Source organism: Mucilaginibacter sp. P1_A3, assembly GCF_056406855.1.
Genome location: NZ_JBFTZJ010000013.1, coordinates 115,344 through 230,686, shown reverse-complemented (window position 1 = coordinate 230,686; position 115,343 = coordinate 115,344). Strand labels below are relative to the sequence as shown.

102 protein-coding genes and 1 tRNA gene (2 of these 103 cut by a window edge) are annotated in these 115,343 nt (G+C 42.0%); 52 read left to right on the top strand and 51 right to left on the bottom strand.

Annotation, left to right across the window (positions count from 1 at the left end; genetic code table 11):
* The 6 genes from AC1D0K_RS25905 to AC1D0K_RS25880 all read left to right on the top strand — a co-directional run.
* A protein-coding gene (locus AC1D0K_RS25905) for a ligand-binding sensor domain-containing protein (RefSeq protein ID WP_477393578.1) crosses the window boundary here: on the top strand, positions 1-1,732 show its 3' portion. Its footprint begins 1,163 nt before the window's first position; 1,732 of the gene's 2,895 nt are visible here — the last part of the coding sequence; the start codon falls outside the window, past its left edge; the stop codon is at positions 1,730-1,732.
* A gap of 259 nt (positions 1,733-1,991) precedes the next feature.
* Positions 1,992-5,015: a SusC/RagA family TonB-linked outer membrane protein gene (locus AC1D0K_RS25900; protein WP_477393576.1), complete on the top strand. Its 3,024-nt coding sequence runs from the start codon at positions 1,992-1,994 to the stop codon at positions 5,013-5,015.
* Positions 5,016-5,035: 20 nt separating this feature from the next.
* Positions 5,036-6,517: a RagB/SusD family nutrient uptake outer membrane protein gene (locus AC1D0K_RS25895; protein ID WP_477393574.1), complete on the top strand. Its 1,482-nt coding sequence runs from the start codon at positions 5,036-5,038 to the stop codon at positions 6,515-6,517.
* Positions 6,518-6,533: 16 nt separating this feature from the next.
* Entirely contained in the window at positions 6,534-7,367 is an 834-nt protein-coding gene (locus tag AC1D0K_RS25890; RefSeq protein ID WP_477393572.1) for a LamG domain-containing protein, read from the top strand.
* A gap of 99 nt (positions 7,368-7,466) precedes the next feature.
* Positions 7,467-9,137, top strand: a complete 1,671-nt coding sequence (locus AC1D0K_RS25885) for a glucoamylase family protein (RefSeq protein WP_477393570.1) — start codon at positions 7,467-7,469, stop codon at positions 9,135-9,137.
* 22 nt (positions 9,138-9,159) lie between these two features.
* Positions 9,160-10,515, top strand: a complete 1,356-nt coding sequence (locus AC1D0K_RS25880) for a glucoamylase family protein (RefSeq protein WP_477393568.1) — start codon at positions 9,160-9,162, stop codon at positions 10,513-10,515.
* Between the two features lie 268 nt (positions 10,516-10,783).
* Here the strand turns inward: AC1D0K_RS25880 and AC1D0K_RS25875 are convergent, their stop codons facing one another.
* From AC1D0K_RS25875 to AC1D0K_RS25860, 4 genes are all read right to left on the bottom strand, one after another.
* A complete protein-coding gene (locus AC1D0K_RS25875) occupies positions 10,784-11,776 on the bottom strand; it encodes a hypothetical protein (protein WP_477393566.1) in 993 nt (330 codons plus the stop codon).
* Positions 11,777-11,859: 83 nt separating this feature from the next.
* Positions 11,860-12,078, bottom strand: a complete 219-nt coding sequence (locus tag AC1D0K_RS25870; protein ID WP_295718217.1) for a DUF2442 domain-containing protein — start codon at positions 12,076-12,078, stop codon at positions 11,860-11,862.
* A gap of 137 nt (positions 12,079-12,215) precedes the next feature.
* Positions 12,216-12,941, bottom strand: a complete 726-nt coding sequence (locus AC1D0K_RS25865) for a YebC/PmpR family DNA-binding transcriptional regulator (protein WP_295718220.1) — start codon at positions 12,939-12,941, stop codon at positions 12,216-12,218.
* A 137-nt stretch (positions 12,942-13,078) separates the two neighbouring features.
* Positions 13,079-14,029 (bottom strand): NAD-dependent epimerase/dehydratase family protein, encoded by a 951-nt coding sequence (locus AC1D0K_RS25860; protein ID WP_477393563.1) that lies wholly within the window; start codon positions 14,027-14,029, stop codon positions 13,079-13,081.
* Between the two features lie 260 nt (positions 14,030-14,289).
* On the opposite strand from AC1D0K_RS25860, the gene AC1D0K_RS25855 reads away from it, so the two are divergent.
* The 3 genes from AC1D0K_RS25855 to AC1D0K_RS25845 all read left to right on the top strand — a co-directional run bounded on the left by AC1D0K_RS25855 (position 14,290) and on the right by AC1D0K_RS25845 (position 17,239).
* Positions 14,290-15,297, top strand: coding sequence for an aspartate-semialdehyde dehydrogenase (locus tag AC1D0K_RS25855; protein ID WP_295718225.1), 1,008 nt, complete (start codon positions 14,290-14,292; stop codon positions 15,295-15,297).
* Between the two features lie 248 nt (positions 15,298-15,545).
* The gene (locus AC1D0K_RS25850) at positions 15,546-16,328 is read left to right on the top strand and encodes a hypothetical protein (protein ID WP_477393560.1); all 783 of its coding nucleotides are present in this window, start codon (positions 15,546-15,548) and stop codon (positions 16,326-16,328) included.
* Positions 16,329-16,336: 8 nt separating this feature from the next.
* Positions 16,337-17,239, top strand: coding sequence for a LysR substrate-binding domain-containing protein (locus AC1D0K_RS25845; protein ID WP_477393558.1), 903 nt, complete (start codon positions 16,337-16,339; stop codon positions 17,237-17,239).
* A gap of 210 nt (positions 17,240-17,449) precedes the next feature.
* On the opposite strand, the gene AC1D0K_RS25840 is transcribed toward AC1D0K_RS25845, so the two are convergent.
* Positions 17,450-19,714, bottom strand: coding sequence for a Tex family protein (locus AC1D0K_RS25840; RefSeq protein WP_477393556.1), 2,265 nt, complete (start codon positions 19,712-19,714; stop codon positions 17,450-17,452).
* Positions 19,715-20,087: 373 nt separating this feature from the next.
* A complete protein-coding gene (locus AC1D0K_RS25835) occupies positions 20,088-22,208 on the bottom strand; it encodes a prolyl oligopeptidase family serine peptidase (protein ID WP_477393554.1) in 2,121 nt (706 codons plus the stop codon).
* Between the two features lie 317 nt (positions 22,209-22,525).
* Between AC1D0K_RS25835 and AC1D0K_RS25830 the strand changes: the two genes are divergently transcribed.
* On the top strand, positions 22,526-23,281 hold the full coding sequence (locus tag AC1D0K_RS25830; protein WP_295718236.1) for a hypothetical protein: 756 nt from the start codon (positions 22,526-22,528) through the stop codon (positions 23,279-23,281).
* Positions 23,282-23,336: 55 nt separating this feature from the next.
* Here AC1D0K_RS25830 and AC1D0K_RS25825 read toward each other — a convergent pair whose 3' ends face one another.
* Complete coding sequence (locus AC1D0K_RS25825) at positions 23,337-23,681, bottom strand: hypothetical protein (RefSeq protein ID WP_477393551.1); 345 nt, start codon at positions 23,679-23,681, stop codon at positions 23,337-23,339.
* Between the two features lie 120 nt (positions 23,682-23,801).
* Complete coding sequence (locus tag AC1D0K_RS25820; RefSeq protein WP_295718241.1) at positions 23,802-24,032, bottom strand: hypothetical protein; 231 nt, start codon at positions 24,030-24,032, stop codon at positions 23,802-23,804.
* 147 nt (positions 24,033-24,179) lie between these two features.
* On the opposite strand from AC1D0K_RS25820, the gene AC1D0K_RS25815 reads away from it, so the two are divergent.
* The 3 genes from AC1D0K_RS25815 to AC1D0K_RS25805 all read left to right on the top strand — a co-directional run bounded on the left by AC1D0K_RS25815 (position 24,180) and on the right by AC1D0K_RS25805 (position 27,086).
* Complete coding sequence (locus AC1D0K_RS25815; protein WP_477393549.1) at positions 24,180-24,953, top strand: UDP-2,3-diacylglucosamine diphosphatase; 774 nt, start codon at positions 24,180-24,182, stop codon at positions 24,951-24,953.
* 211 nt (positions 24,954-25,164) lie between these two features.
* Complete coding sequence (gene prfA / locus AC1D0K_RS25810) at positions 25,165-26,238, top strand: peptide chain release factor 1 (RefSeq protein WP_295718247.1); 1,074 nt, start codon at positions 25,165-25,167, stop codon at positions 26,236-26,238.
* A 152-nt stretch (positions 26,239-26,390) separates the two neighbouring features.
* Positions 26,391-27,086: a molybdopterin-dependent oxidoreductase gene (locus AC1D0K_RS25805; RefSeq protein WP_477393546.1), complete on the top strand. Its 696-nt coding sequence runs from the start codon at positions 26,391-26,393 to the stop codon at positions 27,084-27,086.
* Between the two features lie 225 nt (positions 27,087-27,311).
* On the opposite strand, the gene AC1D0K_RS25800 is transcribed toward AC1D0K_RS25805, so the two are convergent.
* On the bottom strand, positions 27,312-27,815 hold the full coding sequence (locus AC1D0K_RS25800) for a hypothetical protein (protein WP_477393544.1): 504 nt from the start codon (positions 27,813-27,815) through the stop codon (positions 27,312-27,314).
* A 160-nt stretch (positions 27,816-27,975) separates the two neighbouring features.
* Between AC1D0K_RS25800 and AC1D0K_RS25795 the strand changes: the two genes are divergently transcribed.
* Positions 27,976-30,060: an IPT/TIG domain-containing protein gene (locus tag AC1D0K_RS25795; protein ID WP_477393542.1), complete on the top strand. Its 2,085-nt coding sequence runs from the start codon at positions 27,976-27,978 to the stop codon at positions 30,058-30,060.
* A 219-nt stretch (positions 30,061-30,279) separates the two neighbouring features.
* On the opposite strand, the gene AC1D0K_RS25790 is transcribed toward AC1D0K_RS25795, so the two are convergent.
* The 3 genes from AC1D0K_RS25790 to AC1D0K_RS25780 all read right to left on the bottom strand — a co-directional run bounded on the left by AC1D0K_RS25790 (position 30,280) and on the right by AC1D0K_RS25780 (position 32,449).
* On the bottom strand, positions 30,280-30,498 hold the full coding sequence (locus AC1D0K_RS25790; RefSeq protein WP_477393540.1) for a zinc ribbon domain-containing protein YjdM: 219 nt from the start codon (positions 30,496-30,498) through the stop codon (positions 30,280-30,282).
* A gap of 118 nt (positions 30,499-30,616) precedes the next feature.
* A complete protein-coding gene (locus AC1D0K_RS25785) occupies positions 30,617-31,600 on the bottom strand; it encodes a pyruvate dehydrogenase complex E1 component subunit beta (RefSeq protein ID WP_477393538.1) in 984 nt (327 codons plus the stop codon).
* Positions 31,601-31,894: 294 nt separating this feature from the next.
* Positions 31,895-32,449, bottom strand: coding sequence for a hypothetical protein (locus AC1D0K_RS25780; RefSeq protein WP_477393536.1), 555 nt, complete (start codon positions 32,447-32,449; stop codon positions 31,895-31,897).
* Between the two features lie 195 nt (positions 32,450-32,644).
* Between AC1D0K_RS25780 and AC1D0K_RS25775 the strand changes: the two genes are divergently transcribed.
* The 3 genes from AC1D0K_RS25775 to AC1D0K_RS25765 all read left to right on the top strand — a co-directional run bounded on the left by AC1D0K_RS25775 (position 32,645) and on the right by AC1D0K_RS25765 (position 34,831).
* Positions 32,645-33,574, top strand: coding sequence for an NAD(P)-dependent oxidoreductase (locus AC1D0K_RS25775; RefSeq protein ID WP_477393534.1), 930 nt, complete (start codon positions 32,645-32,647; stop codon positions 33,572-33,574).
* Positions 33,575-33,851: 277 nt separating this feature from the next.
* Complete coding sequence (gene greA, locus AC1D0K_RS25770; protein ID WP_295718269.1) at positions 33,852-34,325, top strand: transcription elongation factor GreA; 474 nt, start codon at positions 33,852-33,854, stop codon at positions 34,323-34,325.
* A gap of 113 nt (positions 34,326-34,438) precedes the next feature.
* Entirely contained in the window at positions 34,439-34,831 is a 393-nt protein-coding gene (locus tag AC1D0K_RS25765) for an HIT family protein (RefSeq protein ID WP_295718304.1), read from the top strand.
* A 221-nt stretch (positions 34,832-35,052) separates the two neighbouring features.
* On the opposite strand, the gene ruvC is transcribed toward AC1D0K_RS25765, so the two are convergent.
* From ruvC to AC1D0K_RS25740, 5 genes are read right to left on the bottom strand one after another with little or no spacing between them, the layout of a single operon-like run.
* Positions 35,053-35,634: a crossover junction endodeoxyribonuclease RuvC gene (gene ruvC / locus AC1D0K_RS25760; RefSeq protein WP_295718272.1), complete on the bottom strand. Its 582-nt coding sequence runs from the start codon at positions 35,632-35,634 to the stop codon at positions 35,053-35,055.
* A 19-nt stretch (positions 35,635-35,653) separates the two neighbouring features.
* On the bottom strand, positions 35,654-36,292 hold the full coding sequence (gene aat / locus AC1D0K_RS25755) for a leucyl/phenylalanyl-tRNA--protein transferase (protein ID WP_477393531.1): 639 nt from the start codon (positions 36,290-36,292) through the stop codon (positions 35,654-35,656).
* 10 nt (positions 36,293-36,302) lie between these two features.
* On the bottom strand, positions 36,303-38,243 hold the full coding sequence (locus AC1D0K_RS25750; protein ID WP_477393529.1) for a DUF3857 domain-containing protein: 1,941 nt from the start codon (positions 38,241-38,243) through the stop codon (positions 36,303-36,305).
* Positions 38,244-38,250: 7 nt separating this feature from the next.
* Positions 38,251-38,418: a hypothetical protein gene (locus AC1D0K_RS25745; RefSeq protein ID WP_477393527.1), complete on the bottom strand. Its 168-nt coding sequence runs from the start codon at positions 38,416-38,418 to the stop codon at positions 38,251-38,253.
* Positions 38,419-38,477: 59 nt separating this feature from the next.
* A complete protein-coding gene (locus AC1D0K_RS25740) occupies positions 38,478-40,448 on the bottom strand; it encodes a DUF3857 domain-containing protein (RefSeq protein WP_477393525.1) in 1,971 nt (656 codons plus the stop codon).
* Between the two features lie 192 nt (positions 40,449-40,640).
* On the opposite strand from AC1D0K_RS25740, the gene hflX reads away from it, so the two are divergent.
* On the top strand, positions 40,641-41,825 hold the full coding sequence (gene hflX / locus AC1D0K_RS25735) for a GTPase HflX (protein WP_477393523.1): 1,185 nt from the start codon (positions 40,641-40,643) through the stop codon (positions 41,823-41,825).
* On the opposite strand, the gene AC1D0K_RS25730 is transcribed toward hflX, so the two are convergent.
* Entirely contained in the window at positions 41,819-43,414 is a 1,596-nt protein-coding gene (locus tag AC1D0K_RS25730; RefSeq protein WP_295718291.1) for an FAD-dependent oxidoreductase, read from the bottom strand. The genes hflX and AC1D0K_RS25730 overlap by 7 nt on opposite strands.
* 3 nt (positions 43,415-43,417) lie before the next feature.
* Entirely contained in the window at positions 43,418-44,128 is a 711-nt protein-coding gene (locus AC1D0K_RS25725; RefSeq protein ID WP_477393521.1) for an SAM-dependent methyltransferase, read from the bottom strand.
* A 56-nt stretch (positions 44,129-44,184) separates the two neighbouring features.
* On the opposite strand from AC1D0K_RS25725, the gene AC1D0K_RS25720 reads away from it, so the two are divergent.
* A complete protein-coding gene (locus tag AC1D0K_RS25720; protein ID WP_295718298.1) occupies positions 44,185-44,901 on the top strand; it encodes a hypothetical protein in 717 nt (238 codons plus the stop codon).
* Positions 44,902-45,292: 391 nt separating this feature from the next.
* Here the strand turns inward: AC1D0K_RS25720 and AC1D0K_RS25715 are convergent, their stop codons facing one another.
* A complete protein-coding gene (locus AC1D0K_RS25715; RefSeq protein WP_076373882.1) occupies positions 45,293-45,769 on the bottom strand; it encodes an Lrp/AsnC ligand binding domain-containing protein in 477 nt (158 codons plus the stop codon).
* Positions 45,770-45,921: 152 nt separating this feature from the next.
* Between AC1D0K_RS25715 and AC1D0K_RS25710 the strand changes: the two genes are divergently transcribed.
* Both AC1D0K_RS25710 and AC1D0K_RS25705 read left to right on the top strand, forming a co-directional pair.
* Positions 45,922-46,033 (top strand) — tRNA-Asp (locus tag AC1D0K_RS25710).
* A gap of 292 nt (positions 46,034-46,325) precedes the next feature.
* Positions 46,326-46,826 carry a hypothetical protein gene (locus tag AC1D0K_RS25705; RefSeq protein ID WP_477441929.1) on the top strand — a complete coding sequence of 167 codons (501 nt, stop codon included), beginning with the start codon at positions 46,326-46,328 and terminating at the stop codon, positions 46,824-46,826.
* 11 nt (positions 46,827-46,837) lie between these two features.
* On the opposite strand, the gene AC1D0K_RS25700 is transcribed toward AC1D0K_RS25705, so the two are convergent.
* On the bottom strand, positions 46,838-47,449 hold the full coding sequence (locus AC1D0K_RS25700) for a hypothetical protein (protein ID WP_477399665.1): 612 nt from the start codon (positions 47,447-47,449) through the stop codon (positions 46,838-46,840).
* Positions 47,450-47,702: 253 nt separating this feature from the next.
* Between AC1D0K_RS25700 and AC1D0K_RS25695 the strand changes: the two genes are divergently transcribed.
* The gene (locus AC1D0K_RS25695; protein ID WP_477399667.1) at positions 47,703-51,128 is read left to right on the top strand and encodes a ThuA domain-containing protein; all 3,426 of its coding nucleotides are present in this window, start codon (positions 47,703-47,705) and stop codon (positions 51,126-51,128) included.
* A gap of 1,159 nt (positions 51,129-52,287) precedes the next feature.
* On the opposite strand, the gene AC1D0K_RS25690 is transcribed toward AC1D0K_RS25695, so the two are convergent.
* The gene (locus AC1D0K_RS25690) at positions 52,288-52,869 is read right to left on the bottom strand and encodes a porin family protein (protein WP_477391522.1); all 582 of its coding nucleotides are present in this window, start codon (positions 52,867-52,869) and stop codon (positions 52,288-52,290) included.
* 200 nt (positions 52,870-53,069) lie between these two features.
* Positions 53,070-54,521, bottom strand: a complete 1,452-nt coding sequence (locus tag AC1D0K_RS25685) for an aminotransferase-like domain-containing protein (RefSeq protein WP_477391521.1) — start codon at positions 54,519-54,521, stop codon at positions 53,070-53,072.
* A gap of 80 nt (positions 54,522-54,601) precedes the next feature.
* On the opposite strand from AC1D0K_RS25685, the gene AC1D0K_RS25680 reads away from it, so the two are divergent.
* The 6 genes from AC1D0K_RS25680 (at position 54,602) to AC1D0K_RS25655 (ending at position 59,627) form a co-directional block, all read left to right on the top strand.
* Positions 54,602-55,237 (top strand): pyridoxamine 5'-phosphate oxidase family protein, encoded by a 636-nt coding sequence (locus AC1D0K_RS25680; RefSeq protein WP_477391520.1) that lies wholly within the window; start codon positions 54,602-54,604, stop codon positions 55,235-55,237.
* Between the two features lie 79 nt (positions 55,238-55,316).
* Positions 55,317-55,532: a hypothetical protein gene (locus AC1D0K_RS25675; protein ID WP_295716888.1), complete on the top strand. Its 216-nt coding sequence runs from the start codon at positions 55,317-55,319 to the stop codon at positions 55,530-55,532.
* 67 nt (positions 55,533-55,599) lie between these two features.
* Positions 55,600-57,339, top strand: a complete 1,740-nt coding sequence (locus AC1D0K_RS25670; protein WP_477391519.1) for a S41 family peptidase — start codon at positions 55,600-55,602, stop codon at positions 57,337-57,339.
* 117 nt (positions 57,340-57,456) lie between these two features.
* Entirely contained in the window at positions 57,457-57,972 is a 516-nt protein-coding gene (locus AC1D0K_RS25665; protein ID WP_477391518.1) for a hypothetical protein, read from the top strand.
* Positions 57,973-58,166: 194 nt separating this feature from the next.
* Positions 58,167-58,832 (top strand): hypothetical protein, encoded by a 666-nt coding sequence (locus tag AC1D0K_RS25660; RefSeq protein WP_477391517.1) that lies wholly within the window; start codon positions 58,167-58,169, stop codon positions 58,830-58,832.
* A 141-nt stretch (positions 58,833-58,973) separates the two neighbouring features.
* Positions 58,974-59,627, top strand: a complete 654-nt coding sequence (locus tag AC1D0K_RS25655) for a metal-dependent transcriptional regulator (protein WP_295716883.1) — start codon at positions 58,974-58,976, stop codon at positions 59,625-59,627.
* Between the two features lie 89 nt (positions 59,628-59,716).
* Here the strand turns inward: AC1D0K_RS25655 and AC1D0K_RS25650 are convergent, their stop codons facing one another.
* The gene (locus tag AC1D0K_RS25650) at positions 59,717-59,860 is read right to left on the bottom strand and encodes a hypothetical protein (RefSeq protein WP_477391516.1); all 144 of its coding nucleotides are present in this window, start codon (positions 59,858-59,860) and stop codon (positions 59,717-59,719) included.
* A gap of 2 nt (positions 59,861-59,862) precedes the next feature.
* Between AC1D0K_RS25650 and AC1D0K_RS25645 the strand changes: the two genes are divergently transcribed.
* The 8 genes from AC1D0K_RS25645 (at position 59,863) to AC1D0K_RS25610 (ending at position 66,259) form a co-directional block, all read left to right on the top strand.
* Positions 59,863-60,810 (top strand): FAD:protein FMN transferase, encoded by a 948-nt coding sequence (locus AC1D0K_RS25645; RefSeq protein WP_477391515.1) that lies wholly within the window; start codon positions 59,863-59,865, stop codon positions 60,808-60,810.
* 182 nt (positions 60,811-60,992) lie between these two features.
* A complete protein-coding gene (locus AC1D0K_RS25640; RefSeq protein WP_295716879.1) occupies positions 60,993-61,337 on the top strand; it encodes a hypothetical protein in 345 nt (114 codons plus the stop codon).
* Positions 61,338-61,397: 60 nt separating this feature from the next.
* Positions 61,398-62,240: a hypothetical protein gene (locus tag AC1D0K_RS25635; RefSeq protein ID WP_477391514.1), complete on the top strand. Its 843-nt coding sequence runs from the start codon at positions 61,398-61,400 to the stop codon at positions 62,238-62,240.
* A gap of 9 nt (positions 62,241-62,249) precedes the next feature.
* A complete protein-coding gene (locus AC1D0K_RS25630; protein WP_295716875.1) occupies positions 62,250-62,933 on the top strand; it encodes a response regulator transcription factor in 684 nt (227 codons plus the stop codon).
* Between the two features lie 3 nt (positions 62,934-62,936).
* Positions 62,937-64,274, top strand: coding sequence for a sensor histidine kinase (locus AC1D0K_RS25625; protein ID WP_295716874.1), 1,338 nt, complete (start codon positions 62,937-62,939; stop codon positions 64,272-64,274).
* A gap of 215 nt (positions 64,275-64,489) precedes the next feature.
* A complete protein-coding gene (locus tag AC1D0K_RS25620; protein ID WP_477391513.1) occupies positions 64,490-65,170 on the top strand; it encodes a YiaD family glycine zipper/OmpA-like lipoprotein in 681 nt (226 codons plus the stop codon).
* Positions 65,171-65,318: 148 nt separating this feature from the next.
* Positions 65,319-65,699, top strand: coding sequence for an HYC_CC_PP family protein (locus AC1D0K_RS25615; RefSeq protein WP_477391512.1), 381 nt, complete (start codon positions 65,319-65,321; stop codon positions 65,697-65,699).
* Between the two features lie 59 nt (positions 65,700-65,758).
* The gene (locus tag AC1D0K_RS25610) at positions 65,759-66,259 is read left to right on the top strand and encodes a heavy-metal-associated domain-containing protein (protein ID WP_477391511.1); all 501 of its coding nucleotides are present in this window, start codon (positions 65,759-65,761) and stop codon (positions 66,257-66,259) included.
* 264 nt (positions 66,260-66,523) lie between these two features.
* Here the strand turns inward: AC1D0K_RS25610 and AC1D0K_RS25605 are convergent, their stop codons facing one another.
* From AC1D0K_RS25605 to AC1D0K_RS25590, 4 genes are all read right to left on the bottom strand, one after another.
* Positions 66,524-67,654 (bottom strand): acyltransferase family protein, encoded by a 1,131-nt coding sequence (locus AC1D0K_RS25605; protein WP_477391510.1) that lies wholly within the window; start codon positions 67,652-67,654, stop codon positions 66,524-66,526.
* Between the two features lie 96 nt (positions 67,655-67,750).
* Positions 67,751-69,532, bottom strand: coding sequence for a RagB/SusD family nutrient uptake outer membrane protein (locus AC1D0K_RS25600; protein WP_477391509.1), 1,782 nt, complete (start codon positions 69,530-69,532; stop codon positions 67,751-67,753).
* Positions 69,533-69,554: 22 nt separating this feature from the next.
* A complete protein-coding gene (locus tag AC1D0K_RS25595; RefSeq protein ID WP_477391508.1) occupies positions 69,555-73,115 on the bottom strand; it encodes a TonB-dependent receptor in 3,561 nt (1,186 codons plus the stop codon).
* Between the two features lie 160 nt (positions 73,116-73,275).
* Positions 73,276-74,337, bottom strand: coding sequence for a FecR family protein (locus AC1D0K_RS25590; RefSeq protein WP_477391507.1), 1,062 nt, complete (start codon positions 74,335-74,337; stop codon positions 73,276-73,278).
* A 243-nt stretch (positions 74,338-74,580) separates the two neighbouring features.
* On the opposite strand from AC1D0K_RS25590, the gene AC1D0K_RS25585 reads away from it, so the two are divergent.
* A complete protein-coding gene (locus tag AC1D0K_RS25585; RefSeq protein WP_477391506.1) occupies positions 74,581-75,147 on the top strand; it encodes an RNA polymerase sigma-70 factor in 567 nt (188 codons plus the stop codon).
* On the opposite strand, the gene AC1D0K_RS25580 is transcribed toward AC1D0K_RS25585, so the two are convergent.
* The 4 genes from AC1D0K_RS25580 to AC1D0K_RS25565 all read right to left on the bottom strand — a co-directional run bounded on the left by AC1D0K_RS25580 (position 75,144) and on the right by AC1D0K_RS25565 (position 79,589).
* Positions 75,144-75,398, bottom strand: a complete 255-nt coding sequence (locus AC1D0K_RS25580) for a Txe/YoeB family addiction module toxin (protein WP_477391505.1) — start codon at positions 75,396-75,398, stop codon at positions 75,144-75,146. The two genes, AC1D0K_RS25585 and AC1D0K_RS25580, sit on opposite strands and share 4 nt — an antisense overlap.
* Positions 75,395-75,649, bottom strand: coding sequence for a type II toxin-antitoxin system Phd/YefM family antitoxin (locus AC1D0K_RS25575; protein ID WP_477391504.1), 255 nt, complete (start codon positions 75,647-75,649; stop codon positions 75,395-75,397). The genes AC1D0K_RS25580 and AC1D0K_RS25575 overlap by 4 nt, the downstream gene beginning before the upstream one ends.
* 79 nt (positions 75,650-75,728) lie before the next feature.
* Complete coding sequence (gene uvrA, locus AC1D0K_RS25570) at positions 75,729-78,572, bottom strand: excinuclease ABC subunit UvrA (RefSeq protein WP_477391503.1); 2,844 nt, start codon at positions 78,570-78,572, stop codon at positions 75,729-75,731.
* Positions 78,573-78,806: 234 nt separating this feature from the next.
* The gene (locus tag AC1D0K_RS25565) at positions 78,807-79,589 is read right to left on the bottom strand and encodes a lytic transglycosylase domain-containing protein (protein WP_295716859.1); all 783 of its coding nucleotides are present in this window, start codon (positions 79,587-79,589) and stop codon (positions 78,807-78,809) included.
* 230 nt (positions 79,590-79,819) lie between these two features.
* On the opposite strand from AC1D0K_RS25565, the gene AC1D0K_RS25560 reads away from it, so the two are divergent.
* Positions 79,820-81,487 (top strand): pseudouridine synthase, encoded by a 1,668-nt coding sequence (locus AC1D0K_RS25560; protein ID WP_477391501.1) that lies wholly within the window; start codon positions 79,820-79,822, stop codon positions 81,485-81,487.
* 81 nt (positions 81,488-81,568) lie between these two features.
* A complete protein-coding gene (locus tag AC1D0K_RS25555) occupies positions 81,569-82,702 on the top strand; it encodes a lactonase family protein (protein WP_295716856.1) in 1,134 nt (377 codons plus the stop codon).
* A 236-nt stretch (positions 82,703-82,938) separates the two neighbouring features.
* Here AC1D0K_RS25555 and AC1D0K_RS25550 read toward each other — a convergent pair whose 3' ends face one another.
* The 5 genes from AC1D0K_RS25550 to AC1D0K_RS25530 all read right to left on the bottom strand — a co-directional run bounded on the left by AC1D0K_RS25550 (position 82,939) and on the right by AC1D0K_RS25530 (position 85,192).
* A complete protein-coding gene (locus tag AC1D0K_RS25550) occupies positions 82,939-83,421 on the bottom strand; it encodes a hypothetical protein (RefSeq protein WP_477391500.1) in 483 nt (160 codons plus the stop codon).
* A 48-nt stretch (positions 83,422-83,469) separates the two neighbouring features.
* Complete coding sequence (locus AC1D0K_RS25545) at positions 83,470-83,640, bottom strand: hypothetical protein (RefSeq protein ID WP_477391499.1); 171 nt, start codon at positions 83,638-83,640, stop codon at positions 83,470-83,472.
* Between the two features lie 75 nt (positions 83,641-83,715).
* Positions 83,716-84,291 (bottom strand): non-canonical purine NTP diphosphatase, encoded by a 576-nt coding sequence (locus AC1D0K_RS25540; protein WP_477391498.1) that lies wholly within the window; start codon positions 84,289-84,291, stop codon positions 83,716-83,718.
* Positions 84,292-84,355: 64 nt separating this feature from the next.
* Positions 84,356-84,598, bottom strand: coding sequence for a hypothetical protein (locus AC1D0K_RS25535; protein ID WP_477391497.1), 243 nt, complete (start codon positions 84,596-84,598; stop codon positions 84,356-84,358).
* A 6-nt stretch (positions 84,599-84,604) separates the two neighbouring features.
* Positions 84,605-85,192, bottom strand: a complete 588-nt coding sequence (locus AC1D0K_RS25530) for a hypothetical protein (protein WP_477391496.1) — start codon at positions 85,190-85,192, stop codon at positions 84,605-84,607.
* A 179-nt stretch (positions 85,193-85,371) separates the two neighbouring features.
* Here AC1D0K_RS25530 and AC1D0K_RS25525 point away from each other — a divergent pair, with 179 nt between their 5' ends.
* The 3 genes from AC1D0K_RS25525 to AC1D0K_RS25515 are packed head-to-tail and all read left to right on the top strand — an operon-like array spanning position 85,372 to position 89,105.
* A complete protein-coding gene (locus AC1D0K_RS25525; RefSeq protein ID WP_295716846.1) occupies positions 85,372-86,814 on the top strand; it encodes a peptidylprolyl isomerase in 1,443 nt (480 codons plus the stop codon).
* Positions 86,815-86,824: 10 nt separating this feature from the next.
* A complete protein-coding gene (locus tag AC1D0K_RS25520) occupies positions 86,825-87,787 on the top strand; it encodes an AAA family ATPase (protein WP_295716844.1) in 963 nt (320 codons plus the stop codon).
* Positions 87,788-87,800: 13 nt separating this feature from the next.
* Complete coding sequence (locus AC1D0K_RS25515; protein WP_477391495.1) at positions 87,801-89,105, top strand: leucine-rich repeat domain-containing protein; 1,305 nt, start codon at positions 87,801-87,803, stop codon at positions 89,103-89,105.
* Positions 89,106-89,179: 74 nt separating this feature from the next.
* Here AC1D0K_RS25515 and AC1D0K_RS25510 read toward each other — a convergent pair whose 3' ends face one another.
* Entirely contained in the window at positions 89,180-90,337 is a 1,158-nt protein-coding gene (locus AC1D0K_RS25510) for an FAD-dependent oxidoreductase (RefSeq protein ID WP_477391494.1), read from the bottom strand.
* 183 nt (positions 90,338-90,520) lie between these two features.
* Between AC1D0K_RS25510 and AC1D0K_RS25505 the strand changes: the two genes are divergently transcribed.
* The 5 genes from AC1D0K_RS25505 to AC1D0K_RS25485 all read left to right on the top strand — a co-directional run bounded on the left by AC1D0K_RS25505 (position 90,521) and on the right by AC1D0K_RS25485 (position 95,277).
* Entirely contained in the window at positions 90,521-91,093 is a 573-nt protein-coding gene (locus AC1D0K_RS25505; RefSeq protein ID WP_477391493.1) for a thiamine diphosphokinase, read from the top strand.
* A gap of 556 nt (positions 91,094-91,649) precedes the next feature.
* On the top strand, positions 91,650-92,369 hold the full coding sequence (locus AC1D0K_RS25500) for a DUF6515 family protein (RefSeq protein ID WP_477391523.1): 720 nt from the start codon (positions 91,650-91,652) through the stop codon (positions 92,367-92,369).
* A gap of 196 nt (positions 92,370-92,565) precedes the next feature.
* On the top strand, positions 92,566-93,633 hold the full coding sequence (locus AC1D0K_RS25495; protein ID WP_477391492.1) for an SGNH/GDSL hydrolase family protein: 1,068 nt from the start codon (positions 92,566-92,568) through the stop codon (positions 93,631-93,633).
* Between the two features lie 103 nt (positions 93,634-93,736).
* Complete coding sequence (locus AC1D0K_RS25490) at positions 93,737-94,525, top strand: DUF1835 domain-containing protein (protein WP_477391491.1); 789 nt, start codon at positions 93,737-93,739, stop codon at positions 94,523-94,525.
* 2 nt (positions 94,526-94,527) lie between these two features.
* The gene (locus AC1D0K_RS25485) at positions 94,528-95,277 is read left to right on the top strand and encodes an SDR family NAD(P)-dependent oxidoreductase (protein WP_477391490.1); all 750 of its coding nucleotides are present in this window, start codon (positions 94,528-94,530) and stop codon (positions 95,275-95,277) included.
* 3 nt (positions 95,278-95,280) lie between these two features.
* Here AC1D0K_RS25485 and AC1D0K_RS25480 read toward each other — a convergent pair whose 3' ends face one another.
* On the bottom strand, positions 95,281-96,852 hold the full coding sequence (locus tag AC1D0K_RS25480; RefSeq protein ID WP_295716831.1) for a glycoside hydrolase family 10-like protein: 1,572 nt from the start codon (positions 96,850-96,852) through the stop codon (positions 95,281-95,283).
* Between the two features lie 348 nt (positions 96,853-97,200).
* Here AC1D0K_RS25480 and AC1D0K_RS25475 point away from each other — a divergent pair, with 348 nt between their 5' ends.
* Together AC1D0K_RS25475 and AC1D0K_RS25470 are read left to right on the top strand one after the other, a co-directional pair.
* Positions 97,201-98,115 carry a hypothetical protein gene (locus tag AC1D0K_RS25475; RefSeq protein ID WP_295716830.1) on the top strand — a complete coding sequence of 305 codons (915 nt, stop codon included), beginning with the start codon at positions 97,201-97,203 and terminating at the stop codon, positions 98,113-98,115.
* 155 nt (positions 98,116-98,270) lie between these two features.
* Complete coding sequence (locus tag AC1D0K_RS25470; RefSeq protein WP_477442224.1) at positions 98,271-100,172, top strand: beta-N-acetylhexosaminidase; 1,902 nt, start codon at positions 98,271-98,273, stop codon at positions 100,170-100,172.
* A gap of 238 nt (positions 100,173-100,410) precedes the next feature.
* Here AC1D0K_RS25470 and AC1D0K_RS25465 read toward each other — a convergent pair whose 3' ends face one another.
* Positions 100,411-101,262, bottom strand: coding sequence for a DUF4198 domain-containing protein (locus AC1D0K_RS25465; protein ID WP_477391488.1), 852 nt, complete (start codon positions 101,260-101,262; stop codon positions 100,411-100,413).
* A gap of 105 nt (positions 101,263-101,367) precedes the next feature.
* Here AC1D0K_RS25465 and AC1D0K_RS25460 point away from each other — a divergent pair, with 105 nt between their 5' ends.
* Complete coding sequence (locus AC1D0K_RS25460) at positions 101,368-103,347, top strand: alpha-ketoacid dehydrogenase subunit alpha/beta (protein WP_477391487.1); 1,980 nt, start codon at positions 101,368-101,370, stop codon at positions 103,345-103,347.
* 245 nt (positions 103,348-103,592) lie between these two features.
* On the opposite strand, the gene gldD is transcribed toward AC1D0K_RS25460, so the two are convergent.
* The 3 genes from gldD to AC1D0K_RS25445 all read right to left on the bottom strand — a co-directional run bounded on the left by gldD (position 103,593) and on the right by AC1D0K_RS25445 (position 105,914).
* The gene (gene gldD, locus AC1D0K_RS25455; protein WP_477391486.1) at positions 103,593-104,171 is read right to left on the bottom strand and encodes a gliding motility lipoprotein GldD; all 579 of its coding nucleotides are present in this window, start codon (positions 104,169-104,171) and stop codon (positions 103,593-103,595) included.
* The gene (locus AC1D0K_RS25450) at positions 104,168-104,968 is read right to left on the bottom strand and encodes a shikimate dehydrogenase family protein (protein ID WP_477391485.1); all 801 of its coding nucleotides are present in this window, start codon (positions 104,966-104,968) and stop codon (positions 104,168-104,170) included. The genes gldD and AC1D0K_RS25450 overlap by 4 nt, the downstream gene beginning before the upstream one ends.
* 184 nt (positions 104,969-105,152) lie before the next feature.
* Positions 105,153-105,914, bottom strand: coding sequence for a phosphosulfolactate synthase (locus tag AC1D0K_RS25445; RefSeq protein WP_295716818.1), 762 nt, complete (start codon positions 105,912-105,914; stop codon positions 105,153-105,155).
* 542 nt (positions 105,915-106,456) lie between these two features.
* Between AC1D0K_RS25445 and AC1D0K_RS25440 the strand changes: the two genes are divergently transcribed.
* On the top strand, positions 106,457-106,951 hold the full coding sequence (locus tag AC1D0K_RS25440) for a thioredoxin family protein (protein ID WP_295716816.1): 495 nt from the start codon (positions 106,457-106,459) through the stop codon (positions 106,949-106,951).
* Between the two features lie 197 nt (positions 106,952-107,148).
* Complete coding sequence (locus AC1D0K_RS25435) at positions 107,149-107,346, top strand: hypothetical protein (RefSeq protein WP_295716814.1); 198 nt, start codon at positions 107,149-107,151, stop codon at positions 107,344-107,346.
* A gap of 48 nt (positions 107,347-107,394) precedes the next feature.
* Here AC1D0K_RS25435 and AC1D0K_RS25430 read toward each other — a convergent pair whose 3' ends face one another.
* The 8 genes from AC1D0K_RS25430 to feoB form a co-directional block, all read right to left on the bottom strand.
* Complete coding sequence (locus AC1D0K_RS25430) at positions 107,395-108,069, bottom strand: energy transducer TonB family protein (RefSeq protein WP_477391484.1); 675 nt, start codon at positions 108,067-108,069, stop codon at positions 107,395-107,397.
* 702 nt (positions 108,070-108,771) lie between these two features.
* A complete protein-coding gene (locus tag AC1D0K_RS25425; RefSeq protein ID WP_477391483.1) occupies positions 108,772-109,458 on the bottom strand; it encodes a peptidoglycan DD-metalloendopeptidase family protein in 687 nt (228 codons plus the stop codon).
* 12 nt (positions 109,459-109,470) lie between these two features.
* Positions 109,471-109,842, bottom strand: coding sequence for a 30S ribosome-binding factor RbfA (rbfA, locus tag AC1D0K_RS25420; RefSeq protein WP_477434372.1), 372 nt, complete (start codon positions 109,840-109,842; stop codon positions 109,471-109,473).
* Positions 109,843-109,911: 69 nt separating this feature from the next.
* Positions 109,912-110,238 (bottom strand): hypothetical protein, encoded by a 327-nt coding sequence (locus AC1D0K_RS25415; RefSeq protein ID WP_477391481.1) that lies wholly within the window; start codon positions 110,236-110,238, stop codon positions 109,912-109,914.
* Between the two features lie 57 nt (positions 110,239-110,295).
* Complete coding sequence (locus AC1D0K_RS25410) at positions 110,296-111,522, bottom strand: FtsX-like permease family protein (RefSeq protein WP_477391480.1); 1,227 nt, start codon at positions 111,520-111,522, stop codon at positions 110,296-110,298.
* A gap of 34 nt (positions 111,523-111,556) precedes the next feature.
* Positions 111,557-112,195 carry an MBL fold metallo-hydrolase gene (locus AC1D0K_RS25405; RefSeq protein ID WP_477391479.1) on the bottom strand — a complete coding sequence of 213 codons (639 nt, stop codon included), beginning with the start codon at positions 112,193-112,195 and terminating at the stop codon, positions 111,557-111,559.
* A gap of 269 nt (positions 112,196-112,464) precedes the next feature.
* On the bottom strand, positions 112,465-113,079 hold the full coding sequence (locus AC1D0K_RS25400; protein ID WP_295716802.1) for a SprT-like domain-containing protein: 615 nt from the start codon (positions 113,077-113,079) through the stop codon (positions 112,465-112,467).
* 173 nt (positions 113,080-113,252) lie between these two features.
* On the bottom strand, positions 113,253-115,343 hold the 3' portion of the coding sequence (feoB, locus tag AC1D0K_RS25395) for a ferrous iron transport protein B (protein ID WP_477442220.1). 24 nt of this gene lie beyond the right edge of the window; only the last 2,091 of its 2,115 coding nucleotides appear in the window; its start codon lies off the right edge, out of view — the gene reads right to left on this strand; it ends in the stop codon at positions 113,253-113,255.

Below are 115,343 nucleotides of genomic sequence, written 5' to 3'. Positions count from 1 at the left end.
GCTTTCTTTGCAAGATGGACGCCTACTTTGTGGCCACAATGACGGCACCTACCAGGTAAATGGCAATACCATCACCAAAATATCTACCATAACCGGTGGTTGGACCACGAAAAAATTAAGCGAAGATAAACTCATCCAGGGGACTTATACCGGCCTGGTTATTTTCAAAAAAGATGCCGCCGGCAACTGGGTCTTTGATCATAAAATTGAAGGCTTTGGCGAGCCGTCCCGGTATGTGGAGCAAGATAACAAAGGGCAAATATGGGTAAGCCATGCCTATAAAGGCATTTATAAAGTAACCCTGAGTGCCGATCTGAAAAAGGTAACCTCAAAAGTATATTATGACAGCAAATACGGTTTGCCGGGCAGCTTCAACGTAAACGTGTTTGACCTTGATAACCGCGTTGTGTTTTCATCAGATTCGGGCTTTTATATTTATGATGACATTACCGATCGCTTTTTTAAATACACCCAGCTCAACAAAAAACTGGGCACCTTTGCCACATCCAGTAAAATCATAAAAGCCATCGGCAAAAAATACTGGTTCATTAATCAGGGGCGGGTAGCCCTGGCCGATTTTTCTATGCCTGGCAGGTTAAGCATCGATACCAACCGTTTCAGCATACTTAACGGGCAAATGGTGCAACACTACGAAACTATAAATCGCATCAATAACGCTACCTACCTCATCAGTATTGATGACGGTTTTGTGATCCTGAATGATGAGGACGCGCTTTTACCCAATAAGATCGATATTCCCCGGGTTTTGATCCGTCAGCTGGAGAACATTACCGACAAAGTTTTTGCCATCAGCGAAAACAGCCACAACCTTAATGTCACCGAGATTCCTTATACACAAAACAATATCCGCATCTCCTATTCGCTGCCTTATTATAAACAGGCAAAAATAAAGTTCCAGTATTATTTAGAAGGTTACTCCCGCCAATGGAGCGATTGGACGCAACAAAGCCAGAAAGAATTTACCAATCTTGACCAGGGCACTTATCACTTTAAGGTCCGCGCCAAAATCAATGATCAAAACGTATCACAAATTACTACGTTAACCTTTGTTATTTTACCTCCATGGTATGCGGGCAACCTGGCTATGGCATTTTACGCATTGTTGCTGATACTCTCCTACTACGTGGTAAGGTATTATTATCGCCTTAAATTAAAGCGGCATCAGCACCGGATTCATGAAAAGCTACAGCACGAAAAGGAGGAGTTTTTAAAGCAGGAGGCTTTTGCCAATGAACAGCACATCATCAATATAAAAAACGAGCAGTTACAGGCCGATCTTGCAGGTAAAAGCCGCGAGCTGGCTAACTCGGCCATGAATTTGGTTTACAAGAACGAATTACTGCAAAAGATAAGTGAAGAAATAGCACATCTAAAAGATAGCACCGGCAAAAAATTAGCCGATGATCAGATGCGACGCATCCAGAAAGTTATAGACGAGGGTATGAATGATGAGCGCGACTGGAATATATTTGAAAAGAGCTTTAACGAGGCGCATGAAAACTTCTTCAAAAAACTAAAATCAGGCCACCCAGACCTGGTACCAAATGACCTTAAACTATGTGCCTACCTGCGCATGAACATGAGCAGTAAAGAGATGGCATCGCTTTTAAACATCTCCCTGCGCGGTGTTGAAATAAGGCGCTATCGCCTGCGTAAAAAGCTCAACCTCGACCACGATAAAAACCTTGTGGAGTTTCTCATCGAGTTATAATACTACATCATTACCTCTCATAACCATAAGTAAACATAGTATAGCGGCCCTTACTGTTGTAGTATGTAAGCCGTACACTATCACAATCTAAATTTCAGGTTATCAAATAGTTAAGAAAATAAAAAACACATCGTGAGAAAGCTTGTTATGGTTGATGTATTAATGTTGAGTTAATTTTTTTGATTTAACTGCATTATCTACACAGCTTTGTAGACTAATAAACCAATTATTTCTAACCCGTTTTTATTAATTAACCACTATGAAAAGAATTTTTACTATTTCAGGGGTGATGTTATTGTTCTTATTTTCCGTTACTGCTGCGTTTGCACAAAACATAACAGTGAAAGGTAAAGTAGCAGATGCTAGTACAGGTGAAGCCCTAATAGGCGTCTCTGTTTTAGTTAAAGGAACAACTACAGGCACCCAAACAGATGTTAATGGCGCGTTCACCATTAATGCTGCCGGTACAGCTACCTTAACATTCGCCTATATAGGGTACGCATCTAAAGAAGTGCCCGTAAACGGCCAAACCGCTATTGACGTTCGCCTGCAACCACAAACTAACGAGTTACAGCAGGTTGTTGTGGTTGGTTACGGTACGCAACGCAAACTTGATGTTACCGGTTCGGTGGCATCGGTTAAAGGCGAGGAAATATCCAAGCAAGCATCAACAAACGTTGTCAGCTCTTTACAAGGTAAAGTTGCGGGCGTTCAAATTACCAATGCGGGCGGTCCGGGCGCATCGCCGCAGATCCGTATCCGTGGTTTAGGTACCGTGTATGGAAACGCAAACCCGCTTTACGTAGTTGACGGTGTTTGGTTTGATGATATCAGCTTTTTAAACTCCAATGATATCGAGAACATGAGTATCCTTAAGGATGCATCAAGCGAATCAATATATGGTGTGCGCGCTGCCAATGGTGTAGTTTTAATCACCACAAAAAAGGGCAAAGGTGCTCCAAGCATCAACTATAGCGCTTACGCAGGCTGGCAAAGAGTTACTAATCAACCTAAACTGGCTACCGGGGCTGAATATGCTACGCTGATTAACGAGCTTAATACCATAAACCAGCCAACAGATCCTATTACATTTGCCGATCCATCCAAATTTGGCCAAGGCACCAACTGGCTTAATGATATTTTACGCAATGCTTTCACCATGAAGCATGACTTAACTGTTAGTGGCAGTACAGAAAAATCAACTTATACTTTTTCTGCCGGCTACTTAAAACAGCAAGGTGTTGTAAAGGGAAATGATTATGACAGGATAACCTTACACATGCAACAAGATGTGCAGGCAACAAATTTCCTTAAACTGGGCTACAATGCAGTTTTACAAGGTAACAATTCAAAAGATGCACCGGGTGCAGTTATCTATAAGGCCTTTACAGCGGCGCCTATTGTTCCGGTATTTTATAATGATGGAACGTATGGCGATCCGGGCGATTTCCCTATCGGTAACGCTACCAACAACCCGCAGGCACAAATCGATTTTTTCAACCAAAAATCAAAAGGTTACCGCGTAACTGGTAATATGTTTGCCGATGTTAAAATTCTTAAAGAATTAACATTCCACACCAGCTTTGGTGGCGAGTTTGGCCAGGCCGAAGTTTTAGGTTACAACCCGGTTTACAAAGCCAACTCCGTTCAGTTCAATGCCATCAGTGATCTTAATGTTTCAAGGGCCGAAGTGCGCAATTGGATCTGGGAAAACACATTGACTTATGACAAAACCATAGCTAAGGATCATCACCTAACCGTTTTGGTAGGTCAGTCTGCGCAGCGTTATAAATCATACAACATTAATGCAACTGCACAAAATGTACCGTATACAAGCTCTGGCGACCTTTACTTAAGTTTGGGGTCAAATGATACCAGAACAGTTAATGACAGTGGCGATTTGGCTACTTACCAGTCATATTTTGGTCGTGTTAACTATTCATTTAAAAACAGGTATTTACTAAATGCTTCCATACGTGGAGATGGATCTTCAAAATTCATTGGCAACCAACGCTGGGGTTATTTTCCTTCGGTAGGAGCCGGCTGGGTTATCAGCAATGAGGAATTTATGAAAAACCAGCAGATTTTTGATAACCTGAAATTGAGGGGCAGCTGGGGTAAAATTGGTAATGCATCCGTGCCAGCCAACTTATCAACCTTAACAGTAAATAACTCCGCAGCTTTCACAGCAATTTACAACGGCCAACCGGCTACAGGTGCAAACATTACAGCAATTGTACCTCCAACTACTTATTGGGAACGTGGTGTTGGTACTGACGTAGGTTTAGAAATGAGTTTCATGAAAAGCCGGTTAACATTTGAGGCTGATTTTTACAACAAGAAAACGGAGCAAGCCATATTTTCTATCCCGGTATTAGGTTCATTAGGCACTGATGGCGGAACCATCATTGGTAACCAGGCCAGCTTCCAAAACCGCGGTTTTGAGTTTACTTTAGGCTGGAGGGATAATATAAGCAAAGATTTCTCTTACAGTCTTAACGGCAACCTTAGTATCAACAACAACAAAGTATTATCTACCCAAACAGGTGCAAACCCGATTTATGCAGGCGGCGCGGCGGCTACAGGCGGGCAGTATAGTACCCGTACCATATTAGGCCAGCCAATTGGCGAATTTTATGGCTTAGTGGTTGATGGAGTTTTCCAAAACACTACAGAAATTGCCAATTCGCTTCAAAAGGATGCCAAACCAGGCGACTTTAGGTTTAAAGACCTGAACGGCGATAAAGTTATTGATGCTAAAGACCGTACAATTATAGGCAACCCAAATCCTAAATATTTATATGGTTTTAACACAACATTTAATTACAAAGCATTTGATCTAAGCCTTGATTTCCAGGGAGTAGCCGGTGTTTATGTTTATAACGCAAATAAAGGCCTGCGTTACGGTTCTGAAAACTTTACGCAAGATTTTTATGATCATCGCTGGCATGGCGATGGTACTTCAACTACCTACCCATCTGCAAACATAGGCGGTGGTAACAACTATAAACCAAATACATTTTTTGTTGAAAGCGGCAGCTATTTCAGGGTACGTAATATGCAGCTTGGATATACATTACCATCGGCCATTGCTTCAAAAATATTCCTGAAGAGGCTTAGGTTGTATGCCAATGCGCAAAACGCCTTAAACTTCTTTAAGTACAAAGGTTTCAACCCAGAAATAGGTGGACAGGGCGATCAGCCTGGTATTAATGCTGGTATCGATAACGGTGCCTACCCATTATATGCCACTTACAATTTTGGTATCAACGCTACATTTTAACAATTAAAATATTTTAAGATATGTTTCGCAATAAAAACAATTATGTAAATGCACTAAGTATTGGTGCACTTGCAATAATGATAATTATGCAGGGGTGCAAAAAAAGCTTTTTAGATGTGCCGCCGCAAGGTAAGCAAGCCAGTGCCGAATTTTTTAAGACACAAGATGACGCTACCAAAGCCGTAAACTCCATATACGCTAATTTAAGAGAGTGGAAAGAAACAGCTTTTGCACCAATGGCCGTTGAAAGCTTAGGTTCTGATGAAACAGAAAAAGGCAGCACACCAAGTGATGCCAGTTTCATGAATACCTATGATAATTTTACGGTTACTGCTACCGATGGCCAGCTTCAGGATTTTTGGAACGGGCAATATCAAAGCATTAATCTTTGTAACCAGGTGCTTGATAACTTACCAAAAATCAGCATGGATGACAACCTGAAGACCCGCTACCTTGCCGAAGCTAAATTCGTACGTGCTTACAACTACTTTAGGTTGGTACGTGCATTTGGCGACGTGGTTTTAAGGCAGCACATTGCAAAGGATGCCAGCGAGTATAACCTGCCACGCACCGCGAAAGCTACTGTTTATGCCGCTATTGAACAAGATTTAACCGATGCTGCTGCTGTATTGCCACAATCTTACGGCTCTGCAGATATTGGCCGTGCAACCAAAGGCGCTGCATTAGCTTTACATGCTAAAGTTGCCATGTACCAAAAGAAATGGGCAGATGTTTTAAACTACACTAACCAGGTTATGGGCTTGGGCTATTCATTATTCCCCAACTTCGAAAAACTGTTTAGAATAGCTAATGAAAATTCTTCTGAATCGGTTTTCGAAATACAATGTCAAAGCTTACCAAGCATTTCCGGTGCATCAACCAGCCAATACTCTCAAATACAGGGTGTAGCAGGCGAACCAAATGGTGGATGGGGCTTTAACGTGCCAACACAAGCGTTGGTTGATGCCTTTGAACCAGGCGATCCACGTATGGATGCAACTATCATTTTCAGGGGAGAAACTACACCAGAAGGTGATGCAATTTCATTGACAGGAGCAAATCCACGTTATAATCAAAAATCATACGTACCATTCAATGTGCCATGGGTATCAAACCAGGGCGAGGATCAGAACGTCCGTGTAATCCGTTATGCCGATGTGTTGTTAATGAATGCCGAAGCAGCCAACGAAACCGGCGATGCCGCAAAAGCATTAACAGATTTGGAAATGGTACGTGCAAGGGCGAGGGCCGGCAACAATGCAATTTTACCAAAAGTGACCACAACAGACCAAGCCGCGCTGCGCAATGCTATATGGCATGAACGCCAGGTTGAACTGGCCATGGAATTTGATCGCTATTTCGATGTAATCCGCCAGGGCCGTGCCGCAACAGTTTTTGGTCCTAAGGGCTTTAAGGCAGGCATCAATGAGGTTTGGCCAATCCCACAAAATGAGATCGATCTAAGTGCAGGTGTATTAACACAAAACAAAGGGTATAATTAATTAAACAATGATTCTCATGAAAAGAAAATATATAAGTATGGTAATTGCCGCTATTGCGGGCTTAGGATTATCATCATGTCAAAAAAGTTATGATCCTGCCAGCTATGCCCCTAAACTGGATATTGGAGGCTTTACCAGCTCAAATGATGTAGCTAAAGGAAGCTTAGTAGGCTATTGGGGCTTTAACGGAAATTTAAAGGATAGTATCTCTAATTCTGTAGGCGTTGCAACGGGTACCAAGTTTGGTAAAGGGGTAAAAGGCCAGGCCCTACAGGGTGCCTTAAACAGCTACGTTTTGACAACTCCCGGTCCGGGCGTTACAGCTATCCAAAGCTTTACCATTACTGAGTGGATAAACACACCTCCACCATCAACAGGGATAGTAGGTGTTTTCACATTAGCAAAAACAGATGGCTTCTGGGGCAATCTGGAAATCTTTTTTGAAAATGGAAGTACTGCCGATAATGGCAAAGTGAGAGTCCATATTGCCCAGGGTAATAACGACAGAACATATTCTGTAGATGGGGTAGCCAATTTGTTTAATAACTGGACAAATTTGGGTGTATCATATGATGCAACAACAAATACCTGCAAGCTATATGTAAATGGTTCAAAAGTTAATAGCGGCACAGTATCCGGGCTAACCGGTCCTGCAAATTTTACAAATGCGGGCAAAATGGTATTTGGCTGTGTGCAGTTCCAGACTACGCCAAGCCAAACATCATCCACCAGCAAACAAGATTGGGCCAGCTATTTAATCGGCCAGCTTGATGAAGTAAGAATATACAATAAAGCGCTTACAGATGCTGAAGTGAATGCTATAGTAAAACTTGAAGGAAGAGGAAAATAAAGGTTGATTGATTTGGGTTGCCCTGCGCAAGCTGGGTAACCCTTTTTTATTTGCTGAACATCGTGACTAACTTTTGCATAGGACAATTGCGTTAAAAACATGAAGAATTTAAAGTTTTTTGTTGGAATGGGCATGTTTTTAATACTTTTTGCCTGTGGCAAAGGGTCAAAACCTACCCCAACTCCTGTTATCCCGCCGGTTACCTCGTTCAGCTTTAATGCTTTAAAAGTGAACGGAAAAAACAACGGGTTTAAATATGTAAATGTTAATGCCAAACCGGCAATTGCCATTACATTTTCAACCCCGCTTAACCAGTCATCAGTAGCAGGCAGCATTAGTATAACCAGTAAAGCCGGTGCAACTGTTACCTTTAGCACTACTTACCAAAACAGCGATAGTACGGTTGTGATAATTCCCACGGGCTTATCGCCTATTACACAGTATACCCTAAATGTTACTACAGCGCTAAAATCTGCAAAGAATGGCAACCTGCAATCAGCATTAGCTGTGCAGCTTACTACAGCTATCGATAGTACAAAAAAATTCAGCACCATAACTGATGATCAGCTTTTGGACCTGGTGGAGAAACAAACCCTAAAATACTTTTATGAATTTGGTCATCCTGCCAGCGGCCTGGCACGCGAACGCAATTCATCGGGCGATGTAGTAACTACCGGCGGCTCGGGTTTTGGCATCATGGCTATTGTTGCAGGTATTAACCGTGGCTTTATCTCGCATGCCGATGGGTTAACCAGGATGCAAAAGATAGTTGGTTTTTTAAATACCAAAGCTCAAAAATTCCATGGCGCGTTTCCGCATTGGATGAATGGTAATACGGGGGCTGTTGTGCCTTTCAGCGCACAGGATAATGGTGCCGACCTGGTAGAGACCGCCTACCTGATGCAAGGCCTGATAACCGCGCGCCAGTATTTTAATGGCGCCGGCACAGGTGAAGCACAACTGCGTACCGATATTAACACTTTATGGAACGGTGTAGAATGGGACTGGTTTCGCCAAAACAGCCAAAATGTTTTATACTGGCACTGGAGCCCGGATCAGGGCTGGGCCATCAATATGAAAATTACCGGCTGGAACGAGGCTTTAATCGTTTATGTTTTAGGGGCATCATCAACAACCCATACTATCCCCAAAACTGTGTATGATCAGGGATGGGCCAATAATGGGGGCATTAAAAATGGCAATAACTATTACGGTGTTACCTTGCCACTCGGTCCCGCACAGGGTGGCCCAATGTTTTTTGCGCATTACTCGTTCTTAGGCATCAACCCAAAAGGCTTAAACGACGCCTATGCCAATTATGAAACACAGAACAAGGCGCATGCCACCATCAATTATAATTACTGCGTTGCCAACCCACAAGGCAACAGCGGCTACAGTGCCAACTGCTGGGGGCTTACCGCAAGTGATATTGAAGGAGGCTACACTGCAAGCTCACCAACCAATGATGTTGGAGTAATTGCGCCAACTGCGGCCATAGCATCTTTGCCTTATACGCCAACACAATCTATGGCGGCCTTAAGGTTCTTTTACTATACACTTGGCGATAAACTGTGGGGACAGTACGGCTTTTATGATGCCTTTAATTTAACCAACCCCTGGTTTGCAGATTCATACCTGGCTATTGATCAGGGACCTATTATTGTGATGATAGAGAACTACCGCAGTGGCCTACTCTGGAACTTATTTATGAGTGCTCCTGAAGTAAAAACAGGCATGAAAAACTTAGGATTCAGTAGTCCTAATCTATAAAATCTTAATAACGATATTTTACATGAAAAAAATTATAATTACCCCTTTTTTGCTGATGCTTGCCCTATGTTGCTTTGCACAAAAGCAGTCAAAAACCACAACAGCGGATGGCATTAAACCCGTAGGCATTATAAAAAACCTTACTGATAGCGCTTTGCTTGATGTGGTACAACGCCAAACGTTCCGTTATTTTTGGGATTTTGGGCACCCTGTAAGCGGTCTTGCCCGCGAGCGCAGCAATAAGTCGTTTGATTATGGCGATGAGGTAGTAACCACCGGAGGATCTGGCTTTGGCATTATGGCGCTTATTGTGGCTGATAGCCGCAAATGGGTAAGCCATGAACAGGCTGTTGACAGGATGGTAAAAATGGTTAACTTTTTATTTAAAGCCAACTCCTTCCACGGCGCTTTCCCGCACTGGATGAATGGCGAAACAGGTAAGATAATCCCATTTGGCCGTAAGGATGATGGTGGTGATATTGTGGAATCGGCCTATTTATTCCAGGGGCTTTTATGCGCCAAACAATATTTTACAGCCAATAACCCTAAAGAACAACGCATCCGCGATGTAATCAGCTGGATGTGGGGCGAAATGGAGTGGAGCTGGTACACCCGCGATGGCAGGGATGCCCTTTACTGGCACTGGAGCCCCAATAACGGCTGGGCTATGAATTTCCCTATCCACGGCTTTAATGAGTGCCTTATAACGTATGTACTGGCTGCATCCGCAGATAGATACCCTGTAAGTGCCGATGTTTACCACAGAGGCTGGGCGCAAAGCGATTTCTTTAAAAATGGCAAAACCTTTTATGGTTATAAACTACCCTTAGGCTTTGATTTTGGCGGCCCACTCTTCTTTTCGCAATACTCGTTCATGGGTCTAAACCCTACAGGGTTAAAAGATCAGTATGCCGATTATTGGGAACAGAATAAAAACCATAGCCTCATTAACTATGCTTACTGTGTAGATAATCCTAAAAAATTTAAAGGTTACGGGGAAAACTGCTGGGGGCTTACTGCAAGTGATAACTTTGAGGGCTACAATGCGCACTCTCCCACTAATGATCTGGGGGTAATAACACCAACAGCCGCGTTATCAGCATTTCCATACACACCGGAGCAATCCATGAAAGCGCTACGTCATTTTTATTATGACCTGGGAGATAAAATCTGGGGCGAATATGGCTTTACCGATGCCTTCAGCGAATCGCATAACTGGTATGCAAAATCATACCTGGCCATTGATCAGGGTCCAATTGTAGTGATGATAGAAAATTACCGCACCGGCCTGCTCTGGAAACTTTTCATGAGCAGCCCCGAAGTGCAGCACGGCTTGACTAAGCTCGGCTTTGAAAGCCCGGCAATTGCAAAAAAATAAAATGAGTCATGCTATCGCCGAGTGATAAAATTTTTCAAAACGCTGACGGTGAAAAATGATATTTTAAAAGGTTTGTCATCCTGAGGAACGAAGGATCTATTTGCAAACCTTACAGGGTGAAGAAGCATGGTGGAGAGTAGCTCCTTCACTGCGTTTAGGATGACAAAGTTTTTTTTTGCAAATACTTCATTTACAATCCCGAAGTGTGCAATGGCATAGATTTATGTAATCAAAAAGGCCACGAAATCGTGGCCTTTTTGATTACATACTATTCCTGCTCCGGTTTTTTAGGCAGGGTTTTCATATTAAACTTTGGCTTGTAAGCGGGTTTGGCGGCCGGAGTTTCCTCGATAGGCTTTGTTTCAGCCCCATCAACCGACGGTGAAGCTGTTTCTTCTTTTTCCGCTGGCTTTTCCTCTGCCTCAACAGTTTTGGGCTTCATCATCGCGGCATTAAAGCGCGGTTTAAAAGCAGGCTTTGGGGCTGGGTTCTCTTCTGTTTTATCGGTTGCCGGCTCAGGAGTCGAGTCCTGTTTCTCTTCTACAGCTGCGGCTTCCTCAACAACTGGCTTTGGTTTCATCATAGCCGCGTTAAAGCGTGGTTTAAAGCCTGGCTTGGCAGTGGGTGTTTCTGCTTGCGGGGCAACCGGCTCTTCTTTTACTTCCGGCTTTTCCTCGGTGACCTCCGTGCTTTCTACAGGCTTAGATTTAACCATACCTGCATTAAAGCGCGGTTTAAAGCCAGGTTTGGCTGTGGGTGCTTCTGCCTGTGGAGCAGCCAGCTCTTCCTTTACTTCCGGCTTTTCCTCATTAATATCCGTGCTTTCTATAGGTTTAGGCTTCACCATCCCCGGGTTAAAACGGGGTTTGAAGGCAGGTTTTGCGGCGCCGCTTTCAGCTGGTGTTGTTTCCTCTGCAGGCTTAACTTCCTCCTGCTTTTCTTCCACAGGTTTAGGTGCAACAGCCGCCCTGAATTTTGGCGTAAAACCAACTTTAGGCGAAGGCGTTACGGGTTCTGTCAAACTTTCGGTAATAGTTTGCTCGGCAATAGGATTTGGTGTGCTAAACTTCTCCGTTTTTATTTCCTGCGGAGCAGGAAACCTGCGCCTGAGCTTATTGAACCAATATTTTTTGGTATGATCGAAACTCTTTTCGCCCATTTGTTCAAAGTGCTCTTTAAATTCAGAAAATAGCGATCCCTCCGCGGCTTGCAAAGCTGCCAGGTCAATCTTTTTCTTTTTAAAAAACTCTTCGAAAACCATTTGATTAATTTGAAGATTTGGTAATTTGAAGATTTGAAAATACCTTTTTAATTTTCAAATTGGCACATATTCAAATTTTCAAATCAATTGAAATTCACGTCCACATCCAACTGATTAAAATGGATGCCCTTATCGGTTTGTTTCCAGTCGTTCCGTTCCTCGTCGGTAGCGTTCATCAGCTTGGGAAACCACTCCAGCGGGAAAGCCTGCTGCTTGCCATCAGCTTTTTCGACAAAAAGCAAGCCGTTAGCAAAGGTTACCTTAACTTTCTTTTCTTCCTTACGTGAGCTGAATAGTGGCATAGTATATATCTATAAAACCGTCATTGCGAGGCACGAAGCAATCCCTAATATACAGAGCGAACTTGAACAGCTGACCTGCCGACCGGGGATTGCTTCGTTCCTCGCAATGACGAGTGGTGAAGAAATCCGAAATCCGTTTACTCTGCCATATTATGGTATACCGCCTGCACGTCGTCGTCCTCCTCTAAGCGGTCAATCAATTTCATAATATCGGTAACTTGTTCTTCGGTTACTTCATGGAATGATTGCGGAACACGCTCCAGCTTGGCCGATTTTACTTCAACACCTAACTCTTCAAGCGCTTTTTGCATTTTTCCAAAATCTTCAAAGGCTGTATGTATAACGCCAATATCGTTACCCTCTTCATCTGCTTCCACAAACAAATCTTCCAGTCCGGCATCAATCAGTTCAAATTCCAGTTCTTCCAGATCGCGGTCGCCGGGTTCAAAAGTAAAAACAGATTTACGGGTGAAAATAAAATCAAGCGACCCTGTTTTACCCAACGAGCCTCCATATTTTGTAAAGTAACTCCGCACATTTGCAACGGTACGGTTGGTATTATCTGTAGCGGTTTCTACCAAAACGGCTACACCGTAGGGCGCATATCCCTCATAAACCAGTTCTTCGTAATCCTTTTCATCGCGGCTGGTTGCCCTTTTTATAGCGGCTTCCACCCTATCTTTGGGCATGTTAACAGCCTTGGAGTTTTGAACAGCAGTTCTTAAACGCGAGTTGGTATTAATATCACCACCACCGGCTTTCACAGCCATTACAATTTCTTTACCTAAACGGGTAAACTGCACTGCCATTTTAGCCCAGCGCTTAAACTTTCTCTCTTTGCGGAATTCAAATGCTCTTCCCATAACTTTTTATTTATCCATCATCTATGTTCTACAGACCATAAACTCAGCGAATATAATTTGTTTTTATATAAATTTTGTAAAACAACAAAGGTAAAACCTTTATCCTTTCGCCTTTATACTTTTGCCTCTATATATAACTATATAACCTTTTTTAAATTCTCCAGCATATCAGCCGTCATTTTTCCCAAATCGTATTCCAGTTTCCAGCCCCAGTCCTGCTCCGCGCTACTATCATCAATTGATTTTGGCCAGCTATCGGCAATGGCCTGGCGTGGATCACTTTCTACATAACCCATCTCAAAGGCCGGGATATGTTTTTTGATCTCTTCGGCCAGTTGCGCCGGGGTAAAGCTTATACCGGCCAGGTTGTATGATGACCTTATCTTAACGTCTTCTGCCGGTGCATCCATCAAACTGATGGTTGCCCGTATGGCATCTTCCATATACATCATTGGCAGTGCGGTATCTGAAGAAAGAAAACTTTCATACTTGCCTTTTTTTAATGCCTCATGAAATATATGTACGGCGTAATCGGTAGTACCACCACCTGGTGATGCTTTCCAGCCAATTAAGCCCGGGTAACGGATGCTACGCACGTCAACGCCATATTTGGTATAATAATATTCGCACCAGCGTTCGCCGGCCAGTTTGCTAAAACCATAAACGGTATTGGGGTCCATTACACAATACTGCGGCGTATTAAACTGCGGCGAATGCGGACCAAAAACAGCTATAGAACTTGGCCAGAAAACCTTGCCTGTTTTAAACTCAACAGCAAAATCAAGTACATGAAGCAGACCGGTCATATTCAGATCCCAGGCCATTTTAGGTTTCTGCTCGCCTACGGCAGATAGTATGGCTGCCAGCAGATAAACTTGGGTTGGCCGATGTTTATCAAAAATATGGTGCAGGTTATCTTTGTCCAGCACGTTTACAATTTCATAGGGTCCGCTGTTGCGTATAGCGTAGGTTGGATCATTAATATCAGATGCTATTACGTTTTCTGCTCCGTGAATACCTCGCAAAGCCATTACCAGTTCGGTTCCTATCTGGCCATTGGCCCCGATCACTAAAATCTTTTCGCTCATTCAGTTTTTGAGTTTAGGCAAAGGTAGGAATTTGGGTGAATTGTTGACGGTCTGGGAAACCCCATATTGTCAATCAAGTGTGCATATTATAACCAACCCGATCCAATATAAACCACTAACTATTCACTAATTAACTACCAACTAAGTAGATTATCCAAAAAATTATGCATCTTTGAAGTTTAATGTTTTATTATATAACAAATTAACAATCAATGAACCCCAGGAGGGAGCTTCATTACATTTAAAAACAAATTAACACAATGAAAGTCGCAGTAGTAGGTGCTACAGGATTAGTAGGCACCAAAATGTTGCAGGTTCTTGCAGAACGCAACTTCCCCGTTACAGAATTAATTCCCGTAGCTTCAGAGAAAAGTATTGGTAAAGAAATTACTTTTAAGGGTAAGCAGTTTAAGGTGGTTTCTGTTGAGGATGCGATTAAGATGAAGCCGGATGTAGCCATTTTCAGCGCCGGCGGAAGCACTTCATTACAGCAGGCCCCGTTATTTGCGGCGGCTGGTACAACCGTTATTGATAACTCATCGGCCTGGCGTATGGACCCAACCAAAAAACTGGTTGTGCCCGAAGTTAATGCTGATGTATTGACCGCTGACGATAAGATCATCGCCAACCCAAATTGCTCAACCATACAAATGGTAGTGACCTTAAAGCCACTGCACGATAAATATAAAATAAAAAGGGTTGTTGTTTCAACCTACCAATCGGTAACCGGTACCGGCGTAAAAGCTGTTGATCAGCTATTTAACGAACGTAATGGTGTTGATGGACCGAAGGTATATCCTTACACTATCGATCTGAACGTTATTCCGCAGATTGATGTTTTCACCGAAAATGGTTACACCAAAGAGGAAATGAAAATGATCCTGGAAACCAAAAAGATTATGGGCGATGACAGCATTAAAGTAACTGCTACTACCGTTCGTATCCCGGTTATGGGTGGCCACTCAGAGTCGGTGAATATCGAATTTGAAAATGATTTCGATTTGGGTGAAGTACGGGAATTACTGGCTAATTCGCCGGGCATCATCGTAGTTGATGACCCTGCAAACCTCAAATACCCAATGCCGCTTGACGCGCATGATAAAGATGAGGTTTTTGTCGGCCGTTTGCGTCGTGATGAAAGCCAGGACAATACTTTAAACTGCTGGATAGTATCTGATAACCTGCGTAAAGGCGCGGCTACCAATGCTGTACAAATTGCAGAATATTTGGCCGCCAAACATTTGATCGGCCAGCCGGTTGAAGCTTAAGCTATTTTCGTGAATGGTTGATTAGATTAACAGCTGTTAACTTAATCAACCTAAAGACAGAATAGGGATGATCAAACGATTATCCCTATTTTTATGCACAAATATTTACCATGAAAGCCTGCTGGCTCCTTTCCTTTTATTGCTGTTTTATTTCATTCCACTTATTAGCGCAATAAAAAAGCAAGTAATAGTTATTAATTATAACTATTGCTTATCAATATCGCCATTTTTTGCTAACTTGTTTCCCAATGAAAGCCTTTAAGCTATTTGTTGTTTTCTGTTGCTGCACCATCTCTGCAAATTCTTTTGCGCAAACAGGCAGTAACCCGCAGGATATTGAGAACGACCTGCTGCGCATTTTTCAAAGGATAAATTATTACGGGGCGCACAAAAAAGAGTGGAAAGCTATTGATTCGCTCAAAAAAATGAATAGTATTTTTGCATATAAACTTAAGTACTATACCTCCAAATATCCATTTACTATCGACTTTAAATTTACCTCGCTGGTAAAGGAACGCCTGGTTATCGCAACTTCTGCAGATGGCATGTTCCGCGCATATTCCTGGGATACCAAATTGGGCACTGTAGGATACGATTTTAACAATATACTGCAATACAGGGTTGACGGGCAAACGCTATCATTATTGAAAATGGACCAGCCCGGAAAAGAGGCCTATTGGTTCCCGAAGATTTACACCTTTGTGGCCAACAACAAAACGATTTATTTAGCAGTGTACAATTCAGTAATGTCGGCCAATAAAGCAGGGCAGGGCATCAGGGCCTATGCTATTGAAAAAGGCGTATTAAATGGCCGTGTGCCCATGGTGAAAACTCCCACCGCTGTGTTAAGCAGGCTATATTATGAATACAACCTGCTTTCGGTGGCCGACTGGAAAGCCTTCCCAAGTATCTATTTTGATAATGGCACCAAAACTATTCATACCCCATTAGTTGATTATAGTGGAAAAATGACCCATAAACTGATTACCTATAAATTTACGGGTAGGTTTTTTGAGAAAGTAAAAAGTTAACTTCGCCCATGATCTCTTTCGCTCACCGGGTTTTTATGGAAGTTGCCGCCAATTTGAGTTTCTCAAAAGCAGCACAAGTACTGTTTGTGACCCAGCCAGCCATCAGCAAGCACATTAAAGCGCTGGAAGATCAATATAAAGTACCCCTTTTCGAGCGCAAGGGCAATAGCATCCTGCTTACCGAAGCCGGTAACAAACTCAACGAATACCTGCAGCAAGCTACCGAGATTGAGCGTAAAATAGAATATGACCTATCTGTGTTGAGCAACCTGTCGCAAGCGGCCGGGCATTTGCGTTTAGGGGCCAGTACTACTATCGCGCTTTATATATTGCCATCGATATTATCCGGCTTTCAGCGGGAGTACGCCAATGTGGATGTGCAGCTGGTAAACCGAAACTCCGAATATATCCTGAATGCCCTGCTTAATCACGAGGTGGATATTGGCATCATCGAAGTTGACAATAAACTCACTACGGTATCCTACAAACCATTCATGAGTGATGAGGTGATCCCGGTATGTTCGGCTAAAAGTCCGCTGGCGGGTAAATCATTAACCTTAAAGCAGTTTGTGAAAACGCCGTTGGCCGTACGGGAACGCGGCTCGGGCACATTGAACGCAGTGTTAAAGTCGCTATCAGCATTACATATAAAACCGGCCGATCTATCGGTAAAGATCCGCCTTGGCGGCACCGAAGCACTGAAAAATTTCCTGCTGGCCGATCAGTGCCTGGGCTTTATGCCTCGCCCTTCTATTATACGCCAGCTTGCCGAAGGCGACCTGGTGGAAGTGCCCGTAGAGGGCCTCAAGATCACCCGCGATTTCTTCTTCATCCGCCGTAAGGGTACAGAAGATTATGGGTTAACAAGCAATTTTATCAATTTTGCATTGCAGCATATTAAGGGGAAGTGATCGATATAAAAAACGTAATTGTGCCTAATAAACTTTCGCCAATACTAAGGGGGAAAAACGATTTAAAAAATTTGTCATCCTGAACGCAGTGAAGGATCTATTATCCGCCATGCTTCTTCGCCCTGTAAAGTCTGCGAATAGATCCTTCACTGCGTTCAGGATGACAAAAAAGTTTTTTTTCAAAAAACATCATAGAGAGTAACCCTCCCCCTATTTAAATTTATTCTTCAAAGCGGCCAATTTTATGGCAATATCCGTTTCTGGTGCAGGCTCGGGTCTTTTATTAAATTGTGGTTTATTCCCTGCAGGTCTCCTATCTTCATTTCTTCTTTCGGATCGATTACTTTTATCGTTCTCTTTCATGGATAGCGCGATCCGCTTACGGTTTACGTCAACCTCGGTAACGGTCACCTCTACCTTTTGATGAACTTTAAGCACCTCGTTAGGATCTTTGATAAAACGGTTGGTGATCTGGCTTAAATGTACCAGCCCATCCTGGTGAACACCAATATCAACAAAAGCGCCAAAATTGGTGATGTTGGTTACTATGCCCGGCAGCTTCATGCCTACCTTTAGGTCGCCAATGGCATTTACGCCATCAGTAAAGCTGAAAGCCTCGAACTGCTCACGAGGGTCGCGGCCTGGTTTGGCGAGCTCGGCCATGATATCGTTCAGCGTAGGTAAACCCACCGTTTCGGAGGTGTATTTTTGCAAGGGAATACTTCTGCGTAAGGTTGCATCACCCATCAGGTCTTTCACCGTGCATTTCATGTCTTTCGCTATCTGCTCCAACAAACTATACCGCTCAGGGTGTACCGCACTGGAGTCAAGCGGATTTTCTGCATGATGAATACGCAGGAAACCTGCTGCCTGCTCAAAAGCTTTTTCGCCAAGGCGGGGAACTTTTTTAAGCTGAGATCTTTGTTTAAATGCCCCGTTCTGATCGCGGTACTCCACAATATTTTGTGCCAGTTGCGGACCAAGGCCAGATACATAGGCCAGGATTTGCTTAGATGCCGTATTCAGCTCAACACCAACAGCATTTACGCAGCTCATTACAGTATCATCCAGCGAAGTTTGCAATTTATTTTGATCCACATCGTGCTGGTACTGGCCCACGCCGATAGATTTTGGGTCGATCTTCACCAGTTCGGCCAATGGGTCCATCAGCCTTCTGCCAATAGAAACCGCGCCTCTCACCGTAATATCCTTGTCCGGAAACTCCTCCCTTGCCACATCAGATGCAGAATAGATAGATGCCCCGCTTTCGTTCACCATTACAATAGCTACACCCGGCAGGTTAAGGTTGCGCACAAACAATTCTGTTTCGCGACCGGCAGTACCATTACCTATAGCAATAGCTTCGATGTTATATTTTTCAAAAAGATGTTGTACTGTTTTTTCGGCTTCCCTTGCCTGTCCTGCGCCGGTATGCGGATAGATGGCCGTATTCTCCAACAACTTACCCTGTTCATCCAAACAAACCAGCTTACAGCCGGTACGGAAGCCGGGGTCAATAGCCATTACCCGTTTTTGACCAAGCGGCGCACCCAACAAAAGCTGGCGGGCGTTTTCGGCAAACACACGGATGGCTTCTTCATCTGCTTTCTTTTTGGTAAGCAGGCGCACCTCTGTCTCCATAGATGGCTTCAACAGGCGTTTATAACCATCGGCAATGGCCTGTTTTACCTGGTCGGCCGATGGATTGGTAGCTTTAACAAAGCTGTCCTCCAATGCTGCAATGGCCTCTTCTTCGGCAGGTTTTATATCCAGCCAAAGAATTTCCTCCTTTTCACCGCGGCGCATAGCCAGGATGCGGTGCGATGGGGCCGATTTTACAGGCTCGGTCCAATCAAAATAGTCTTTATATTTAATGCCCTCCTGCTCCTTACCGTCAATAACTTTTGACTGAAAAGTTCCCTTCTCAACAAACAGTTCACGGATGCGGGTACGCACTTCGGCATTTTCACTTACGGTTTCGGCAATAATATCCCTTGCCCCTGCCAATGCTTCTTCAATACTATTAACCCCTTTTTCGGCATCAATAAAAGTTGCGGCTTCGGTTTGCAGGTCGGCTTTCCGTTGCTCCAGCAGCAGGTCGGCCAGTGGTTGCAGGCCTTTCTCGCGGGCGGCAGTAGCACGGGTTTTTCGCTTAGGCCGATAAGGCAGGTAAATATCCTCCAGCGTAACCATAGTTTCGGCTTCGTTGATCTGTTTTTCCAGCTCGGGCGTTAGTTTGCCCATATCGGTAAGCGATTTCAGGATGGCCTCGCGGCGTTTATCCAGATCGCGCAGTTGCTGTGCACGATCGCGGATCTCCGCAACCTGTACTTCATCAAGCGTACCGGTAACCTCTTTACGGTACCGGGAAATAAACGGAACGGTTGCGCCTTCATCAAGCAATGCTAATGTTGCGCTTACTTGTTTTTCTGAAATAGAAAGCTCTGCAGCTATTTTTTTAGAATGAGATATCATACATCAAATTTCGGACTGCGAAGTTGAGAAGAATACCTTTACAATTCAAAAAAAGATTGTTAACAATTGAGGAAGGGGGATAGGAGGTGAAAGGATAAAGGCGAAAGGTAGAGACGCGATCAGCTTAGGCAGATTGGTAGCCCATAATAACATAAATCGCGTTGGATAGTGTGACAGCAGGGGTATGTTCTTCGCTATCACAACCTCCATCCGTTCTATATATTTAGGCTAAAGCCATCCTTGTATATACTTTCATTGCCGTCCCATTTATGGGACGGATAAACAAAGAACCAAAGGGCTTTAGCCAAATCAAAGTCATGCTAACCAACTTGCGGACATACAGAATCGCAATTCTATCACCTTTTTAACCCTACTACCACTTCATGCCCATATTCCAAAACATAAAGGCCCATTTATCAACCTGGCCGCTTATTACCTGCGCAGTTGACTGGCCTGCACCGTGCCCGGCATTTGTTTCAATACGGATTAATACCGGCTCTGTACCTTTTTGATATTCCTGCAGGCGTGAGCCAAATTTAAAGGAATGTGCAGGTACCACACGGTCGTCATGATCGGCAGTGGTAACCATTGTTGCAGGATATTCCAGTGGTTTTAGTGCATGGTATGGCGAATATTTATAGAGGTATTCAAACATTTCTTTTGAATCCTCGGCTGTGCCATAATCATAGCTCCATCCTGCACCCGCGGTAAACTTGTTATAGCGCAGCATATCCATAACACCTACTGCCGGGAAGGCTACCTTAAAAAGATCGGGCCGCTGGGTAAGCATAGCGCCAATCAATAAGCCACCGTTTGATCCTCCCGAAACTGCCAGGTGCTCTTTTGAGGTGTATTTGTTTTTGATAAGATATTCGGCAGCGGCAATAAAATCATCAAACACGTTTTGTTTCTTCATTTTAATACCCTTGCGGTGCCAGGTTTCGCCATACTCGCCACCGCCGCGTAAGTTGGGCACGGCATAAATACCGCCATGCTCCAGCAGGATAATGTTTGATGTGCTGAATGCCGGGGTTAAACTAACCCCAAAGCCACCATAAGCATAAAGCATCAATGGATTTTCGCCGTTAAGTACAGTGCCCTTTTTATAGGTGATGATCATCGGGATCTTTGTTTTATCCTTCGATGTATAAAACACCTGTTTGGATTCATACAGTTCGGGATCAAACTTAACCCCCGATTTTTTATATACCGTTGATTGTCCGCTCGCAATATCCAGCTTAAAAATAGTTGATGGGTACACGTAGCTTGTAAAAGTATAATAGGTTTCCTTCTCTTCTTTTTTAGCGCCAAAACCGGTGGCAGTACCTACCGATGGCAATGTTATGGTACGCTCCAGCTTTCCGCTCATATCATATTGCTGTACAAACGAAGTGGCATCTTTTAAGTATTCTGCAAAAATTTTCCCGCCGGCTGTGCTGGCGCTCAGTACATTTTTAGTCTCGGGGATCAGGTTTTTCCAATGGGTAATGCTTGGGTTTTCAGCATCAACCGTTACAATTTTAAAGTTTGGCGAATATATATTGGTGATAATGTAAAGCTTGCTGCCCACATTATCCAATACAGAATGCTGGTTATCAAAATTATCAACCACATTCACAATCTGGCTGCCGGGTTTACTTAAATCCTGGATATAGAGTTCGTTCCCCGTGGTTGATGTGGCCGCGGTGATCACCAAGAAGCGTTCATCCTCGGTAAGGTAAGCTCCTATATAACGTCGCGGGGTTTTATCGCCACCAAAAATGAGTTTATCGGTACTTTGCGGGGTGCCCAGTTTATGGTAAAATAGTTTATGATACTGCGTTAATCCCGAAAGCTGGCTGCCAGCCTTTGGCTTATCATAACTGCTGTAGTAAAATCCGTAGGTACCCTTCCAGGCCAGTCCGCTAAATTTTACATCAATAAGCGTATCGCCTACAACACTTTTATCACTTGTTTTTATGACGATCACCTTGCGCCAATCTGATCCACCCTCCGAGATCTGGTATGCCGCCAGATCTCCATTTTTTGTAAAATCAATTCCCTGTAGTGAAGTAGTACCCTCGGCAGAGAAGTGGTTAGGATCCAAAAACATTTCGGGTGTTCCATTATCACCTACCTGCCGGTACAATACCGCCTGGCTTTGCAAACCATCGTTTTTATAAAAATAGGTATATTTGCCCTCTTTAAACGGGGCGCTGTACTTTTCATAATTCCATAAAAGTTCCAACCGCTTGCGCATCTCTTCACGATAAGGGATCTGTTTCAAGTAGCTTTGGGTTACTTTGTTTTCTTCCTTAACCCATGCCTTGGTATCAGTGGCCTGGTCGTTCTCCAGCCAGCGGTAAGGATCGGGCACCTGGGTGCCAAAATAAGTATCAATGGTATCAACCTTTTTTGTTTGGGGGTATTGGAGTGCTTTATTATTCATTTTTTGCGCGTAGGTATAGCTGCAAAATAAAACAGCTAATGCAAATAAACAGGTTGTTTTTTTCATCTCAAATTAAATTACAGGGAACTAAAGATAGGGATTTGAGCCAGATGCCCGCAAATGAGTGGGCTAATAAAGGTTAAAAGTTGTTAATTTTGGCCTTTGCTGCCATTTAATTGAGCAGGGGAAGCTATATTAGCAGCCGTAATTAAAATGAGGCATCTGCTGATGCTTTTGCCGTTTGGGCATACATTATTATTTACCGGCAACTGATTTTTTGATGATCAGTATGGTTAATGATAATAATGCATTTTTTTACACGTTTGCTAAACCAAATAAGAATGGTAAAAGCAAGCCTTATTTATTATTAGGACTATTACAACATGAAACAAACTTTTACACTTTTTGCTGCAGCTTTTTGTATGCTGATTGCGCTTAACTCAAAAGCTCAGGATGTTAAAGAGGATGATGACGCGGCCCCCGAAAAATCAAAAAGCTACATAAGTTTAGGTGCAGGTATATCAAAACCATTTGGCGCATTTAAAGTAGCTGATTACAGCAACCCTAAAGCTGGTTTTGCAAAAAAGGGCATCGTTTATTCTATTGATGGTGCACATTATTTTTTCAAACGTGCCGCTTTAGGTTACACCGTAAGCTACCAGGATCAAGGTAACTTAACCTATGATGATGACCTGAAACTTTCACAGGGTTATACTGATGACTACAAAGCCGATGGATCAGTAGTTACAGCCAACAAACGCTACAAAAGCCTTAACATTTTATTAGGGCCACAGTACACTTTGGTATGGCATTCATTCGCTTTTGATTTCAGGGCATCAGCCGGAGCGATAAAAAGCTTTGCAACACCACAGGTTGCCGTGCAGATACAAGGCGTAGATGCGCAAACAGGGGAGTTTATTCAGCAAAGCTCCAATAAATTTGCCTTTGCGTATGGCGGCAGCGCTGCTATCCGTTTAAATACAGGTGCAGGTTGGGGTTTATTTCTTAAAGGCAATTATGTTAACTCAACAGGGCCAAAAATTACTTATACCGCTCGTACGCTTGTGGTTGGGCGTACTGTTGCTAACCAGGCAATTACAGAAGGTCAATTATTATTTGGCTTGTACAAAGAATTTTAATCTACCTATATAAACATGGAAAAGGCAACCTGCTAACGGGTTGCCTTTTTTTGTTTTAATGCATTTCAAATTGATTTGGCCGACTGACCACTACCTCGGGTTGATCTTTAAAAAGCTCAAAAACGCCGGTAACGCACATGGCTTTACCTTTAATATTTGCCAAATCGAGCGTTACTTTATTGCCTTTTACTGCAACAGTATATTTTTGCCGGGGATAAGCGGCACCCATATTAAGCAGGGTAAGTGTATCGCTTACTATTTTTAAGGAGTAAACAGTATCGCACAAGGTACCGGTTTTACCCAGGTTGGCTTTAAAATCAGCCGCGTTAAACTTATTTTGAGCACGGGCCGTGCCTGCAACAGCAACTACCAAAAAAGAAAGCAGTATGAGTTTTTTCATAAGGAGTATTAATTACACGAAAACTGCGAATAACACTAATTTTTAATGGACAAGTTTAATTTATCCATTAAAAATTAGTGTTACTAAATTCAATTGCGGCAAACCCGCAAATATTCATGTTTACTTTTTTTTCTCGTTTTTATCGTCCTGAACCGGGGGGATGTCATCATCGAGGTTTAATGTAAAGGCAGCCTCCGAGGCGCGGGTAGCGGCTTCAATGCCGGCAGTATCGGCTACATCATTATCCAGGCGTTGGTTACCGGTGTCCTGGCCTTCATTCTGTTCATAATCATTACCGGTATCTTTTTCATCCTGGTTATCGTCAAGATTTGGATTTTCTGGAAGTGGCATAATTTCTATTGTTTTAATATATCTTTTATAACCCTAAAGATAACCTGTTGTTTGCATATATACATCTATATTCTTCACAAAAGCAGCGCGTTTCCAGGGGAAATACTCATTTTTTCCTTTCAGCCTTTAAATGTATTTTTGCCAGGTATGCCAACCCGTAACAAACTTTATTTTGCTTCTGATTTTCATTTAGGCACCGGTGGATACGCTGCCAGCCGCGAACGCGAAGACAGGATAGTACGCTGGCTTGACAGCATAAAAGCCGATGCCGCCGAACTTTTTTTGATGGGCGATGTTTTTGATTTCTGGTATGAATACAAAGCGGTAGTACCCAAAGGATACATTCGCTTTTTGGGCAAGCTGGCCGAGCTTACCGATGCCGGTGTAAAGCTTTATTTATTTAAGGGCAACCACGATATGTGGATGTTTGATTATTTTAAAAATGAACTTGGCGCAACTATCATTAGCGATGAATTAACGATTGAGCGGCATGGAAAAAAACTTTTCCTTCATCATGGCGATGGCCTTGGACCGGGCGACAATTTTTATAAACTATTAAAAAACTTTTTCCGAAGCGGGTTTTGCCAATGGCTATTTGCCAGGGTGCACCCTAATTTAGGCGTGGGCATTGCCAATTACTGGTCAACCAATAGCCGCTTAAGTAATCAGAAAAAAGAAATACCCAAACCTGGTGAACAGGAATGGCTGGTTAGCTTTTGCCGGGAAGAACTAAAAACCAACTATTACGATTTTCTCATTTTCGGTCACCGCCATTTACCCCTGGATATACCGCTTAACGCCGATAGCCGCTACATTAACCTGGGCGAATGGGTAAATTACTACACCTATGCCGTATTTGACGGGCATGAGTTAAAGCTGGAATATTTTGAAAAACCTGTGTCTGAGGGCCAAAATCAATAGTTTTTTGGAACAATTGACCATATACAAAAGGTCATTTGCTAAGGACCTACTATTTCGGCAGAACTTACAATCGCCTGAAAAAATATATGCACTAAAATGCGTATTTTTGTGCGTTTTTTGAAGCAAGCCTGTAAACCGACCGAAACGTAACGCATTTCTTAGCCGGACCATCATCCATATAGCTGCTTCAATTAGCTATTGAAAACAGATTATGTTAGAGAAATTAGAACTGATATATCAACGCTGGAAAAACGTTGAAGGCGAATTGAGCAATCCTGAAGTAATGCAGGACATGAAACGCTATGCCCAGCTGAATAAAGAATATAAAGACCTGGCCAAGATTGTTGACGAGTATAATATTTACCGCAACATCATGAGCAATATTGACAGCAATAAGGAAATTCTGGCTACTGAAAAGGACGAAGAGTTTCGCGATATGGCCAAATCCGAATTGGACGAGCTGTTAACTCAACAGGAAGAAAAAGAAGAGCAAATCCGTTTGATGCTGATCCCTAAAGATCCCGAGGATTCTAAAAATGCGCTTGTGGAGATCCGTGGCGGAACTGGTGGCGACGAAGCTGCTTTGTTTGCCGGCGATCTTTACCGCATGTATATGCGCTATTGCGAGAAACGCGGCTGGAAAACAGAATTGGTTGATTATACCGAAGGTACCAGTGGTGGCTACAAAGAAATTGTATTCAACGTTAATGCCGAGGATGCTTACGGTACATTAAAATATGAATCGGGCGTGCACCGCGTGCAACGGGTACCGGATACTGAAACACAGGGCCGCGTGCATACATCGGCTGCATCGGTTGTGGTATTGCCAGAGGTTGATGAATTTGATATTGATTTGCAGGTGAGCGATATCCGTAAGGACCTTTTCTGCGCATCGGGCCCGGGCGGCCAGTCGGTGAATACCACTTATTCGGCCGTAAGGTTAACCCACATCCCCACGGGTATTGTGGCACAATGCCAGGATCAAAAATCGCAGTTGAAAAATTACGATAAAGCATTACAGGTACTTCGCTCAAGGGTTTATGAAATGGAGCTTCAAAAGCACCTGGAAATAACCTCTAAAAAGCGTAAAACCATGGTTTCAACAGGTGACAGATCGGCCAAGGTGCGTACCTATAACTACCCACAAGGCCGCTTAACAGAGCACCGTATTGGCCTTACCATATACAACCTGCCCGGTGTACTAAACGGCGACTTACAGGAGATAATGGAAGCCTTACAGTTTGCAGAAAATGCCGAAAAACTTAAAGAAGGAACTGTAGCTTAAGAGAGCAAAAAGCTTAAAGCTAAAGACCGAAAGCTTTTCATTGAAAATTTATATTAAAGGCTTTTAGCATAATGCTCGAAGCCTTTTCCTTTTCCAAAAAAAGCTTTCGGCCTTCCGCTTTGTGCTTTAAGCTTTTTCGTAACTTTAATATTATGGAAGAGCCAGAAAAACTGAATCGTATTATTGAGGCCCGTATGAAGTTGAAGGCCCGGTTTGAGGAAAAGATGAAGCTTACGCCTTCTGTTGCGGATGATGCGCCACGCGGATCGGGCGGGATAAACCGGCATGGTATGCCGGCTGTACCAATAGGGCAAACTATAACTGTAAAATGGCCGGTGCTTGATCTCGGTTATCAGCCCAATATACCTATTGATCGCTGGCGACTAACTATTGATGGCGCTGTTGAAAACCCGGTAAAACTCTCCTGGAAACAGTTTATGGATCTGCCACAAACAAAAGACACCTCCGATTTTCATTGTGTTACCACATGGTCAAAACTAAATATGCCATGGAAAGGTGTAAGCCTCCTCGATCTTGCCGCCCTGGTACATCCTCATGAAAATGCTACCCACGTGATGTGTTATGGATATGATACTTACACCACCAATATATCGCTGGAAGAAGCTTTAAAGCCTGACGTATTATTGGTACATACTTTTGAAGGGCAACCGCTACCAATAGAGCACGGCGGCCCGGTACGCATGATCACCCCACAGCTTTATGCCTGGAAAGGCTCCAAATGGATAAAGCGTATTGAGTTTTTAACGGAAAATAAATTAGGCTTTTGGGAAGATCGCGGCTATTCAAACACCGCCTACCCCTGGCGTAATGACCGTTACAGCGACTAAGCTGAAAGCTTAAGGCAGAAAGCCTTGGGATTTTTTTTTTACATCTAATGAAATACGTATCCGCGTCGTCATTGCGAGGCACGAAGCAATCTCTATGCAGTACAGAGGAGACTATGCTAGTTCGATCTGCCTATGTAGAGATTGCTTCGTACCTCGCAATGACGACCTGTTTTTGTTTAGACAGCATCTGATATAAAAACTTTCTGCTTTAAGCCTTTAGCTCCTTTACGGTTTTGCTGATATTTTAGCAGATTGCTCCAGTTCACTGCTAACCGAATCGTCAAAATAAAGGCGGTAAATAACCCATTCGTTTTTAGGTTTATAAAACATAAAAGTAAACCTCAGCGGTTGTGTTTGGTGCTTTACAAGGTAGCTGTAAAGTATTAAGCTATTGGATGCCTTACGCTGCACAATTAAATCCTTACCCATATATGGGCCTATTATACTGCGGGTGGTGTCTATTTTAGTAATTAGCCGTACCAGGCTGTTTGTATCAATAAGCGGATTGGTTTTAAAAATATCAATCATCGCTTTTGTGGTACTCTCTTTATCGTAACTTTTAAAAAACTTTTCAATCAGGATAGTTGGGGTAATTAACCCCGCGGGAGCTTTAGCTACAGTTTCGGTTTTTACCGCAGGTGTAGTTTGGGCTGATGCAGTGCCGCAAATGGCCGATACTAACAAGATCAAAGAAAAGGACTTTATGCCTTTTGAAAAGAGATTTCGCATGCTCATGGTGTTTGTGTGCCTAAAATAGGCAATTTATGCATAAAGGTGCTAAAGAGTAGGTTTCAATCGCATATTTTGTGAATAATAAATCACGAGATGTTTTTTGGTCAAAATAAGATGGGTTATATTACCTTTGCCCAAACGAACCCCTTATCAAAATATGAAACGCTGTACAATCTGCCTTTTTACAATATTCTATTTTTTATTTCTGACATTTATAGGCTGTAAAAAGGATAAACCGGAGGTAATACAACCAGTAAACGGGCCTGCAATTGAAGCTAAATCTACAACTACCTATCCGGATGGAGGCGTAACTATCCGGGGCGAAATACATCAATTGCCATCCGATGTAAAAGAGGTTGGTTTTGTAATTTCAACTGACAGTACTTTAGCTACTTACAGGCAAATGTACAAGCAAACATCGCCTATCGCTATTGGCTCTTTTAAAGTTGATATCAATACAGGGTTAGAGAAGGGAAAAACTTATTTTTATGCCCCCTACAGCTTAACAAACACCAATCTGTATACTGTTTATAACCATAAGTCTTTTATTTCGGTGGGTGGAAAGCACGTAAAAATCGGTTCCATTTCTCCGCTAAATGCCGATATTGGCGATACCATCACTGTTAAAGGTAAGTACCTTAATCAAAGCCTGCTTTTAGTTAGGTTCGGGATTCAATACGCCAGTGTTTATTTACATAATGACAGCACTTTAAAATTTACCATACCTTCAAGTATTGATCAGATTACTCCGCTAATCACGTTTAATTACAGCAGTATAATAGATACGGTAACAAATAAATTTGTTTTAAATAAGCCTGTTATAACCGGTTTTACACCCGTTGCCACTTTCAGGGACACCGTTATTATCAATGGCGATCATTTTAACCGGATACCTGAGCTAAATGAAGTGCATATTGGGAATATCAAAATACCGGTAGTAAAGGCCAATAGCAAACAATTAAAAATAGTTGTTCCTGATGATATGGAAACTGTTGTTAATTCGCTAACAGTTAAGGCACAGCTTCAAACGATTATTGCAAACAATAAATTTAGCGTAAAGACTCCTGAAATTACATCCATAACCCCATCCGGTTATGCTAATGCAGTTAATGGCAACGGGGTATTGCGGGATATCATTACTATTAAAGGAAAATACTTTAATCCACTTGCTTATAAAAACCGCGTTTTTTTTGAAGGCAATGAAAACCAAATACTTAGCGGTTCAACCACAGAACTCACCACAAATTTACCCCAGGGCCCTTACCCCCGCAAAAAGGCGACCGTGAAAGTTAAATTTCTTGATCAGGAAGTTACTTATCAATATGATGTAACCCTTAAGGATACATGGGTGATGGTTGCCGGTGCGTTCCCTTTTGCAATATCCTCCACAGCCGGGGCTTTTACAATAAACAACAACTCATACGTGTTGGCCCCGCCAACAGAATCTGACTACCTGCATAAATCATTGTGGAAATTTAATGCTGCAACTTATACATGGCAGGAAATTAAAATACCATTTACTATTGATCACTGCGAAATAACCTCAACAGCCAATAAAGCCTATTTATATACATCTGACAAAACCAATAATTTTTGGGAATATGACCCCGCCTTGAATAAATGGACGCACAAAGCTGATTACCCGGACAAGGTGCGTTATTCGTCAACAATGTTTTCTATAGGCAGCAATGTGTTTATTGGATTAGGTAACTATGCCGGGAATATGTACGATAATAATCTTATCGCAAACAACACATTTTATAATTACGACACTATTACGGATACCTGGAAACAGGTAGCTGACTATCCGGGCAACGATCCGGGTGCACGAGTACGCTCAACTTCCCTGGTTTTAAATGGTTTGGCTTTTGTTGGTGGAGGGGCAATATACACACCCGATTACAAATTGTACAGCTACAACCCTGTTAACAATACCTGGAAAAAGGCTAATGATTTCAATATGCCAAAATTTGGCTGCTTCGCCTTTACTTATAAAAATACAGGCTATGTTTCCAGCGATCTTTCAGGCAATTTTCCTAATTCAACCTATCGTAGCATATACAAATACAATACAACAGGCGATAGCTGGACAATGCTTTCCGAAACCATTGGAGCTGCCTTTTTAGGTCCATCCGGATTTGACAACGGCTTTGCAATAGTGAATAACGGCTATGTATTTATAGCAGGGTCATCAGGCTCGTTAAATCCTCAGTTATTTATCGCCAAGGCAAGCGATCTTTAGTAAAGAGCCCCCAAATGTAGGTTATATCACTTTGTTACCCGTGCTGTTGGGGAGCTTAAACAGGCAATCAGTATGACTTCGTTTTTTATAGTATGCTATGGAATACGTACAAAGTAATCGCATACCGTACAGCGCGGACTTGCAGCGTTTGCGAATGCTTTGTACCTTACAATGCCATGGTTATATAGCTATTTCTCTTTTGGGATTAGATTACACTAATTACCTCTTTTTCAAAAATTCTGTCCTGAGCACAATGCTCATTCCATCTATTTTACAATCCACTTCCTGGTCATCATCGGTAAGACGGATCTTTTTTACCAATGTACCTTGTTTAAGGGTGGTACCGCCACCTTTAACTTTTAAGGTTTTAATCAGTGTTACCGAATCGCCATCTTTAAGAATGTTGCCGTTGCTGTCTTTTACGTTTGATGTTTCCATTGTTAACTGTATAAAAATAAAGAGCCCGGTAGTTGAATACGGGGCTCTTTGTATATTTAAAATCTAAAGGCGACAGGAAATGAAATCCTGTCCATCCTAAAAATCATGTAATCGTGTATTATTTGGTAACGTACATTACCTCTTTAACCGCTTTAATAACCCTTTCTGGGTTTGGCAGGTATTCCTGTATTAAAGTTGGTGCATAAGGCAAAGGCACATCGCCACCCATAATACGCAGAATAGGCGCATCAAGGTAATCAAATGCATCTTTTTGTACTTTAAAAGCAACCTCGGTAGCAATTGAACCTAAAGGCCAGCTTTCTTCAACTATAACCAAACGGTTTGTTTTTTTAACCGAATTGATAACCGTAGCGTAATCAATAGGGCGTACTGTACGCAGGTCAATCACTTCGGCGCTGATACCTTCTTTAGCAAGTTCGGCCGCTGCTGCAATAACCACTTTCATGATTTTACCAAAACCTACCAAAGTTACATCACTACCTTCAGATACTACCTTAGCTTTACCAATCTCGATATAGTAAGTTTCTTCGGGCACTAAGCCTTTATCGCCATACATTAATTCAGATTCCATGAAAATAACCGGATCCGGATCAAGTATTGCTGATTTTAGTAATCCTTTTGCATCATATGGGTTTGATGGTACTACCACTTTTAAACCCGGGCAGTTGGCATACCAGTTCTCAAAGCACTGGCTGTGCTGTGAGCTAAGCATACCCGCGTTACCGGTTGGACCGCGAAAAACGATAGGCACCGAAAACTGGCCACCACTCATTGACATGATCTTGGCTGCACCGTTGATGATCTGATCAATAGCCACTAACGAAAAGTTAAAGGTCATGAACTCGATGATGGGGCGTAAACCATTCATGGCCGAGCCAATGCCTATACCGGCAAAGCCTAATTCAGAGATGGGCGTATCAATAACGCGTTTAGCACCAAATTCATCCAGCATACCCTGGCTTACTTTATAGGCTCCGTTGTATTCAGCAACCTCTTCACCCATCAGGTATATCTTATCGTCGTTGCGCATTTCTTCGACCATGGCCTCACGTAGCGCTTCTCTGAATTGTATTTCTCTCATTATATTATATAAAATGATGTTTTTTGCGACCGCAAATATAATCACTAATGTGTGAAATGCAATTGCAGGTCATGTACTTTGCATTTTTAACACATATATTTTACAAAATATGCTACATTGGTAGCATAAACCCTATCCACAATGAAATTCCCGTCGCTAAAAACGCTTGCCGAAAGCCGATAAGCAGTTAAGTTGATAAAAATATTTGCTTTATAAAACTGGCAAATACAAAAACAGCGATAAAATGTAGACTTATCGCTGTTTTTATATAGCTAAATGGCGGGGTAATTGTTATTAACCCACCTGTATCACTACAGGCTGGGCCTGCAACTCTTTAACTGATTTCGCCATCCGTTTAATGAACAGGTAATTGGTTGTGCCGCCAATTACAGCACCTACAACGGGTATTAATCTTTCGGCTGTGCGTACTCCCAGGTTAAGGATTATCTTTTCGGCTATACCCTCCATCATTGTTTTGGTGAGGGCTACGCCGGTTTCTACCTTAAAAGAAATAGCCACCAGCTTCATAAATTCTTCAAAGCCCATTTGATAGCCGCCCCGGTTGTAGTACATTATAGCCATAGTTACCCTAAATTGTTGTGTAATCAGGTTCACTACATCAACAGGCATCCCCACTATCATGGTTAAAACGCCGCCGCTGCCTGATAAGGCTCCGGTGCCGGCAGCCATTATAGCGCATTGATTTATAAATTTATCAAGCCCCATTTTATCAACTCCTTTTTTAATCTTGAATTGATCTATATGGTCAAATACCTGTTTAAACCCATCGTGCGAGAGCTTTTCAGAATAGAGCTTTATATCGGTGCCTATTTTTTTTATTGTCATCATGGTATTTAGATTTTAATTTTAGCGGGACCAGGTCTCCTGCTTTATCCTTGCTATTCCCGTGCCAGTTTATTTTGTTGGCAAATGTGGCAGGCTATTAGTCGGTATTTTGTAATAAGTAAAGGTATTAATGGGTAACTATGTAACTATCATGGTTGTTTAGTAAATTCGCGGTTCATAAAAAATTATATAGTTCAGTTGAAAAATAACATTCTTATTGTTGATGATGTACACCCCATTTTTATGGAGCAGGCCGAAGCCAGGGGATACCAATGCGATTACAGGCCCACAATAAAAGCCGAAGAAGCGCTTCAGATCATCGGCGACTACGCAGGGCTGGTTATCCGTTCTAAATTCTTGGTAACCAAACAGGTATTTGACATAGCTACCAGTTTGCGTTTTGTTTGTCGCGCAGGCGCCGGTATGGATAATATTGACGAGGCCTACGCCATACAAAAAGGTGTAACCCTTATAAACGCTCCCGAAGGCAATTCTGATGCCGTAGGCGAGCACGCCATAGGCTTGCTGCTGTCCCTTATGAATAACCTTAACCGGGGCGATGCCGAGATCAGGGCAGGTAAATGGGATCGTGAAGGCAACCGCGGGCACGAGCTGAAAGGCAAAACAGTAGGCATCATCGGCTACGGCCATATGGGGCACAGCTTTGCCCGCAAGCTATCTGGTTTCCAGGTTGATGTAATTGCTTATGATAAATACAAAACAGGCTTTAGCGACAGATATGCCCGCGAGGTAAGCATGGAGCAAATAATTAAACATAGCGACGTATTGAGCGTACACGTACCCCTCACTGCCGAAACCAACGGCCTGGTGGATGACGAGTATTTGTTCCATTTTAAAAAGCCCATATTTTTCATCAATACATCGCGTGGTAAAACCGCCAAAGTAAGCGCGGTATTAAATGCCATTAAACAGGGCAAAATCATAGGCGCAGGACTTGATGTGCTGGAAGTAGAAAAATTCCCTGCCCTTACAGAACAAGCCTGGTTTGATGAGCTGCGCCAAAGTGGTAAAGTAATATTAAGTCCGCATGTTGCCGGCTGGACATTCGACTCGTACCGTAAAATAAGTGAAGTAATGGCCGAGAAACTGATTAATTTGATTAATTAGGTTGATTAGGTTGATTAGGTGAGTAGTTAATTAGGTTTGATGTTTAATACCATTTAGCAAACCATTCACCTAATCAACTTAATCAACCACTCACCTTTCCAAAAAAATTTGGTAATTAAAATTTAAATCACTTATCTTCGTTAAATACAGAAACAAGACTATGTAGGCATGGCCCATATAGTCTTGTTTGTTTTTATAGTCATTGCGTCCTTCTTATAAAGGGAGGGCGGTTTTTTTTGGATAACCAATAGAATAAACAATAATTAATTTAGGTGTTATGGCAGAGGTATCATACTTTACCAAAGAGGGTTTAGAGAAATTAAAAGAAGAATTACAGAGGTTAAAAACAACCGGACGTTCGGATATATCAAAAGCTATTGCCGAAGCCCGCGATAAAGGCGATTTATCAGAAAACGCGGAATATGATGCCGCAAAAGAAGCCCAGGGGCTTCATGAGGCTAAAATATCCCAAATGCAGGAAACTTTGGCAAACGCACGCTTGCTGGATGAATCTAAACTGGATTTATCAAAGGTGCTTGCCTTATCCATAGTAAAAATAAAAAACCTTAAAAACGGCGCTACCATGAGCTACCAGCTGGTGGCAGAAAGCGAAGCCGATATGAAAACCGGTAAAATATCTGTGGCATCACCTATTGCAAAGGGCTTGTTGGGTAAAAGAGTAGGCGAAAAAATTGAGATCACTGTACCGGCAGGAAAAATTGAATTTGAAATACTGGAAGTGAGTAGGTAGTTATTGGCGAATGGTTGATTAAGTGAGTGGTTTTATAACAATTCATTTAATCAACCAATAAACCATCTGTAAATGCGACAACTCACCCTATCAACTTAATCAACCACTCACCAATCATGACCATCTTTTCAAAAATTATAGCAGGCGAGATCCCGGCACATGTTGTGGCCGAGAGTAACGAGTTTTTGGCTTTTTTAGATATTAGTCCGCTGGCAGAAGGCCATGTGCTGGTGATCCCTAAAAAGGAGGTTGATTATATTTTCGATCTTGATGATGAAACCTATACGGGCCTGCAGATCTTCGCTAAAATAGTGGCAACTGCCATTAAAAAAGCCATTCCCTGCAAAAAGGTTGGTGTAGCGGTGATTGGCCTTGAAGTTCCACATGCACATATCCACCTCATCCCCATGAACCAGGTGAATGACCTTAACTTCTCCCGCCCCAAATTGAGCTTTACCAACGAGGAGCTAAGCGCTACCAAGGATAAGATCAAAGCGGCGTTTTAAAGGATGAGCTAAACTTGCAAATATTGTTTTTAACATAAGTAAGACTTATAACCGTCGTCATTGCAGGTACGAAGCAATCTCTACACAGGCAGGTCCGCTGTAAAAGTTTAACACCTATTTGTTCGCTCTGTATAGTATGGAGATTGCTTCGTACCTCGCAATGACGCGTTTTTTTTGCTTTATTCCACATCTGCACACTCGCACATCTGAAATCTGCACATCTATACCACCCTTTTCGCGTTATCCTTCACAAAGGTATCCCAGCCCGAATAAGATTTTTTACTGCCCGAGCTGGATTTGCTACCGGTGCTCATTCTTTGGAAGGAGTGACAAACAGCTACGGCCAGTCCATCCGTAGCATCTAAAAAGTCGGGAGTTTCTTTAAAACTGAGGAGGTTTTGCAGCATGGCTGCTACCTGCTCTTTGGTTGCATTACCATTACCGGTTATAGATTGTTTTATTTTACGGGGAGCATATTCTGTAATATCCAAATTGCGCGAAAGTGCGGCGGCTATTGCCACCCCTTGCGCCCTGCCCAGTTTAAGCATTACCTGTATGTTTTTGCCGTAAAAGGGCGCTTCAATGGCCAGGCAATCCGGGTGGTAGTTGTCAATAAGGGCAACCGTTTTTTCAAAGATGCGCTGCAGCTTCAGCATATGATCATCCAGCTTTTCCATTTTTACAACACCAAGGGCGATAAGCTCAATTTTGGGACCTGTTTCCTTAACCAATCCGTAGCCCATAACTGCTGTACCGGGGTCGATGCCTAATATTATTCTCTCTTTTGTGTTGGCCTGCTGCATACCCTTCAAAGTTAACCAATCAAAGCAAACTATTGTGCAAAACGGCTATATATTGCTCGCGGCTTATCATCCTTGCCCCCATTGATTCCAGGTGACTGGTGTGTACCTGGCAGTCTATTAATTTAAACCTGTTGGTTTGGCACAGGTAGATCAACGCTGCTTTTGAAGCATTACTGACGCGACTAAACATACTTTCACCACAAAAAACCTCACCAACCCACATACCATATAAGCCACCAACCAATTCGTTTTGCTCCCATACTTCAACAGAATGGGCGTAACCGTCTTGATGGAGTTTAATATAAGCTGCCTGCATATCATCCGTTATCCAGGTACCGTCCTGCCCCTCACGCGGGGCAACCGAGCAAGCTTTTATCACTTCGGCGAAGCAGGTATTGGTGGTAACCCTGAATTTGCCTGATCGCAGAACCTGCCGCATTGATTTAGAGACTTTTAGTTCCTGCGGATAAAGCACAAAACGTTCATGAGGCGAATACCAAAGAATGGGCGTATCATCACTATACCAGGGGAAGATGCCGTTTTGATAAGCGAGTAGCAACCTTGGTGTTGAAAGGTCGCCGCCTACAGCCAAAAGCCCGTCTGGTTCGGCCAGATCGGGCTCAGGAAATAATAACTGTTCATCAAGCCTGAATATCATCAGGGCAAATTTACGCTTTGCGGTGTATCACCAGTTTTTTATTTTGCGCTTTAACCACAGCATCAAGGTATACCTGTAATTCGGTGTATTTTGCTGCAGGCATGATGTAATCTGTAAGGTTAAATTTAGCCGTACTTGTTACCTGATTTTTGGCCGCATCGTAAACATATTTTACATCATAGGTGCCATAGCTAAATTTCAAAGTTTGGTTAGTTGGCAGCGTTTCTACTTCAAATCCGGCCGGAAGATCAATTGTGGTTACGCATGATTTTTGCAAGGGAGCGGTAAAGTAAAAATCATTTTTCCGCTTTTCCTGAATAGGCACTGTTTTTTGCCATAGGGAAAATACACATGGCCTATAAAACTGCTTATCGCCCGTTGCTATGTCACAAAATTTATCATATTCCAGGTTAATCTCCACTTCTTTTATGCCGTCTTTATCTGTTGATGGCTTAAAATCAAATACCGAGGGCTGTTTCATTTTAAGGTCCCGAATGATATACTCTTTTTGCTCATCGGTTTTTAGGGCCTCAACACCGATATAATCAGACCGGTAGATCCCGGTACTAAATATCTTTAACTGCGCTTTAGCTCCCCCATCGGCATCCAATACAATATGAACTTCGCTGTTAAACTGATTATCGGCAGCTACACCTTTGGGGGTATTTATCAGTCTGCCGCCATTTTCTGTTACTATTAAAGCTTTTGTGTTTTGTGTGGATGGGTCTAGCTTTCCAAAAGCCCTTGTATTACTTGTACATTCCAACCATGTAGTATCATTTTTAAAAGGAATGCATAAAACAGCATGGTTAAACGTATTAGCCGGAAAAGAGACATCAATAGGCTCGCTATTAGTGGCAGATCTTATTACAGTATAATAAGAATCAATATTAACGGCTTTAAGCAAGGCCCGCATGTAATTAGATAAAGCCTTACAATCACCATATTTTTTTTGATCTACAAAGCTTGCAGGAAAAGGTTTATATCCGCCTATTCCTAATTGAATGCCTACATAGCGCATGCTCTTTTGCATGTAATTGTATAAAAAACGGGCTTTATCTTTATCCGTCTTTATCGTATCGGTCATTTTTTTTATCTCTGCAGTACGCTCAGGGCTTAATACACAGGCATCACTATATAATGATTTAATCCAGTTACCAAAAGACTGCCAGCTACTAAAATCGCCGGGGTAGCCATAGCAATCAAATGAACTTGCAGCGAACGAAATTTTTGGCAAAATGGTCCAAGATAAAACATTCTCTTCCTTTTTAATGGCCTTTAAATTTTTAACGCTCCACGAATAAGTCTCTAAACCATCAGCATTCCCTTTTTCGGGTTTGATCTTTGTGTTGGTATTTTTAAACCGGAGCCCAACAGAGGGGTTAACTGAAATTTTATAAGACGAAACCTGAACAGACTGCTCAACCTGATCCTGGATATACCAGGTATCTAAACCGATAAAGCTGCTCTCGTCCTCTTCGTAAATTTTCTCAATTGTTATTGGATAGGCAGCAATAGCGTGCCTGACAGCTAAAAACCTTTCGTTTGTAACCATGGTTTCATCATTAGCTGCAGAACCATCGTACATATCACTTTTGCGGTATTTTTTTATCTGCTTACCTGTTGCATCAAAAATATTCATCTCAATATCGCTATAAGAATCATACTTTTTATTGTAACCCATCTCCATTATAGCTTCACTATCATCCTTTTCATTTAAGATGGTTACTATACTGTGATGCTTAATCAGCATTTTTCCGGGTCCTTTTACAACGGCCTCTTCACTGGAGTACCTAACAACAGAATTTGCATCCTCCTTTAACGAGTCAGGAATACTTGCAGCCACATACAACTCTTTAGGGATGTTTTTATCCTGGCTATAGCTTTGGTTGTATAATGCGCATAAGGCTGCTGTGGTTAACAGCAGCCGGGTATAATATTTAGTAAACATAATTTTATCAGCCCTTTTTAAGTACTATTTGCTCGTTAAGCATATCATACATCTTTTTACAAAACTCACGGAACTCCGGGTAATTCTCCTTGAAATACAATGATTTTTTATGACCGATGGTAAAGCGCACCATGATTGAGCCATCCTGTTCGGCAACAAAACGTTTAAAAACCATAGTTCCATCAGGTATTGACAGTATCTCTTTTATTAAAAAACCACTTCAACTTTAGTACCTTATATCTTTTTTAATACAATTTGCTCGTTAAGCATCTCGTGCATTTGCTTATAAAACTGCCTTACGTCGGCATAATCATCTTTTGCATAATGCGCTTTATTATGATCAATAACATACCTCACGGATATATAACCATCCTGCTCGGCAACAAAACGCTTAAAGCTGATACTTTGATCTGGCATAATGATGCGCACGTTTTTGGGAAGGGCCTCGGCTTTATAACCGGCCGGCATTTTATAATTGCCCATTAGCTCATACCGGTTCAGATATCCAAAATCAATATCGGTAGCCCGGTTTTCGCTCAAAAACGGGTTGGTGCGCATGGTAGTAAATAAATTGGGGTTAAAGTAAATATAGGTCCCGTCTGATCCGGTTAGCTCCAGGTTGAAGGTTATATTTTGCGTCAATGGCAACGTATCAATCTCCAAATTATTCATTTTTATGGATGATATTTTAAGGTTGTTGTCATTATCGCGTATAAAATCGGTGTATTTTTTTTCACCGTCCGTTTTATAGCGCTGGGTGCTGTTTATTTTATTGTAGCTAAAGCTGCTGATATCCGCGGTACCTGTTATTTTGCTTTCGGGCAAAATATCGGCGGTTACAATAACTACCTGCCTTACCGGCGCTTCCTTAGTTATAAAAACGATATCATATTGATCTGTAGCCTTATCAATATATAAACCCGATGAGTTAAGCAAAACATCAGGCGTTTCGTTATACAAATTATATTTGCCGGTAGCATCCAGAATATATTCTTTAACGGTATCAACAGGCACATAAACAACAGCCCGGTTAAACTGCGATAATGAAGTATTGTATCCATCAACCCTTCCATGCTCGCGCGTACTCACTATCATCGGGTATGCTTTTACTCCCGATTGCTTCAGCAGGTGGTATAAAATCAGGTTAACTTCGGCCGAGTTGCCGGTTTTCTTTTCCCAGGCACGGTATGTACCGTCGGTAGTATACCATCTGTCTATACCATCCCATTTCATCGCGTTTTTAACCTGGTTAAATACAAAGGCTATCTTTTCATCATCGGTTTTTAAGGCTTTGGCTTTATTAATAATCAGCTCCTCGCCTGTTAGTTTTCTTTTAAGCTGGCCGCCAAAATCTTCATCATCGGCAATTATGCCACCAACCTTTGCCCATGTATCTGAATAGGATTTCATGAAGCCATAGCTTGATTTTATTGAGGTAAGATTAAAATGCAATGACATCAAATTATCGGCGTATGAACTCATATAAGGCTCATCATGCAGCGATGGAATATTTACCAATATCCTTTTTCGCTTTTCTTCATTATATGTCAACGCATTGCCGCCGCCGCCAGTACTTCGGGGTTCGCTGGAGTGCTCAGATTTAAAATAGGATTGCCAAATGTGGCTTATTTCCCTAAAATATAACAGATCAGGAATAGCTGTATCCAACTCACTGTATCGTACAGGTATTTTTTGCTGAAAATCCCAGGACGGAAAATTGCTGATGGATTCTGTATGATACTTATATTTATATTCAATAACAGAGCCGGCTTTTACATTTGGCATCGAGAAAACTATGGCACTGCGTACCTTATCAATGTTTTGCGTGTAAATGAGCTTTTTATCAAGCTTTGTAATTTCGGGTTTGCCATTAACTATATTAATGGTCTCGGCTTGTATATCATTAACATACTCCAACCGGTTGCCCCCATAATACTCAATACGGATGTTGGCTTCATCCTTACCATTATCGTTAAATATTTTGATCCGTTTATGATACTCGCCCTGGATGGTAAATACGCCGTCGTAATAAACGTCGCCTTTATTAAAAAGTACTTCTGCATTGGCATCGGGCTCAAAATCGCATTTGGTCATTTCAAGATCGGCGTTATCAATTTTGCCAAAGGGCATAATGGTAGGCGTAGTTTGCGCATGTGCAGTAAACGCAAATAATACAGGCGCCAGGAGAGTAAAAAATTTGTTCATATTAATGTGATAAGGGAAGTAACGGTGGTCTAATATAACAATAAGTATAAACATTTTATAAAAAGGGCATTGTTAACCAATTTTATATAGCTGCCTGTTCCCAGATTATATTATACATGCTATTTTGGCACAAAGTATACCGGTTTGTGTATATATTAGTAAACTGGCACTTTGATTGATAAACCATAGTTAATGAAGCAAAAATTTTATGATACTGCTGTGAAGCAGGAAAAAGCTGTTTTGGTTGGCGTGATGACACCTCATGTAACTAATGAGCAGAATAAGGAATATTTAGAGGAACTGGAGTTTTTAGTGATGACTGCCGGGGGCGAAACCGTGAAAACCTTTACCCAGAAACTGCAACGACCGGATAGGTCAACTTTTGTAGGCTCTGGCAGGCTGGAGGATATCAAAGCTTTTGTAATAGAGGAAGAAATTGATATGGTTGTTTTTGATGATGAGCTTACCCCATCGCAATTACGCAATATTGAGCGGGAATTGCAGGTTAAGATCCTTGATCGTAATAACCTGATCCTGGATATTTTTGCAAACCGCGCGCAAACCGCGCAAGCCAAAAGCCAGGTTGAACTTGCACAGCTACAATATTTATTACCCCGCCTTACCCGTTTATGGACTCACCTTGAGCGCCAAAAGGGTGGTATTGGTATGCGCGGACCAGGTGAATCGCAAATTGAAACCGACAGGCGTTTGATCCTGGATAAAATATCGCTGTTAAAAGATAAGTTAAAGCTGATTGATAAACAGAACGAAACACAACGCAAAAACAGAACCCAGATGGTGCGTGCTGCTTTGGTAGGTTATACCAACGTGGGCAAATCAACCATCATGAATATGATATCCAAATCAGATGTTTTTGCCGAAAATAAGCTATTTGCAACACTTGATACCACGGTACGTAAAGTAGTAATTGAAAATGTGCCTTTCCTGCTATCTGATACAGTAGGGTTCATTCGCAAGTTGCCTCACCATTTGGTGGAGTGTTTTAAATCGACCCTGGATGAAGTGCGCGAGGCTGATATTTTAGTACATGTTGTTGATGTTTCGCACCCCAACTTTGAAGATCAGATTCGCACGGTTAATGAAACCCTGAAAGATATTGGTGCTATTGATAAAAAAATGATCACGGTATTTAACAAAATAGATGCCTTTAAACCCGAGCAGCATCAGTTAGACCAGCAGGCAGAACCGCTTACCCTTGATGATTTTAAACATAGCTGGATGGCCAAAAACAACAGCCCAGCCATATTTATATCAGCCACAAAAAAAGAAAACGTGGAAGAATTCAGGAGCTTGCTTTATGAAGAAGTAAAAGTTATACATACCAGTAGATTTCCGTATGATCAGCTGCTTTATTGATTAAAGCCAACTATATTACGCAGGTAATTATCCATCATTTCAATATCAATTACATCATTGATAAAACCGATATGCATATCGGGCCGAATGATAAGTGCTTTTTTCTGGTTTTCCCTGATCTCAAAAACATCAAATACCTGCTGGTTTCTGGCTGAAGGCGGCAGGTAAAAAAAATTAAGATTGGAAGGATATTTCTGCGTGATCCATTTGGCGAGGGTAAACAGGTCAATCTCCTGCAATTTACCAATGGCAATCATGGTAAAGCCGGGTTTTGCGCACCATTCATGCAAATCGGTTTCCAGTTGTTTTTTTTCGTCGAATACTTTGAGGTAAGGCAACCTGTCGCCAGCTTTTATTTTGGTGGCATGGCTCAGGTTAAGATTGATCTTGCTATCGCGATAACTAATACCCGTTTGCGATATCCGCTTAAAAAATGTTTGTCTTGATCCGGGCTTGCTCCAGGCATTTTTTAGCACTACCGGCAACAGCCATTTCTTAAATAAGTTTACAAACCAGTTACGGGAGAGGATCATTTTAAAAATCCGGTCGGTAGTATTCAATAATTCCCGGGCCACCGGCATCCGTTCGGTGGCATAGCTTTCCAAAATTGATTCTTTAAGCTGATTATTAACAACACCGGCCAATTTCCAGGCCAGGTTATAAGCATCCTGCAAACCTGTATTCATTCCCTGCCCACCAACCGGCGAATGAATATGCGCTGCATCGCCTATTAAAAAGCACCGATGATCTCTAAATTTACCCGCCATGCGGTGATGCAGTTTATAAGTAGCAAACCAGTTGGTGTGCTCTATTTTTACGCCCGCCCCTGTTATACCATCCAGGTAAGGCAATACATCTTCCATTTGTATGTCCTCGCGGTTATCAAACGCATCGGGCAGGTTGCCAACAATGCGGCAATAGTGCTCTTCGGGCATCAGGAAAAAAGCGGCGAATCCCTTTTTTGATAAATAAAGATTCACTTTATCACCCAAAACATTTTCTATTTTAACATCGGCTACATAAAACTGATGTTGGTAGGTATCGCCGTTGAAGGGCAATTGTAATTGTTTGCGGATTGGGCTGCGAGCGCCATCGGCAGCTATCAGCCAGTCGCATGTTAATGTTTGCGTTTCATCACCGGTTTGCAGCTGCAGGGTTACTTTTGACTTATCCTGGTCAACACTTATAAAGGTAGTATCCCAATAAACGGGACAGCAGTTCAGCGTTAAATAATCAAGCAGGAGGCGCTCCGTTTTACTTTGCTGATACATATAAATGTATGGAAAGGCAGTTACTCCTTCGCCGATGCCATCAAGGGCTAATGATGCCATTTCAAGCCCCTCCTGGTTAATAACTGCTCCCGCAACGGCCTTGCTGTCAGCAATGACCCTATCGATAAGCCCCATCTGCCTGAAAATTTCCATCGAACGGGCTTGAACCGCCAACGCTTTGGACTTATCAGTTGGGCCTTGCTTACTATCAATAATTACGGGCTGCACACCATAACGCAATAGCTGGGCTGCCATCATTAATCCCGATGGCCCCGCACCTACTATCACCACGCTGGTATGTTGCTGCGTAATGGTCATTAACTATCCATGAAAAAGTAAAAAAATAGTTGGGCGCTTATGCAGCTCGGGCACCTTTTTTTGCCATTCCATAATGGTTTTTGTTTGCACAAACTCGGTAGCGGCGGTAAGGTCAGTAGCTATACACAGTTTTGTTTTAGGCGATGCCGTTTTCAATATTTCTTCCAGTAATGAATTATTACGGAAAGGCGTTTCAATAAATATCTGTGTTTGATCAAGCCTGGTGGCCAGGCCTTCCAGCTCTTTGATCTTTTTGCTGCGAAGCACTTTGTCAATTGGCAGGTAACCGTTAAAGGTAAAGCTTTGCCCGTTAAATCCCGAAGCCATCAGCGCCAGCAAAATAGAGCTTGGGCCAACCAACGGCACAACTTTTATACCCATGCGGTGGGCTTTATCAACAATTTCGGCGCCGGGATCAGCAATACCTGGGCAACCGGCTTCGCTCATGAGGCCTACATCGTTACCGGCCTGTAAACCTTTAAAAAAATCGGCTGTGCCAGTATCACGACTATACTTACTATAATCATGAATTACGAGTTCGCTTTGCGGGGTTTTTAATCCGGCCTCTTTTAAAAACTTGCGGGCGGTTTTCTCATTCTCCACAATATATTCTTTGATACTATTAATGGTATCAACCAAATAAGGTGTAAATGATTTAGCTGCCGCTTCTTCGGCAAGCGGTACGGGTATTAAATAAAGGGTTCCATAGGGCATATTGCAAAGTTGGTGTTTTTTGTTTAATTTAAGCTATTGAAAGGAGCTTGAAAAATATGAAACCATTAGGTGTTAACTGGTTTATTGAGGGATACATTGATTTTGAGCATAAAAAGTATCTCCTGCTTAATTATTTACAGGAAATTAATCGTCATTTTGATAAAAGCAAGTTATACCCCAACCTTGCCGACCTGATATTTCATTACAATAACCTGGTAGATTTTAAAAAGAACAAATCCCTGATGCAGCAGGCTTTTCCGCAGCGATTAACCCAGGCAGATATTGATGCCGTAAAGCTTACGTACCAAAAAATAATTCAGGACGATCAAAGCATGCAGGAGATAGAAATGATCATCTCCTATGCTATGTCAAAAATGAACCCGGCAATACAAACAGGCAAAGAAATTTATGATTTTGTAGAAAGTCACCTTAATATCAATCCGGTAGGTATCATGCCACTGATGCCCTTTCATGGCTATTTCTCTTTACGTAACGGCAAGGAACGTACCGGCTGGATCTATGAATACCAGATCACTATTTTTGAGGGTAAGGACGATAAATACCGGGGCATCAACGTAACTTTCATTGATACCTATGAGCATAGCATTGTTAATACGCCCGAAGCTATTAAGCTGAATTTACTAAAGCGCGATAAGTTTATGCCCAACCCGGCAGTATATTATGTACACAGCGATATCACTTTCCCTCTGGAGCAAACATTATTGCCGGTGGCCAAAAGGAGCCTGGTGAAATATATATCAAAGGCAGCGTAGCAGTCTGAACCGGAATTAAACGATTTTTTTTAATTAACAGAATTTCCTAAGAGGCTCTTTAAATAAATAGATCGTCATTGCCCTTTGGTCTAACAAAAGAAACAATCTCTACACAGGTAGATCGACCTTGTAAATCCCCTCTGTGCAGCTTGGAGATTGCTTCGTACCTCGCAATCACACGCGGATATATACTTCATTAGAAGTATAAAAAAAATTAATGTATCAAACTCAAACAGCCTCTAAAAACAGCTTAAAATTAAATTCCGTTATTCCTCAATTCAAAAAATTTCGGTTCAGACAATTCACTCCGCACAAAAAAAGACCATTACGCTAAGCTCAAACTCAACATAACAGCCTTTCTTAAAAAATCATTAAAATCTTTAAGTAAAGTTTATTCCAAAGTGATCTGCCTCCTTATACTTTCTTCTAATGAAATAAAGGTTTCCGTACGTTGAATGCCTTTAACACCCTGAATCTGCTCGTTTAAAACTTCGCGCAGGTGCGTGGTATCATGACATACAATTTTGGCAAAAATACTCCACTCGCCGGTGGTATAATGCAACTCAACTATCTCTTTTATAGTTTTTAACTGTTTTACAGCCTCGTTATATTGCGAGCCTTTTTCCAGATAAATGCCCAAAAAAGCAGTGATATCGTACCCTAATTTTTGCGGATCTACCTCCAAACTGGCTCCCTTAATTACACCCATCTCCTCCAACTTTTTCATCCGCACGTGTATGGTTCCGCCAGAAACTATCAACTCTTTAGCTATCTCAGTGTATGGAGTGGTAGCATTTTTCATCAATATTGATAAAATCTGTATATCGAGATTATCAATTTCTAAATTTTGAGCTTTTCTGTGGGACATAAATTTGAATATCTATATTGAAATACAAGTTTAATTAAAATTTGAATAAAAATAAAATATTTTTGTTGAAATATTTGCAAGGAATTGATAGGTCTATTAGATTTGTATCAAGCAAATGACAAAATGCTAATCGTTCTTTAAAACAAAAACAATGTTGGGTGGTGAAATTTTTGGCAGACACACCTCCTTGTCCCGGTGGCGGAGATCATAGAAAACCCGAAGCGGGCTAACTACTCTGTGGAGGTTCGAATCCTTCCCCAACAGCAAATCCATGAAAGACGGGATTTATATACTGTAGGATGGTGAAATTTTTGGCAGACACACCTCCTTGTCGCGGTGGCGGAGAATTTGGGAAACTTTTAGCAATAAAAATAACCACTCCGTGGAGGTTCGACTCCTTCTCCTACAGCTCTTCTCATAATTTAGGTTTATAATTGGTTAGTAAAGGCCCCTGCCCATCAGGGGCTTTGCTGTTTTAAAGGCTTTTTGTTCCAAACTAATCATTCCTGTTAATTATAATTTTTATTTTCGGCACAAGCTTTTGGAAGCCCATTACATGAAATACGATAAAAATCCCCCCATTTTTTGGATTGCAGAGATCATCATGCTTGGGATAGTGACTTTCGCGCTGCTACTTTATTTAAATGCAGCTAAGCCAAAAACGCAGCTACTTAAACTAAAGGGCGTTTTAACTTTGTTCTCTAAACAATACCAAAATGCCGACTTCAAAGATGAGGGAAATAGGCGCTATCTGCAAATAAACGGCAACAAGCAGATTTTTGAAGTTTTTGTGGGACATGAAAGCGGCGACTTTTCACCAAAATTTGAAGTTATTGATAGGTTACACCCCGGGCAGCTTGTTACAATATATTACACGGAACCCATTATAACTTCAAACAATAATATAAACAGGTTTATTCAGTTTATTGATCAAAATGACAAACCCATTTATATAAAAGGAGATATCGATAAACTATTCGGAGCCGGCATTATGGAATTTGGTCTTGTTTTTATGGGCGTTCTGTTCTTTTTAAAAATGAAAAGAATTATTAATTAACCTCTTAATAATTAATTGTTATTCCATTTAAAGCCGATAATATTCTCTGCTTTGTAGCTGGCAATTAATACATCAAATTCATTTTCTGTTATAACTTCAATTTCTTTTAGCCATTTCAATGTTGCATTTTTTGTTTCAAAAGGTGTGTCAAAATCAAAATTGAGGTGCTTTTTTTTATAATAAGTACGCACAGCCTCATGCACCTCATCAATAAAATCCAAAACAGTTTGCTTATCGGGCTTTGTACTAAATAACTCTAAAACCTTTTTACCTCCACTAAGGTAAATTACCTGCTTATTACGCTGGGTTAAAGAGTATATCATAAATGACGCAAAAAATACAAAGCCCATAATCCATATCATTTGCTCGGCCAGGGTACCATTGTTAATATAGGTGGCTACCATCAAATAAATATTCAAAGCGGTAAAACCCAGGAAAAAATAAAATGGAATATTGGCCGTTTTTACTTTTCTTTTAACAGTATCAAAACCAAGCTCTTCAAATTTTATAATGTATTCTATATCCTCCTGCAGGTTTTTGTTATGCACGGCCAAATGATCTTCCCTGATATTCACTTCCTTTTTTGAAGACAAGGTTTTTTGGATAAGCTGTTTATTGGCCATAGGTATTATATTCTTTAGTAAAAGTAGTAAGAAAACCCATGATTGATTAAACAAGCAATCTACTTTTATTAATATGTCATAGTTGTGTAACAGTTTGTATTACAAATATTACTGTGTCATTTTAACACATTGGTATTGACACTTCAATATTTTATTATAAATTTGGAAACTGCCAATCGATTGTATCAATTGCAGAAATAGCTCCGGAATACCAATATCTAAATCCAATTAACCAAACCCATATTTAATCAATATGAAGAAAATCGCCCTATTGGTCCTTGTAGCACTCAGCTGCACTTACTTTTCATGTAACAAAGCCCGACCAGGCAAACCCCGCGTGCTTGTATTTTCAAAAACCATGGGCTACCACCATACATCAATAGATGCCGGTATTGCAGCCATCCAAAAAATGGGCAAAGAAAATGGCATTGAGGTAGACACCACCAAAAACCCAGCAATGTTTAATGAGGACACCCTTAAAAAATATTCGACTGTTATTTTTTTAAGCACTACCGGAGATGTGCTGGATTACCGCCAGGAAGCCGCGTTTGAACGCTATATACAAGCTGGCGGTGGTTATGTAGGCGTACATGCCGCAGCGGATACCGAATATGACTGGGGATGGTACGGCCGCCTCATGGGCGATTGGTTTTATGACCACCCGGGCATTCACGATAAAAATCCTAATGTGCAGCCAGGCACCTATAACGTAGTGGATGCTACTAATGATGCTACCAAACACCTGCCCAAAGTATGGAAACGTACAGATGAGTTTTATAGCTTTAAAAAGGCCCTTGCCCCCGATGTTCACGTGTTGATCACGCTTGATGAAAGTACCTATAAGGGAGGTAAGAGAATGGGCTTACACCCTGCAACCTGGTACCATGATTTTGATGGCGGTCGTGCGTTTTACACCGCTATGGGGCATACCGAAGAAAGCTATAAAGATGATAACTACCTAAAAATGCTGCTTGCCGGTATCAAATATACCATTGGCGAAAATAAAGAACTCGATTACTCCAAAGCAAAATCACAATTGCCGCCAGATGAAGACCGTTTTTCTAAAACTCAGCTTTCAACCGGTCAGTTTTTTGAGCCTACGGAAATGACCGTTTTGCCCAACCTCGATATTTTAGTGGTACAGCGCCGCGGCGAAATCATGCGGTACAATCACGAAACTCAAAAAGTTAAACAGGTGGGTTTTTTTGATGTGTACTACAAAACACTGCACACACCAGGCGTAAACGCCGAAGAAGGTATGCTTGGGCTGGCTAAAGATCCCGACTTTGCCAATAACAACTGGGTTTATATTTACTATAGCCCGGCCGATAGCTCAGTGAACCGCCTATCGAGGTTTACATTTAAGAACGATACACTTGATAAAAAAACCGAGAAGGTAATACTGGAAGTAAAAGCCCAGCGCGAAATTTGCTGCCATACCGGTGGTTCCATCGCTTTTGGACCGGGTCCTGATAAGATCCTGTTTTTCTCAGCCGGTGATAACTCTACTCCTTTTGATGAAAAAGGACAAAAATACGTAACCAGCGGCTATGCTCCTTTGGATGACAGACCGGGTCACCTGCAGTTTGATGCCCGCCGCTCGGCTGGTAACACAAACGATCTGCGTGGTAAAATCATGCGTATAAAATTAAAGGACGATGGCACTTATGATATCCCCGAAGGAAACCTGTTCCCTAAAGGCACGCCAAAAACACGCCCCGAAATTTATGTTATGGGCGATAGAAACCCTTACCGCATCTCTGTAGATCAGAAAAATGGAAACTTATACTGGGGAGAAGTTGGCCCGGATGCGCATAATGATAGCCTTGACAACCGTGGCCCAATGGGTTATGATGAGATAAACCAAGCCCGCAAAGCCGGTAATTTTGGCTGGCCATATTTTGTTGGCAACAACAAGCCTTACCATGTTTATGATTACGCTACCGGCAAATCCGGACCAGCATTTGATCCTAAACACCCGGTAAATAACTCACGTAACAATACCGGTTTAACTGATTTGCCACCTGCACAACCGGCATTTATATGGTACCCTTATGGGGCATCGGCCGATTTTCCGCAAGTAGGTTCAGGTGGCCGTAACGCCATGGCAGGCCCGGTTTATTATACCGATATGTTCCCTGCCGAAACCCGCTTGCCTGATTATTACAATGGCAAATTTTTAGCTTATGAGTGGATGCGCGGCTGGATAAAAGCTGTTAGCCTTACACCAGAAGGTGATTTTGATAAAATGGAGCCATTTTTCCCGGGTCTGAAAGCAAATTCTATGATTGATATGGAAGTTGGGCCGGATGGAAGACTGTATGGCTTAGAGTATGGAAGCGGCTGGTTTACCCATAACCCGGATGCCGGTTTAATACGGATTGACTACATCGCAGGCAACAGGCCGCCGTCTATATCCAATTTAAAAGTGGATAAAACATCTGGGCTTTTGCCGTTTGCTGTTAAACTTACTACACAGGCTAAAGATCCCGAAGGTGATAAAATTACCTATAAATGGACGTTAGGTGATGGAACTACCAAAGAAACTGATGCTCCGCAACTTGATTATACTTACACCAAACCAGGTGATTACAAAATTACTGTGGAAGCAAAAGACAGCCAGGGTGCTGTGAGCAAAAGTTCGCCGGTAAATATCTATGCCGGAAACGAGCAGCCACAGGTAACAGTAAAATTAGTTGGTGGTAATAAATCATTCTATCTTCCGGGCTCTCCGTTAAGTTACGCCGTAACTGTAACCGATGGCGCAGATACTAAAAAGATTGATCCTAAACGCATCATCGTTAATGTGGATTATATAGACGGATATAAGAAACCAATAGAAGCATCTAAACTGGAACAGACAGCGCCAGAAAACAGCGGCAAAACCCTGATGCTTACTATGGATTGCAAAAGCTGCCATAAGGAAGTGGGCAAATCAATTGGGCCTGCGTTTACTGATGTAAGCACCAAATACCAGAAAGATCCTGATGCCATGAACACGCTTAGCCAAAAAGTAATTAAAGGCGGCGCTGGTGTTTGGGGCGAAACGGCAATGTCTGCCCACCCGAACATTAAAAAAGGCGACCTGGAGCAGATCATCACCTGGGTAATGTCATTAAGCAATAAAAACAACCAGAAGAAATCCTTACCTCCGTCAGGCGTCATTATGCCAGATCCGGGTAAACAGCCTGCTGCTACCCTGGTATTATCGGCCAAATACACCGATGATGCAACCGGTGCCATCAAAGCATTAACCGGTGCAGGTGTAGCTACTTTAAACAGCAGCAACTATACATTTACCGGCGCAGAGAAGTTTAATGGCTTTACCGCGTTTAAATTCAATGGCATTAACCTGCTTATCCTCCCACAAAATGAGGGCTGGTTTGCGGTTGATAACATTGATCTTACTGGTGTTAAATCGGTAAATATGACTACTTTTTGGCAGATAGCGCCAACAATCGGCCTTAATTTTGAGTTGAGGATGGATGCACCAGATGGTAAGTTGATAGGTAAAGGCGGCTTACCAACACCAGCTAAAGATCAAAAAGCGGGCATTGCCCATATAACCGTTAGCCCGGTTACCGATGGCAAAATGCATCAGCTATATTTTATTTACAAACCAATAAAACCTGTTGCCATGCAGGCAGGTGTTACAGGTTTAATATTTAGCGCTAAATAAAACTTTAGCCCCGGACCCTCTGCTGAGGCAAAGAGGGTTTAAAAAGAAAAGTTTCAAATAAAAAAATCCCGACAGGTTAGCTTGTCGGGATTTTTTGTATTTAAAACTGTTGTTTGTGTTCTTGCTTAGGCTTTGGGAAGTGGTTTTTAATTCCCTCCCAATGGGAGGGGTGCGGCTGAAATGTGCGCAATGGCAGGGAGGGGTTTCGCCGACATGCCGTCTGCAACGGTACTTGAACGCCTGATTTAACCCCTACCTCCCCTTCCCCGAGGAAGGAATCGCACATTGCCCGGCCTTTTATCCTTCCGAACATCCAACTTACCAAACACAAAAAATCCCGACAGGTTAGCTTGTCGGTATTTTTTGTGTTTAAAACTGTTGTTTGTGTTCTTGCTTAGGCTTTGGGAAGTGCTTTTTAATTCACTCCCAACGGGAGGGGTGCGGCTGAAATGTGCGCAATGGCAGGGAGGGGTTTCGCCGACATGCCGTCTGCAACGGTACTTGAACGCCTGATTTAACCCCTACCTCCCCTTCCCCGAGGAAGGAATCGCACATTGCCCCTGCTTTTATTTCTTCCCGACATCCGACTTACCAAATACAAAAAATCCCGACAAGTTAGCTTGTCGGGATTTTTTGTATTATTCAACAGTTGGCTTTGTGTGTCTGCTATAGGTTTTGGGAAGACTTTTTTAATTCCCTCCCAACGGGAGGGGTGCGGCTGAAATGTGCGCAATGGCAGGGAGGGGTTTCGCCCACATGCCATCTGCAACGGTACTTGAACGCCTGATTTAACCCCTACCTCCCCTTCCCCGAGGAAGGAATCGCACATTGCCCGGCCTTTTATCCTTCCGGACATCCGACTTACCAAATACAAAAAAATCCCGACAAGCTAACCTGTCGGGATTTTTTTATTTAAAACTGTTGTTTGTGTTCTTGCTTAGGCTTTGGGAAGTGCTTTTTAATTCCCTCCCAACGGGAGGGGTGCGACTGAAATGTGCGCAATGGCAGGGAGGGGTCTCGCCGACATGCCGCCTGCAGCGGTACTTGAACGCCTGATTTAACCCCTACCTCCCCTTCCCCGAGGAAGGAATCGCACATTGCCCCTGCTTTTATTTCTTCCGGACATCTAACTGTCCTCACAAACAACCTTCAGCTCCTCTTAAAATATTTTAAAGCCCACACTTAAAGCCCAAAGGTTTTGGCGCTGACCGTAATTTGAATTTACTTTTGATAAACCACCTTCGTAACGCAGATCGGCAGTTATAGCACCGATATCAACACCTGCCCCGGCCTGGAAACCTAAAGTACTTTTGTTATAGTTACCAAAATCCTGGTAAGCATTGTTAAAATTATTTGAAAAACTTTCGCTCTTATTTAACTGGTACGTGTATATAGGACCGGCCATAACGCGAAAATTCAAATCCTTTGCACCAAAGGATTTACCAACCAAAAGTGGAACATTCAGGTTAGTGAATCTTACTTTTCCGCTGTAGTCGGTGCCATTATTATTAGCACTGAATTTACCGCCAGTTCCGCTTAAATAAAGCTCTGGCTGCAAATAAAGGCCATTGCCTATCCGGGCAAATAACCCAGCCTGGTAACCTGTGAGGGTTGATTCCCTTAAATTATCGGTATTGATTTTTGAAAAATTGACGCCACCTTTAACGCCTAAAGAAAACTGTGCTTTTGCACTGATGCTTACCGCTATCAGTAATGCTGCACTCAATAAATACTTTTTCATAATTTTTAATTTTAGTGGGGTATAGCTGTTTTTTATACATCAATAGCACAAACCCCATTATTAAACATAGATAGTTTATAAAATTGGCCCTATTGATAGCCTTATTATTGCCTATCAATTGACGCGCCAAGTTTATAAACGTTGCTTAAGCGTAATTTTTATAAGGAGATAAAAATAAATCAGCATGGCCTTGCCGCTTGTCATTTTGCAAGTAGTTTTGCCAGTATTTCTACACAACGCTCCAGTTCTGCAGGTGTTGAGGATGCAAAGCCCAACCGGGTAAAATTAGGGGCCGACAGATTATTTTCGCCCTGGAAGTAGAGTCCTTTTTTTAATGCACCCTGAGCCAGATCGGGCAGGTTAATGCTACGATCAAAATGTGTCCATACGGCCATGCCGCCATCAGGCACTTTAAAATCAACATAGTTTTTAAGGAAATCACCCATCAGTCCGCAAAAAATATCCCTCCGTTCCTGGTACATCCGCAATGATTTACGTAGGTGCCGTTGAATAATGCCATTTTGCAATAGCTCGGCCATGGCATTTTCAAGCATCGTATCGCCTTGCCGGTCAATGGTTCGGCGTAATTGTGAAAGGTGTTCAATAACATTTTCGGGGCCAACCAAATACCCAACCCTTATAGCCGGCGATATTGTTTTTGAAAAAGAACCGCAATACAACACCATACCCGCATCATCGCCGCTGGCCAGCGGCATCAGGGGTTTGTTTTGATAATGAAAATCATAATCGTAATCATCCTCAAAAATAATGAAGCCATGCTTTTGTGCCAGTAAAAGTAGACGGATCCGCCTATCTGCCCGCAACGCCACCGTAGTAGGGTAATGATGATGCGATGTTACATACACCATCCGCACGGGCTGCTTACGGCATAGCTCATCAAGCATATCGATATCTATGCCGTATTCATCAACAGGTATTTTTAAAAGGCTTGCCCCGGCCTGCAAAAAATTAGTTTCGGCCCCGGCCCAGCCCGGTTCGGCTGTTACAACGGTATCTCCGCGCTCCAGCAAACCAGCACAGGCCAGGTGCAAGCCCATTACTGTGCCGCGCACAATAAGGATATTGGCCGGTGTAACCCTTAGTCCCCGTGTAATATTTAAATACGCCGCCAGTTCCTCCCGCAACCATATCGAGCCCTTTGGGTCTGCATAGCCTAAGCGGGTATAGGGGTTTCCGGTTAAAAGTTGTGTACGATAAGCCCTTGAAATATCAAGCACTGGCGCGATACGCACATCCGGAAAACCATCATCAAGATGCAGTTCGATGTTCAGATCGGCTATTTTACGTTGAAGATGGGGCGCCATTTTAACGCTGAACCCGGCTACTTTAGCAACATCATGTGTATCACTTAACAACTTTTGAGGTTTAGATACCGGCAAATGCGCCGCTACGTATGTGCCGCTGCCCGTACGGCTTTCCAGCCATCCCTGTGCAAGCAACTCGTCATACGCCCTGATAACCGTTTTACGGTGAACGCTTAACTCTGCTGCCAGTTGCCGGGTGCCAGGCAGCCTATGACCCGCCTTTAAAGTGCCGGCCTTTACCAAAGCCATTAATTGGTTTGCCAGCTGAATATAAACCGGTAAAACCGCGTCTTTATCTACAATTAAGCTTGATGAAAATACCTGCATAAAACCGGACTACCACTTTTGTATAAATTGGGCGACAATGGTGATCCAATAAACGCATAATTTTATAAAAAAACAAAATTATGGCAACTCCAGCAGCACATCTTATTCCCAGCAGATCAGCTAAAAGGGCAAATTACGAGCCCGAAACCATTAACGGTATCCTTGATGAGGCGTTGTACTGTACCATCAGCTATTCATCAGAAAATAAACCTTATTCCATCCCCACTGCCTTTGTGAGGTATGAGGATCGTATTTATATACATGGTTCTGTAGGCAGCCACTTGATGCGCGAGCTTGAAAAAGGCATCCCGGTTTGTATCTCTGTAACACTGATGGATGCGCTCGTGATAGCTAAATCAGCGTTTCATCACTCAGTTAACTACCGGTCGGTAGTGATATTTGCACAGGCCGAAAAAGTGGAAGACATGGCAAGCAAAATAGAAGCATTTAAATGGCTCACCAATAAAATTGTACCCGGCAGCTGGGATTACCTGCGCCCGATACAAGAAAACGAGGTACGCAAAACAACTGCGCTTGCCTTTAAAATTGACGAAGCCTCGGCAAAGATCCGTACAGGAATGCCTGTTGACGATGATGAAGACCTAAACCTCCCGATATGGACGGGCCTTATCCCCTTGCAAACCAAACGGATGCCCCCTTTACCCGACAAATTGAGCGAAGGAATGCCATTACCATCTCATCTTGTGCATATTTAGTTTTAAAAATCAGGCTCGGCCTGATTTTTAAATTCTGCTGCCGTGTATTTTTTATATTTTTGCTTAAAATAATTTAACAATGGCCGAGATCAGTATCTCCAATAAAGATTGGGAACGTGTAAAAATTAAAGTTCAACGTAAGTATAACAACCTTAGCGATGAGCAACTAAGATATACCGAAGGACAGGAAGAAGCCCTGATAACCAAATTGATGGATTTGGTAAACCGTAACAGGGAATATGTTGTCTTTACCTTGAAAAAGGCATTGGTGAATATTGATAATAACAGGCTGTAAATTAGGTCGCATTTGTAAAAATCGATAAGCTTTTCGTATTTTTATATGCTTTAATGTTGTACAGGGTATGGTGATCTTCAGAAAATATAAAAAGATAGGCTTATTTGCCGGTGTTATAATGCTGGCGGCCGGTGTTGCGGCTTTTGATGACGACCTGTTCCAGATATCAAAAAACCTTGATGTTTTTGCATCGGTATATAAAGAGGTGAACATCAATTATGTTGATGATATCAACTCGGCCAAGCTGGTTAAAACAGGGGTTGATGCTATGCTGGAGGGACTTGACCCCTATACCGAGTTTGTGCCCGAATCTGAAATTGAGGATTATAAGCTGCATTATGTAAGCACCCAGTATGGCGGTATTGGCGCCAGCATATTTGCGCGCAATGGCAAAGTATACGTATCTGATGTATTTGAAGGCTTCCCGGCCCAAAAAGGAGACGTACGCCCTGGCGACCAGGTATTAAAAATAAACGACATCGACCTTAATGGTAAAAATAACGACCAGGTAAGCCTGCTGCTTAAAGGTTCAAAAGGCGCTGCCATAAGGCTCTTTATTAAACGCGATAATGTTGCCCAGCCATTTGAAAAGAGCCTGGTACGTGATGAGATAAAACAACCTAATGTTTCTTACTCTGGCATGGTTGCCGGCAACATGGGTTATATTAAACTCGATAAATTCCTGGAAAACTCTGCCAGCGAAGTGACCAATGCCCTGGTATCCCTAAAAAAGAACAATCCCAGTGGTATTATTTTAGATCTGCGCTCCAATGGTGGCGGCATATTACAGGAAGCAGTAAAAATAGTTAACCTGTTTGTGCAAAAAGATGTTGAAATAGTATCGCAAAAAGGAAAAATAAAAGATAAAAACTTTACCTACAGCACCGTTAGTGCTCCCCTTGAGCCTAATTTGCCCCTGGTAGTATTGGTAAACAGCCACTCGGCGTCGGCATCAGAAATTGTTGCAGGCTCATTGCAGGATCTTGACCGTGCCATTATCATAGGGCAGCGCAGCTATGGTAAAGGCCTGGTTCAGCAAACGTTTAACCTGCCTTATAATAGCCTGGTAAAAATCACCATCGCCAAATACTATGTACCATCGGGCCGTTGCATCCAGGAACTGGATTATACCCACCGCAAGGATGATGGCAGCGTTGTTAAAGTAGCCGATTCACTAATCCACGAGTTTAAAACCAAAAATGGCCGCTCGGTTTATGATGGCAGCGGCATTTACCCTGATATTTTTATTAAACAAGAGCGGTTTGCCAATGTAACCCAGGCTTTGGTGGGCAAGCTTTTAATATTTGATTACGCCACTTTATACCGTGACAAGCACGCTAAAATAGCCGATATCAAATCGTTCAACCTATCAGATAACGACTATAACGACTTTGTAAAATATCTTGCTGATAAAAATTATAACTACACCACATCATCAGAAAAACTGCTGAACAATCTTAAAACCGAGGCTACCAAAGAGAAGCAGTTTACTGAAATCCAGGGTGAATATGATGTTTTGAAGGCAAAACTCCTCACCAGCAAAAAGAACGATCTGCAACAGCATAAGGATGAGATAAAACAGGTGCTTGAAAACGAGATAGCATCACGGTATTACTTTGAAAAAGGCCGCTACGAAGCCAACTTTAAATACGATAAAGAACTGGCCCAGGCTGTAAAAACAATGCAGGATAAAGTCCAGCTGGCATCCATACTAAAAGGCGAAGGAAACTATAAAGTTATTGGTAAACCTATGCTGGCTATGGCCGGCAAAAAAGCGGCAGACAAGGATAGCGACGACGATCAATAAGCCGCTGTTATATTATCGCCCTTATAATTGTAACGGCTTAATTACACGTTGCACCGCATATTTAACTAAACTTTTTTCATCTGTTATTGTCATACCTCCAAACAAAACAATAACACTATGAAAAAGATCATTTTAACAGCCGCTATTTTTTTAGGTTGTTTATCAATAAAACCTGCCAGTGCACAAATAAGTTTAAGCATCAATATTGGCAGTCAACCAGACTGGGGCCCTACCGGCTACGATCATGCAGACTATTACTACATGCCCGATATTGACTCCTACTACGATGTAAATACACATCAATATGTATATTTCAATAATAACGCGTGGATACATTCAGCCGCATTACCTCCTCGTTACAGTAATTACGATGTTTACCATAGCTACAAGGTTGTAGTAAACGAACGTACACCATGGGTTCGTAACAATGTTTACCGCACCAAATATGCAAACTACAGGGGGCGTCATGATCAAAACATCATCCGCGACAGCCGCGATGTAAAATACACCAAGCATTGGAATGGCAATGGTAAAGGCAACAGAAAAGCTGTACGCAAAGAAGTACGTAACGACCGTAAAGACGACCGCAAAGATGACCGTAAAAATGATAAGGGTCATGGTCACAGAGATTAATTTTTGATTGTTTATTTTATATGAAACAGGCTTTCCATAACAGGAAGCCTGTTTTTTTATGCGCTGTTACAGGCAAGAGACCTATCTGCATTATGATTTTAAACTTTTTGGATTAAATATTGTCATACATCCAACAATGCGCAACTATAAATGAATTCATCCGTATTGGCGCAGTACTTTAACAAAATTATCAAATGAAAAAAATCATCCTGTCAGCAGCAATAATACTAAGCTGCTTCGCTATTAAAACAGCCAGCGCGCAAGTAAGCGTTAGCCTGGGTTTAAATATTGGCAGCCAGCCTGCCTGGGGCCCTGTAGGTTATGACCACGCAAGTTATTATTATATGCCCGATATAGATACTTATTATGATGTACCTACCCATGAGTATGTTTATTTTGATAACAATATATGGGTACATCATACCTACTTACCGGTGCGTTACCGCAACTATGACCTGTATCATGGCTATAAAGTTGTTATAAATGACAGGAACCCATGGTTAAGGCATGATGTTTACAGAACAGAATATGCCGGTTACAGGGGCCGTCATGACCAAGGTTTTATCCGTAACAGCCGCGATACAAGGTATGCCAACTATTGGAGAGGCAATCATGATCGCAGGGGATCTTATAACCGTCCTAATTATGGTAACAGAGGATACGGACGTCCTGAATTTCATGGCAACGGCGGCGGTCGTGATAACCACGGTGGTGGCGGACATGAGAACCACGGTGGTGGCGGACATGAGAATCACGGTGGCGGCGGACATGAAAACCACGGTGGTGGTGGACATGGCGGCGGCGGTGGCGGTGGCGGACATGGCGGTGGCGGACATGGCGGCGGACACGGCGGACATTAATCATTACAATTTAATACTTACAGGCTTCCCTAAAACGGAGGCCTGTTTTCGTTTAGGCGCTTATGACAACAATTAGTAACGCCTGATCATGACAAACCGGCTGGTTTTTATTTATGTTTGTGTGTTAGCCCGTCAACAGCAATGTATACACTATCAGAAGAAAATTATTTAAAAGCGATTTATCGCGTTGCGCAGCAAAAGGATGTAAAGATAACGCCTACTGCAATTGCCGAAACCCTGGGTAACAACCCGGCATCGGTAGTGGATATGATACGCAAGCTTACCGAAAAGCAATTAATAGCTTATGATAAAAAACAGGGCGTAAAACTTACCCAGCTTGGATTAAAAGATGCTACATTGATAGTACGCAGGCACCGTTTATGGGAAGTTTTTTTATTAGAGAAGCTGGGCTACCATTGGGACGAGATCCACGATATTGCAGAGGAGCTGGAGCACATCAGCGATATTACACTGGCCGACAGGCTTGATAAATTCCTGGGCTTCCCGGAATACGATCCGCATGGCGACCCGATACCCAAAGCCAATGGCAAGGTCCCCAAATCATTTTCAGTAACCCTAACCGATCTTAAAGCCGGCACCACCTGCCGTGTAGCGGCGGTTCGCGATACCAGCAATACCTTTTTACAATATCTTATTAAACTGGATATTGGCATAGGCACCCGCATTCAACTGATAGAAAAGATCCCCTTTGATAATTCCCTTGTGATTAGCATCAACGGTAAAGAAAACACCACCGTATCTCAAAAATTTGGCGAGAACATTTTAATAGATTAATTAAAAAAACGATCTGCAGATTGTCAACCTTTCGTCCTAATTTAAGAATATTTCAACTTTATTGGCCGTAAATTATCGATTTACGGTATTTACAAGCCCATTTTCATCTTATTTTCATACAAGCCATCTACTTTAGTATTTGTGGAGTAACGGTGTAGCTTTTTTACCAGGAAATTTACCGCTTCTGCAACTGGGTTAGAGTTGTTTGATTTTTTGACGATAAAGAATTTCATTTATGTTGGCAGTAAAAACTTTAAGTAACAATTTAGCCACCTACAGGCGTAACGTTTACGCAATGGGTGATAAGTTTGAGATAAGTGTTGTTGGGAACGATCACTTACTGGCCAATGAGCAAATAAACATTGCCATTTGTGAAATTAACCGGGTAGAAAAATTACTTTCGGCCTTTGGCGATGATAGTAACATTAAACAAATTAACCGTAACGCGGGCATTGAACCGGTAAAAGCCAATGGCGAAATATTCAGGTTGATTGACAGAGCTTTGCAAATATCTGAACTTACTCATGGTGCCTTTGATATTACCTATTTTACAGGCAATAATGTAACAGGTAATGATAATGCACTTGTTGAAAATTCTCCTGTTAAAACCGCTCCATATTCGGTAATGCAAACCAACTACCAGAGTGTTATACTTGACGCCGCTAAACAAACTATCTTTTTAAAAGAAAAAGGCATGCGCATTGGTTTTGGTGCCAATAGCAAAGGTTACGCCGCCGATAGGGCAAAATATGTTTTACAAATGAACGGCGTAAACAGTGGTGTAATTAATTCAGGTGGCGATTTGCTAACCTGGGGAACCCAGCCTAACCATAAACCATGGACAGTTGCAGCTGCCGATCCGGAGCAAAGAAAACAACCATTTGCCCATCTTAACATTAGCGACATGGCTTTTGCTACATCAGTAAATGCCGAGAAATATGCCAGTGTAAGCAAAAAGAAGTTCCAAAGCGTAACAAATGCCAACAAAGGATTCCCGGTAAGCGAAATTAAAAGCGTGAGCATCATTAGCCCAACAGCCGAACTTTCTGATGCAATGGCTTCGCCGGTAATTAATATTGGCGTTAACGCAGGTATGTATTTAATAAACCAGCTAAATCAAATAGCTTGTATCATTATTGACGATCAAAACAGGGTTTACACATCAAAAGATGTAAGCATCTGATATAAAATAAATTATAACCTATCAATTATTCAGGCAACGTGTTTATTTACAAATTATCCGGGCAATACCTGCCGGTTAAATAATTTAGTAACGTAATTGTTATCAACAGACCCCTCCCCCTTGGGTATTACTGTTTAAATTGACCGATATTTGAATACAATTTTAAGTTTTTCTTCCCCCCAATGATAAAGTGGTTTGCGTATATTGTCCTCGTATTGATATTTGCACCATATTTATCATCTGCCGTTATTAAAAACAGCCCGTTAAATTCTGTTTATAATTTCCGTATGATTACGGTATTGCATGATAATTTATCTGCGGATACTATATTGTCAAAAAGCAAAAAACAGCAGGAACTGGATGAAAAAAATAAAATTAAAGAGGTAGCTAAGGCAAGAAGACAGGCAAAGCCCGAAAAGGTTGACGAAAATGGCAATACTACACCAGCCAAACCAAAACCGAAAAGACAGCGCCGGCCCGAAGGATTGGAGCGTCCGCCAGAAATACCACGAAGAAATGGCAATTAAACAGGTTAACAAACAATTTACCGATTTTTGATGAAGTACCTTTGCTTACTTTTTTTTGTTATGGGTAGTAATACCTTATATGCTGCAGGTATTAACACAGACCTTTTTACGCACAACAACTTCCATGTTGTTGCCGATACAGATACCATTATCAGAAAGCAATCTGTTTCTGTAGGGATAAATTATGGCAGCGATGCGCTCTTTTTTGGTCGTACCGGGCCAGTTAAATACCCGTTTGTAACCGGCGATCTTATCTATAACACAAAACAAGGCTTTTTTGCCTACGGTTCGATACTCAAAGTTTTGGGATACACGCCGATTGATGAAGTAGATTTGGGCGGTGGATATTTTTACAAATTTTCTAAAGATTTTTCGGGAGCGGCAAGCTACACGCGCTTTATTTTTAATAAAGATGCCAATGTTATAAAATCAGCATCATCAAATGATGTAAACCTTAAAAACTCCTATGATTGGCACTTCGTAAAAACAAGTGTGATCATGGATTACCTTTTTGGCAAATCAAACGATTTTTTTGTAACCGTAACCAACTCCAAATACATTGAAACCAGCTGGAGTATTTTTGATGACAAGGATTACCTTTCATTTAATCCATCCTTTAATTTTATAACGGGCACCCAAAATTTTGTACAGCGCTATTCTCTTGACCATCGTTTTAAAGATGATATAGACAATATTTATGTACACAATGACCCTAATTCTGCACGTTATAACAGGAAGTTTAAGATGCTCAACTACAGTTTTAAATTGCCCATTGCCTATAACAGGCCGCATTATACATTGGAAGCATCGTGGCGATACTCTATCCCCGTTAACGTTGAGGGGGCGCTTGAAAACAGAAAAGAATCATTTTTTAACTTTACCTTTTACTACCTCTTTTATTAAACCGGGTATATGAATGTTTTAATAATTGAAGACGAAAAAGCACTTGCACAGGAACTTGAAATCTTCCTGACAAATTATAACTACATATGCGAGGTTTGTTACGATGGAACTTCGGCATCTGAAAAGATAGCTACCAATCTCTACGATTTTATTTTGATAGATCTAGGCCTGCCAGATTATGAGGGGCTTGATCTGCTGAAAGAAGCCAAAAAGCTCGATTCGGACGCGGCCTGCATCATACTTACAGCACGCGCCGAAATTACCGACCGAATTAAAGGTCTTGATCTTGGCGCCGATGATTACCTGCCCAAACCATTTTCGTTATTGGAACTTCAAAGCCGCATGCAGGCAATAATCCGCCGCAAATTTGGTGTCAAAAACAATATAATTGAACTCGACGGCTTCCTTATCGATCTTACAAACCGTACCATTACATACGGCAGCAGTACGGTAAATGCCATCACAAAAAAGGAGTTTGATCTTATCGCATATTTAATTTTACATAAAAACCGCACCCTTACCCGCATGCAGCTAAGTGAACACATTTGGGGAAGTGTGGTTAATAATGATTACGACTCCAACTATATAGATGCGCACATTAAAAATATCCGGAAAAAATTAAATGCCTTTGCATCGCCCGATTGGCTGGAAACCGTAAGAGGACTGGGCTACAAAATAAAAATCAACGCTTAAGTATTGAAACTCAGAACAAAACTTACGCTTTTTAACGCCATATCAAAACTGGTGATTGCCATACTATTTGTATTGCTGGTACCGGTATTGATCAAAAACATCAGCAGCAATTATGTAGATAGCAAGCTGATAAAACAAAAAAACAAACTACTGCAAATAGTAAAAAGCCGGGGCATTGAAACCTATATTGTAAACGGCGAAGGATACGGAAGTTACCTCCCCCTCAAAGATGAATACATAAGTCTTGACGAGGTTGAACCTAATTATTATTTAGATACCATTAAAAGAGGGAAACGCCTTTTTAGTGAGGGAGATACGCTTGAATACCGCATATTGAGCCATACTTTTAAAGTAAAAAATAAAAATTACCTGCTGGAGATAGGCAAAAGTGTTGATACACTTGATGAAACCAGTACCCCGCTTCAAAACATAGCCTTCCAGGTATTGCTGGGCATGATCCTGCTTACCATCCTGGCCGACCAGGTTTATTCCAATTACGTACTTAAGCCACTCCGCACTATTATAAAAACAAAACTGATTGGTCAAAAGTTCCCTAATTTCCAGTCGTACCGGAAGGTGCGGACCAACACCTCTGATTTTGAACACCTTGATCTGAGTATTCATAAAATGATTGAGACCATTGCTGATAAATTCCACAAGGAGCGCGAATTTATTTCAAATGCCTCGCACGAGCTCATGACCCCAATCTCCATCCTTCAATCAAAAATCGAGAACATGTTTGAGGAAGAGGATATCAGCGATGAGATTAAGGTGCGTTTACTGGAGATGCAAAAGATCCTGAACCGTTTAAAAAGCATTACCAAAACACTACTCCTGATATCGCAAATAGAGAACGAACAATTTTTAAAGGAAGACAAAGTAGCCGTAAGCGAATTACTGCAGGATGTATATGATGAAATCTCCATCCGCTTGCAGGATAAAAACATCAGTTATGATATTTCTATCCCCGATAACTGGTACCTGGTTAATATTAATAAATTCCTGCTGTTCAACCTGTTTTTTAACCTTATCAATAACGCTATTAAATATAACCGCGAAGGTGGCAGCATCCGGGTAACGGCAGTAGCAGTTCATGATAAATTTATCATCAGCATTACGGATACAGGTATAGGCATTGACGCCGATGCGCTTCCATCCATATTTAATCGCTTCAAAAAAATTCGCCAGTCGTTACAGCAGGAGAGTTTTGGGCTTGGCCTGCCTATTGTAAAATCAATAGCCGGCTTTCATGATATCGAAATTGAAGTAGTATCAGAAAAAGATGCGGGCAGCACTTTTAAACTTATCTTTCCGGCCACCTTAATAGTGGTTAATAATTAACCAGCGCCCCTTCCCGTGTATCGATAATTTTACATTTGATGTACTAAAAATTAGCCACTTTTTAGTGCCCACACTAAAGAGTGCACGCAAGCCCGAAATCCAATTTCTTAATTGTTAAAAAAGTAACGCCATAGTAATGATTCGCCTTCAATATTAGGGAATATACCTTTTGGCATTAGCTTTGCAAATAACAACTTATATACATATATAATATTATGAAATCTTTAAGAATAAGGATAGCTACTTTTAGTTTAGCATTAGCAACAGCAGGCATTTTAAGCGCAGGCTGTAACTCATTAACCAAAACGCAAAAGGGTGCTGCAATTGGTGCCGGTGCCGGTGGTACCGTAGGTGCATTTATTGGCAAGGCAGCTGGCAATACAGCGTTAGGAGCCATTATAGGTGGTGCTGTAGGTGGTACCGCAGGCGCCTTTATTGGCCGTAACATGGATAGGCAGGCTGCAGAAATAAAACAAACTGTGCCCGGTGCTACCGTAACCCGCGAAGGCGAAGGTATCCTGGTAAAATTTGATTCAGGTATTTTATTTGATACCGATAAATCGGCGCTTAAATCAGCAGCTCAATCCAATTTACAAAAATTAGCGGCCTCGCTTCAAAATAATCCCGAAACAAATATTTTAATTGTTGGCCATACCGATAATACCGGCTCTGATGCCCACAACATGACTTTATCTGTGCAAAGGGCCGAATCAGTAAAAACATTTATAGCCGCAGCCAACGTTGCTTCATCACGTTTACAAACTTCCGGAAAAGGCGAAACTGAGCCAATTGCTGATAACACAACAGTTGATGGCCGTTCAAAAAACCGCAGAGTAGAGATTGTAATTGTTGCTAACTCAACAATGAAAAACGAAGCCAAACAAGCCGGTCAGTAATAAGCAATTTCAATAATATATTGTTATAATAAAAGATCAAGTTAATTGTAAAAACCTGGCCGCGAGGGCCGGGTTTTTTATTTTATGGATATTATAATAACACAAAAAACAATTTGTAATCAATGGGTTAATCAATTACATTTGTTATATGTTAAAAAGATCAGGAGCTATATTACTAACTGTGCTGTACGCTGTTACGGTATTGGGCTTTGCTCTTAATCTGCATTATGTTGGCAGCAAGGCTGCTTCTGTAAAAACAAACGCAGCAGTTATCAATTGTAGTTCAAAAGGAAAAACAAATTGTTGCAAACGCACTCCGGTGAAGTCAAAAGTTAATGATACTTTCCAGGATGAAGCAACATCTTTTTTTAGCAAAGTATTCGCGTTTGCACTACCACAGTTACCCTTTAAAAACCTTTTCTATTCACCACGGCAATCTGTATTTGCGAAAGTTTTTGACAGGGAACCAACCGACGAACCCTCGCGAGGTACCGCAACATTTATCCAAACCTTCATTTTCCGTAACTGATAAATTAATTGAACGCCCCGGCAATTTCACTTTCGGTTTATCTCAAAATTAGTTTAAAAATGAAAACGCTCAAAATATTCATCATCCTGTTTTCCCTATCTGCTACCGTTGCAAAAGCACAGTTTACCAAAGCCGAACTGCAGGTTAGCGGCCTTACCTGTGCTCTTTGTGCCAAAACAACAGAAAAATCTTTACGTGCACTTCCTTTTGTAAGCGAAATTAAAACCGACCTGATCCGCAATACTTATCTTATTACTTTTAAAAATGATGTACCGGTAAACTTCGAGCAGATCAGCAAAAAGGTACAGGATTCGGGCTTCTCGGTAAACAGCCTGAAAGCCACCTACAACTTTGATAACACCAAAGTTGCCGATAACTATTTTAGCTACGGGGGCGATACCTACCGCTTGCTTAATCCCGCTGATAAATCCATCAATGGTACTGTTAACGTTACCGTTGTTGATTTTGGTTTCGCGCCAAAATCGGTATCCAAAAAGTACCTGGGCCAGGTAACGGATACCGCTCCTGCCTCCGGTCGTATCTATCATTTAGCTATATAGAAATTTAGCGGCTCTCTAAAATAAATACACCATCCGTCAATTATAAGTTGTAAAATTTCGCGAAATTCTGAGGGAGAAATGACGTTTTAAAAGGTTTGTCATCCTGAGGAACGAAGGATCTATTCGCCGACCTATACAGGGCGAAGAAGCATGGCGAACAACAGATCCTTCACTGCGTTCAGGATGACAAAAAGTTTTTTTTGCAAGAAAAAAGCGCGACCATTTTCACGGTCACGCTGCTGTAGGGGATATTAAAAAAATCTTTTAAACTCTGATATAGATCTTATTCTTATCTAACAGCCAACCTACGCTCCAGCACAGGAGCATATAGCTGATAGCAAACAAAAGCGAGCCTATAGCGCCGGGGGCAATCACCTGGTACAAATTATCATTTATCCAGCCATATAAACTGCCGCCCTTTACCGTGAACATGTAAAAAAAGATAACCAGCGTTTCTGACAGCACATAGATAGGCAGCGGATTTTTACCTAAAATGGTAAAGAAGCGGGTCCAGTTACCTTTGTTCCAGTCGTTTATTTCGAGGGCATAAACCAGGAAAGAAAGGATCACCAGGTCGAGCCCGGTTGTAACCAGTACAAATGAGCTGCTCCACAATTTTTTATTGATGGGGAATACCATATTCCAGCACAAGGCCAGGAATATGAACAGGCAGCCCATGAGCAACATTTTGGAGATAACATCATAACCCTTGCCCTTTTGCTGAATAAACTTACCGGCATAATAACCAACCACTACGTTAACAATAGCAGGCAGCGTACTCAATATTCCTTCGGGGTCAAAAGCTATCTTTTCACCATGATACAGGTGGTTATCGCCCAGTACAAATTTATCAAGAAAGATACCCGCGTTCCCGGTCATACTCAATGGGTTTGATGGATCACCAAAAACCAACAGGATTACCCAGTAACCAATTAAAAACAGTACCGATAATATGATAACCGATTGTTTTGACAGAAAATGGATCATGAGCGATGCAAAACAATAGCACAATGCTATCCTTTGCAAAACCCCCATAATACGGGTATGGCTTATAGGCGAAAACTCAACATGTCCCTTATCTAAGCTAAAGAAGGGGAACCAATACATCAGGTAACCTATTAAAAATATCAGCAGGGTACGTTTAAATATTTTGGCGAGCACGGCTGCGTTGCCCATTTCCAGGTAGCGTTTCATAGAAAAGCTCATGGCGTTACCAACGGCGAATAAAAATGAAGGGAAAACCAGGTCGGTAGGTGTAAAACCATGCCAGGCCGCATGTTCCAATGGCGAAAATGCCTGCGCACCGCTACCAGGTGTATTTACAATGATCATAAAACATATGGTCATCCCTCTAAATACATCCAGCGATAAAAATCGTGTTGATGATTTGTTCATGTTTTGGTTTAAAAAAGTTTTTACCGGTTTGCAGCAGGGAACAATACCCGGTAGTCTATAAAATATGCCCGGATATTGCTATCCCGGCAGCATTAATTAATGGTATCCTGGGTTTTGTTTAAGTACCGGGGCGCCACCCTTCGCGCTCAGGTCAATCTCGGTAAGTGGAATTGGGTAGTATTCGCTTTTACCCTTCACAAATTTGCCCCCTTTAACATCATTGGTTAGCGTACTTTGGTAAGCGATATAAGCATTAAGCTCTGTATCAGCAATACCCCATCTTACCAGGTCAAAAAAGCGATGACCTTCCATGGCTAACTCAATTTTCCGCTCAAAATAAATGGCTTTAAGTGCAAAATCCTTACTTGCAAAAGCGCCGGGCAAATAAGGGCTCACTTTATAATTTGCTGCAGGCGTATTGGTAAAGCCCGCGGTAGGGTTATCATCATTTTTATAACTATGCACCCACCCTGTTGTATTGGCCGCCCGGTTGCGCACCATGTTAACATAACTTTCTGCCTTATCAAAATTACCAAGTTGTGCTTCAACCTCGGCAGCCATGAGCAATACATCGGCATAACGGATCAGGTTATAATTGATTCCAGAGCCTGGTGCCCATGAAGTATTATCGCCATTGGTAGTTTGCTCGGCCTGACCGTAAACATTTTTAATTGGCGAGTAAGGGCCCGCGTACTGCTGATCCCTTATCCAATCGGTACCCGGGTGTAAGCCCCAGTCAAGAAAAGGAATGCCTCTGCGACCAACTGTCCAGTCTAACCGCGGATCTACTGTTCCGGCCTCGGGGGTAAAATCTCCATCGGCGGCAATGCCCATATCCGTTTTTAAAGCATGGCTGTTGTAATCATCAAGGTATGGTAAGCCGGTAACCGCATTTGTGCGGAAATGGTTTGCCAGATCAATAGAGGGCTGATAAAAACCGCAGCAACTAAACGGACTGCTATTACCGTAAGGAAAATTCAGCATATCGCCGTTGTTGGCATTTGAAGGGCCACCCGGATCTGTATTGGCAGCTGCCTGCACCGCAAAAACAGACTCGGCGCTGTTATTGGTTGCGGCCCTGAAATTATCGTTAAACCTGGTGTTCAATATATACTTTTGCCCCAATGCGGTTACACCCTGGCCTATAACTGCGTCAAAAACCACTTTTGCTTCGGCATATTTATGTTCATATAAATATGTTTTTGCTAAATAAGCACCCGCGGCCCACTTGTTGGCACGGCCAACATTATCCTGCGTATTAGGCAAATTATCATACGCGTATTTAAAATCAGCCTCAATTTTTGGCCAAATATCTGTTGTATTGGGTTGATTGATATCTGTTGTGGTTTCATCAAGATAAGGCACATTATTAAACATCTTTTTCAAATCGAAATAATAATGTCCGCGTAAAAACTTCGCCTGGGCCAATATATTGGTTTTTGCCGCGGCAGTAATTACGGCAACCTTTCCTGTTATTTTAATAGTGTTATTGGTTCGTGAAACACCTTCAAAATCGGCCCTCCATTTACTATCAAAAAAGCCGTTGCTCGCATCGGGGTTATACTTAAGGATAGGTTCAATGGGCTGCTGATCGCCGGCAATACTTCCCTTTGAAGCATCACCACCCGCAACTCCTCCATATATCCAGTTATCAGGCGATGCCTCCCAGGCTCCGCCGCCGCCTATAGCTGCATCTCCACCCTGCTGCCCGTCTAAAACGGCATAAGCACCTACAAGCAGTTCATTAGCTCCTGCTTCTGTTTCCAAAAACTGCGGCTCAAGTGCACCTGTAATTGGTTTATCAAGAAATGTTTTTTTACATGCACCAAGAGCCAAAACGCTGAACAACATGATGCTGAAATATTTTTTTGCTTTCATTGTAATACTTTTAATGCTGTTGTTATAATGAAAAATTAACTCCGAATAAAAATGTACGTGGACTGGCATAACTGCCTTCGTCAATACCAAAGTCTTTGGTATTACCACTCAGCTCGGGGTCAATCCCGCTGTAACCTGTTAAAGTAAACAGGTTGGTTGCCGATACATAGATCCTTAACTTTTGAACACCAATCTTTTTTAAACTGTTGATATTAAAAGAGTAGCCAATTTGCGCGTTACGCATCCGCACATAGGTTCCGTTTTCAACAAAATACGAGTTTGGTGTTGCGCCACTGCTGGTTGATGCATCCAATTCCTGGATAGGAGCCTTTGCATTTTGATGCGTTGGAGTCCATGAATCATTAAGGGCAGTGTAGCTTTTAGCTGTACCGAATGAAGCATAAAAGTCTCTCCAGTATTTAACACTGTTCCACAATTTGTTGCCGAATGAGCCATAAAGAAATATGCTGGCATCAAAGTTTTTATAATTTACGCCCAGGTTTAGCCCGGCAGTAACCTTAGGGTTAGGATTGCCAATAAATGTACGGTCAGCATCGGTAATTATACCATCGCCATTTACATCTTTATACCTGAAACGGCCAACCTTTGTATCTGATTGGTAAACTGCATTTGGATCGTTACTTATTTTTTGAGCGCTGGCATCGGCGGCGTCAATCTGGCCCTGGTTATTCCAAAAGCCTACTACCTGGTATCCATAAAATTCACCCAATGAATGACCAACGGCGCTCCTCGTAATCGGGCTATCAAAACGACTTGTGGCATCACCTACAAAATAGGTTCTGTCATCAGATACTTTTAATATTTTATTGTTGTAGGTAGTTACAGTACCGGTAGCACTAAAATTAAGGTCTTTGCTCGCTCTGATATTGCCGGTTACAGATATATCAAGACCTTCAGTTTTCATTTTACCCACGTTTTGAGCGGGTACCTGCCCGTTACCGGCTGTACCTAATTGCGTGGCAGCGTATAAAAGGTCCTTTATATCCTTACGATAGTAATCGGCTGTTATTGCTATTTTACCATCAAGTATGGTAGCATCAAACCCAAAGTTGGAGTTGATGTCCTTTTCCCATAAAGCATGTGGGTTGGCTATCTGATCCTGGTAAAAGCCCGGTAATAGTGCGGAATTACCATCTAAGGGATAATATGACTGGCCAATATTAGTACCAAAGGTGGTATAAGCATCCTTTGATCCCATATTAATCTGGTTACCCATTATACCCCAGCCACCTCTCACTTTAAGATCGGTAAGCCATTTTGCATCTTTAAGAAAACTCTCCTGCGATATCCGCCAGCCCGCGCTAAATGCAGGGAAATAACCGTAGCGTTGGTCTACAGGGAATTTTGATGAACCATCGCGACGAATAGTGGCGTTAAACAGGTATTTGTTATCATAAATATAATCAAGACGCGCAAACTCCGACAGCAGCGATGTGGAGCTTTTGCTGCTGTAGTTGTTTTTGTTTGTGGTACCTGTTGAAAGGTTCACATAATCAGGATCAAAATTATAAAAGCCCTGTATACTGCCTCCAAGACTTTTATCATACGTTTCAACCGACTCGGTACCTACCACAACGTTAAGATTATGCTTCCCGAAGATTTTTTGATAGGTAAGGGTATTGGTCCAGTTATAACTGTAGCTATTGGCCGAGTTTTCGTTATAGCTGTTTATGAGAGAATTTTCAACGTTTTCATAGGTTGGATAGGTAAACGCATGATCGTTGCTATTGGTGATATCGCCTCCAAAGCTGGTACGCAGGGTAAGCCCCTTAAAAATATCTGCTTCGGCAAACATATTGCCCAACAGGCGGTAAGCTGTAGAACCATTGTTTTTGGTGCGTTGCTGTATGGCCACCGGGTTATTGGCATCGCCCAGGCCTGTACCATAACTACCAGCGTAATTACCTTTTATATCATAAACCGGTATAATTGGCTGCTCTCTCAAGCCCATAGCGATAACACCATCCGGACTGTTGGCGGTGATCTGTGCATGGTTGGCCGCGGCTACCTGTGGCGTTCTGGTAATGGAATATGACAGGTTTTCGCCTACCCTGATGTGTTTGGTTATATTAAAGTTGGTGTTTGAGCGTAATGTGTACCGTTTAAGATAGGTATCTATCAACGTACCCTGCTGATTAAAATAGTTAAGCGAAAACAGGTAGTTTGCCTGTTCGGTACTGCCACTTAATGTTAAGTTATGACTTTCTATCGGCGCGGTTTTAAACAGCTCGTGATACCAGTCTGTACCTGCTTTATTGGCCCTTGTTATTCTGTAAAAATTATTATAGTCGTTGGGTGATGTATAAAAAGGGTTTACATAATATTTTGAAGGATTTACTGATGGATCGCCTTCTTTAGCCCCTGCGGGTGTTATATAATCAGGCAATGTAAAGGTTGTTCCGGTACCTGAAGGGTTATACAACGGATCCTGAAGATCAGTAATACCCGAGTTTTTTTGTGCTGTTAACTGCAGGTTAGCCATTTGCTGCGGATTAAGCGTATTCCAAACATTGCCTCCTTTAGGCACCTGTGTGCCATAATAAGCATCGTATTGTACACTTACTTTACCCTTACCCCTTTTAGTGGTAATGATGATAACCCCGTTTGCCGCCCTGGCCCCGTATATAGAGGCCGAACTTGCATCCTTTAACACCTGTAACGATTCCACATCATTGGGGTTAATGGTACTTACATCATAAGTTTCCATACCATCCACCACGTACAATGGCGTATTATCGCCAAAAGTGTTAAAACCCCTGATGTGTACCTGGGGTTCTTCGCCCGGCTGGCCCGAGCCTGTTACTGTAACACCAGATGCCTGGCCCTGCAGCTGGCTGTTTACTGATGATGAAGCCTGCTTATTTAAATCTTTAACATTTACAACAGCCACAGCACCGGTAAGGTCCTTTTTCTTTTGGGTGGTATAACCAACCACAACTACCTCGTTGAGGGCTTTTGACTCCTCCACCAATTTTACGTTGATGATGGTTTTCCCATTAACAGCTATCTCCTGGGGTGTAAAACCCAAAAAGTTAAAAAGAAGTGATCCGGTACCATCGGGTAGCGTTAAGCTATACTTACCATCAATATTGGTAACTGTACCTAAGGTACTTCCCTTAAGCTTTATGCTTACTCCCGGCAATGGCGCGCCGGCAGCATCGGTAATTGTACCTGTTACCGTAAGGGTGACAATGGCCTCCCCATCTGTTGGTTTAATAATAATGATATCATCCACCACCTGAAAGGTGAGCTGTTGATTTTTAAGTACATGGTTCATTACCGTTTCAATACTGGCATCTTGTAGTTCAACGTTGATCTTTTTATCTACGTTAACCTGGTCCAGCCGGTAAAAAACCGTGTACTTGCTGCTTTTCTCAATCTGCTTAAACATCTGTTTAACAGATATATTGTTCACACTAAAGTTGTAAACGTTTTGCGAGTAAGCGGCAGCGTGTATTTGCATTATTCCCGTTAAGAGTAAAACAGTTACAAGCTTCATAATTTTAATCGTTTTTTGCCATGCACGCACAGCCATTACAGATTTTCTGTCAAAATTTATCATAAATTTGTGTTTTAATTAGTTAATACGATGCTTCCCCAAGCGTAGGGTATTAGCTATTGATTTATAGGACCCGGGTGTTAGCGCACTTCGGGTTTTTTATTTTGAAAGAGAGCGTTAGTTTTTTATCATAGTTTGTTTTTTAGTTTTTAAGATTAGCTGATTAGTTTTTATTGTTTTTAGTAATGTTTACAGTGTTACCCGTTATAGCATAGTTGATAGCCGTATTGCCCTTTATTAACTCCAGAACCTTATCAATACTGGCCACATTTTTAAAACTGCCCGAGTAGCGGATGTTTTGCAGCACGGTATCATCCATCATAATTTTCACATTGTACCTGCGCTCCAGCACCCGGGAGATCTCATCAAGCGTATTGCCATCAAACACCAGCAAATCATCTTTCCATCCGTCATACCGGTTCAGCTTTGCCGAATCCACCTGCAGCACCTGTATCTCGTTCAGGTTTTTTAGCTCTTTATCATCCTGTTTTGCCGCGTATCGCTCTGCTTTGGGATAAAAGATCCTGAGCACCTGTTGCGGCTTAACATAAATTCGGCTCATTTCGCTGGCGTTGTTATCTACATTACCCTCCACCGATACCTCGCCTTTTACTACTGTTGTTTCAAAAAACGAATCGTTAGGATACGCTTTCAGGTTAAATTTTGTACCAATATCCCTGATGGTATAGTTTTTAGTATTAACCAAAAAAGGGATAGTTTTTTTCCCTGGAGCTATCTCAAAAAAAGCTTCGCCCTCCAGGTAAACCGTGCGGTTGGTTTTATTAAAATTAGTGCTGTAATTAAGTTTACTCCCGGCGTTTAGCCAAACAATGGTACCATCATTTAAAATTATTTTTTTGATGCCGCCATTTTTAACAGATACATGCCTTACACGCTGAATATTTTGTGAGTAATGGTTTACCAGCAACGCTGTAAGCACGCCAAACATGGCTACCACAGCGGCTACTTTACTCCACACTTTTAGCCTCACATATTTTGTCTCTTGCGGTATTGTTGCCAAAGCAAATTTATCAAAGGCTTTTTCCTCATTCACCACTCCCGGCTGCAGGTACAGCATATTTTGCCACGTTTCATACAACTGTGCAAAATACTGTTCATTCTCCGGGTGCGCGCTTACCCATTCCCTTACCTGCGCGGTCTCCTTTTCATCGGCTTCGCGGGTTATATACTTTACCAGTAAAAGTTTTATCTCTTCGTTGTCCATTCTTATTATGATTACAAGACAATTGAAAAAGCGAATACCCTCAAGCACTTTGAAAATATTTTTTCATTAAATTGGGGGATATCACAAAAAGCCACCCGCTAATTGCGCACAACGTTGTTAACACAGAATTTTTGTACATTAGCTTATCATTATTTCCATATTAAATTTGAATCTTTCAAATTTTAATCGCTAACTTGTTAAAGTTTTTTAAAAAGTACTTCATTTTACTTGTAATATGAATAGATGATTACCAAACCCGCCGACGCCTTAATTACAAAACTCACGCAGGGTGATGCCCGGGCGTTTGAAGTTTTATTTAAACTTCATTACACCCGCCTTACGCTTTTTGCCAATCGCTTTGTGAATGACCTGTCGGTTGCCGAAGAGATAGTGGCTGATGTATTTACTGATTTGTGGGAGAAAGGGCACGAGGTTACTTTTTCAACATCGGTAAGTTCATACCTATATAAGATGGTGCAAAACCGCAGCCTTAATTATTTAAAGCACCAAAAGATAGAGAACCTATACGTTAGCTACCTTGAAAAAAATGACTTGTTTGATGAAGTACGCAGCACTGTTGAAAAAGGCTACGAAGAAAAGGAACTGGCCCACCAGATAAAAGCAGCCATCAATACCCTCCCCGAAAAGTGCCGTGAAATTTTTGTACTGAGCCGCTTTAGCGATATGAAGTATAAAGAGATTGCCAGCCAGCTTAATATCTCGCCCAAAACTGTAGAGCGCCAGGTAAGTATCGCCTTAGAGAAGCTAAGGCAAACGCTGAAGCATGTGAGTTATTTGTTGTTTTTTTAGTAGTGATAACGGCATTGATGTATATGAATCGAGTCATTTTCGATCTTATATACCAAACGATGTTCCAGATTTATCCTGCGGGACCACAATCCTGCTAAATTATGTTTTAAAGGCTCTGGCTTGCCCGAACCTTCAAATGGGGTTCTTTCTATTTCTTTTACCAAAGAGTTTATCTTTCTTAGGATAGATTTATCTGTGGCTTGCCAGTATAAATAATCATCCCATGCTTGATCGGCGAAAATTATTCTCACTCTTCAATAAGTTTTCTTTCTGTACCGATACCTTTGTTAAAATCCTCGATACTTTTCATAAGCCGGGCGGCATTGTTTGGGCTTTTAAGTAGATAGAAAGTTTCTTCCATACTCTCATAATCAGCTTTGGAAATAACCACAACGTCTTCTGCGTTGATGCTTGTAACTACCAAAGGTTTATGATCATTACGCACTTTATCCAAAAAGTACTTTAACTGCTGCCTGAAGGTTGTATATGTGGTGACTTCCATCTGCTTAATTTTAAATAAAGATATAAAACACAAACCACATGTACAAGAAGCTGTACGTGTGGTTTGTAACTTTTTTTACCTACAGCCCCATTTCCTTCTTCAAAAACTGGCCGGTAAAGCTATCTTTCACCTTGCACAGACCTTCTGGAGTACCGCTGAAAAGGATTTTTCCACCACCAGAACCACCTTCGGGGCCAAGGTCAATTACGTGATCAACCACCTTAATTACATCCAGGTTGTGTTCGATAACCAAAACCGTGTTGCCTTTATCAACCAATTGATAAAGCACACCCAACAACACGTTGATATCCTCAAAATGCAAGCCGGTTGTAGGTTCGTCCAATATATAAAAAGTGTTACCGGTATCTTTTTTGGATAGTTCGGTAGCCAGCTTAACACGCTGTGCCTCTCCACCCGATAAGGTGGTTGATGCCTGGCCCAACGTAATATAGCCCAACCCCACATCAAACAAGGTTTTTATTTTACGATAGATGGCCGGGATATGTTCAAAAAATGGTGTGGCATCCTCAATGCTCATATCCAGCACATCGCTGATGGATTTGCCACGATAACGTACTTCCAGCGTTTCGCGGTTGTAACGGCGACCGCCACATTCTTCGCAGGGCACCTGCACATCTGGTAAAAAGTTCATCTCTATCACTTTCATACCGGCACCCTGGCAGGTTTCGCACCTGCCACCTTTTACGTTGAACGAGAAACGTCCCGGTTTATATCCCCTGATCCGCGACTCGGGCAAAGCAACATACAAATTACGGATATCCGAGAACACACCGGTATAAGTAGCCGGATTTGAGCGTGGCGTACGCCCGATAGGTGTTTGATCTATCTCGATAACTTTATCAATATTTTCCAGGCCCTCAATTTTGTCATAAGGCAGCGGATGCTTTTTGGCCCTGAAAAAATGATGGTTCAAAATAGGGTATAAAGTTTCGGTAATTAAGCTTGATTTACCACTACCCGATACGCCTGTAACGCCAATAAGTTTACCCAGCGGAAAATCAACCGATACCTTTTTAAGGTTATGACCGGTGGCTTTTTTAAGGCTTAATGTTTTGCCGTTACCCTCTCTCCTCTTTTCGGGCACAGCGATAGAACGCTCGCCATTAATATAGGAGGTTGTGAGCGTATGCTCTTTCATTAGTTCGGCAGGGGTTCCTTGTGCAACTATCTGCCCGCCGTGTACTCCGGCTGCCGGGCCCATATCTATCACATGGTCGGCTTCCAGTATCATATCTTTATCGTGCTCAACCACTAAAACGGTGTTACCCAAGTCGCGCAGGTTTTTGAGGGCATTTATTAAACGCTCATTATCGCGCTGATGCAAACCGATACTTGGCTCATCCAAAATGTACATTACGTTCATTAACTGCGAGCCAATTTGTGTGGCCAGCCTGATGCGTTGCGCCTCGCCACCTGAAAGTGTTTTGGCCGTACGATCGAGCGTTAAATAGCTCAGTCCTACATCCAGCAGAAACACGATTCGTGCTCTAATCTCTTTTAATATTTCTTTGGCGATAACATTCTGGCGTTCGGTAAGCCTGTCTTCCAGCCCGTTGAACCATTCCTGCAGGTGATTAATATCCATGCAGGCCAGCTCAAATATGTTTTTGTTATCTACCTTAAAATGTAACGACTCTTTCTTCAACCTTGCACCCTCACAAACGGGGCAGGTTTTAAGCACACGATAGTTTTCCATATCGTCCATGCCTTCATCATTGCGGCGTTCCTGCTGCTCTTCAAGCATACGCACTATACCGTCAAAAGTGATGGAGTAGCTTTGCACATTCCACTTGTTGTATTCTACAGAAACATTAATCGTATCGGGCGCGCCGTTCAGGATGATATCCAGGTGATCGCGGCTTAGTTTTTCTATCGGCGTGGTTAACGAAAACTCATATTTTTTTGCCAATGCTTTCAATACCTGGAAAATCCACGTTTCGCGGTATTCCCCTATAGGGGCCAAACCACCATTCATGATGGTAAGTTTAGAGTTAGGGATAACCGAGGCTTCATCAACCTCAAAAATATACCCCAGGCCATTACATTTTTCGCAGGCGCCATAAGGCGAGTTGAATGAAAATGTGTTGGGCTGCGGCTCATCATATGAAATGCCGGAAACCGGGTCCATCAAATATTTACTGTAATAGGCTACATTACCATCTTTATCGCCCACCCTAATAATGCCCTTGGCAATTTTTAAAGCGGTTTGTACAGAGGTGTATAAACGCTTGCTATCTTTTTCTGTTACAACCAGCCTATCCACCACAATATCAATATCATGGATCTTGTACCTATCCACCTGCATTTTAGGTTCCACATCGGCCATGGCGCCATCAATCCAAACCTTAAGATATCCCTGCTTACGTATGGATTCAAATAATTCGCGGTAATGGCCTTTACGGGCCTTTACCACCGGGGCCAGGATATTAACCGGCTCGCCGTCAAATTTTTCGGTAATGGTTTTCAGGATCTGATCTTCAGACATGCGCTCCATTTTCTCGCCGGTAGTATAGGAATAAGCATCCCCGGTACGGGCAAAAAGCAAACGCATAAAATCGTAGATCTCGGTAATGGTACCTACGGTTGATCGTGGGTTTTTACTGGTGGTTTTTTGCTCAATAGCAATAACCGGACTAAGGCCAGATACCTTATCTACATCCGGCCGTTCCATACCACCCATAAACTGACGGGAGTATGCCGAAAACGTTTCCATATAACGGCGTTGCCCCTCGGCATAAATAGTATCAAATGCCAGTGATGATTTACCGCTGCCACTTAAACCGGTAATTACTACCAGCTTGTTGCGCGGAAAAGAAACATCAATATTTTTTAAGTTATGTACCCGGGCTCCGTAAACTTCAACTTCACTTTGCTCGCCCAGATCAACAGTTTTTGTAATCATAAATTAAGGATGATTTAGTGAATTAGCGGATTAGTGATTTTTAAGACCAATTAGAAAAAAACTTTGCCAATCTTAAACAGGAGAAGCAAAAAAAAATCACCAAATCACTAATTCAGTAACGCACTAATTAGCCCACAAATATACGCAAAAAAGGCCGACCTTCCAGCTGGGAAGGTCGGCCTCAAAGTGCTCCGTAGTGTAATCTTTAATTAATTATGACATTGACAGTCAATATCAATTAAATGCCAGCAGTTGTGTTGGCTGGGTAATATTAATATAGTTTTTATACCCAAACTTTTTAGGCTGCTCAATAATTGCTTTCATGGCAATAAGCTTGTAAACATATGAACCAGTTTCGCGGTTCAGGCTCATGCGGAAATAATTATCTTCGTTTTGCTTGTTAATGGCTTTAGCTAATTTAATAGAGCCATTGTTGTAAGCAGCGGCAGCCAGTGTCCAGCTGTTAAATTCACCGTATAGTTCTTTAATATACTTGCAGGCCGCAATGGTTGATTTGCGAACGTTCTGCCGTTCATCAACCCCATGACCTACCTTTAAACCGTAGGTACGCGCGGTACCTGCCATAAATTGCCATAAACCCGATGCTCCTTTAGAAGAAGTGCCCGATTTAAGCCCCGACTCCACAAGTGGAATGTATTTAAAATCATCAGGAATACCGTAAAACTTCAATATAGGCTCAATAATAGGGAACAGTACTTCGGCCTTACGATGCAGTAAGGTTGATTGTACATTTTTAAAAGCATGTTGTCTGAGCGATTTATTGAGTTTGAAAGTAACCCTGGCATCATTAACAGGTAAAGCTTCGGCTGCAAAATTATAGGCAGCGGTATTGCTTTTAATAAAAATAAATTTCGAGGTTCGATCGCTTAATCGTGCCGGTTTTGCAACCGATTCAGTAATTGTTGTACTGAAGATATTAAGCATGGAAATGAGAACCAGCACCAGCGTTACGGAGCACGTAAGTAAGTGTTTTTTAATCATTTCTTTTTTTATCATTAACTATACATTAGGTAAAATGTGCTGCAAAGGTAGGTCATACGATTCACATAATCAAATACTTAGCTTTTTGCTAACTTTTTTAGTGTTGGTTTTCGGTTCAAAAACCGGGTTTAAAACTGTTTAAACCCAGTTTTTGAACCGCAATATTTTTTTAAAATTTTTGATTAGTTTTTGCCAAAAAAGCGTAACTTTGACCCTCACGCTGCGAAAGCGCTAAACAAAAAAATATGGTATTTAAGAGACCAACAGGTAGTCGCGACGACAAGCCGGGAAAAGCAACAGGTAGAAACTCTACCGGCAGAAGTTCAAGAAGTGATGATCAACCCAAAAGATCATCATCCGCTTCAAAAGGCAAGGCCACTCCAAACGGAGATAAAAAGAAATTAACCCGCCCGGAAAAACCTTTCCAAAGCAACAGGTTCAGTGACGACAAGCCTAAAAGCAGTTTTAGGGACGGTGCTTCATCTGGCGATAAAAAATCATCTACAAGATCAAGGCCATATTCTGGCCGCCCAACATCCGGCGATAGCGATAAACCTAAAAGCAATTTCAGGGACGGCGCTTCATCTGGTGATAAAAAAAGTTTTTCACCACGCAGCAAGCCATACTCTGGCAGGCCAGCATCTGGTGACAGCGACAGGCCGCAAAGAAACTTCGGCGCAAGCTCTGGTCCGAGTGAAAGAAAACCTTACTCCGGCAGACCATCATCCGGCGAAGGCGAAGAAAGACCTAAAAGAAACTTCGGCGCAAGTTCTGGCCCGAGTGAAAGAAAACCTTACGCTGGCAGACCATCATCCGGCGAGGGCGATGAAAGACCAAAAAGAAGCTTCGGCGCAAGTTCTGGTTCAGGCGAAAAGAAACCATACTCTTCACCACGTACGCGTAAATCAAATGCAGATTTTGGCGATAAGCCTAAAAGAAGCTTCGGCGCGGATAAAGGCGGCGAAGGTAAATTTGGTGCAGGAGCAGAAAGATCAACAGAGAAAAAATTTGGCGACAGGCCAGCCGATGGCGGATTTAAAAAACGCGAAGGCAGTTTCTCTAAAGATAAACCAGCTTACAACGCCGACAGGCCGCAACGCAAGCCGGTATATGATAAGATAACTAAAGATCTTGACGCGCCCGCAAAAACCATGCGTGGTCGTAAAAAACCTGCAGAAAGCAAAACAAAGGACGACGGACTTATCCGCCTTAACCGTTATATTTCAAATGCAGGTATTTGCTCACGCCGTAAAGCCGATGAGCTGATCATTGCCGGTGTGGTATCGGTGAATGGCGTAGTAGTTGATGAGCTGGGTGCTAAAATTGATCCCATGAGAGATGAGATCAAATACAATGGCTCAACCCTGCGCCGCGAAAAAATGGTTTACGTATTATTAAATAAACCTAAAGACTATATAACTACTACAGAAGATCCGCAGGAACGCCGTACGGTAATGCACCTGGTTGAAAAAGCAACTAAAGAACGCATTTACCCAATTGGCCGTTTAGACAGGAATACCACAGGCTTGTTGTTAATGACAAACGATGGCGAATTGGCCGACAAGCTTTCGCACCCGCGCAGTAACATCAGCAAACTGTACCAGGTTGAACTAAGCAAAAGCTTATCACAAGGCGACCTTAACAAAATCATTTATGGTGTTGAGCTGGAAGACGGTTTAATAAAACCCGATTCGGTATCATACGTAGCCGGTGGTTCAAAAAGAGAAGTAGGTATACAGATACATAGTGGCAAAAACCGTGTGGTACGCCGCATATTCGAAAGCCTTGGTTACGAGGTTGTAAAACTGGATAGGGTGGTTTATGCCAACCTTACCAAAAAGGATCTTCCGAGAGGCCGCTACCGCCATTTGGAAGAAAGTGAGATCATCCAGCTTAAACACCTGATAAAATAATAATAAAATGCCTCGTTAACCAACGGGGCATTTTTTTTGCCGATTTTGTTAACTTGCGTTCCTTAATCAATTCTTACCCATATGAAAAAAGTCCTTTTGATCATAGCGATGCTATCGCCGCTGCTTAATTTCGCTCAGGATAAAAAACTAATCCCCAAAACGTTTGATCTTGTTGTGGGCACCTACACCACCGGCACAAGTAAAGGTATTGTGGTTTACCGTTTTTATACCCAAAGTGGTAAGCTGGCTTATTTAAGCCAGGTAGACGGTGTAACCAATCCATCCTATTTAACGCTAAGTAAAAACAACAAATTTATTTATGCGGTAAACGAGGTGACCAAAGGTGAGGTAAGCTCATTTACATTTGATGCTAAAACCGGCAGAATGGATTTTATCAATAAGCAATCATCCTTAGGAGCCGATCCTTGCTATATCGCTGTTGATAAGGCACAAAAAAATGCTTTTGTGGCTAACTATTCAAGCGGACAGGTTACGGTATTGCCTATAAATAAGGACGGTTCATTAGCTAATGGCAGTGAAACTGTGCGTAATGACGGGCATGGACCAAACAAAGAGCGCCAGGAAGGGCCGCATGCGCATATGAGCATCCTATCGCCAGATGAAAAGTATTTGTTTTATAATGACCTTGGCACTGATAAGATAAACATCTACCGCTATCGCGCTGGTAAAGAGTCGCCATTAACAGCTGCCAATCCTGCTTTTGTTAGTGTTACGCCTGGTAGCGGTCCGCGCCACCTGGAGTTTTCGGCTGATAAAAAACGTGTTTACCTGGTAACTGAAATGGGATCAAATATTTTTGTATTTGATTATGATAACGGTAAGTTTAAACAAAAACAGGTAATTACCTTATTGCCCGATGGCTTTACAGGCAAAACTGCGGCAGCGGCTATCCATATATCTCCGGATGGAAGATTTCTTTATGCCTCAAACCGTTTAGAAACCAACGAAATCAGTTGCTATGCTGTAAACCAGGAAACCGGCGAACTTACATTTGTGTCACGCCAGTCAACCTATGGCAAAAACCCGCGCGATTTCGCTATAGATCCTTCAGGAAATTATTTGGTTGTAGCCAACCAGGGCAGCGACAATATGTTTGTATTTAAAATAGATCAAAATACAGGTAAATTACAACAAACAGGTATTAAGATAGACATAGGAAACCCCGTTTGCCTGAAGTTTACTTCGGCTGAATAATTAGGTGAAGGGTAAAAGGTGAAAGGTAAAAGGTCTTTTAGGGACGTAAGGGTTTGATGGGCAAAGGATAAAAGACGCAGCTACAGATTGCTTCATATAAAAGTAAAAAGGGTAAAGGCATAAGTGAATCACATCACCTTTCGCCTTTACCCTTTTATTTTGACCTAAAAAAAGGAGAACCTTTTACCTTTCTCCTTTTACCTTTAACCTAAAGATTTACCTTTTCCCTAAAGAGATTACGGATTTTTAGTAAACGAATAAATGATATATCCTGTTCCACCACCTACGGTAACCGGCGATTTAAGCGTCATGGCCGAGCCATCATTGTTTCCAATATCTAAACGGTAGCCTTCTGCTACGTTCTTAGCTTTATCACCTTCAAATATTTTTTTGAACTGGAATTGTGTACCTGTTGTTCCGCCGTTAAAAACCGACCAAAATATGGTTTGTGATGTACCATTAGCCAGGGTATAAATGCCGTTACCACTATTGGTTAGTTTCCAGGTGCTACCAACAAATGCTTCCGGGGCAGCCTGGTCAAATACGTTTTGAACCGCATTTTGAACCAAACCATCGTATTTCACATTATTAAGCGTCCACGTGCCAACAAATTTGCCGCGGGATACATTGGTTGAAACTGTGTTTTTTGTAGATGAACAGGCTGATAATACAAAAATGAGAGATAGAATTGCAATCGGGGTTTTAAGTAACTTTTTCATGACAGTAGTTTATTTAAATGCTCATTAGCATAAATCCTGCCAAAACGCTTAACTCACTTCAATACTTTTTAATTTAAAGCTTTTTTTAATCTCCAGTAAACGTTCATTAATTGAAGCGCTAACCTGATCCGCTTCTTTTACTTTCTTCAGGCTTTTTGCAAAACGATGATCGGTATCTGTTGAAAAGAAGCTACGTCTTATTTGAGTTATTATTTTCATGAGGCGTTCGGTATACTGCCTATTTACGTATTAATAGCGTAAAGGTTACATGAAAATTAATCATAGCTTAATATTCTACCTGGTGCTTAAAAAATTAACCAGTAGTTCCATCGCCTTAGCGCGGTGACTGATTTGATTTTTCGCATCCATGCTCATTTCGGCAAAGGTGATATTGTAACCATCCGGCTCAAATATGGGGTCGTATCCAAAACCATCACTACCACTGGGCTCGGTGCGAATACTGCCCTCTACCGTGCCGTCAAAAAAATGCTCCTCTCCGTTCCAGATCAGCGATATTACCGTGCGGAAACGGGCCTTGCGGTTGGTTTCGCCTTCCAGGTTATCCAAAACCTTTTTAATATTAGCAGCATGGTTACCATGCTCGCCCGCGTAACGTGCAGAATATACTCCGGGCTCGCCATTAAGGGCATCTATCTCCAGGCCGCTGTCATCCCCAAAACAGTCCAGGTTATATTTTTTATAAATAAACTGGCTTTTTATCGAAGCGTTCTGTTTAAAAGTAGTGCCTGTTTCTTCAATATCATCATAGCAGCCAATATCATTAAGGGTGCGCAGGTCAATTTTACCATCTATTTTGGCGGCTACCTCATCAAGCTTATGGCGGTTATTGGTTGCGAATACTAATTTCATTTTTGGGATGTAAGGACTATCAGACAAAGGATTTTTAATTATTTATGGTTGAGAAGAATAAGCTTCACTTAGGGTATTTACTCCTCATCGTGCTGATTCTTTCTTTAACTCTTTCAAGAATACCTTCACTTAAATCATTGTATATATCCCGCAAAAGGTAATTGCTTTTTGAGGGATCAAGTTTATCGTTAAACTGATTGATGTCCAAGTTAAACAGAATTTGACCAAAGCGCTGAGCAGGGTTTTCTTCCGCATACTTAGTCAAAATATCTATGATCTCTTTATTAAACTCACTGTGATCGTTCATAACCAGTTATAGTGTTTTCATTTGTTCCCAAAAGGCTTTTTTATGATCAACACTGTCCATCATATCGCCAAAGGCAAAACTATAAAGGCCGGTAAAGCCGCCTAATGATTTGGGGGTATTTAATACCAATGGCGGAATACCTTGTGGCAGGGCTTTATTTCCCAATACCAACAATTTTGCGGGCTTAAAAAATTTCAGCAATTCATCATAATGAGTATTCACCTGCTTAGCCAAGTTAACAATGGCCAAATCATCAACAGCAAGGTCCTTTCTTTTAATGATACTGGTAAGCGCGGTTAAGTGCGCCTCATCAATAAATTCCAAATCGGGGTAATGCACCAGCACCAGAAAGCTCTTTAAATTTTTCCCCAGATAATTAAAACTAACGGGCAGCGTTTTTACTTCGGGTTGTAACGCTGCAATTACCGGTTCAGGTTGCCTGGCTACTGGCATCGCCTCCCTAATTATAGGCGTGACTTCCTCCGCTATTGGTGCGGCCACAGCTATATTTTCATATAGTAGCTTATCGGTATTTAGCAGATAAAGCTCATCCTGTAAAATAAAGCGCAGGGCAACCGGGTTTTCAACTTTCACTTTAACAAATTTTAACCAAAAGTAGTTAAACGGTTTCAAGCATTATAACCATATTAGCACAATTATAGCAAACTGTGTTTTATTGAAATTAATTGTACAGCTATAATTAATAAATTTTACCGAAATTTGAAGTTTTAACGGATGCATTTAATCCGTTTTATTTAGTACATAAGCATTACATGAGAAAGTTAGGGTTATTAGTTTTAAGTTTTATTTCTATTATATCAGTTACCAGGGCACAGGTAAAAGCAGATTCGGCCAAAACTGCAAAGGCCGATACTACTACCACAGCAAGAACACCAGGCAAAACGCTGGATAAAATTGCAGCCATTGTTGGTAACAGCCCCATACTACTATCCGATATTGAACAACAATACGCCCAATATCTGGTACAGGGCATGCAGCCAAACCCGGATATGAAGTGCCGCATACTGCAATCATTATTAACTCAAAAACTGTTGGCCCAACAAGCTATTATTGATAGTATTGATGTTAAAGACGATGATATTGACGCCAGTGTTGACCGCCGTATGCGCGAAATGATGCAACGTGCCGGAGGCCAGGATAAACTGGAAGGTTTTTTAGGCCGTTCACTTATCCAATATAAGGATGAAATACGCCCCGACATGAAAGAGCAAATGATTGCTCAAAAAATGCAGTCAAAAATTACCGAAAAACTGAATGTTACCCCTCAGGATGTTAAAGATTATTTCAATACCATTCCGAAAGATAGTTTACCATCTTTTAATAAAGAGGTAGAGATTGGTGAGATAGTTTTTCAGCCCAAATTGAATAAAGAAGAAAAAGAATTATACAAGCAAAAGGCCGAAGAACTGCTGGCCAGGGTTAAAAAAGGAGAAGACTTTGGCACTTTAGCAAGGCTTTACTCACAGGATCCACAATCTGCAGTTGAGGGTGGCGACCTTGGTTTTGCCGATCGTACCATATTTGTAAAAGAGTTTACCGCCAACGCTTTTAAACTTAAAGCAGGGCAACTATCACCCGTATTTGAAACCGATTTTGGATTTCACTTTTTACAGGTTATTGAGCGCCGCGGAGAGCAGGTACACGTAAGGCACATATTAATCTCGCCGGCCATAACCCAGGCCAGTTTGGATAGAGCTAAAACCAAAGCTGATAGCATTTATACGCTGATACTGGCAAACAAAAAAACATTCGACTTTTCGGCTGCTGCAGCCTATTACTCAGATGATAAGGAAACCAAATTCAATGGCGGTATGATGCTAAATGCCGAAAACGTGCAAAACCGCTCAACCTTTATCCCTACCGATAAGCTTGACCCTAAAGTTGCACTTACTATTGATACCATGAAAGTTGGCAGCATTTCAAAACCCGATTTGTTTACCGGCGCCGATGGCAAAAAGAGTTACAAAATTTTATATTTGAAATCAGCTACCGATGCGCACAAGGCAAACCTGGCGCAGGATTTCCCTAAATTAAAGGAGTTTGCTTTTGAGGATAAAAACAGCAAAACGGTAAACAAATGGTTTGATAAACGCCGCAAGGAAACTTTTATCAAAATTGACAAGGAATACCAAACCTGCGATATCCTGAAAAAATGGGTAACAACACCAACAAGTACAAGCGCCCAAACTAAATAACACCCAATCTATGCCACACCGTTCTGATGTTGAAGCAGCCGATGCTTTAAAGCTTGCTTACCAGCAAATACGATCCGAAATTGGAAAAGTAATCATTGGGCAGGACGAGGTGGTAAAATTTGTGCTGATATCTATTTTCAGCAACGGGCATTGTTTACTGGTAGGCGTACCCGGCCTTGCTAAAACCCTGCTGGTGCAAACCGTATCGCAGGTACTCGACCTGGATTTTAAACGCATCCAGTTTACACCCGATCTGATGCCATCAGACATCATCGGCTCAGAAATTTTAGGCGAAGACAGGAATTTTAAATTTATACCCGGCCCCGTTTTCAGTAACATCATCCTGGCCGATGAAATAAACCGTACCCCGCCAAAAACACAGGCTGCCTTACTGGAAGCCATGCAGGAAAAAGCGGTTACCGCCGCCGGTATAACACATAAGCTTGCAAAACCTTTTTTTGTACTGGCTACCCAAAACCCCATTGAGCAGGAAGGAACCTATCCCCTGCCCGAGGCACAGCTTGACAGATTTATGTTTAACGTTGCATTAGATTATCCCTCATTTAAAGAGGAATTGCAGGTTGTTAAAAACACCACAAGCACATTAAAGGTGGACGTTAAAAAAATACTGAACGCCGAGCAGATCACTTACTTTCAGCAACTGGTGCGCAACATCCCGGTTACCGATCATGTGATGGAATACGCCGTAAAGCTGGTATCAAAAACCCGCCCCAATACCGAGTTTGCCACACCACACATCAACCGTTTACTTACCTGGGGTGCTGGTCCGCGCGCATCACAGTTTTTAGTTTTGGGCGCCAAATGCCATGCTGTTATCAACGGCAAATACTCGCCCGATATTGAAGATGTACAGGCCGTTGCCAAACCTATTTTAACCCACCGCATTGTACGCAGCTACCATGCCGAAGCAGAAGGACTATCGGCTGCTGACATTATTGAGGGGTTGTTTTAACTGAACCTTACCCATGCAAACATTATTACAGCTACAAAACGGCGAACTAAAAGGAGCCGTTTCGTTGTCGCTCGCCGAAGGGCTTTCTTCTTTTCCGGAAGAAATATTTGAACTGGCAGATACGCTGGAAACGCTTGATCTTTCGCGGAATAACCTTAGCTCATTACCCGCAGATTTTGGCCGGCTTAAAAAGCTGAAGACACTTTTCTGCTCAGAAAACTCATTCACCATATTACCCGAAGTTTTAGCCGATTGTCCGCTGCTGGATATTGTTGGATTTAAAGCAAACCAAATAACAACTGTACCGGCAAGATCCCTTAACCCCAATCTGCGCTGGCTGATACTTACTAATAACAACATTACAAAACTACCGGCCGATATAGGCAATTGCACAAGGATGCAAAAGTTAATGCTTGCCGGTAATAGGTTGACAACGTTACCCAAAGAACTTAGTAACTGTAGTAACCTGGAGCTTTTACGAATCTCGGCCAATAAGCTAAGTAGTATGCCCGAGTGGCTTTTACAAATGCCGAAATTATCGTGGCTGGCATTTTCAGGAAACCCTTTTAGCGAAAAACCTATTGTGAAACCACTTGTTTTGATTAACTGGCGTGATTTGGAGATCAATTATAAGCTTGGAGAAGGCGCATCGGGCATTATATCCAAGGCAACCAGGCAACTGGCGGGCCAAATAGAAGAAGTAGCCGTAAAAACCTTTAAAGGCTCAGTCACCAGCGATGGATTGCCGGAAGATGAGATGGATGCCTGTATTACCGCAGGAGTTCATCACGGATTGGTAAAACTAATTGGCCAGATAACAGCCCATCCCGAAGGTAAACAAGGTTTAGTTATGCGTTTGATCCCCTCATTTTTTTATAACCTCGGCTTACCCCCCAGCCTGCAAAGTTGCACCAGGGATGTTTTTAAGGAAAATATGGCCCTTTCTGTTCTGCAAATACTTAAAATAGCCCGTACCATTGCCTCAGTTGCCGTTCAATTACATGATAGAGGCATTATGCACGGTGATATGTACACCCATAATACCTTAATAGATGATGAAGGAAATACTTTATTTGGCGATTTTGGGGCCGCTACCTTTTACAATAAAACAGATAGCAAAATAGCATCAGCACTTGAGCGGCTTGAAGTAAGAGCTTATGGCTGCCTGCTTGATGATCTGCTTAGCCTTAATGATGAAGCAAAAAGCGATGAAAATTTAATAAAGATCGCCGGTATCAGGGATGCTTGTATGGCAGCAGATGTTTCATCCAGACCGGGCTTTCGATTCTTGGAACATCAATTACTGCAATTACAATGAGATTATCTAAAATTGGGCTTTAACCAACAAATACTTGTCCCCCGGCTTTTATGGTAACCGGGGGAGATATTTCTCTATTGCTCAAACATTGCCAACATATTCTTTATCGCATTGGCCGAGTGTAATGATGCGGTTGATTCCAGCGTTATCCTTCCAACATCAGCAAATCTTGCGCACATTTGTTTTTCATAGCTTGCAATAGCCTTTTGCATATTAGTAAATGCCGGATTGGTTAAACATTCGCTTAATTCCAACGCATCCAACATAGCCATATTTACACCTTCTCCGGCATAAGGTGGCATCCAATGGGCGGCATCGCCCAGCATGGTTATATTGGGTATTGTTTCCCAGCTTTGATCTAAGGGCATACAATATTGCGGCCTTACAATAAAACTTATTTTATCATTTTCAAACAATTCCAACCAAACACCGCCCCATTCAGAAAATTCCTTTTTAAACCAGGTCAGCATTTCTACATTGTCTTTAAAATCTATTCCACTTTCACGAAACCAAAATTCATCCGTTTTACAACCTGTAGCAAATCCCAGGCTACCATCGCCTTTTGAACTTACAATTAAAGATTTCTCATTTCCAAAAGCAAAAATTTTCCCGCCCTTAAGCAGTTCGTGAATTTTCGGCGTTATTTTTTCCGAATCGCTTACAAATCCCTCTACCATTGTGATGCCTACATAAAAAGGCTTTACGGCAGTTATGTATGAACGAATTTTAGAATTAGCCCCATCCGCCGCAATTACAATATCTGCCATAGCTGATTTGCCATCTTGAAACTCAAGCTTCCAGGAATCATTAACCGGCTCAAGTGATACAATATGGCTGTCCCAAACCACAGTGCCCGGTTCTAATGATGCTAACAAAATATCCCTTAACGGGCCCCGGTCAATTTCTGGCCTAAACCATTCATTTCCGAATGCTTCAACTGTTTCATATACGTGTTGATCAAACACAATATTTGCCTTATAATCTACGATGCGGATTTTGTCTGCTCCTGGTCTGTAATTGGCTTTAAAGGCCTCCATTAAACCAGCTTTTTTTAAAGCTGCTAATCCAGATTCCTCGTGAAGGTCAAGAGCACCACCCTGCACCCGTACATTCTTATTTAAGTCTCTTTCATATACTTTCACATCTGCACCGTTCATTTGTAAAAGCCGAGCAAGTGTTAATCCGCCGGGGCCACCACCTACAATTGATATTTTTTTGTTTTCAATTAACATATTTTAAATATTAGTTTTCTCAATCATCTTACGCGTTATGCTTATTAAGACGATTGAGAAAAGAAAATACTTTAAATTTTATTCTCCTTCCATAAAAAACCTGAAATGTTAAATATTATAATTTAACATTTTCCATACACCTCATTTCATTAAATATTCATTTATTCCCCATAACTTTATCAAATGTCATCCCATCATATTGTTCGCGAAAAACAGGAGCCTGCATTACTGGTGCTGGGGATAGATAATTTTGAGGAAGAACTGCTGGGCCAACTACTGGAGTGGAGCCCAACAGTGATCACGATACCCGATACTGCCGAAAAGCTAAACAGTTTTGGGATCAAGGTAGATTGGATAGTTAGCTATGGAGATGAGGTGATCCAGCAATCGGATATCAAGCTGATACCGGCGGCAAATGATAGCCTTGCCGTTACAGCATTAAAGTTCCTTACGGCTAATAGCTATCCGGCGGTGAACATTATTACTGACGAGTTGGCATTAGACGATTTTTTGCCCTATGCTGATAAAATTAACCTGGTTATTTTTAACAACCGGCAAAAAATTTATCCCGTTACATCGGGCTTCAGCAAATGGAAACCGGCCTGCGAGCAAATTGAGTTATTAACATTACCTAATACACTGCAATACAAAGGCTTGCAAAACACCGGGCACGGGATTTATAAAACCACCGGTGATGGTTTTTTTAGCCTGCAGTTTGAAGAGCCTTTTTTACTGATTGCGGAGGCTTTAAATTGATAAGCGCAGTGTAATAAAAACGGCTTTTTAGGGTTGTTGTTAAGGTGAAATTTATATTGGTGTGCTTTTTGTATTATGTTGTAAATAATTATTAAATATCAATTAAACCGTTTAAACATTCTTTAGTCTATACTTATATCATCAGCAAAATACCTGCTGAACAGTTAAAAAACTTTCGATCATGAAAAGGACATATAAAAATTTATTTTCATTCGCTATAGCAGGCCTGTTGAGCTTGCCTTTAGCTTTTACAGCAAATGCACAGCATAGAGGCGGCGGTGGCGGCGGAAGCAGCAGCGGTGGCGGCGGTTCAAGATCTGGCGGCGGTGGCGGCGGAAGTGTTGGCGTTTCCCGTTCTTCAGGTGGCGGCAACGTAGGTGTTGCCCGTCCTTCATTTAATGGTGGCGGCGGCAGTGGTCAGCGGTCAGCTATAGCCCCGGTATCCCGTGGCTTTAGCGGCAATGGTAATGTAACCCGTGGTAACGTAAATGTAGCCCCTCAGCGTGGCTATGGCAACAGGACAAATAGCGTAGCTGTAGCTCCTCAACGCAGTAGCATGAACGGGGGCGGACAACGCGTTTACAGCGGTACCCGTAGCTATAACAGTGTTGACAGGCGCGCTTATAATGGCGGCCGTGGTTCTTACTACAATGGCGCTAACGGATACGGCAACAGGGTTTATGCAAATGGTTACCGGTATGGCGGCCGTGGCGGATATTTTGGAAGCCATGGATACTACCCATATCACAACTATTATAACTCATACTATTATCCACGTATTGGTTTCAGCATAGGGTTTTTGCCTTTCGGCTATTATCCATTCTGGTACGGCGATTATCAATATTACTATAGCGATGGTTTATACTACCGTCAATATAATGATCAATATACTGTTGTTGAACCACCTATAGGTGCCGAAGTTAAAAACCTGCCATCAGATGCCAAGTCTATCAGCATTAATGGCGAGCAATACTATGAATCAAACGGTGTATACTATCAACCATATACCAAAGATGATGGTACACAGGTTTATGTAATTGCAGGTAAAGATGGCGAGTTAAATACCGATAATGGCGGCAATGGCGATGTTCAGCAAGGCCCGCAAATAGGTGATATTGTTAACCAGTTACCTGATGATTGTAGAAAAATAAAGATCAATGGCGAAAAGCTGTTTGTTTCTCCCGATGGTTATTACTATCAGGAAAGTAAAAATAATAATGGTGATACCGTTTACAAAATTGTAGGTACACCATCTGACGAGCCGGATCAACAATAATAAATTCAATTCAATTTTTTTTATGCAGGCGCAGGCTGTTTCAGTAATGAAGCGGCCTGCTTTGTTATGGGCCAATACTGAGCAATTCGGCGGAACATCCTGTTATTTAATTGGGGCTCATTAAACGCTATAAAAGTATTAATGGCATACCCGGTAAATAGCTATTTTTACCATACCCCATTGCATATTACCGAGCATGAAATATTTAACAGCTTTATTCCTTATTATTATATTGTCAATAAGCGCGCAGGCATCGCCGGCCGATTCCCTCACGCTGTACCGGGCCGATAATCCCCTCATTCAGTACGTTGGCAGGGTTGATCTGTCGAACCCATTAAGGCCAAGGATGTGGTCGCCTGGTGTATATATCAAGGTGCGCTTTAGAGGTCGTAAATGCCAGTTACTTATTAACGATCAGGAGATGTATGGCAAAAGCCATAACTACCTGGAGATTGCCGTTGATAACAAAAAACCTTATCGTATACAAACCACCGGCAAAACCAATGTGATCACTATAGCCGATGGATTGGATGAAGGTATACACACTGTGTTGATCTGTAAAGACACCGAATCAATGATCGGGTTTATTGATTTCCTTGGCATCCGCTGCAACAAGCTGTTAGCAACATCAAAGGCAAAGCATAAAATAGAGTACATCGGCGATTCAATCACCAGTGGTGCAGGCATGGATCAATCAGTAGTACCTTGCGATAAAGGCGAATGGTACGATCAGCACAACGCCTATATGAGCTACGGACCAACCACATCGCGTAATTTAAATGCCGACTGGCAGCTTACTTCTGTAGCCGGTATTGGCCTTGTACATAGCTGTTGCAATATGAACGTAGTTATGCCACAGGTATTTGATAAAGTATACCTCCGCAATGATTCCATAGCATGGGATTTTAAGCGCTATCAGCCAGATTTGGTTACTATTTGCCTGGGGCAAAATGATGGCGTACAGGACTCGGCCTTGTATTGCGGCGCGTACCTTCAATTTATTGGTACTATAAGGCAAAGATACCCCAGGGCCGATATTGTTTGCCTAACCAGCCCAATGGCAGATGGCAAGCTAACAGATGCCCTGCAACGTTATATTAAAGCAATTACAGCCTATGCGAATGCCAACGGCGATAAAAAGGTATATAAATACTTTTTCTCGCGCAGGTATTATAACGGCTGCGGCACCCATCCCGATCTTGACGAACACCAGCTTATTGCCGCTGAATTAACAGCCTATTTAAAAAAGCTGAAGGGATGGTAATAAACCGGTCAACCCGAGAGATTTAGAGCGTGCAGAGTTTTATTTTACAAACCCATACCCAAACAATCATAAAACACGTTGCTTTGTAATAAATAAGGCATCTATGAGCAATATTCTACATATCCTTAATGGCGATTCTACATTATACGGTTTCAATCAAACCGGGCTTGATGGCGATGTAATGGTTTGGCGCGAAGTATTATCCGAGGGGCCATTGCAGGAAAATATTTCATCGGCAAGTTTCTGGACAGCGCGCTCCGAATGGATCAGTAAAACATTTAATGAGCCTGTTGAAGATTATCAGCATAAAATGATTGAAGAACTGGGCAAGTTGAATGGATCTTATGACGAGATTAACCTCTGGTTTGAGTTCGACCTGCATTGCCAGGTAAATCTATTGGGGGTGATGCAAATGTTAAATCAGCAAACCAATATGTCATTGCCAGCGGTATACCTTATTTGCCCGGCATGTTATCCGGGAATAGATGATTTTAGGGGGATGGGTGAGTTAAACGGCGATCAGATGGAAGACCTTTATGACAGCAGGGAGCAGCTAAGTGAATGGGAATTTGAACTTGCCGCCGAGGCCTGGCCATTGTATGTAAATGGCAATCCTGATGATCTGCAGCTATGGCTTGATGAAAACTCGTTTTGGGGAATATTGCACCTGCTTAAGCCTGCCCTGCAAGCCCATATAAAAAGGCTACGAACCAATACCGACGGCCTGAATTATATAGAACAAACGCTATTGGATATTTATAACAGCGGCATCAAAACCAAAATTGAAATATACCAGGCCTTTTGGTCCACAGAAAAAATTTATGGTATGGGCGATTCGGAAATTGATATTTATCTTAACCGCCTTAAACAAAAGCAACTTATTGAACTATAATAATGACTAACACCTATATTATCAGCGGCGCCGGCAGTGGCATAGGCAAAGCCATCACTCAAAAACTGGCTAATGATGGTCACAATTGTGTTTTACTTGGCCGCAATGCCGATAAGCTGCAAGAAACTTTATCAACCCTACCCAAAGGAGAGCACCTGATCCTTATTGCAGATATAGCCAATAAGGAAAGCTTAGCTAATGCACTGAAGCAATTAGGAGATACAGCTGTAAACGGCCTTGTAGCCAACTCTGGCATTGGCGGCGAAAATTACTGGGGCAACGATGACCGGTGGGGAGATATTATTAACACTAACCTTACCGGCACCTACAACTTTGTAAATACTTTTTTACCTGCCCTGCAAGCATCAGGGAATAATAAACATATCCTCATTACTTCATCGGTATTGGCCAGATTGGGTGTGGCCAATTATTCGGCCTACTGTGCATCAAAAGCGGGGTTACTTGGGCTGATGCGTTCATGGGCAATACAGTTTGCCCCACAACAAATATTGGTAAATGCTATTTGCCCCGGTTGGGTTGACACAGAAATGTCGCAAAACGGATTGCAGGGTATTGCAGATGGCATTGGCATCAGCAAACAGGAGTTTTATGAAATAGCCATGCAAAGCGTACCCCTAAAACGCATGAGCCAGCCCGAAGAGGTTGCTAACCTGGTTGCATACCTGCTAAGCCAGCAAAGCATAACCGGCCAAAGCCTGGATATCAACTGCGGAGCTATAATGAACAGCTAAACATTAAGGTACCGTGACCGCTATGGTAGGCGATCGTTCACTCTCATTCTTCATTCTGTCAAGTGCCGTCACTACATAAAAATACGTCTTGCCTTTTTGAACCGTATTATCCTCATAGGTAAGGTTAGTATTGTAGATGATCTTCAGGATGTTTTTAGGGTCGTCGATATTTATTTTCTCATTATCATTCTCAAACCGGTATATCACGTAGCCATATACCGCTTCTTCATCCTTAGCAAGCGTAGGTGTAAGCCACTTTACCATAACGCTGTTTTTATTTACAATCGGCCGGACGGTAACATTTTGCGGGGCATTAGGGGCAACAGAATCGCGCCAAAGCATAACCGGGGGCAACGCCGGGTACCTGTAATAATTGTTCCGCAAAGAATCGGTAATACCAAGCGGATTATTGGTAAGCGAACTGGAGCTGAAATAAACACTTCCCTGCACCCGCGGATTATTCCTGATCATGTTGATCTGTTCGGGCACCTGGCCGGGGTTTTTAAAGGCTGCTGTTTTACGCTCATTAATGCGGTAAGCCGCCTGCCCTATGTACAAATGCCGGCCGAAGGTATTATCGCTCCACCAGTTTAACAATTTATCAAAAGCTGCCGCCCGGTTGCCTATAGGCCAGTACAATTGCGGGTTTATATAATCAACCCACCCTTCTTTGATCCACTCGCGTGAGTCGGCGTAGTTTTCATAATAGGATGATCCTCCATTTGTTTCAGATCCCTCGTCATTCTGCGATTTATTAGCCCAGATGCCAAATGGGCTTACACCAAATTTAATGTCCGGGTCATGCGCATGCACGCTATCGCCAATCATCTTTATTAACAAATCGACATTATGACGGCGCCAATCTTTTACATTATCATATCCTTCGCCGTATTTGGCATAGGAGGCGTCATCGTTTATTTTTTGCCCGGCAATAGGGTATGGATAAAAATAATCATCCATATGTACGCCGTCGATATCATAATTATCAACCACATCCAATATCACCTGGACAATATAATCGCGCACTTCCGGCAACCCGGGATTAAATGTTTTGATACCGCCATAGGTAAAAAACCACTCCGGCTTTATTTTAGTAATATGCTGCGGACTAAGTGCCGCAAAATTACCATCAAAAGTTGCTCTGTAAGGATTAAACCAGGCATGCAGTTCCATTCCGCGTTTGTGGGCTTCGGTAATAGCAAACTCCAGCGGGTCATATGCAGGGCTGGGTCCCTGTCCCTGTTTGCCCGTTAAATATTTTGACCAGGGCTCGCGACTTTTCGCGTAAAAAGCATCGGCAGCAGGCCTTACCTGTAGCATAATGGCATTAATGCCGGTTTCCTGGTGCGAGTTTAATATATCAATCAGTTGTTGCTTTTGCTTTTCGGATGTGAATTTGGCACTGGTTGGCCAGTCGATGTTTACTACGGTTGCTACCCACACCCCTCTAAATTCGCGTTTGGGTTCGGTCTTAGCTGCTACAGGCGCATTTGTTGGTTCAGCCGGTTGTGCCTTAACGCTTATAACAATAAACAGGGTGGCTATCAATAGTAAAAACGGGCGGTATATATGCATTAAACCTAATTAATTAAAGATGCAAAGATATAAAACTCATATGGTAGGGGTTTTATTATACTATATAAATTTGCCCCCATATTGCGATTTTGGCTTATTGTACTTATTTTTATCCTTTACCAACGCCATTTTAAAATCTCAATTTTTAAAAAAAATCATATTTTAAACCTTTTTACGTTTAATAGCGTTGTGTAAATACTTTTAAACAACACTTAAAATTGTAATAAAAACAAGTAATATCAATTAATATAGATATGCTTGTAAACTAAACACCACAGTTAAACAGAAGTTTTTTTTAAAATAGCTTTCTACTTAAAACTGTATTTAAACTTTAAACATTTAATTGCTATGGAAAATCAATCTGGGCAACCACCTAAAAAAAATTCAAACGTAATTTACTTTCTTATTGTGGTGGTACTGGCTTTATTGGGTACCGATGTGTACCTGTACCTCCAAAAAAACAAATCGGATGTGCGGATAGTCACCCAACAGGATGAACAAACAAGGTTAAAAGCTGATCTTGACAGCCTTGAGGCCCAGGTTGATCAGGTAACCGCTGGCAAGGCCAAAATGTCGAAAGAGTTAATCGCAAAAAATGATTCGTTAAAGGCAAAGATCCAGGTATTAAGAACCCAGCTGGCAAAAGGGAAACTTACCAGGGTCGAATTGGTAAAAGCCGAGGAAGATGTTAAACAACTCCGGTACTTTGTAACTAAATATACAGCTGATATTGAAGAGCTGCATAAACAAAACGCAACGTTAGCAACCGAACGGGATACCTTAAAAAGCAACCTGGCAACTGTTGCTAAAAAGGCCGATACCCTTCAGAAACAAAATCAGGACCTTGATGCTAAAGTAAAAGTAGCACAAGCCATAAAGCTGGCTACATCAAATATAGTAGCCTACAAAATTAAAGGCAGCGGCAAAGAGGTTGACGTTACCCGTGCCGGGCCAGCAAAAAAAATCAAGATCAATTTTACTGTTGCCAGCAACACTTTGGCTACAAAAGCACTGCATGATATTTATGTACGCATCATTGATCCAACAGGCAACCTGATCACCGCACCTGATGGCGGAACTTTCACTGCCGATAACGCAGACCTGCAATACACCTATAAAACATCTATTGATTTTAAGGATGACGGTACCGAGTATACCATTGATTGGGTTAATCCAACGCCTCCATTTGTAAAAGGCACCTATACCGTATTGCTGTATGCCGATGGCAGCACAATGGGTAAAACAGGTTTTACGCTTAAATAAACAGCTTAATTAAATATGCAAGGCCCCGTTTCGTAATACGAAGCGGGGCTTTTTGTTGTAACAATATTTTTTCAATACAAACTTTTTAATATTCTTTAAAAAGTTTAATTTGCATAACGTTCCAATTAAGTATTCTGTACAAACCAAATTCAAGTATGAAAAAACTATCCCTGTTGCTATGTTGCTGTAGCCTGCATCTATTATCATTGGGCCAGGTGACCAATAATGGCTTATCTATTATTCCAGAACCTGTTAAGGTTATTAAAAAAACAGGTAATTTCATTTTACCCAAAACAGTTATTGTTGAGGCCGGCAAACAGCCCGAGCTAAGTCCGGTAATCAGCTATCTTAAAAACAAGTTAAATACCGCCGCAGGTATAACGGTAACTACTAAAAGTGTAGCGCCCACCGCATCAATCAAACTTGTACTTAATAAAAAGGTGGATACCCTTTTAAAATCAGAAGGCTATTATTTATCAGTAACAGCAAAAAAGGTGGTAATAAGGGCAAATGAAGCCGCAGGGTTATTTTATGGCTTGCAAACCTTTATCCAGCTATTACCAAAAGAGATTGAAGGCAAAGAACTGGCAAAGGGTGTTAAGTGGACAGCCCCTGCCGTTGAGATAACCGATTACCCCAGGTTTAGCTGGAGAGGCTTGATGTTTGATGTATCGCGCCACTTTTTTACCAAAGCCGAGGTTGAGCAGTATATAGATGCCATGGTTAAATACAAGCTTAACCTGCTGCACCTGCATTTAACCGATGATGAAGGCTGGCGGGTTGAAATTAAAAGCCTGCCAAAACTTACCACGGTTGGTGCTCATAATATTAAAAAAGTTGGGCAGTTTGGCACTTTCAGCCAGCCCTCGCCAGATGAGCCCCGTACCTATGGTGGCTTTTACACCCAGGAAGATATTAAAGACCTGGTACAATACGCAAAAGACCGCTTTGTAAATATCCTGCCAGAGATTGATGTACCTGGCCATAGCCTTGCTGCTGTTGCCGCCTATCCAGAATTATCATGTACGCCCGGTGCCGATAAATACGTAGTAAACTCTGGTGAGCCCTTTATGAAATGGGAAGGCCAGCACAACACCGCTATTGTTGATAACACATTATGCCCCGCCAACGAAAACGTATACGAGTTTTTAGATAAGGTTGTAACCGAAGTAGCCCAGCTTTTCCCTTTCCCATACATCCACATGGGTGGCGATGAGTGTGCCAAAAACTTTTGGGAACAAAGCGAGGCCGTTAAAGCATTAATGGTTAAAGAAAACCTGAAAACCCAACAGGAAGTACAAAGCTATTTTGAAAAACGTTTGGAAAAAATAGTTGAATCAAAGGGTAAAAAATTCATGGGTTGGGATGAGATCCTGGAAGGTGGCTTAGGCCCCAATGCCGCGGTAATGAGCTGGAGAGGTATCCAAGGAGGCATTGAAGCAGCTAAAATGGGGCATGATGTAGTAATGAGCCCAACTACTTTTGCTTACCTTGATTACATGCAAAGCGACGTGAACGAGACCCATGTTTACGCTAAGTTGCGCCTGAATAAAACTTATGAATTTGAACCTGTACCCGAAGGTGTAGATGCCAAACTGATAAAAGGCGGGCAGGCCAATTTATGGACAGAGCAGGTTTACAACATGCGTCAAGCGGAGTATATGACCTGGCCAAGAGGTATGGCTATTGCCGAATCGGTATGGTCGCCAAGGGAAAAAAAGAATTGGAATTACTTTTTCGGGAAGGTAGAAAAACAATTTGAACGACTTGATGAATCTGAAACCAAATATGCGCCAAGTGTTTATGATCCCTCATTTAGCGCTATCCGCAATCCCGATAGTACATTAAAGATCACTTTAACCAATGAGGCACCGGGATTAGAAACTTATTACAGCTTTGATAACTCATTGCCCGATAATTTTTACCCTAAGTATACCAGCCCAATAGATGCGCCTAAGGATGCAACGATGCTGAAAGTAATAACCTACCGGGGTAAAAAACCTATTGGCCGTATGGTTACCATGCCATTGACTGATCTGGCAAAAAAGATTAAATAAAGGATTTTTGGAGCAAGGAACAAGGATATATAGATACGGAAGCAATGAGTTTATGATCCTGCTATATCCTAAGCCACTTTAAAAACTATAAAGATTACAAACAAGAAAGCCTTTCGGGTATGAACCGAAAGGCTTTCCTGTTTTTATATAAGCAATGTCCCCGCCATTAGCAATTGAACCCGCGATCCTTTATCCAAAAACCCTTGCTCCTTGCTCCAAAAATCCTTGCTCCAACAAATCAATGTTTGTTTCCAAACCCAAATTCCCTGTAGGTATCGGGCATGGTGCCATTATTGGTAAAGGCAAAAGTGTAGGTAGTGCCCCAGCTTTCAAAATCGGCCTTTTTATCTTTGGATGCCTCTATATGTACCGAACTTAACATATAGATTCCTTCCCGGCTTAGTTTAAAGTAAATAAGCCCGCCCGCGTCAGCGCTCAGTTTTTGAGAAAAAACATTACCGTTGATGGTTTTAACATACAGAATAACTACGGCATCCTTTAATGGTTTTCCGTGAAAAAGCACCTCGCCTGTTACATCATCACCGTAATCAGATCTGTAGGGATTTTGTTTGATAATAATTTCGTAATCCTCGTTCAATGGTTTGTCAAAATCTCTGTCATTCGGTTTATCAACAGCAATAAGCGTTTTTAAATAACGTGTGGATTTTTCTACAAAATATTGCTGGTTATTGCTTTTTGCATCTTCGGCAATTTTATCAAGTCCCTCACTATTGAGGTATTTTAAAAACTTATTCCTTTCCGATTCTACGCTTTCACTTTTAACCACCTCTACCATGGCTAAACCAGCGCTCTCCAGTTTATAGTTTAAAATATTGGCTGATGTATCTTTAGGAGACTTACTTAAATCAGTTTGTTTCTTGCCCTCGTACAATACAAATTTGGATATCTTCCCGCTTTCATACTTGTATTCACCTTCTTTCACAAATTCATTCCCGCTTAATAAATGCAGATTGAGCTTATCGCCCTTTTTCATATAGAAGTTACCGGGTAATAAAAAATAATCTTGAGAAGAGGCCGCAAAACCAATGAGCAACAACACCACCAATAGTAAAAATCCAATTCGTTTCATAAGTTCTTTGTTAGGATTACCAAACATACAAAGTTTAACTCGAAAATATTATTTTTTAGCCTTGTTGAGGGCTTCCCCATTTAAAAACTTCAGTAGTTTTACATTATGATTTTCGATCGTAAAAACCTTGATACCGACACTTTAGTATCTTTTTACAAAAAATTGTTGCTTCCGCGCCTGGTTGAAGAGAAAATGCTGATCTTATTAAGGCAAGGCCGTATTGGCAAATGGTTTTCAGGAATTGGCCAGGAAGCCATTGCGGTAGGCAGCACATTAGCCATGGAGGCCGATGAGTACATTTTGCCCATGCATCGTAACCTGGGCGTTTTTACAACAAGGGATATTCCCCTTTCGCGTTTAATGGCACAATGGCAGGGCAAACCATCGGGCTTTACCAAGGGCCGCGATCGCTCTTTCCATTTTGGCACGCAGGATTATAAGATCATCGGGATGATATCTCACCTGGGGCCTCAACTGGCCCTTGCAGACGGTATTGCGCTGGCTGATAAACTATCCAATCAAAAGAAAGTAACCCTGGTATTTACCGGCGAGGGGGCTACCAGCGAAGGTGATTTCCATGAGGCGCTTAATATTGCCGCGGTTTGGAATCTACCCGTTATTTTCCTGGTAGAAAACAATGGTTACGGCCTATCGACCCCAACAAACGAACAATACCATTGCAGCCAGCTGGTTGATAAGGCCATCGGCTACGGCATGGAAGGTCGCCGTATTGATGGTAATAACATTTTGGAGGTATACCATACTATAACCCATATTAAAAATAGCATCCGCGAAAATCCCCGCCCGGTTTTGCTGGAATGCATGACCTTCAGGATGCGCGGGCACGAGGAAGCATCAGGGACAAAATATGTTCCGCAAAACTTGTTTGAGTGGTGGGGCGCCAAAGATCCGCTGGCCAATTTTGAAAAATATTTATTGAACGAAGGCATATTGCTGCCAAACTGGATCCCGATCATCAAAAAAGAATTTACGGCGCTTATCGAGTCAGAGTTTGAAAAGGTTTATAGCGAGGCCGATATTATTCCGGATGTGGAAACCGAGATTGCTGATATGTACCGGTCATATCAATTCCCGGCAAATCAGCCATCGGCTACGCCAGCAACCAGCAAGCGTTATATTGATGCTATAAGTGATGGTTTGCGGCAGGGCATGCGCAAGCACCCCAACCTGGTGATCATGGGGCAGGACATTGCCGAGTATGGCGGCGCTTTTAAAATTACCCAGGGCTTTGTTGAAGAGTTTGGAAAAGACCGGGTGCGTAATACGCCCATTTGCGAATCGGGCATTGTGGGCGCGGGTATGGGCCTGGCGCTAAACGGCTACAAGGCTATTGTTGAAATGCAATTTGCCGATTTTGTAACCTGCGGCTTTAACCAAATCATTAATAACCTGGCCAAAACGCATTACCGCTGGGCACAGGCAGTGGATATGGTAGTACGGATGCCTACAGGCGCAGGCACAGGAGCGGGTCCCTTTCACTCGCAAAGTAATGAGGCCTGGTTTACCAAAACACCCGGACTAAAGGTTGTTTACCCGGCCTTCCCTGCAGATGCTAAAGGATTATTGCTGGCCTCTATTGACGACCCCAACCCGGTGATTTATTTTGAACATAAATACCTGTACCGGAGCATCAGCGGCGAAGTACCGGATAATGATATATTGATAGAAATAGGCAAAGCCAATATTGTACAGCAAGGCGAACAAGCCACCATTGTTACTTTCGGCTTGGGTGTACACTGGGCCCTGGAGTACGCGGCTAAGCACCCGGATCAATCTTTAGAGATCATTGACCTGCGCAGCCTGTTGCCATGGGATAAAGAAGCAGTTGAAAAAAGCGTACAAAAAACTGGTCGCGCATTGATACTGCATGAGGATACCCTTACCAGCGGCTTCGGTGCCGAAATAGCGGCCCACGTTGCCGAGCATTGCTTTAAATACCTTGATGCCCCTGTAATGCGCTGCGGCAGCCTTGATACCGCTATACCGATGAACAAAGCCCTGGAAGACCAGTTTTTGGCGAAGGCAAGGTTAGGGGAAACGGTGGAGAAGTTGTTGGGGTATTAAGTGGAGTAAGAAGAGCCTTGCATATTTGTGATGGCGAAGAATCTGCCATATTTGCAAAACCCTTTTTGTCATCCTGAACGCAGTGAAGGATCTGTTATTCGCCATGCTTATTCGCCCTGTAAAGTCTGCGAATAGATACTTCGTTCCTCAGGATGACAAACCGTTTAAAATGTCAATTCTCCTTCAGAGTCCGGGGTTGTATTTCTCTGGGTAATCTTTGCTCTTAAATCTTTAGCCCTTTCCTCCTACTTCCATTTTAAACTCTTAATCAACACCTCCAGATCTTTCTTAACAAAATTAAGTGCCGGCTGAATGGAATCCAGCTTTGGTTCAGAGTTAAAATAAAGTGCGCCGCGGAGATAGTTTTTTGTACTATCTGTTAAGAAAAACTGCACAGATGAAGCCGAATTACCATCAATGGTATAATAAATACCATAAACCTTGCGCTCGGGATAGGCCATTATGCCCTCATCAATAGAGGTTGCTTTTACTGTATGTTTAAAAGCGAAGGTGCGTGCATCCTCCACCAGTTGATTGTATTCTTTTTTTGAAGTAACCGGCTGATAGCTTAAATGCAAGGTGGCGTTAAATTGAGGAAACTGCATGTTAACCCAACATGGCTTGGCATTTCTGCTCAAATCTGGCTCAATGAACGCATATTTAGGGTAGCTAAATGTGTAAGGGCAGCCTGCGGTATAATCCTGGTATTCCTTTTTCGGGAATTTTATGCGAAAATAACCCCGCGGCTTGGGCGAATAGTCATGATTGCCACCGCAGGCAGCAAACAATAACAACACCACAACTAATAAACCGGCATATCTCATGCGCGCAAATCTTTAGTATTCCATATTTCCCAGGATTTCTCTGCCTGTAATACCAGCATTTCGTAACCATTTTTTGTGGCCGCTCCCTGCTCACGCCCGCGTTTCAAAAACAGGGTTTCTTCCGGATTGTATATCAGATCGTACAGTAAATGTTCATCAGTAATAGCTTCATAAGGAATAGGCGGGCACTCATCAATATTAGGGGCGGTACCCAATGGTGTGGTATTGATGATGATCTTATGTTTCTTTATGTGATGCGGTTTCAAATCGCTGAATAGCAAGTGATCGGGGTGCGGTTTGCGGGTTACCGTTTTATAAGTGATGCCCATATTCTCCAACACACATTTTACTGCTTTTGCCGCGCCGCCATCACCCAATACCAATGCCTCGTCATTAGTATCATTGATGAGTGGCTTTATCGACATCTCAAAACCATACAAATCTGTATTATAACCTTCAAGCCTGAAATCGTGACCTTGTACACCAACTTCGCCGGTAAAAGCCGCCTGTAGCGGACTTTCCGCACTAATGCAGATGCAATTTACGGCTCCGGCTGTACGGGCATCGTGCTCTATCCAATCCAGAAATGGTATAATTGAAACCTTATGCGGAATGGTGATATTAAGACCTACCAGGTTAGGGTTCTCGTCCAGCAGATCCTGAAGATCCTTGATATGCTCAAGCGGGTATAGGTCATAAACCGCATCTTCAATGCCCTCGGTTTTAAATTTCTCGGTAAAATACTTTTTTGAAAAGGAGTGCGAAAGTGGAAAACCTATCAGCCCGTAATGTTTCATGTATTATAATTTGTTATCCCCTAAAATGAATGCCTAAAGATATACACAGAAACGGTAACTGCCATATCCAAAATTATAATAGACTATTGTAACTAAACATGGAGTATTAATTATTGGTTTAAAAGGCATAAAAAAAGCCTCTGAATTTTCATCCGAAGGCTTTGGCACTGTATGATAAGGTTAATTATAAGCTCAGAAAATGATCAAAAGTATCGCTCCGGATACCCAGGCGTAATGTTTCCAGCGGGATAATATCGGCCGGGGCAATATTACCTAAACTTACGTTGGCACCAATTAATTTGATAAACCAAACCTGCTGCGCCTTTTGGGGGGCTTCCCATATTATCATCTCTTCGGGTATCTGGGTAAGGATCTCATCAACCAAGCCCTGCCTCACCTCTCCCGAATCACGATAGATCCCCACGTTGCCACTTTCGCGGGCTTCAGCAATCACCTTCCATGAACCCGCTTCAATTTCGGCGTTCATCAGTTTTATCCATTTGTATGGCGCAAATATTTTTTGCACATCTTTTGACCCAACTTCTGATATAACGGTAACCTGCTTTGCCAGTTTACGGATGTACTCACATTTAACATCATGTTCAATAGTGATCGATCCGTCTGATACTTCGCAATGCTCCATCTGGTATTTATCAAGCAAACGGCAATAATCATCAAACTGGTTACGTACAATGAATGCTTCAAACAAAGTGCCTCCAAAATAAACCGGAATGCCTGCTTCTCTGTATAGCTTTATTTTTTCGTTTAGGTTAGGGGTCACGTATGAGGTGGCCCAGCCCAACTTAATAATATCGGCATGTGTACCACCAACCTCAATAAAATCTTCCACCTGCCTCAAACTTAAACCTTTATCCATCACCATGGTAATGCCTTTATCACGGGGTTTAGTTGTACGGTCGGGTAAATTATTGATGGTATAATTCATATAAATTATTGGTTATAGCCTATAACTAAAAGTTCTAACGGCGCAAATGTCGTAAAAAAAAAGCAAAGGATAAATAATGTAAATGTTAAATCTTAGATAAGCCTATGTGAAAACTTTCGGGAGGTGTTAGTATGCAAATTAACGTGTGGATGATTTTAATGTAAAGACGCTGTTATTGAAAAATATTTTACCAGGTAAAATCCCGGCACAGAGCCAAAAAAAGCCCCGCATTGGGCGGGGCTTAACACATATTAACTATTTATAACTGAAAAAACTCAATTTTAAATAAGCGCTTTCACATATCGTCCCTAAGTTTCCGATAATAATCGGGGTGTTGTTAGGGTATTCTATATCAAAAATATTACTCTTCAGTTACCATTCAATTTGGAAGTTTTCCACATTGTGTTTACAAGTACCTGTATTTGACCAATCTTGTTGAATTATTATAAATAATTCTCTAACTTAAACCTGTAATTTGTTCATCTTACATATCTACGCCGGTTTATTGCTGATACAGCAGCGAAAAAAATATTTTTCCACTTATGAAAAAATTGCTTTTTTTAATATTGATCTCCGCATTTTCTTTGGCTGTAAGGGCACAGGAGAAGCCTCATCTTTACAATCCATCGGCCGATGCCAAAGCAGATATTGCAGCTGCTGTTAAACAAGCATCAACGCAACATAAAAATGTACTTTTACAAATAGGCGGCAACTGGTGCAGCTGGTGTATCCGCTTTAATGACCTGGTAACCAAAGACACCACGCTGGATAAATACCTTAATGCCAACTATATTGTTTTACATGTAAATTACAGCAAGGAAAACGAGAACGAAGAGGCCTTAGCCAAACTAGGCTATCCTCAACGATTTGGGTTCCCGGTTTTTATTGTGCTCGATGGTAAAGGAACGCGCCTCCACACGCAAAACTCCGAATACCTGGAAGAGGGAAAAGGTTACAGTAAGGACAAAATATTAGATTTTTTTAAAGGTTGGTCGCCCGGTGCGCTCGACCCCAAAAGCTATACCAAAGCAAAATAACATTTACCGATAAAGCACTAACAAACAAAACATTACCCTTTTGGCATTGGTTTTATCATAGCGTAACAGCAATTTAATACTGTTTTCTTTGCTGTAATAAACCAGATACAAAAGAAAATTTATTTTCTACGGGTTAAATATTTTCGCAAATGTTAATTAACTTAGTTCATTGTTTCACACTTTAAAAATTAAAACTTATGGCAAACACAACATTAAAAAGTGGTCAGTTACTTAAGTACATTGGTAAAAGGTGGAAAAACCTCAACATTAGCAACCCCTTCATGAAGTTTTTAGGTTATGATGGTAACGGTTTTGCCGATGTTTGGGTTGAATACCAGGGCCGCCTTATGTTGCTGGCCATTAAAGAAGTTGAGCTGGTAAGCTTAACTGCCTGATTTTTATTCTGCAAGCAATCAAAAAGCCTTAATCGAATTATAATTTGGTTAAGGCTTTTTACTGCAATATTTTTCAATAAAACTATCGGCCCTATCGCTGCCAATATTGCGGATAAAGTTCCAATCGGTACAAGCGCCTTCCTTAACCCCTTGTTCTAGCTTTTCATTAGCCTGGCTAAGCAAATCGCCCACCAATTCGTCATCAAATCCCAACTGTTTTTTTAGGGCAATGATGAGTGATTCTTTAGATGGATCGGCCTTACCCTGATATTTATTAATATAATAATTGGTAACCGCATTTTCCAGCTCCTGCCTGCTCCTATAATTGGCAATAGCTGCCTGCACATCATTTGCCGATGATGAGTTGCAACGTGTTGGGTCGGGATCAAAGCGTATAGGTTGAACCAGGTAAGTAGCTGAACTATAATCAGCCGGAATTATCCATTGGCCCGATGTTAACCTGATCACTCTTAAGGCTTCATCATCCAGATCGATACCGGGTCCGTTTTGTACCCTGGCCTCCATCACGTTACCAGTCTTATCCAGTTTGAAAGCCACAGTAACAGTACCCGAAATGCAATTTTGCCGGGAATACTCGGGATAAATAATTTTTGACTGCAGGAAGTTATCAAGCGCATTTTGCCCACCTTTAAAAGCAGGCTGAGCTTTTGCAGCAAACACCGTAGTTAGTGCTATTATACCGATGAGCAAGTGCCTTATCATAGTATAAATATCGACAATAAAACGGGGATAATGATTGGGGATGTGGAATTGTTATAGCGTTATTTATGCTGATTCAGGCCGGATTTATTTCGCCACCTTACAGAACCGGTAATCATTATGCTATGCACGTTGCTTATCGTATAATTTCTTAAAAAACAACAAGTCATGCTGAATTTATTTCAGCACCCCATCAGAAAGGTTGACTTTTTTATAGATAATTCGAAGCCAGCACAGGGGTTGCTTTGCAAATGAGATGCCGATCTGCATCGGCATGACCGCCTTTTTTATTTCTTCCGAACAGTTATGATGTGTACGCATGTAAGTATGCTCCGTCAGGAGCTACCTGTTTGTAGCAATTTTGAACAACAATCAAGCTTTGCTCCGTAGGTGCAACCCCAATTGTTCGGGTAAATAACAGTGCTATTTAGGGGGTAGCCTCTACGAGGCAGAGGTAATCGCATATGTTTTCTACAAACAGGTAGCTCCTTACGGTGCAGACTGCCCCTTTTATTAGTTATAAACAGTAAATAAAAAAGGTAAGTGCCCCCTAATTAACAAGGTAAATAACATTGCTATTGAAAGGTAGCCTCTAACGAGGCAAAGTTAATCGGTATATCCTTTCTACAAACAGGTTGCACCTATTGGTGCAGACTGCTCTTTTTACTTGTGTACGCTAAGCTCCCCCTTCAGGGGGCCAGGGGGCTAAAACCCCAGCACCAATCCCGCATCGGGCACATTCGTCCTATACTTTTCCATCTCCGAATATTTACATACACCGGGATAGTCACCAAACTTCCCTTCCATATCAAACATCAGCTGAAAATGCAAATGTGGCGGCCATTGGCCGTTCTCCGTATTATCGCCAAGGCTGGCTATTTGCTCATCTTTTTTAAAAGGCTTCCCAACGGCCAATCCTTCCAGGCTTTTGCGGCTCAGGTGGCCGTAAAGACTATACAGCGTTAAGCCGCTCAGGTTGTGCTCTAAAATAATACACGGCCCGTAATCGCCCAGGTTATTGTTATCCTGAAAACTATGCACCTTGCCATCAAAGGGAGTATAAATGGGTGTGCCTTCAGGGCCCCAGATATCAACGCCTAAATGCAAACGGCGGGGCTCATCTTCGGTATCAAAATGGGCACTTACCGCATAAATAGTGCGATGTTCCATATAACCACCAATTCCGTAGCGGCAGTTATTTGCTTTCAGTTTGTCGTTTACCCAATCCGTAAACTTTTGGGTATCGGCAATAATATCCGTAGTTAGTTCTGTGTTGGCAGCAGTAAAATCTAACAAAAAAAGCCGGTCGGTGCCGGCATTATAATCAACCACCCTGCCAATGGCATCCGGGTGGTTTTTTAAATAACTATGAAGCTGTTCATGATGATCCATCGGGATAAATCGCTATTCTGTATCCGGCTGGCGCTCTTCCTTGCTTATTTTATCAAATATTTTATCCATGCGCTCCACGTATTCACTGGTATCATCCACAAAAAATTCCAATTGCGGAATTATCCTTACCTGGTCTTTAATACGCGCTCCCAGTTTATATCGAATTTCTGAAGCATGCGACTTTATAGTTTGCAAAGCCAGCTGCAAATTAGTATTACCAAAAAAGCTTAAAAATATGCGGGCGATGGCCAGGTCGGGGGTTACACGTACTTTGGTTATGGTTACCAGGGTATTAGGCAAATAGTTCATACCCTCGCGTTGAAATATAGCTGCCAGGTCTTCCTGTATTACTCCGGCAAATTTTTGCTGACGTTTTGATTCCATGATGATAAGTTAACGCCACTGCGGCAGATGAGTTTTATTTATTTTGATTAACCTTTGTTGAATATCGTGTTAATTACACATATCCTGCGGTATCTCTTTTGTTATTTTTATTACTTTTTTTACAACAAGGGTGCTATCATATTCAGATCCCATCCCCTCTTTACCCGATTTTGACTTAATACCCTCTACCTCAACATAAACCGGCTCATATGGTTTTTCGAAGTTCATTTGCGAGTATTGTAGTTCCAACGTTGCCGAGCTATCTGCAACCCAAAATTCTGTGCCGTTGTCGCAATCTTTAAATGATTTTATTTCGGGACCAAAGCTGTACAAACCTTTGTAAACAACAGGTATATCTACTTTTTTCGAATTTCCGTTACATGAGCTCGCTGCCAAAAAAAGAATAATTAAGAAGGCGAAATTTTGAATATACCTTATCCTCATATAACAAATTTACAAATCCTGTTTGATTTCATCCAATCCTTTAATACTTAATCGTGCACTAATACCCGATGCGATAACAGATATGGCCCCTACTGTTAAAAATACCAGGCCAAAATCAGATATCTTAAGATCTATCGGGTAAGCATCAATCACCGAGGTGGCCGCGCCCATCCTTATAAATCCAAAGCGCTGTTGCACCAGGCAAAATGCAAGGCCAAGTGCTATGCCAACAATACAGCCAAATATCGATATCATCATCCCCTCAAAAAAAAATATCCCTTGTATTAATCGTTTATTGGCACCCAGGCTACTTAAAATGGCTATATCCTTGCGCTTATCAATAACCAGCATGGTTAATGAACCTATGATATTAAATATGGCTATGATAAGTACAAAGGTTAAAATCATGAATATACTCCAGCGCTCGTAATTTAACGTTTTATAAAGCTCGGTATTTTGTTCCTTACGATTTTTTATAGTGTACTGCTTGCCTATGGCATCCTTAATTTTGTTTTGTACCACCGATAGATCGGTGCCTTTTTTGTAGGTAAGTTCCAGCGATGTAATTTCTTTTGGCTGATTGAGCAGGTCGCGGGCAAACTCTATTGGTGTTACCACAATATCATCAAACTCCTGCTGTATGGCAAACACTCCGGATGCGTTAATGGATCGCACTTCAAACTCATCAAGCGGATTTGCCGAACTTACCACAGTACGCCGTGGTGAAAATATTTGTATGGGCGATAGATCATCATGAACATTGATGCCCAGGCTGCCCTGGATAGTTGCCCCAATTACTGCAAAATACTTATCCCCGCTTTTTAAGGTAAAAGACCCGTTTTGTACGGTGCTATCCAGCTGTTTATTTTTTAAAAAATCATCGCTCACACCCTTTATAATTCCTATTAGCGGCTTATCTCCATATCTTATCAGGGCCTTTTCCTGTAGCACCTCCGTGAATGAAAAGAGGCTGGCATCTTTATGCAATGCATTAAAATAGGGCGTATTAGGATCGAAGGTTTTGCCAAGTCGGGTTTCGATCTTTATTTCGGGAGTAAAGTTACTATATAAAGAAAGGATAACTTTCTCGAACCCATTAAACACCGACAATATAATAATCAAGGCCGCACTACCTACCAACACACCCAACATGGATATGCCCGATATGATATTGATGGCGTGCATCTTCTTGCCCGAGAACAAGTACCGTTTAGCTATATAGACCGAAGTATTCAAATTGGTTTTGAGTGATAAGTATTACGTTATGTGCTTAAGTAAGAAACGGATTGTTTTGTTTTTCAAAACCGATAGTAGTTTCCGGCCCGTGACCGGGATAAACGGTGCAATCATCGGGCAGCGCAAAAAGCTTGGTTTCGATATTATCCATCAATTGGGCAAAATTACCACCAGGCAAATCTGTGCGGCCTATACTCATCCTGAATAAAACATCGCCACCTATTAAAATATTGGCCGCCTTATCATAAAAGCACAAATGCGCGGGTGAATGCCCGGGGGCGAAGATCAACTCCAACTCTGTGTCACCAAATTTTATGGTTCCGGTTTCGGGCAGATATTCCTCCGGTATTGGCGAAACCTCGTACCTGATGCCCATTTGAGGCGCATAAGCCACTACGGCTGCCAATACAGGCAACTCCCCCTCATGAAATTTAGGCTTAAGCCCGTATTTATCAAAAACGAATTTATTACCAAGCACATGATCAATATGGCAATGGGTATTTAGCAGTAAAACGGGAGTTAAGTTATTATCCTTTATAAAATTAACCACCACATTTTGCTCTGTAGCGGTGTACATTCCCGGATCAATAATAACACATTCGCCGGTTTCATCATATAAAATATAAGTGTTTTCCTGGTAAGGATTATTCACAAATGATTTAACTTCTGCCATGGGGTAAAAGTACGGATTTAATTTGTTGGGTATGAAGGTTTGAAAAAAACGTGATTGCGGGTTGTAAATTAGGGGGACGCTAAAGATAAATAACGTCTAATAGCTTTGTCATCCTGAACGATAGTGAAGGATCTAATCGCAGACTTTACAGGGCAAAGAAGCATGGCGAATAGCAGATTCTTCACTGCGTTCAGAATGACAAAAAAAGATTTTTTATCAACACGTCATTGCGAGGTACGAAGCAATGACGCTGGGGGCAAGGGCATCACCTACCCCTCCACCAATTCTACCTCGGCAACCGGGCTAAATAAATACACCCGCTTAGTTTCTATCTCCACACATTTAAAACGCTTGCGCAACTGTTCTTCTTTACGAAAAACGCGGTCGCCCTTTATTTTAAACAGGGCCTTGAAGGGAACTTTCTCCACTGTGAGCACAGATGATTCCTTAGGCGCATCGTATTTGCGCAATGACCGGTAAAGATTAAGATCTGAACAACTGGAGGCCGCGGGGTTATCAAGGTAGCTGGTTATAGCGTGCTTTACATCATGCGGAAAAATGTCTTTTTCAAAAAAGGGTTGCATCATTTTTTTGAAATTGTTTTTCCACTCGGCTCCATGGGGCTTTGCTTTTTGTTTATGCTGGTTCCAGGTATGCAGGTGTGCAAACTCGTGAACGGTGGTTACCAAAAAAGCGTAGGGATTAAGATCATAATTCACTGATATACGGTGACCTTTACCGGCATGTGGCGAACGGTAATCGCCAAACTTGGTGCCCCGGTTACGTGAAATTTTAAATTCGCATTTAAAGTAGTCGATCCAGCGGCCGATGAGCGGGGCAGCATCGGGTGGGACATATCTTTCTAAAACTTTTACTTTATCCAATGTTTACCTCAACACAAATATAATGATTTCACCAGTTCATTGTAGATGGTTCATGGATCATAGCCGATAGTTTTTAAAGAATTACAAAGAGATTATTATTTGTTAGCGGTTCACAGTTGAGTGCCAATAAAAAACATTCCATGAACCATGATCTATCAACTATGAACCAAAACCTACTTCAGGAAATGATAAACTATAAAACTGGCGGTATATGCCAAAGCCGTCATATAAGCGAATTGCGCGGCGGGCCAGCGCCAATCCTTGGTTTCGCGGTATACTACCGCCACGGTGCTGGCGCACTGCATGGCAAAGGCGTAAAACATCATCAGCGAAAAGGCAACCGCCAAAGTAAACACCGGCTTGCCGGTATCAGGGTTTGTGGCGCTATGCATTTTTTGCTGCACAGATTCCAGCTTGTCTGCATCGCCCTCCACACTATAAATGGTGGCCATGGTACCTACAAACACTTCGCGGGCAGCAAATGAACTGATGAGGGCTATACCTATCTTCCAATCAAAACCAAGAGGCTTAATAACCGGCTCTATTACGTGACCAAATACACCGGCGTAGGAGTTTTCTAATTTTTCGGACGCGATAACCTTGCTCAGGCTATCGGGTTTCATGGATTTAGTATATTGCGGCTGGCCGTATGTTTTGTCAATCTGCGCAAACCTATCACCGGGGCCGTATGATTTCAACACCCATAAAATGATAGATACCGCAATAATAACTTTACCGGCCTGCAGTACAAATGTTTTTGAACGATCATACATCGTAAAGGCTACGTTCTTCCAGCGGGGCATCCGGTAAACAGGGAGTTCCATAATAAAGTAACCGCGCTCGCGGGCCTTTAAAATAAACTTCATCACAAAGGCCACTACTACGGCCGATATAATGCTCAGCAAGTACATAGCTGTAAGTGCCAGTCCCTGCAAATTAAACAACCACCAAACATTGCGGTTGGGCACTACAAGGGCAATAAGTAAGGTATAAACCGGCAAACGGGCAGAGCAGGCTACCAAAGGAGTAACCATTATGGTGATCATTCTATCTTTCCAGTTTTCGATATTGCGGGTGCTCATGATAGATGGCACGGCGCAGGCAAAACCACCAATAAGCGGCACTACCGATTTACCGTTGAGGCCAACTTTGCGCATCACCTTATCCATCATAAAAGTAACGCGCGACATATAGCCGGTATCTTCCAGTATGGATATCATGGCAAACAAAATGGCTATCTGTGGTACAAATACCAACACACCGCTTAAACCGGCAATAATACCATTAACCAGTAAACTGGTGAACGGACCGGTTGGTAAAGCCTTGTTTACACTGCTTTGCAGCCAGATGAATAAATTCTCGATAAGCGACATCGGGTAGGCCGACCATGAAAATATGGCCTGGAATATGAACATCAATATGGCAAAAAATATGATAAAGCCGAATATCTTATGCGTAAGTATCTTATCAATTTTATTGCTTACAGATTCATCCTGGGCAGTTTCGGGCTTCTTAACCGTATCATACAACAGATCGTTTATAAAACTGTAACGCGCGATGGTTTCTGTAGCCTGGGCTTTTTGAGAATGGAAAGAATGCAGTGCTTCCAGCTCCTCTATACGATCGCTTTCTTTAGCCGATAAAAAATTCAGGGTTTCATGCTGATGGGCAAGTTGCAGGGCAAAGTAGGGATTATCAATTTTTAATTCCTGCTGTATTTGCGCTATTAGTTGCGGGGCAATGGGTTCAACGTCAATAGTCTCCAGCTGCAGCGCAATTTTATTGGCATAGGCGATGGTACTTTTAAGCTGATCGATCCCTTTTATCTTCCGGGCCGAAATGGGTACAACCGGCACACCCAGCTTTTTGGCAAACAAATCAACATCAATAGTAATACCCGCTTTCTCAGATACATCGATCATGTTGAGTGCTACTACAACAGGTATTTTTAAATCGGCTATCTGGGTATACAGCAACAGGTTACGTTTCAGGTTTGATGCATCAAGTATCACAACAATCAAATCCGGAACAAGGCCCCTGGCTTTATCGGCTAAAACAGAAAATACAATGGATTCGTCTTTACTTTTGGGGTAAATACTATAGGTACCGGGCAAGTCAATGATCTCAGCCGTGCGACCATCAGGCAGCTGGCAAAATCCTGTTTTTTTATCAACAGTAACGCCCGGAAAATTTCCTATTTTTTGATTAAGACCGGTTAAAATGTTAAAGAGAGTTGATTTACCGGTGTTTGGATTTCCTACAAG

What these genes read in the sequence shown, in the direction of transcription:
- AC1D0K_RS25895 (WP_477393574.1), top strand. Translation starts at nt 5,036, where the DNA reads ATGTTTCGCAATAAAAACAATTATGTAAATGCACTAAGTATTGGTGCA.
- aat (WP_477393531.1), bottom strand. Translation starts at nt 36,292, where the DNA reads ATGATATTCAGGCTTGATGAACAGTTATTATTTCCTGAGCCCGATCTG.
- AC1D0K_RS25720 (WP_295718298.1), top strand. Translation starts at nt 44,185, where the DNA reads ATGAAACCATTAGGTGTTAACTGGTTTATTGAGGGATACATTGATTTT.
- AC1D0K_RS25670 (WP_477391519.1), top strand. Translation starts at nt 55,600, where the DNA reads ATGGTGATCTTCAGAAAATATAAAAAGATAGGCTTATTTGCCGGTGTT.
- AC1D0K_RS25885 (WP_477393570.1), top strand. Translation starts at nt 7,467, where the DNA reads ATGAAGAATTTAAAGTTTTTTGTTGGAATGGGCATGTTTTTAATACTT.
- AC1D0K_RS25665 (WP_477391518.1), top strand. Translation starts at nt 57,457, where the DNA reads ATGAAAAAGATCATTTTAACAGCCGCTATTTTTTTAGGTTGTTTATCA.
- AC1D0K_RS25695 (WP_477399667.1), top strand. Translation starts at nt 47,703, where the DNA reads ATGAAGAAAATCGCCCTATTGGTCCTTGTAGCACTCAGCTGCACTTAC.
- AC1D0K_RS25540 (WP_477391498.1), bottom strand. Translation starts at nt 84,291, where the DNA reads ATGAAATTAGTATTCGCAACCAATAACCGCCATAAGCTTGATGAGGTA.
- AC1D0K_RS25815 (WP_477393549.1), top strand. Translation starts at nt 24,180, where the DNA reads ATGCCAACCCGTAACAAACTTTATTTTGCTTCTGATTTTCATTTAGGC.
- AC1D0K_RS25705 (WP_477441929.1), top strand. Translation starts at nt 46,326, where the DNA reads ATGAAATACGATAAAAATCCCCCCATTTTTTGGATTGCAGAGATCATC.
- AC1D0K_RS25780 (WP_477393536.1), bottom strand. Translation starts at nt 32,449, where the DNA reads ATGATGACAATAAAAAAAATAGGCACCGATATAAAGCTCTATTCTGAA.
- greA (WP_295718269.1), top strand. Translation starts at nt 33,852, where the DNA reads ATGGCAGAGGTATCATACTTTACCAAAGAGGGTTTAGAGAAATTAAAA.
- AC1D0K_RS25795 (WP_477393542.1), top strand. Translation starts at nt 27,976, where the DNA reads ATGAAACGCTGTACAATCTGCCTTTTTACAATATTCTATTTTTTATTT.
- AC1D0K_RS25515 (WP_477391495.1), top strand. Translation starts at nt 87,801, where the DNA reads ATGCAAACATTATTACAGCTACAAAACGGCGAACTAAAAGGAGCCGTT.
- AC1D0K_RS25820 (WP_295718241.1), bottom strand. Translation starts at nt 24,032, where the DNA reads ATGCCACTTCCAGAAAATCCAAATCTTGACGATAACCAGGATGAAAAA.
- AC1D0K_RS25600 (WP_477391509.1), bottom strand. Translation starts at nt 69,532, where the DNA reads ATGAAAGCAAAAAAATATTTCAGCATCATGTTGTTCAGCGTTTTGGCT.
- AC1D0K_RS25750 (WP_477393529.1), bottom strand. Translation starts at nt 38,243, where the DNA reads ATGTTTACTAAATATTATACCCGGCTGCTGTTAACCACAGCAGCCTTA.
- AC1D0K_RS25640 (WP_295716879.1), top strand. Translation starts at nt 60,993, where the DNA reads ATGATAAAGTGGTTTGCGTATATTGTCCTCGTATTGATATTTGCACCA.
- AC1D0K_RS25690 (WP_477391522.1), bottom strand. Translation starts at nt 52,869, where the DNA reads ATGAAAAAGTATTTATTGAGTGCAGCATTACTGATAGCGGTAAGCATC.
- AC1D0K_RS25510 (WP_477391494.1), bottom strand. Translation starts at nt 90,337, where the DNA reads ATGTTAATTGAAAACAAAAAAATATCAATTGTAGGTGGTGGCCCCGGC.
- AC1D0K_RS25890 (WP_477393572.1), top strand. Translation starts at nt 6,534, where the DNA reads ATGAAAAGAAAATATATAAGTATGGTAATTGCCGCTATTGCGGGCTTA.
- AC1D0K_RS25655 (WP_295716883.1), top strand. Translation starts at nt 58,974, where the DNA reads ATGTATACACTATCAGAAGAAAATTATTTAAAAGCGATTTATCGCGTT.
- AC1D0K_RS25425 (WP_477391483.1), bottom strand. Translation starts at nt 109,458, where the DNA reads ATGGATCATCATGAACAGCTTCATAGTTATTTAAAAAACCACCCGGAT.
- prfA (WP_295718247.1), top strand. Translation starts at nt 25,165, where the DNA reads ATGTTAGAGAAATTAGAACTGATATATCAACGCTGGAAAAACGTTGAA.
- AC1D0K_RS25475 (WP_295716830.1), top strand. Translation starts at nt 97,201, where the DNA reads ATGGAAAATCAATCTGGGCAACCACCTAAAAAAAATTCAAACGTAATT.
- AC1D0K_RS25615 (WP_477391512.1), top strand. Translation starts at nt 65,319, where the DNA reads ATGTTAAAAAGATCAGGAGCTATATTACTAACTGTGCTGTACGCTGTT.
- AC1D0K_RS25700 (WP_477399665.1), bottom strand. Translation starts at nt 47,449, where the DNA reads ATGGCCAATAAACAGCTTATCCAAAAAACCTTGTCTTCAAAAAAGGAA.
- AC1D0K_RS25870 (WP_295718217.1), bottom strand. Translation starts at nt 12,078, where the DNA reads ATGCCACTATTCAGCTCACGTAAGGAAGAAAAGAAAGTTAAGGTAACC.
- AC1D0K_RS25505 (WP_477391493.1), top strand. Translation starts at nt 90,521, where the DNA reads ATGTCATCCCATCATATTGTTCGCGAAAAACAGGAGCCTGCATTACTG.
- AC1D0K_RS25630 (WP_295716875.1), top strand. Translation starts at nt 62,250, where the DNA reads ATGAATGTTTTAATAATTGAAGACGAAAAAGCACTTGCACAGGAACTT.
- AC1D0K_RS25860 (WP_477393563.1), bottom strand. Translation starts at nt 14,029, where the DNA reads ATGAGCGAAAAGATTTTAGTGATCGGGGCCAATGGCCAGATAGGAACC.
- AC1D0K_RS25830 (WP_295718236.1), top strand. Translation starts at nt 22,526, where the DNA reads ATGAAACAAACTTTTACACTTTTTGCTGCAGCTTTTTGTATGCTGATT.
- AC1D0K_RS25785 (WP_477393538.1), bottom strand. Translation starts at nt 31,600, where the DNA reads ATGAGAGAAATACAATTCAGAGAAGCGCTACGTGAGGCCATGGTCGAA.
- rbfA (WP_477434372.1), bottom strand. Translation starts at nt 109,842, where the DNA reads ATGGAATCAAAACGTCAGCAAAAATTTGCCGGAGTAATACAGGAAGAC.
- AC1D0K_RS25660 (WP_477391517.1), top strand. Translation starts at nt 58,167, where the DNA reads ATGAAAAAAATCATCCTGTCAGCAGCAATAATACTAAGCTGCTTCGCT.
- AC1D0K_RS25605 (WP_477391510.1), bottom strand. Translation starts at nt 67,654, where the DNA reads ATGAACAAATCATCAACACGATTTTTATCGCTGGATGTATTTAGAGGG.
- AC1D0K_RS25855 (WP_295718225.1), top strand. Translation starts at nt 14,290, where the DNA reads ATGAAAGTCGCAGTAGTAGGTGCTACAGGATTAGTAGGCACCAAAATG.
- AC1D0K_RS25845 (WP_477393558.1), top strand. Translation starts at nt 16,337, where the DNA reads ATGATCTCTTTCGCTCACCGGGTTTTTATGGAAGTTGCCGCCAATTTG.
- hflX (WP_477393523.1), top strand. Translation starts at nt 40,641, where the DNA reads ATGAAGCAAAAATTTTATGATACTGCTGTGAAGCAGGAAAAAGCTGTT.
- AC1D0K_RS25685 (WP_477391521.1), bottom strand. Translation starts at nt 54,521, where the DNA reads ATGCAGGTATTTTCATCAAGCTTAATTGTAGATAAAGACGCGGTTTTA.
- AC1D0K_RS25740 (WP_477393525.1), bottom strand. Translation starts at nt 40,448, where the DNA reads ATGAACAAATTTTTTACTCTCCTGGCGCCTGTATTATTTGCGTTTACT.
- uvrA (WP_477391503.1), bottom strand. Translation starts at nt 78,572, where the DNA reads ATGATTACAAAAACTGTTGATCTGGGCGAGCAAAGTGAAGTTGAAGTT.
- AC1D0K_RS25805 (WP_477393546.1), top strand. Translation starts at nt 26,391, where the DNA reads ATGGAAGAGCCAGAAAAACTGAATCGTATTATTGAGGCCCGTATGAAG.
- AC1D0K_RS25485 (WP_477391490.1), top strand. Translation starts at nt 94,528, where the DNA reads ATGACTAACACCTATATTATCAGCGGCGCCGGCAGTGGCATAGGCAAA.
- AC1D0K_RS25520 (WP_295716844.1), top strand. Translation starts at nt 86,825, where the DNA reads ATGCCACACCGTTCTGATGTTGAAGCAGCCGATGCTTTAAAGCTTGCT.
- AC1D0K_RS25730 (WP_295718291.1), bottom strand. Translation starts at nt 43,414, where the DNA reads ATGACCATTACGCAGCAACATACCAGCGTGGTGATAGTAGGTGCGGGG.
- AC1D0K_RS25575 (WP_477391504.1), bottom strand. Translation starts at nt 75,649, where the DNA reads ATGGAAGTCACCACATATACAACCTTCAGGCAGCAGTTAAAGTACTTT.
- AC1D0K_RS25545 (WP_477391499.1), bottom strand. Translation starts at nt 83,640, where the DNA reads ATGAAAATAATAACTCAAATAAGACGTAGCTTCTTTTCAACAGATACC.
- AC1D0K_RS25840 (WP_477393556.1), bottom strand. Translation starts at nt 19,714, where the DNA reads ATGATATCTCATTCTAAAAAAATAGCTGCAGAGCTTTCTATTTCAGAA.
- AC1D0K_RS25850 (WP_477393560.1), top strand. Translation starts at nt 15,546, where the DNA reads ATGAAAGCCTTTAAGCTATTTGTTGTTTTCTGTTGCTGCACCATCTCT.
- AC1D0K_RS25445 (WP_295716818.1), bottom strand. Translation starts at nt 105,914, where the DNA reads ATGAATTATACCATCAATAATTTACCCGACCGTACAACTAAACCCCGT.
- AC1D0K_RS25650 (WP_477391516.1), bottom strand. Translation starts at nt 59,860, where the DNA reads ATGAAATTCTTTATCGTCAAAAAATCAAACAACTCTAACCCAGTTGCA.
- AC1D0K_RS25470 (WP_477442224.1), top strand. Translation starts at nt 98,271, where the DNA reads ATGAAAAAACTATCCCTGTTGCTATGTTGCTGTAGCCTGCATCTATTA.
- AC1D0K_RS25610 (WP_477391511.1), top strand. Translation starts at nt 65,759, where the DNA reads ATGAAAACGCTCAAAATATTCATCATCCTGTTTTCCCTATCTGCTACC.
- AC1D0K_RS25405 (WP_477391479.1), bottom strand. Translation starts at nt 112,195, where the DNA reads ATGGCAGAAGTTAAATCATTTGTGAATAATCCTTACCAGGAAAACACT.
- AC1D0K_RS25435 (WP_295716814.1), top strand. Translation starts at nt 107,149, where the DNA reads ATGGCAAACACAACATTAAAAAGTGGTCAGTTACTTAAGTACATTGGT.
- AC1D0K_RS25495 (WP_477391492.1), top strand. Translation starts at nt 92,566, where the DNA reads ATGAAATATTTAACAGCTTTATTCCTTATTATTATATTGTCAATAAGC.
- AC1D0K_RS25865 (WP_295718220.1), bottom strand. Translation starts at nt 12,941, where the DNA reads ATGGGAAGAGCATTTGAATTCCGCAAAGAGAGAAAGTTTAAGCGCTGG.
- AC1D0K_RS25550 (WP_477391500.1), bottom strand. Translation starts at nt 83,421, where the DNA reads ATGAAAAAGTTACTTAAAACCCCGATTGCAATTCTATCTCTCATTTTT.
- AC1D0K_RS25790 (WP_477393540.1), bottom strand. Translation starts at nt 30,498, where the DNA reads ATGGAAACATCAAACGTAAAAGACAGCAACGGCAACATTCTTAAAGAT.
- AC1D0K_RS25430 (WP_477391484.1), bottom strand. Translation starts at nt 108,069, where the DNA reads ATGATAAGGCACTTGCTCATCGGTATAATAGCACTAACTACGGTGTTT.
- AC1D0K_RS25535 (WP_477391497.1), bottom strand. Translation starts at nt 84,598, where the DNA reads ATGAACGATCACAGTGAGTTTAATAAAGAGATCATAGATATTTTGACT.
- AC1D0K_RS25680 (WP_477391520.1), top strand. Translation starts at nt 54,602, where the DNA reads ATGGCAACTCCAGCAGCACATCTTATTCCCAGCAGATCAGCTAAAAGG.
- AC1D0K_RS25620 (WP_477391513.1), top strand. Translation starts at nt 64,490, where the DNA reads ATGAAATCTTTAAGAATAAGGATAGCTACTTTTAGTTTAGCATTAGCA.
- AC1D0K_RS25675 (WP_295716888.1), top strand. Translation starts at nt 55,317, where the DNA reads ATGGCCGAGATCAGTATCTCCAATAAAGATTGGGAACGTGTAAAAATT.
- AC1D0K_RS25585 (WP_477391506.1), top strand. Translation starts at nt 74,581, where the DNA reads ATGATTACCAAACCCGCCGACGCCTTAATTACAAAACTCACGCAGGGT.
- AC1D0K_RS25555 (WP_295716856.1), top strand. Translation starts at nt 81,569, where the DNA reads ATGAAAAAAGTCCTTTTGATCATAGCGATGCTATCGCCGCTGCTTAAT.
- AC1D0K_RS25525 (WP_295716846.1), top strand. Translation starts at nt 85,372, where the DNA reads ATGAGAAAGTTAGGGTTATTAGTTTTAAGTTTTATTTCTATTATATCA.
- AC1D0K_RS25480 (WP_295716831.1), bottom strand. Translation starts at nt 96,852, where the DNA reads ATGCATATATACCGCCCGTTTTTACTATTGATAGCCACCCTGTTTATT.
- AC1D0K_RS25465 (WP_477391488.1), bottom strand. Translation starts at nt 101,262, where the DNA reads ATGAAACGAATTGGATTTTTACTATTGGTGGTGTTGTTGCTCATTGGT.
- AC1D0K_RS25450 (WP_477391485.1), bottom strand. Translation starts at nt 104,968, where the DNA reads ATGAAACATTACGGGCTGATAGGTTTTCCACTTTCGCACTCCTTTTCA.
- AC1D0K_RS25460 (WP_477391487.1), top strand. Translation starts at nt 101,368, where the DNA reads ATGATTTTCGATCGTAAAAACCTTGATACCGACACTTTAGTATCTTTT.
- AC1D0K_RS25835 (WP_477393554.1), bottom strand. Translation starts at nt 22,208, where the DNA reads ATGAAAAAAACAACCTGTTTATTTGCATTAGCTGTTTTATTTTGCAGC.
- AC1D0K_RS25725 (WP_477393521.1), bottom strand. Translation starts at nt 44,128, where the DNA reads ATGCCCTATGGAACCCTTTATTTAATACCCGTACCGCTTGCCGAAGAA.
- AC1D0K_RS25590 (WP_477391507.1), bottom strand. Translation starts at nt 74,337, where the DNA reads ATGGACAACGAAGAGATAAAACTTTTACTGGTAAAGTATATAACCCGC.
- AC1D0K_RS25500 (WP_477391523.1), top strand. Translation starts at nt 91,650, where the DNA reads ATGAACGGGGGCGGACAACGCGTTTACAGCGGTACCCGTAGCTATAAC.
- AC1D0K_RS25645 (WP_477391515.1), top strand. Translation starts at nt 59,863, where the DNA reads ATGTTGGCAGTAAAAACTTTAAGTAACAATTTAGCCACCTACAGGCGT.
- AC1D0K_RS25800 (WP_477393544.1), bottom strand. Translation starts at nt 27,815, where the DNA reads ATGCGAAATCTCTTTTCAAAAGGCATAAAGTCCTTTTCTTTGATCTTG.
- AC1D0K_RS25880 (WP_477393568.1), top strand. Translation starts at nt 9,160, where the DNA reads ATGAAAAAAATTATAATTACCCCTTTTTTGCTGATGCTTGCCCTATGT.
- AC1D0K_RS25825 (WP_477393551.1), bottom strand. Translation starts at nt 23,681, where the DNA reads ATGAAAAAACTCATACTGCTTTCTTTTTTGGTAGTTGCTGTTGCAGGC.
- AC1D0K_RS25900 (WP_477393576.1), top strand. Translation starts at nt 1,992, where the DNA reads ATGAAAAGAATTTTTACTATTTCAGGGGTGATGTTATTGTTCTTATTT.
- ruvC (WP_295718272.1), bottom strand. Translation starts at nt 35,634, where the DNA reads ATGCAGCAGGCCAACACAAAAGAGAGAATAATATTAGGCATCGACCCC.
- AC1D0K_RS25595 (WP_477391508.1), bottom strand. Translation starts at nt 73,115, where the DNA reads ATGATAAATTTTGACAGAAAATCTGTAATGGCTGTGCGTGCATGGCAA.
- AC1D0K_RS25440 (WP_295716816.1), top strand. Translation starts at nt 106,457, where the DNA reads ATGAAAAAATTGCTTTTTTTAATATTGATCTCCGCATTTTCTTTGGCT.
- AC1D0K_RS25565 (WP_295716859.1), bottom strand. Translation starts at nt 79,589, where the DNA reads ATGATAAAAAAAGAAATGATTAAAAAACACTTACTTACGTGCTCCGTA.
- AC1D0K_RS25490 (WP_477391491.1), top strand. Translation starts at nt 93,737, where the DNA reads ATGAGCAATATTCTACATATCCTTAATGGCGATTCTACATTATACGGT.
- AC1D0K_RS25635 (WP_477391514.1), top strand. Translation starts at nt 61,398, where the DNA reads ATGGGTAGTAATACCTTATATGCTGCAGGTATTAACACAGACCTTTTT.
- AC1D0K_RS25560 (WP_477391501.1), top strand. Translation starts at nt 79,820, where the DNA reads ATGGTATTTAAGAGACCAACAGGTAGTCGCGACGACAAGCCGGGAAAA.
- gldD (WP_477391486.1), bottom strand. Translation starts at nt 104,171, where the DNA reads ATGAGATATGCCGGTTTATTAGTTGTGGTGTTGTTATTGTTTGCTGCC.
- AC1D0K_RS25875 (WP_477393566.1), bottom strand. Translation starts at nt 11,776, where the DNA reads ATGGTTTTCGAAGAGTTTTTTAAAAAGAAAAAGATTGACCTGGCAGCT.
- AC1D0K_RS25745 (WP_477393527.1), bottom strand. Translation starts at nt 38,418, where the DNA reads ATGGTTTTTAAACGTTTTGTTGCCGAACAGGATGGCTCAATCATGGTG.
- AC1D0K_RS25715 (WP_076373882.1), bottom strand. Translation starts at nt 45,769, where the DNA reads ATGTCCCACAGAAAAGCTCAAAATTTAGAAATTGATAATCTCGATATA.